We start from the raw sequence: 111554 nt of genomic DNA, 5'->3' as shown, positions 1-111554 counted from the left end.
CGGCAGGCCGGACTCGCGCACCACGCGGACGGCGTCGGCGACGTACTCCCCAACGTCCTCACCGACGCCCAGAGGTGTCACGGAGAAGGCGACGATCATGCCTTCACCACAGCTTCCTGGCGGGCGCGCCCGGCGATCACCGCGTCCTCGGCCTCGCGGCGCAGCCGCCGCTCGGCGTAGAAGCCGCCGCAGGGGATGACGGAGAGGACCAAGTAGAGGACGCCCGTGCCGAAGCTCCACCTGGCGCGGTACCAGGAGAGCACCCAGAAGATCACATACAGGACGAACAGAACGCCGTGGACGGCGCCCATCACGGGGACCGCGTTGAACTCCGTGGTCCGCTTCAGCACCGAGCAGAGGAGCAGGATCAGGAAGGACACGGCCTCCAGGGCCGAGACCAGGCGGAGGCGGTGGAGGGCGGTGGCGGTCTTGAGATCCACGGGTCACCTTCGGTGGGAGTTCGCTGACGAGGCGGGTCGCTGTACGGGACGGGCTTGCGAGAAGGGCTTGTGAGACAGGCTCGCGAAGACGGTCTTGCGAAGACGGTCTTGTGAACAGAAGCACAAGCGCTCCGTCATTGTGGCAAACGGCCGGGCGCGCCAAGGGCCCGGGGTCCGGTCCGGCTCCCCTAGGGGCTCGATCCGGGTTCCTCCCGGGAGACGGACCCTTTTGGTGGAGCCAATCGGCAGATACCTTCACATCCGTGGCGATGTTCCGACTTCAAGGCAGCAAGGTGCTCGCCGTCGACATGACCGGGGACGCCGTGAAGGCGAAGAACGGCTCGATGGTCGCGTACGACGGGCAGATGGCCTTCAAGAAGCTGAGCGGCGGCGGTGAGGGCATACGGGGGATGGTGACCCGGCGCGTCACCGGTGAGCAGATGACCCTGATGGAGGTGAAGGGGCAGGGGACGTGCTGGTTCGCGGACCGGGCCTCGGAGATCAACCTGGTGAGCCTGCGGGGAGACAAGCTGTACGTCGAGTCGAGCAATCTGCTCGCGACCGACGGCGGACTGCGGACCGGCACGTCCTTCACGGGGCTGCGTGGCGCCTCGCAGGGCAACGGCCTGTTCACGACGACCGTCGAGGGGCACGGACAGGCGGCGATCATGTCGGACGGGCCGGCTGTGGTGCTGCGGGTGAGCGGGCAGTACCCGCTGACGGTGGACCCGGGGGCGTATGTGGCGCACCAGGGGAACCTGCGGCAGTCGTTCCAGTCCGGCGTGACCTTCCGCACACTGCTGGGAGAGGGCGGGGGCGAGGCGTTCCAGATGCGGTTCGAGGGGGACGGGCTCGTGTACATCCAGCCCAGTGAGCGGAACACGATCGCGGGGGATGTGTGACATGGGCTTCCGCGAGGTCAATTCGAAGATGGTCGAGGCGACCGTCGTGCCGGGCCGGCGGCTGTTCAGCCAGCGCGGCGCCATGCTCGCCTACAAGGGCGAGGTGTCCTTCACGCCCAACGTCGCCGGCGGGCAGGGCGGGATCATGTCGATGATCGGGCGCCGGGTGGCGAACGAGGACACCCCGCTGATGACCGTGGAGGGCAACGGCACCGTGCTGTTCGGGCACGGCGGGCACCATGTGCAGGTGATCGACCTCACCGGGGAGACGCTGTGCGTCGAGGCGGACCGGCTGCTCGCCTTCGAGGGGAGCCTGCGGCAGGGGACGATGTTCCTGGGCTCCCAGGGCGGGGTCATGGGGATGGTGCGGGGGCAGATCAGCGGGCAGGGGCTGTTCACGACGACGCTCCAGGGGCACGGGTCGCTCGCCGTGATGGCCCACGGCGGTGTCTTCGAGATCCCGATCAGCCCGCAGCGTCCGGTGCATGTCGACCCGCAGGCCTACGTCGCCCACCACGGCGACGTGCGCAACAAGCTCTCGACCGCGCTGGGCTGGCGCGACATGGTGGGGCGCGGCTCCGGCGAGGCGTTCCAGCTGGAGCTGAGCGGCAGCGGCGCGGTGTACGTCCAGGCATCGGAGGAGAAACTGTGACCTACGGAACCCCGGGCGCCGGGCCCGTCGTGCACGACCCGATGACCCTGCCCGCCGACGAGAACGTGAACGCGTACACCTTCTGCGTGGAGTTGAAGGGGACCCGGTGGTTCCTGCAGAAGGGGAAGATGATCGCCTACTACGGCTCGATCGAGTTCAACGGCGTCGGGCACGGGCGGTTGGACCGACTTGTCCGTACGTCGTTCCATTCGCCACTGCACGCCGCCGACTGGGTCGTGGCCGAGGGCTCGGGCAAGATGCTCCTCGCCGACCGGGCCTTCGACGTGAATTCCTACGACCTCGAAGACGGCAACCTGACCATTCGCTCCGGCAACCTGCTCGCTTTTCAGCCAACTCTCGCGCTGAAGCAGTCGATCGTGCCGGGCTTTCTGACCCTCATCGGAACCGGAAAGTTCGTGGCCGCATCTAACGGTCCGGTGGTGTTCATGGAGCCGCCGATCCGGGTGGACCCGCAAGCGCTTGTCGGATGGGCCGACTGCCCCTCGCCGTGCCACCACTACGACCATGGCTACATGACGGGCGTAATGGGCGGTCTACGTGCGATGACGGGCCTCGGCGGGGCCTCCGGGGAGGAGCACCAGTTCGAGTTCGTGGGAGCCGGTACGGTCCTGCTCCAGTCGACCGAGACCCTGATGGCCGAGCAGGCCACGGGGACGGTCCCGCACCAGGCCGGCGTGCCCGGTGCGGGCGGGGTGACCGGGGGGCACGGGGCACAAGCCGGCACACCGCGCCTTCCCGGACAGCTGGGAGACCTCCAGCGTCGCTTCGGGCTGTGAGCGGTAGTCTGCGGAGTGTGACGTCGAACGCGTGCTCGCTGTCACACCACCCTCAGTAGTTCACATTTCAACATCTTAGGTAGACTTCATTTATGGAGACCGAGACGGCCACGACCTGGCTGACCAATGCGGAGCAGTGCGCCTGGCGCACCCACCTGGAGGTCAACAGGTTGTTGACCTACCAGCTCGAAAAGGACCTGCAGCCGTTCGGCCTGACGATGAACGACTACGAGATCCTGGTGAACCTCTCCGAGTCGGACGATTCGCGGATGCGGATGAGCGATCTCGCCTCCGCCACCCTGCAGTCCAAGAGTCGCCTCTCGCACCAGATCACCCGCATGGAGAACGCCGCTCTGGTGCGGCGGGAGAACTGCGAGTCCGACCGACGCGGCCTGTACGCGGTCCTCACCGACCACGGCATGCAGACGATGCAGAAGGTCGCACCCCACCACGTCTCGTCCGTACGGCGGCACTTCATCGACCTGCTGCCCCCTGAATCCCTCACCGAACTCGACAAGGCCCTGAAGCCCATCGCGGACCATCTGCGAGGGCAGCGCGGCCGTCCCTGACCCCAGGACGTCCCAGGCGAGCGGCAGGCGGAGTTCGACCAGGGCTCCGCCCGCCGGCGCGTCATGGACCGTGAGGGTGCCGCCGTGCCGGGCGGCGACGTCGCGGGCGATGGCGAGACCGAGGCCGGCGCCACCCTCGTCCCGGCCGCGGGCGCCGTCCAGCCGGACGAACCGCTCGAAGATCCGCTCCCCGATCCGCCCGGGGTACGCCGTCCCCGTCGCCCGCGACCCGGACGACCGCCCGGTCGCCCTCCCGCCGTACGGCCGCGGTGACCGCCCCGCGCGCGACGACGGGCGGCTGCTCAAGGTCCAGCGGGAGATTGACCGGCGGACCGCCCCGCGCACGTGACGCCGGGCGTTGTCCGGCAGATTGGCCGGCACCCGCCCCGGTCGCCCGCGCGATCCGGCCACTTCGAGCGACTCCACGTCCACTGACACGCCCTCGCGTCCAGCGACACGCCCTCGCGCCCGGCGGTCCGCTCTCGCGCCGGCTCGGCCAGGTCGACCCGCGTGCCGGTCGGCCGCTCCCCCGCGGCCGGCCGGGCGAGCAGCAGCAGACCGGTGGCGAGCCTTTGCAGTCGTACGGTGTCGGAGCGGGGTCCCCTCAGGCGGCAGCCTACGGGGACCCCCGCTCCGGCCCTGAACGGGCCCGTCCTCACGCCCTGTCCGTCACTCCGGCCACCAACTCGTCCGCGGCGCGGTACGGGTCCAGCTCGCCGGCCACTATCCGTTCCGCGAGGGCGCCGAGGCGGCGGTCCCCGTGGAGGTCCGCGATGCGTTCGCGCAGGGCCGTGACCGCGATGGTCTCGACCTCGCGGGAGGCCCGGGACAGCCGGCGCTCCGTCAGGACGCCCCGCTCCTCCATCCAGGCGCGGTGCTTCTCCAGGGCTTCCACGACCTCGTCGACGCCCTCGGCGCGCGCGGCGACCGTCTTGACGATCGGCGGGCGCCAGTCTCCGGGGGCGCGGGACTCCCCGAGGCCGAGCATGTGGTTCAGCTCGCGGGCCGTGGCGTCGGCGCCGTCGCGGTCCGCCTTGTTGACGACGTAGACGTCGCCGATCTCCAGGATTCCGGCCTTGGCCGCCTGGATGCCGTCGCCCATGCCGGGGGCGAGGAGGACGACCGAGGTGTCGGCCTGGGAGGCGATCTCCACCTCGGACTGGCCGACGCCCACCGTCTCGACGAGGACCACGTCGCAGCCCGCCGCGTCCAGCACGCGGATCGCCTGCGGCGCGGCCCAGGCCAGACCGCCGAGGTGGCCGCGGGTGGCCATGGAGCGGATGTAGACGCCGGGGTCGGAGGCGTGGTCGGACATCCGCACCCGGTCACCGAGCAGCGCCCCGCCGGAGAAGGGGGACGACGGGTCGACCGCCAGCACGCCGACCCGCTTGCCCTGCTTGCGGTACGCCGTCACCAGCGCCGAGGTGGTCGTGGACTTCCCCACCCCCGGGGAGCCGGTCAGGCCGACCACGTACGCGCCGCCGGTCAGCGGTGCCAGCGTCGCCATGACCTCCCTGAGCTGCGGGGACGCCCCCTCGACCAGCGAGATCAACCGGGCCACGGCACGTGGCCGGCCCTCCCTCGCCTGGGCCACCAGCGTGGAGACGTCCTGCATCACAGCTCCGTTCAGATCAACGACACGACAGACTGCCGACCGTTCAGTGCTTCGGTACCCGCACGATCAGCGCGTCACCCTGACCGCCGCCGCCGCACAGCGCCGCCGCTCCGACGCCGCCGCCGCGCCGCTTCAGCTCCAGCGCCAGGTGGAGCACGAGACGGGCGCCGGACATCCCGATCGGGTGACCCAGGGCAATCGCGCCACCGTTGACGTTCACCCTTTCGCTGGACACCCCGAGGTCCTTCATCGACTGCACGGCGACGGCGGCGAAAGCCTCGTTGATCTCGATCAGGTCGAGGTCCGAGACCGCCAGGCCCTCCTTCTTCAGGGCGTGCGCGATGGCGTTGGACGGCTGGGACTGGAGGGAGTTGTCGGGGCCCGCGACGTTGCCGTGCGCGCCGATCTCCGCGATCCACTCCAGGCCGAGCTCCTCGGCCTTGGCCTTGCTCATCACGACGACCGCGGCCGCGCCGTCGGAGATCTGCGAGGACGAGCCCGCGGTGATCGTGCCGTCCTTGGCGAACGCCGGGCGCAGCTTGCCCAGCGACTCGGCGGTGGTGTCGCCGCGGATGCCCTCGTCCTTGCTGAAGACGACCGGCTCGCCCTTGCGCTGCGGGATCTCGACCGGGGTGATCTCGGCCTCGAAGACGCCGTTCTTCTGCGCGGCGGCGGCGCGCTGGTGGGACAGGGCGGCGATCTCGTCCTGCTCCGGGCGGGCGATGCCGAGCCGGGTGTTGTGCTTCTCCGTGGACGCGCCCATGGCGATGTTCTCGAAGGAGTCGGTCAGACCGTCGTGGGCCATCGCGTCGAGCATCTCGACCGCGCCGTACTTGAAGCCCTCGCGGGACTTCGGCAGCAGGTGCGGGGCGTTCGTCATGGACTCCTGGCCGCCCGCGACGACCACGTCGAACTCGCCGGCGCGGATCAGCTGGTCGGCCAGGGCGATGGCGTCGAGGCCGGAGAGGCACACCTTGTTGATGGTGAGCGCCGGGACGCTCAGCGGGATGCCGGCCTTGACCGCGGCCTGGCGGGCCGGGATCTGCCCGGCGCCGGCCTGGAGCACCTGCCCCATGATCACGTACTGCACCTGGTCACCGCCGATCCCCGCGCGGTCGAGGGCGGCCTTGATGGCGAAGCCGCCGAGGTCGGCTCCGGAGAAGGACTTCAGTGAACCGAGCAGTCGTCCCATCGGGGTGCGGGCACCCGCGACGATGACGGAGGTAGAGCCGTTCTTTGCGGAAGACATGAGCGGCGATCCCCTTCCGGCCTGCACTGGCCGAGGAGTGAACGAGGGTTTACTTCGAATGTACTGAGCGGTACGACACCGCGTCATCCGGCTGTCGGTGTGATCGCGCGCACGTTGCGTAACCACCTCCGGGGCGCTGCACTGAATCCATGCTGACGCGAATCGACCACATCGGGATCGCCTGTCACGACCTCGACGCGACCGTCGAGTTCTACCGGGCCACGTACGGCTTCGAGGTGTTCCACACCGAGGTCAACGACGAGCAGGGCGTACGCGAGGCCATGCTCAAGATCAACGATACGTCCGACGGCGGTTCCTCGTACCTGCAGCTCCTGGAGCCGACCCGGGAGGACTCCACCGTCGCGAAGTGGCTGGCCAAGAACGGTGAGGGCGTGCATCACATCGCCTTCGGTACGGCGGATGTCGACGGGGACGCGGCCGCGATCAAGGACAAGGGCGTACGCGTTCTGTACGAGGAGCCCCGGCGCGGCTCCATGGGGTCACGGATCACCTTCCTGCACCCCAAGGATTGTCACGGCGTACTGACAGAACTGGTCACTTCGGCGTCTGTTGAGTCACCTGAGCACTGATGCTCGTACATAGGGGCCGGTAGGGTTGGGGAGCGGTCGTCGCTTCCACACGGGCGACCGCATTCCGGGGTCCGGGTTTCGGGGGACGAGCGTCGGGGCAGCTGCCCATGCTCCGTCGTTGATCTGACACCATTCCCCGGGGGCCCCGTTCGGCGGATGGACGGAGCTCGTTTGGAGAGACTTGCGACCAGGGGACGGATGGGACCGCGCAGTGCGGGGCTACGAGAGCCAGGAGCGAGAGCCGGCGGCTGACGTCGACCACCTCACTCGGTTCGAAGCCGAGATGAAACGGCTGAGGACCGAGCGGGAAAAGGCCATCCAGCACGCCGAGGACCTCGGCTACCAGGTCGAGGTGCTGCGCGCCAAGCTGCACGAGGCGCGGCGCACGCTCATGACCCGGCCTGCCTATGACGGCGGCGACCTCGGCTATCAGGCCGAGCAGTTGCTGCGCAATGCCCAGATGCAGGCCGACCAGATCCGGTCGGACGCCGACCGTGAGCTGAGCCAGGCGCGGGCGCAGACCCAGCGCATCCTGCAGGAGCACGCCGAGCAGGCGGCCCGGCTCCAGGCCGAGCTGCACGCGGAGGCCGTGTCCCGCCGGCAGCAGCTGGACCAGGAGCTCGCCGAGCGCCGGCAGACCGTCGAGTCGCACGTCAACGAGAACGTGGCGTGGGCCGAGCAGCTGCGGGCCCGCACCGAGCAGCAGGCCCGCCGCCTCCTGGAGGAGTCGCGCACCGAGGCCGATCAGGCCATGTCGGCGGCGCGGGCGGAGGCCGAGCGGGTCACCGCCGAGGCCCGCCAGCGTCTGCAGAGCGAGGCCGAGGGCTCCCGCGCGGAGGCCGAGCAGTTGCTGCGCCGGGCCCGTACGGACGCCGAGCGGCTGCTGAACGCCGCCTCCACCCAGGCCCAGGAGGCCACCGACCACGCCGAGCAGCTGCGCTCGTCGACCGTCTCGGAGTCCGACGCCGCCCGCCGTCAGGCCGGCGAGCTGAGCCGGGCCGCCGAGCAGCGGATGACGGAGGCCGAGGAGTCGCTGCGCAAGGCGCAGTCCGAGGCGGAGAAGCTGGTCACCGAGGCCAAGGAGGCCGCCGCCAAGTCCCTGGCCGGCGCCGAGTCGGCGAACGAGACCCGCACGCGCACCGCCAAGGAGCAGGTCGCCCGGCTCGTCAGCGAGGCCACGAAGGAGGCGGAGGCCACCAAGGCGGAGGCCGAGCAGGTCGTCGCCGACGCCCGTGCCGAGGCCGAGAGGATCGTCGCGGACGCCGGCGAGAACGCCCGTTCGCTGACCGCCGAGGAGACGGCGAGCCAGCTGGCCAAGGCGGCCAGGACCGCCGAGGACGTGCTCAACAAGGCGTCGGAGGACGCCAAGAGGACCACCAAGGCCGCCACCGAGGAGGCCGAGCGGATCCGTCGTGAGGCGGAGACCGAGGCCGACCGGCTGCGCGCCGAGGCGCACGACATCGCCGAGCAGCTCAAGGGCGCGGCGAAGGACGACACCAAGGAGTACCGCGCCAAGACCGTCGAACTCCAGGAGGAGGCACGGCGGCTGCGCGGCGAGGCCGAGCAGCTGCGCGGCGAGGCGGTCGACGAGGGCGAGAAGATCCGCGCGGAGGCCCGTAAGCAGGCCGTGGCGCAGATCGAGGAGGCGGCCCGGACCGCCGAGGAGCTGCTCGCCAAGGCGAAGGCCGACGCCGACGAGCAGCGGCAGACCGCGACCGCGGACAGCGAGAAGGTCCGCACCGAGGCGATCGAGCGGGCGACCACGTTGCGCCGGCAGGCCGAGGAGACGCTGGAGCGCACCCGCAAGGAGGCCGAGCGGCACCGCGCGGAGGTCCTGGAGCAGTCCGAGGGCATCCGCAACGACGCCGAGCAGGCCGCGCGGGAGCTGCGCGAGGAGACCGAGCGGGCCGTGGAGTCCCGCCACGCGGAGGCCGCCGGGGAGCTGACGCGGCTGCACAACGAGGCGGAGACCCGGCTCACCGCCGCCGAGCAGGCGCTGACCGACGCCCGCGAGGAGGCCGAGCGGATCCGCCGTGAGGCCGCCGAGGAGACCGAGCGGCTGCGCACCGAGGCGGCGGAGCGGCTTCGCACGCTGCGGGCGCAGGCCGAGGCGGAGGCCGAACGGCTGCGCGACGAGGCCGCGTCCGACGCGTCCGCCTCGCGGGCGGAGGGCGAGTCCATCGCCGTCCGCCTGCGGGCGGAGGCGGCGGCGGAGGCCGAGCGGCTGAAGTCGGACGCCCAGGACACGGCCGACCGGGTACGGGCCGAGGCGCAGGCCGCGGCCGAGCGGCTGGCGCAGGAGGCGTCCGAGACGCTGGGCGCCGCGCAGGAGGAGGCCGTCCGGCGCCGCCGCGAGGCCGAGGAACTCCTCGGCGCGGCCCGCCAGGAGGCCGGCCAGGAGCGCGAGCAGGCCCGCGAGCAGAGCGAGGAGCTGCTGGCCTCGGCGCGCAAGCGCGTGGAGGAGGCGCAGGCCGAGGCCGTGCGCCTGGTGGAGGAGGCCGACCGGCGCGCCACCGAGATGGTGTCGGCGGCCGAGCTCCACGCCCAGCAGGTCCGTGACTCGGTCACCGGGCTGCACGAGCAGGCGCAGGACGAGATCTCCGGGCTGCGCCACGCCGCCGAGCACGCGGCGGACCGCACCCGGCGCGAGGCGCAGGAGGAGGCGGACCGGGTCCGCTCCGACGCGTACGCCGAGCGGGAACGGGCCACCGAGGACGCGGGCCGGCTCCGGCGCGAGGCCGGCGAGGAGTCGGAGGCCGCCAAGGCACTGGCCGAGCGCACGATGTCGGAGGCGATCGCCGAGTCCGAGCGGCTGCGTGCCGAGGCGGCCGAGCACGCCCAGCGGGTGCGCACCGAGGCGTCGGAGGCGATCGCCGAGGCCGACCAGGCGGCGGGGCGTACGCGTGCCGACGCCCGCGAGGACGCCAACCGCATCCGCTCGGACGCGGCGACCCAGGCGGACACCCTCATCACCGAGGCGCGCCGCGAGGCGGAGCGGCTCCAGTCGGAGACCGTCACCGAGGCCGAGCGGGTCCGTGCCGAGGCGGTGGCGAAGGCCGAGAGGCTGGTCGGGGACGCGAGCGGCGAGGCGGAGCGGCTGCGTGCCGAGGCCGCGGCGACGGTCGGGTCGGCGCAGCAGCACGCCGAGCGGATCCGCACCGAGGCCCAGCGGGTCAAGGCGGAGGCCGCCCGGGAGGCCGACCGGGTCACCACGGCCGCGCGCGAGGAGGCCGAGCGGACGCTGGACGAGGCCCGCAAGGACGCCAACAAGCGGCGTTCGGAGGCCGCCGAGCAGGTCGACACGCTGATCACGGAGACCGCGTCCGAGGCCGACAAGCTGCTCACCGAGGCGCAGCAGCAGGCGCTGAAGACGACCGCGGACGCCGAGGCGCAGGCCGACACCATGGTGGGCGCGGCCCGCAAGGAGGCCGACCGGCTGGTGTCCGAGGCGACGGTCGAGGGCAACGGACGGGTGGAGAAGGCCCGTACGGACGCGGACGAACTGCTCGTCGGCGCGCGCCGGGACGCGACCGCCATCCGGGAGCGCGCGGAGGGGCTGCGCGCGCGGATCACCTCGGAGATGGAGGAGTTGCACGAGCGGGCCCGCCGGGAGGCCGCGGAGACGATGAAGTCGACCGGCGACCGCTGCGACGCGCTCGTCAAGGCCGCCGAGGAGCAGTTCGCCAAGGCGCAGGCGAAGGCCAAGGAGCTGGTGTCGGAGGCGAACTCCGAGGCAGGCAAGGTGCGCATCGCGGCCGTCAAGAAGGCGGAGGGCCTGCTCAAGGAGGCCGAGCAGAAGAAGGCGGCGCTCGTCAGGGAGGCCGAGGAGCTGAAGGCGGAGGCCGTCCGGGAAGCGCGTCGCACGGTCGAGGAGGGCAAGCGCGAACTGGAGGTCCTGGTGCGCCGGCGCGAGGACATCAACGCCGAGATCTCGCGCGTGCAGGACGTGCTGGAGGCGTTGGAGTCCTTCGAGACCCCGGCGGGCGCCAAGGACGGCTCGGTCAAGGCCGGCGCGACGATCGGTGCCCCCCGATCGGGTGGGAAGTCGTCGGAGAGCTAGCCTCAGGAGTGCGATTCCGGTGCGTTCCGGGTGCTTTGACCGAGTCTTCGACTTGGCTGTTGGCAAGCACTCCTGGGGTTAGCCACTCAAAAGGGGTGTCATTCTCCAGATCAAACACGCATCCGCTCGATGACACACCGCTTCGGCCCCTAGGATTCCACCTATCACCTCACCGGTCTCATTCGACAGGAACCCCATGAGCGACACTTCCCCCTACGGCTTCGAGCTTGTGCGGCGTGGGTACGACCGCGCTCAGGTGGACGAACGCATCTCGAAGCTCGTCTCCGACCGTGACAGCGCTCTGGCCCGCATCACCGCTCTCGAGAAGCGCATCGAGGAGCTCCACCTCGAGACGCAGAACGCCCAGGCTCAGGTCACCGACGCCGAGCCGTCCTACGCCGGTCTCGGCGCACGTGTCGAGAAGATCCTCCGCCTCGCCGAGGAGGAGGCCAAGGACCTGCGCGAGGAGGCCCGGCGCGCGGCCGAGCAGCACCGCGAGCTCGCCGAGTCGGCCGCCCAGCAGGTGCGTAACGACGCCGAGTCGTTCGCGGCCGAGCGCAAGTCCAAGGCCGAGGACGAGGGCGTCCGGATCGTCGAGAAGGCCAAGAGCGACTCTTCCCAGCTGCGCTCCGAGGCGCAGAAGGACGCGCAGTCCAAGCGCGAGGAGGCCGACGCCCTCTTCGAGGAGACCCGCGCCAAGGCCGCGCAGGCCGCCGCCGACTTCGAGACGAACCTCGCCAAGCGCCGCGAGCAGTCCGAGCGCGACCTGGCGTCCCGCCAGGCCAAGGCCGAGAAGCGCCTGGCCGAGATCGAGCACCGTGCCGAGCAGCTGCGGCTGGAGGCCGAGAAGCTGCGTACCGACGCCGAGCGCCGCGCCCGCCAGACGGTGGAGACCGCCCAGCGCCAGGCCGAGGACATCGTGGCCGACGCCAACGCCAAGGCCGACCGCATCCGTTCGGAATCCGAGCGCGAGCTGGCCGCCCTCACCAACCGCCGCGACTCGATCAACGCCCAGCTGACGAACGTGCGCGAGATGCTCGCCACGCTCACCGGCGCCGCGGTGGCCGCGGCCGGTTCGCCGGCCGAGGACGAGCCGATCTCCCGCGGGGTGCCCGCGCAGCAGTCCCGGTAACCCCGGCGTACAGCTGCTGAACACCTGCGAAGCCCTCTGCCACAACGATGGCGGGGGGCTTTGTACCGTTTCGCCCTGCCCTCATGATCGAGCCGGCGGGCCTGACCGAGCGGTACGGCGAGAAGGCGGCGGTGAACCAGGACGCGTCACCGCCCCCGGAAGTTCGCCCCGTTTCCCACCTCCCCTTGGAGGGAACCGTCAGCTCCTCGCTATCCTCCTAACCCTTACGGGGGCGTGTGCCCCGCTGTCCTGAACCATTCGATGGGTGCGGAGCATGATCGAGGCAGACGGCCTGACCAAGCGGTACGGCGACAAGACCGCGGTGTACAATCTCTCCTTCCGCGTGCGGCCGGGGGCCGTCACCGGCTTCCTCGGGCCGAACGGCTCGGGCAAGTCCACGACGATGCGGATGATCCTCGGCCTGGACAACCCGACGGCGGGCCGGGTCACCATCGGCGGCTTCCCCTACCGCAAGCTGCCGAACGCGCCCCGCCAGGTCGGCGCCCTGCTGGACGCCAAGGCGGTGCACGGCGGCCGCTCGGCCCGCAACCACCTGCTGTCCCTGGCCCAGCTGTCCGGCATCCCGGCCCGGCGCGTCGACGAGGTGCTCGGCGTCGTGGGCCTGCAGGACGTGGCCAGGCGGCGCTCCAAGGGCTTCTCCCTCGGCATGGGCCAGCGGCTCGGCATCGCCGCCGCGCTGCTCGGCGACCCGCAGGTGCTGCTCTTCGACGAGCCGGTCAACGGCCTCGACCCCGAGGGCATCCTCTGGGTGCGCAACCTGATGAAGGCGCTCGCGGCGGAGGGCCGCACCGTCTTCGTCTCCTCGCATCTGATGAGCGAGATGGCGCTGACGGCCGACCACCTGATCGTCATCGGGCGCGGCCAGCTGCTCGCCGACATGAGCGTGCGGGACTTCATCGCGGCCAACTCGGCCGGCTTCGCGCGGGTGCGCACACCCGACACCGAGCCGCAGCTGCGCGAGAAGCTGGCCTCGGCGCTGGCCGAGGCGGGCGCCCATGTGCTGCCCGAGCAGGACGGCGCCCTGCGCGTGACGGGGCTGCCGCTGCCGCGCATCAGCGACGTCGCGCACGAGACGGACGTACGGCTGTGGGAGCTGTCGCCGCACCAGGCCTCGCTGGAGGAGGCGTACATGCGGATGACCCAGGCCGTCGTCGACTACCGCTCGACCGTGGACCAGAAGGCGGGTCTGCAGCAGCAGCTGCCGCCGGGCGCGCAGCCGCCGATGCCGATGCCCGTGCCGGGCCAGGGTCAGCCCGGCTGGTACGCCCCGCCGCCGCCCCAGCAGGGCGGGCAGCCGTTCGCGATGCCCCAGGGCCAGCCCGGTGCGGTTCCTCCGGGGCCGTACGGCGCTCCCTCCGGGCCGGGCACGCCGGGGGCGGGCCAGCCGAACCCGTACGCCCAGCAGGCGCCGCAGGCAGCCGCACAGCCGGTCCCGCAGCCGCCCGCCGCCCCGCCCGCGCCGCAGACGCAGCCCCCGGCCGCCCCGCCCGTCGCCCCTGCTCCCGCCGCCTCCCCCGCCGCACCCTCCGCCGAGACCAAGCCCGAGGACGCCCGATGAGCACGCCCCAGCCCCCTCTGCCGCACGCCGCGCCCGGCGCGCCGTACGGCGGTTACACCTCGCCGATCCCCGTGGTGCGCACGCATCTCGGGCACGCGCTCGCCTCGGAGTGGACGAAGATCAAGTCGGTGCGTTCCACGATGTGGACGCTGGGCGTGTTCGTCCTGCTCGTCGTCGGCATCGGGCTGCTCGCCGGGGCACTGGTCGCGGCGAACACCTCCTCGGAGTCGGAGCTCGGCGGCCAGTCCGCGCTCTCCCTCGGCTTCTTCGGGCTGCTGCTCGGCAGCATGTGCGTCATCACGCTGGGCGTGCTGACCACCGCCTCCGAGTACGGCACCGGGATGATCCGGACGACGATGACCGCCTGCCCGCCGCGCGGCCGGGTCCTCACCGCGAAGGCGATCGTGTTCTTCTCGCTCGCGTTCGTGGTCACGCTCGTCACCTCGGGCCTCGTCGCCTTCGTCCAGGTCGGCATGGTGGGCAGCGCCCGGGAGCCCTCGGGTGCGGAGTGGCTGAAGGGGACGGTCGGCGTCTCGCTCTACATCGCGCTGCTCGGCCTGCTCTCGCTCGTCGTCGGCTCGATCGTCCGGCACTCGGCGGGCGCCATCACCATCATGATCGCGGCGGTGCTGGCCCCGCTGGTCGTCGCGATGTTCATGTTCGCGTCCTCGCTGGAGGACGTGCGCGAGGCCCTGTTCGAGTACTCGATCCCGAACCAGCTGAGCATCTTCTACGCCAACTCGCTGTCCGAGTCCGGACCGTCCGGCTGGGACCCGCTGTGGATCATGCTCGGTGTCACGGCCGCCGCGTTCGCCGGCGCCTACGCCCTGCTGGAGAAGCGGGACGTGTAGGGAACCGAGTGCACTAGAACTTCGGCGCGTCACGGGACCGCCGCACCCGCGTGGTGCGGCGGTCCCGCGCGTTCCAGCACGCCTTGTGCCAGTGCCTGCGGTCGTCGACGCCCGCGTGCTCCGGCCAGGCCACCACATGCGGCACGGCGGACGGGATCAACTGGTCGCAGCCCGGGCAGCGGTACGTCTTGCCCTCGGAACTGGCCCCGGCCACATGGCGCACGCTCCAGTCCTCGCCCTGCCAGTCCTGCGAGGTCTGCCAGCCTCCGTAGCGGCTCCGGCCGTCTTCCTCGGGGCCCCCCTCGGACGGGCCGGCGGCCTTGGGGCCGTTGGGGCGGTTGCGACGCGGGGACACGGGACACCTCACGGAGCTCTACAGGAACCGGGCCGTCTCCAGCCTACGCGGCCCGGGGACGGGTACGCGGAAAGTGGCGAACCTGACAAGTCCCCCTCTCCGGCCGATCATTCTGCCGACAATCCGCAAATCTCTTCGCCAGGCCGTGTCCTCGGCACGTGTCCCACGGTTATGCCGAGTGGGGGAGCTCCGTGTCGGAGCCAAGGAAGCAGGAAGAGCAATGCGCGTAGGAACATTCGTGCTGGCGGCCCAGTTCCCGGGCCAGGGCCAGGGGGAGGCGCTGCACCGCGCGGTCCGCACGGCGGAGATCACCGAGGAAGCCGGGCTCGACTCGGTCTGGCTGGCCGAGCACCACTTCGTGCCGTACGGCACCTGCCCGTCGGCGATCACGCTGGCCGCCCTGCTGCTGGGCCGCACCCACCGTATCCGCGTCGGTACGGCGGTCAGTGTGCTGCCCACCACACACCCGGTGGCCCTCGGGGAACAGGCCGCGCTGCTGCACGTGACGAGCGGCGGCCGCCTCACGCTGGGCGTCGGGCGCGGGGGCCCGTGGGTGGACCTGGAGGTCTTCGGCGCCGGGCTGGAGGCGTACGAGAAGGAGTATCCGCAATCACTCGATCTGCTCACGCGCTGGCTGCGCGACCCGGCGGTGGCGGGACCCGGCGGCCGCTTCGCCTTCCGTGAAGTCCCCGTCGTACCCAGGCCGTCGGAGTGCCTGACGGAGACCGGCGGCCCGGAGCTGCTCCTCGCCTGCACCTCCCCGGCGAGCGTGCGGCTGGCCGCCGAGCGCGGGCTGCCGATGCTCCTCGGCATGCACGTCGGCGACGAGGAAAAGGCCGAGATGGTCGCCCTGTGGCGGCAGCACGCGCGTACGGCGGGGCTTCCGGCCGACGAGATCCGAGCCGCCGCCCATGTGTCGGCCGGCGTCTGCCAGATCGCGGACCGGCGTACCGACGCCGCGGAGACGCTGCTGAAGGCGATGCCGGGATGGCTCAAACAGGGTCTCGGCGCCCATGTCACCGTGGACGGCAGGGAGCGCCGGATGCGCGATCCGCTGGCGTACACCGAACTCCTCTGCGGTCTGCACCCGGTGGGCACCCCGCGGCTGTGCGCCGACCGGCTGGCGGCGACCAGCGAGCGCACCGGCGTCTCCCGCTTCGCCCTGCTCGTCGAGGGCTCCGGGGACCTGGCGGCCACCGAGGAGAACGTACGGCGGCTGGGCACCGAGGTGCTGCCCCAGCTGACGTGAACGCGCCCGCGGCGCGGGAGGCTTGCCGCTCCGGTACAGATCGCACCTCCCGCGTACGGAGCGGCAAGCAAGCAGTTCACCGCCTCAGCAGTCCCGCAGCTCCGGGGACTGGTTCAGCAGCTGGCCACGGATCGAGGTGAAGCGGGCCAGCCTCTCGTCCGCCGAGGTGTCCAGCGGGAACACCGCCACCCGGTGGCAGTTCTGGAAGGCCAGCCGCACACCGAAGTGCCGCTGCAGCGCACCGCGGATGGCGTCGCTGGCGAGCGCGCGCAGCAACTGACCGCGGGCCTGCTCGTCCGGCGGCGGCGTCTGGTTGTCGGCGAACTCTCCGCCGTCCACCTTCAGCTGGACCGCCAGGGAGCTGATCATCTCCCATGCGTAGGGCAGGGAGGTCCGGACGCAGTCGACGAATTCAGCTTCGTCGACCTCGCCTCGCTCGGCCTGTTCGAGTAGGGCCGGTGAGACGTCGAGCGACATGGGTTCTCCTCTCGCACCCCCGACCAGCAGGGGTTGCCGGACAGATGAGGGAGCACACGGATGCGGACACGCTGTGTACACATCCCGCGACCTCCCGTTTAATACGGTAGGCAACCGACGGTGACCGCACCAGAAGAATGCACACACAGGCAGATCCCAGTGGGCACACAATCGGCCACTACCGAACAGGGGTCTTCCAGGACAACAAGGGTGGCCCGGAAGGACCTCCTCCGGGTGAGGCGGCGAGCGCGGTGCGAGGTGGGCGAATCGCGTCAGCGGCGGCCCGTCGAGTAGCGTTGCCGACCATGCGTCTCGTCATTGCCCGGTGCTCCGTCGACTACGCGGGTCGGCTCACCGCTCACCTTCCCACCGCCCCCCGTCTGATCCTGGTGAAGGCGGACGGCAGCGTCTCGATCCACGCGGACGACCGGGCGTACAAGCCCCTGAACTGGATGTCGCCGCCCTGCACCCTCAAGGAGGGCACGGGTGACGATGCCGGAGTCTGGACCGTCGTCAACAAGGCGGGCGAGAAGCTGATCATCACGATGGAGGAGGTCCTGCACGACTCCTCGCACGAACTGGGCGTCGACCCCGGCCTGATCAAGGACGGCGTGGAGGCGCACCTCCAGGAACTGCTCGCCGACCGCATCGAGACCCTCGGCGACGGCTACACGCTGATCCGCCGCGAGTACATGACCGCCATCGGCCCGGTCGACATCCTCTGCCGGGACGCCGACGGACAGACCGTCGCGGTGGAGATCAAACGGCGTGGCGAGATCGACGGAGTGGAGCAGCTCACACGCTATCTGGAGCTGCTGAACCGCGATCCCCATCTGGCCCCGGTCCGGGGCGTCTTCGCCGCCCAGGAGATCAAGCCGCAGGCACGCGTCCTGGCGACGGACCGCGGGATCGGCTGCCAGGTGCTGGACTACGACGCCCTGCGCGGCATCGAGGACGACAAGCTGCGGCTGTTCTGAGGGTGTTCGCCACCGGCGAGGGCCGGGTCCGTCGGTCCGGACCCGGCCCCGCTGCGTCCGGACCGCTCAGATCAGCGGTTCCGGGCTGTCGGGCGCGCCATCGGAGCCGGACTCCGTGGCGGTGGCCGAGGCGGAGCCGCTGGCGGTGGTGGAGCCGCTCGGCGACGGGCTGGACGAGTGCGACGGGCTGACGCTCGGCGTGGGCGAGTCGGAGGGCGTGGGATCGCCGCTCGGCGACCCCGAGGGCGTCGGGGTCGGGGACGGCTGCGTCGGCGGCGTCGACGAGGGAGAACCCGGGTCACCGCCCCCGGGGTTGTCCGTACCGCTCGGCTCGTCGGACGGCTCGCCCGCCCCCGGCCTCGTGCCCTGGTCCGGCGGCGTCGGATCGTCCGTGGTGCCGAACGTGCCGTCGGGACCGGGATCCGTGGGCCGGCTGGTCGCCTTCCCGGTCTCGCCCTTGTCGTCCTGGCCCGTGTCGTCCGCGCCCAGACTGTCGTCACCGGGGTTCTGGCTGGCGGACGGGTTGACGCCGACCTGATCGGAGGGGCTCTCGGCGTCGTTGCTGGAGGTGGCGCCGAGCGTCACCACCGTGCCGAGCACCGCCACGAGCAAAGCGCCCGCACCGGTCGCGACGAGGTTGCGCCTGACGAAGCCGGGCAGACCACCGCCCCTGACGCGTCCGGACGCCGCTCCGGGCATGGAGCGGTGGACGACGAGGGCCGAGGTGCTGTCGGGCCTCTGCAGCGGCGGGAACTCCCGCGGGGCCGCCGCGACTCCGCCGTGCGGTGACACCGACTCCTCATGGCGGGCCTCGGGCACCTCCTCCCCGGCGGTGAGGGCGAGCGGCGCCGCGACGGCGGGGCCCGTGCCCGCGCGGTCGCTCACCAGGGCCAGGGCGCGGCGGCCGGCCACGGTACCCCGCTTGTCGGCGAGGGCGCCGCGCAGCCCGATGGACGCCTCCAGCTCGGAGCGGGCCCGGTCGAGCCGTCCCTCGCAGAGCGCGAGGACGCCCAGTTCGTGGTGGAAGTAGGCCTGTTCGGTGACGTCCCCGGCGAGGCGCGCGGCCTCTGCCCCGAAGCGCAGCGCCCGTTCCCAGGCGCTCCAGTGCAGGCCCGCGGCGAAGGCGGGGGCCGCCGTACGGGCCAGCCGCACGGTGGCGCTCTCCTCCTCCTCGGCCACCGGCACGGTGGCCGGGACGAGTGCCGCGAGCGCGGTGAGGAGGGCGTCCGCCTCGGCGCACACCCGCTCCGGGGTGACCGAGGGATGGCCGGCCCACCAGCCGTAGTGCTGGGCGGCGGTACGCGTGGCGCCCTCGGAGTCGTCGGCGTATCCGGCGGCCTCCAGCTGGGTCTGTACTCCGGGGGCGAGCCGGTAGCGGGCGCCGACCGGGGTGACCAGCGCGCAGGCGAGCAACTCGCCCAGCGCGGCGTCCGCGTGGGTGTCGCCGACCAGGGCGGGCAGATGGGCCTGGTGGGGCACCTCGCCGTCGAGGGCCACCGCGAACCGCAGGGCGGCGCGGGCGGAGGCACTGAGCCGGGCGGCGAGCAGCGCGGCGGGCGCGGCGCCCTCGGCGAGCGAGGGCAGCGGGATGTCCTCGCCCACGGGCGGACCGGGGACCGCGTCGAAGGGCTCGTCGAGGGGGATGTCCTGGAAGACGCCGAACTCGTCGAGCGCCTCGGCCCCGGCGCGCAGCCGGTCGCGCTGCCGCAGCAGGGCGCCGGCCTGGACGAACCGCAGCGGCAGGCCCTCGGACTCGAACCAGAGGTCGCCGGCCCAGTTGACCTCGTCCTCGGTGAGCGGCCGGCCGACGGCGTACTCCAGCAGCTCCAGGCCGCCGGCGCGGTCGAGGCCCTCGAGGACGACCTCCTCGACCGCCGCGTCGGCGGACGGCGCGGGCACGTCCGGGGTGGCGGCGATGAGGAAGGCGCACTCCGGGGTGGCGTCCAGCAGCTCGTCGAGCGCGGCGCCGCCGAGTTCGACGTCGTCGAGGACGACGACCGCGCCGATCTCGCCCACACAGGCGAGAAGTTCGTCCTGTTCCGGCCGGTGCAGGGGGGCGCTGTGGACGGCGTAGAAGAGGTCGTGCAGCAGATCGGCCGCGGTGCGGTGGAAGCCGGTGAGGCGGACGACTCCGTCGGGGGCGAGGTCGTCGCAGTCCTCGGCGACGATGTCGAGCAGGGCCGTGCGGCCGGAGCCGCCGGGACCGGTGAGGCGTACGGAGCGGCCGCGGGCGAGCAGCCGTACCAGCTGCTCGCGTTCGTCCTGACGGCCGAGGAGCGGCAGGGTGGGCCGGCTGGGGCCGGGCGGGACCGGAGGGGCCGCGGCGCGGGCCACCTCGGCGCGCTCGGCCGGGGACAGCTTCTCGGGTCTGCCGGGGCGTTCTCCCGCGGACTTTCGGCCTCGCTCGTCCAGGGCGGCGCCGGGCGGGCGGAGTTCTATCTCGCTGCCGTCGACGGGGTTGACGGTGAGCAGGAAGTCGCCGGAGACCAGCCGCACCGTGCGGGCGGGTGCGGGCGTGTGCTGGACGAAGTCGGAGGTGAGGGAGTCCCGGGCCGGGCGCTGGCGCGGCGCGTTGCCGTCACCGTCCTGGCCGTACTCCTCGGGTCCCGGGTTGTTCGGGTCCATAGGTTCAAGCCCCCCAAAAGCATCGGGTGCGTCGAGCCCTCCCGGCCTTGCCGCACACCGCGCTGTCGCTTCTGGTCCGGGCCCGCACGAGGGTGGATCAGAGGCGGGCGACCGAACCCTAAACCTTCGGTCAGTATCTACGACAGGCCGGGGTGCCACCGGGTCCGAGACGTCACAGTCTCGTGAGGATTGGGCGCGTCGGGCGTTTCGCCGTGAGCTGCCCGGTCTCCTCCGGCCCTGGTGACACTCCCGGTCGAGGGGTCACACGCGAGGCAGGGACTCCACCCCGATGCCGCCCTCGATCGCCAGGATCCGGTGCAGCCGGGTGGCCACCAGCAGGCGCTGCATCTGCGGCGGCACGCCGCGCAGCACCAGCCGCCTGCCGCAGCGGCCGGCCCGCCGGTGGGCACCCATGATGACCCCGAGTCCGGTGGCGTCCCACGAGTCCAGTTCGGACAGGTCGAGGACGAGGTCGCCGTCGCCGTCGTCGACGGCCGAGTGCAGGACCGTACGGGCGTCCGCCGCGGTGCGGACGTCGAGGCGGCCCCCGACGACCACCTCGGCGTGGTCGCCCCTGATGTGCATATGCGCTCCCGTGACTGCGGTGACGGACTCCATGACGGTGGCTGTGCAACGTCTGACTGGTTCTGTGGCGGCGTGGTTGCTGCTTGTAAGCGAACCGATACCGAATTCACCCCGAGGTGTGATGTCTCAGAGGTGTGCGCCGTTTCAGTGCTTGTAGAAGCCCTGCCCGCTCTTGCGTCCGATGTCACCGGCGTCAACCATCCGGCGCATCAGCTCCGGCGGGGCGAACTTCTCGTCCTGGCTCTCGGTGTAGATGTTGCTCGTGGCGTGCAGCAGGATGTCGACACCGGTGAGGTCGGCCGTGGCCAGCGGGCCCATGGCGTGCCCGAAGCCCAGCTTGCAGGCGAGGTCGATGTCCTCGGCCGACGCGACGCCCGACTCGTACAGCTTGGCGGCCTCGACGACGAGGGCCGAGATGAGCCGGGTGGTGACGAAGCCGGCGACGTCGCGGTTGACGACGATGCAGGTCTTGCCGACCGACTCGGCGAACTCCCGCGTGGTGGCGAGCGTCTCGTCGCTGGTCTTGTAGCCGCGGACCAGTTCGCACAGCTGCATCATCGGGACCGGCGAGAAGAAGTGCGCGCCGACGACCCGTTCCGGGTGCGCCGTGGCCGCCGCGATCTTGGTGATCGGGATGGCGGAGGTGTTGGAGGCGAGCACGGTGTCGGGGCGCACGATCTTGTCGAGCGCGCGGAAGATCTCGTGCTTGACGTCCAGCTTCTCGAAGACGGCCTCGACGACGATGTCGGCGTCGGCGGCGGCGTCCATGTCGGTGGTCGCGGTGATCCGGGCGAGGGCGGCCTCGGCGGCATCCGCCTCCAGCTTGCCCTTGCTCACGAACTTGTCGTACGAGGCCTTGATGCCGTCGGTGCCACGCTTGAGTGCCTCGTCGGTGACGTCCCGCAGGACGACGTCCCAGCCCGCCTGGGCGGAGACCTGGGCGATGCCGGAACCCATGAGACCGGCGCCGATGACGGCGAGCTTCCGTGCCACTGACGACTCCCCTAGTGATGCTTACCCGCTGTTTACGTTCGACTCTCCGGCGGACCCTAGCGGTCGTGAGGGGCCGTGTGACCGGTAAGTAACGCGCGTCACGTCTCACATGACGGACATCACACCGGCACGGCCCACAGGGCGCCTCGCACGGCGCGATCGACCGCCCGTCGGGCGATGCGGCTCCCACCGTCCGCTGACGATGCCTCAGAGAGGCCACCATGTCTTGGAGTTGGCCGGCGCTCCCGCACACCGCGCCGGAGAGGCGGTCCCGGACGGACCGACGGCCCGGCCGGACCCGACCCGTCGGCCCGGCGCGCGGGAGCGCCGGTGCCGCCGGTGGCGGCCGCGGCGGCGCGGGGTCACGCGGGTGCCGTTCCGCCGACCGGCGGACGGGCACGCGCCGCGCGCATGCACCCGCCGCCCGCGCCGTACGGCGTCCTCGCCGCCGTCGCCCGCGCCGCACCGTCCGTGACGGTGGGCACCCGCGCGCCCCGAACCCGCCGGGACGTAACTACGCTGGCCCCATGGTCAATCTGACGCGCATCTACACCCGTACCGGCGACAAGGGCACCACCGCGCTCGGTGACATGAGCCGGGTCGCCAAGACCGATCTGCGGATCTCGGCCTATGCCGACGCCAACGAGGCCAACGCGGTGATCGGCACGGCGATCGCGCTGGGCGGCCTGGACGCGGAGGTCGTCAAGGTCCTCACCCGCGTCCAGAACGACCTGTTCGACGTGGGCGCCGACCTGTGCACGCCGGTCGTGGAGAACCCCGAGTTCCCGCCCCTGCGGGTCGAGCAGGCGTACGTCGACAAGCTGGAGGCCGACTGCGACCACTTCCTGGAGGGGCTGGAGAAGCTGCGCTCCTTCATCCTGCCGGGCGGCACGCCGGGCGCCGCCCTGCTGCACCAGGCCTGCACCGTCGTACGGCGTGCCGAGCGCTCCACCTGGGCCGCGCTGGAGGTCCACGGCGAGACGATGAACGCCCTCACCGCGACCTACCTCAACCGGCTGTCGGATCTGCTTTTCATCCTCGCCCGGTCGGCCAACAAGGACGTCGGCGACGTGCTGTGGGTCCCGGGCGGGGAGCGCTGACCGTTCCTCGCGGGGCGCCTTCTTCGGCAGGACGGCGTAGGACAGGGCGAACAGGCCGTGGATGCCCGCCGTACGCCAGGCGATGACGGTCCAGTTCTGCAGGGAGCCGGTGCGGTCCGGGTCGTCCTCGTACCACATGGCGGCCAGCAGCACGCTCGCCACCGATGCCGCGACGACCGTGCCGAGCCAGACCCGTCCCTCGTGCCGGGCCCGCGCCATGCGGCGGCGCGGCGGTCGCGCGGGGGGCGGGGCCCCTCCGAAGCGGTGGGCCGCGTGACCGTCGGGCCACTTCACCGTGCGGTGGCCGTGGCCGACGGTGCAGCCGATGCAGAGGGCGGCCGGACCGTGCTTCCAGCTCGGGCCGGCGCGGGCGAGGCCCGCGACGGGGAGGAGGCGGTGGCGCCGGCCCGCGCGCTCCGGCCCGACCTGGTGCTGATGGACCTTCAGATGTCACGTCTGGACGGGGTCTCCGCCACCCGGCGGGTCGTGGCCGAGGGACTGGCCGACGTCCTCGTGCTGACCACCTTCGACCTCGACGAGTATGTGTTCGGCGCGCTGCGCGCCGGTGCCTCCGGCTTCCTGCTCAAGAACACCGACGCGAAGGATCTGCTGGAGGCGGTGCGCACGGTGGCGCGCGGCGAGGGGCTGATCGCCCCGGCGGTCACCCGGCGTCTGATCGCCGAGTTCACCGCGGGGCCGGCGCGGGGGCCGAAAGCCGACCCCTCGGCGCTGGACCGCCTCACCCGCCGCGAACGCGAGGTGCTGTCGTGTCTCGGCGAGGGGATGTCGAACGCCGCCATCGCGGTCCGTCTCGACATGGCGGAGGCGACGGTGAAGACGCACGTGAGCCGGCTCCTGGGGAAGCTGGAGCTGCGGAGCAGGGTCCAAGCTGCCGTGCTGACAAAGGAGTTGGAGATCTAGCACAAGCCAGGGTCAGTGGTCCAGACCTCTTGACCGCTGGTCCAGACCTTTCTATTCTCGCGGGCACTGAGGGCTTGATGGCTCAGTCATGCCCCCGACAACCCCCATAAGGAGGCGCAGCATGCGCTTCAGAGACAGAGCCGTGGCCGGGTTCGCGACCCTGCTGCTCCCGTTCGCCGGCCTGGTCGGCCTCGCCGCCCCCGCCCAGGCGGCCACCGAAGCCACCGCCACCTACGCCAAGACCCAGGACTGGGGCTCCGGCTTCGAGGGCAAGTGGACCGTCAAGAACACCGGTACCACCACCATCAACTCCTGGACCGTGGAGTGGGACTTCCCCTCCGGCACGTCCGTCACCTCCGCGTGGGACGCCGACGTCACGTCCGCCGGCAACCACTGGACCGCCAAGAACAAGTCCTGGAACGGCACCCTCGCACCCGGCGCCTCCGTCTCCTTCGGCTTCAACGGCGCCGGTCCCGGCTCTCCCTCCAACTGTAAGCTCAACGGCGGCAGTTGCAACGGCGGCTCCGTCCCCGGCGACAACCCGCCCTCCGCGCCGGGCACCCCTTCCGCCTCCGACATCACCAACACCTCGGTGAGGCTGTCCTGGAGCGCCGCCACCGACGACAAGGGCATCAAGAACTACGACGTCCTGCGCGGCGGCAGCAGGGTCGCGACCGTCACCGGTACGAGTTACACGGACACCGGGCTGACCGCCGGCACCGACTACTCGTACACCGTCCAGGCCCGTGACACCGCCGACCAGACCGGCCCCGTCTCCGGCGCCCGCGCGGTCCGCACCACCGGCGGCGGCACCGACCCGCAGCCCGGCTCGAAGATCAACCTCGGCTACTTCACCGAGTGGAGCGTCTACGGACGCAACTACCACGTGAAGAACCTGGTGACCTCGGGCTCCGCCTCGAAGATCACCCACATCAACTACGCGTTCGGCAACGTCAGGAACGGTCAGTGCACCGTCGACGACACCTACGCCGCGTACGACAAGGCCTACACCGCCGACCAGTCCGTCAGCGGCGCCGCCGACACCTGGGACCAGCCGCTGCGCGGCAACTTCAACCAGCTGCGCCAGCTGAAGGCCCGGTACCCGCACATCAAGGTGCTGTACTCCTTCGGCGGCTGGACCTACTCCGGCGGCTTCGGCCAGGCGGCCCAGAACGCGGCCGCGTTCGCCAGATCCTGCAAGGCCGTCGTGGAGGACCCGCGCTGGGCCGACGTCTTCGACGGCATCGACATCGACTGGGAGTACCCGAACGCCTGCGGCCTGACCTGCGACACCTCAGGACCTGCGGCGTTCAGGACCCTGATGTCCGCCCTGCGGTCGGAGTTCGGCTCGAACTACCTGGTCACCGCGGCCATCACCGCCGACGGCTCCAACGGCGGCAAGATCGACGCGGCCGACTACGGCGGCGCCGCCCAGTACCTGGACTGGTACAACGTGATGACGTACGACTACTTCGGCGCCTTCGACGGGGACGGCCCGACCGCCCCGCACTCCCCGCTCACCTCGTACCCCGGCATCCCCGCGGCGGGCTTCAACTCCGCCGACGCGATCGCCAAGCTGAAGTCGAAGGGCGTCCCGTCCGCCAAGCTGCTGCTCGGCATCGGCTTCTACGGCCGCGGCTGGACCGGCGTCACCCAGTCCGCCCCCGGCGGCTCGGCGACCGGCGCGGCCCCCGGCACCTACGAGGCGGGCATCGAGGACTACAAGGTCCTCAAGAACACCTGCCCGGCGAACGGCACCATCGCCGGTACGGCCTACGCGCACTGCGGCAGCAACTGGTGGTCCTACGACACTCCCGCCACGATCGCCGGGAAGATGACCTGGGCCAAGAACCAGGGCCTGGGCGGCGCGTTCTCCTGGGAGTTCAGCGGCGACACCAGCAACGGTGAGCTGGTGACCGCCATCAGCAACGGGCTGAGGTAGCCCGAGCCACACGAGTCCTAGGCGACATTGACGCTCCCCCGGACTTCGTCCGGGGGGACCCCCACCCAGCGAGTGAATGTGGCTAAGCCACATTCACTCGCTGACCGGGCGGGGCTGCCTCGAGCCACGCGAGAAACCCGGTCAGCGCGTCTTCGCTCATCGCCAGTTCGAGACGCGTGCCCCGGTGCTCACAGGCGAGGATCACCGCGTCGGAGAGCAAGGCCAGTTCCTCCTCGCCCTCGGGAAGGCGGCGGCCGGCCACCTCGATCGCGGAGCGCTCCAGGACGCGGCGCGGCCGGGGGGCGTAGGAGAAGACGCGGAACCACTCCACGCGGTCGCCGTTGTAGCGGGCCACCCCGTAGGCCCAGCCCTTGCCGCCGGTGTCGGGTTCCTCGGGGACGTCCCAGCGCAGGCTGCAGTCGAAGGTGCCGCCGGAACGCTGGATGAGTCTGCGGCGCAGGCCGAAGACGAACAGCGCCAGCACCACCAGGGCGACAACGATTCCGCACACAGTCAGAGCGAGGACCATCGACACCGACCTCCTCGTCTCCTAGGCAACGGAACGTAAAGCACACCCACATCCACCTCAGCCGCGGTCAGCGCCGGATTGCTCCGGTGCCGACCGCGGCTGAGTGACGTCATCGCACGACGGTCCGGCTCAACGCGCCGCCGTCGCCGTGCGAAGCCGGACGTCCGCGCGGCGCTTGGCCTCGGCGTCGTCCTCGGCCTTCGCACGCTCCAGTTCTTGCTCGACGCGCTTGACGTCGATCTCGTCGGCCAGCTCGGCGACCTCCGCCAGCAGCGACAGCTTGTTGTCCGCGAACGAGACGAAACCGCCGTGCACCGCGGCGACGACCGTTCCACCGTCACTCGTACGGATGGTCACCGGGCCCGACTCCAGCACACCGAGCAGCGGCTGGTGACCGGGCATGACGCCGATGTCGCCGGACGTGGTGCGCGCGACGACCAGGGTGGCCTCGCCGGACCAGACCTGGCGGTCGGCAGCGACCAGCTCGACGTGCAGCTCAGCAGCCAAGAGTGGCTCCTCGGGTCACCACCCGGCGGTTCTGCCGGGTGTTGGTTACAAGTCTAATAGGCGTGGCAGAGGGGGCGGGACGACCCCGCCCCCTCACGACACGAGCACAAGTGCCCGGGTCAGGAGACGCCCAGCTCCTTCGCGTTCTTCTTCAGGTCCTCGATACCACCGCACATGAAGAAGGCCTGCTCGGGGAAGTGGTCGTACTCACCGTCGCAGATCGCGTTGAACGCCGCGATCGACTCCTCCAGCGGCACGTCCGAGCCCTCCACACCGGTGAACTGCTTGGCGACGTGGGTGTTCTGGGACAGGAAGCGCTCCACGCGACGGGCACGGTGGACGACGAGCTTGTCCTCCTCGCCGAGCTCGTCGATACCGAGGATCGCGATGATGTCCTGGAGGTCCTTGTACTTCTGCAGGATGCTCTTGACGCGCATGGCGGCGTCGTAGTGGTCCTGCGCGATGTACCGCGGGTCCAGGATGCGGGACGTGGAGTCCAGCGGGTCCACGGCCGGGTAGATGCCCTTCTCCGAGATCGGACGGGACAGCACCGTCGTCGCGTCGAGGTGGGCGAAGGTGGTGGCCGGGGCCGGGTCGGTCAGGTCGTCCGCGGGGACGTAGATCGCCTGCATCGAGGTGATCGAGTGACCGCGGGTCGAGGTGATGCGCTCCTGGAGGAGACCCATCTCGTCGGCCAGGTTCGGCTGGTAGCCCACCGCGGAGGGCATACGGCCGAGCAGGGTCGAGACCTCGGAACCGGCCTGCGTGAAGCGGAAGATGTTGTCGATGAAGAACAGCACGTCCTGCTTCTGCACATCGCGGAAGTACTCCGCCATGGTCAGACCGGCGAGGGCCACGCGCAGACGGGTGCCCGGGGGCTCGTCCATCTGACCGAAGACCAGCGCGGTCTTGTCGATGACGCCCGACTCCGACATCTCCTCGATCAGGTCGTTGCCCTCACGGGTGCGCTCGCCGACACCGGCGAACACGGAGACACCGTCGTGGTTGTTGGCGACGCGGTAGATCATCTCCTGGATGAGCACCGTCTTGCCGACGCCGGCACCACCGAACAGACCGATCTTTCCACCCTTGACGTACGGGGTGAGAAGGTCGATGACCTTGACGCCGGTCTCGAACATCTCGGTCTTCGACTCGAGCTCGTCGAAGCGCGGGGCCTTGCGGTGGATGGACCAGCGCTCGCCGTCGTAGGTCTCGTCGACGTTCAGCACCTCACCGAGGGTGTTGAACACCTTGCCCTTGGTGAAGTCGCCGACCGGGACGGTGATGCCCGTGCCGGTGTCGGTGACCACGGCCTGGCGGACCAGGCCGTCGGTGGGCTGCATGGAGATGGTGCGGACCAGGCCGTCACCCAGGTGCTGGGCGACCTCCAGGGTCAGCGTCTTCTTCTCGCCGGCGTTGGCCGGGTCGGCCACCTCGACGTGCAGCGCGTTGTAGATCTCCGGCATCGCGCCGACGGGGAACTCCACGTCGACGACCGGGCCGATGACCCGCGCGACGCGGCCCGTCGCCGTGGCCGTCTCAACAGTGGTGGTCATTAGTTGTCACTCCCCGCGGTCGCGTCGGCAAGGGCGCTCGCGCCACCGACGATCTCGCTGATTTCCTGGGTGATTTCGGCCTGGCGGGCCGCGTTGGCAAGACGGGAGAGCGTGTTGATCAGCTCACCCGCGTTGTCGGTGGCCGACTTCATCGCGCGCCGGGTGGCGGCGTGCTTGGAAGCGGCCGACTGGAGCAGCGCGTTGTAGATCCGGCTCTCGACGTACCGCGGAAGGAGGGCGTCCAGGACGTCCTCCGCCGACGGCTCGAAGTCGTACAGCGGGAGGATCTCGCCCTTGGGCTTGGCCTCCGCGGCGACCTCTTCGAGGCTGAGCGGCAGCAACTGCGCGTCCTGCGCGCTCTGCGTCATCATCGAGACGAACTCGGTGAAGACGATGTGGAGTTCGTCCACACCGCCCTGAGCCGTCTCCTTCTCGATGGCCTCGATGAGCGGCGCCGCGACCTTCTTCGCGTCCGCGTACGTGGGCTCGTCGGTGAAGCCGCCCCACGACTCCGCGATCCTGCGCTCACGGAAGTTGTAGTGCGCGACACCGCGCCGGCCGACGATGTACGTGTCGACCTGTTTGCCCTCGCGCTCCAGCCGCTCGGTCAGCTGCTCCGCCGCCTTGATGGCGTTGGAGTTGAACGCACCTGCCAGACCGCGGTCGCTGGTCAGCAGCAGCACCGCGGACCGCGTGACCGTCTCGGCCTGGGTGGTCAGCGGGTGCTTGGTGTTCGACCCGGTGCCGACCGCCGTGACCGCGCGGGTCAGTTCCTGCGCGTACGGCTTGGAGGCCGCCACCTTGCGATGCGCCTTGACGACGCGCGAGGCGGCGATCATCTCCATCGCCTTGGTGATCTTCTTGGTCGCGGTGACGGATCGGATGCGACGCTTGTAGACCCGGAGCTGGGCTCCCATGAGTCAGGTCCCTTCCTTACGTCACTTGGCGACGGACGGAGCGTCCTCGCCGAGCAGATGGCCGTCCGAGATCTCGAACTGCTTCTTGAACTCGGCGATGGCGTCGGCGACGGCCGTGAGGGTGTCGTCCGACATCTTGCCGCCCTCCTTGATGGAGGTCATGAGGCCCTGCTCCTTGCGGTGCAGGTACTCCAGGAGCTCCTTCTCGAAGCGGCGGATGTCGGCGACAGGCACCTCGTCCATCTTGCCGGTGGTGCCGGCCCAGACGGAGACGACCTGGTCCTCGGTGGACATCGGCTGGTACTGAGCCTGCTTGAGCAGCTCGACCATGCGCTGACCACGCTCCAGCTGCGACTTCGACGCGGCGTCCAGGTCGGAACCGAAGGCGGCGAACGCCTCCAGCTCACGGAACTGGGCCAGGTCGACGCGCAGACGGCCGGAGACCTGCTTCATCGCCTTGTGCTGCGCGGAACCACCGACTCGGGAGACGGAGATACCGACGTTCAGCGCGGGGCGCTGACCGGCGTTGAACAGGTCCGACTCCAGGAAGCACTGGCCGTCGGTGATGGAGATGACGTTGGTCGGGATGAACGCCGAGACGTCGTTGGCCTTGGTCTCGACGATCGGCAGACCGGTCATCGAGCCGGCGCCCATCTCGTCGGAGAGCTTGGCGCAGCGCTCCAGCAGGCGGGAGTGCAGGTAGAAGACGTCACCCGGGTAGGCCTCGCGGCCCGGCGGGCGGCGCAGCAGCAGGGAGACGGCACGGTAGGCGTCGGCCTGCTTCGACAGGTCGTCGAAGATGATGAGGACGTGCTTGCCCTCGTACATCCACTGCTGGCCGATGGCCGAACCGGTGTACGGCGCCAGGTACTTGAAGCCGGCCGGGTCGGACGCCGGGGCGGCGACGATGGTCGTGTACTCCAGCGCGCCGTTCTCCTCCAGCGCGCGGCGCACCGACGCGATGGTGGAGCCCTTCTGGCCGATGGCGACGTAGATGCAGCGGACCTGCTTGTTCGGGTCGCCGGTACGCCAGTTGTCACGCTGGTTGATGATCGTGTCGACGGCCAGGGCGGTCTTGCCGGTCTGGCGGTCACCGATGATCAGCTGACGCTGACCACGGCCGATCGGGGTCATCGCGTCGACGGCCTTGTAGCCGGTCTCCATCGGCTCGTGCACCGACTTGCGCTGCATGACCGTGGGGGCCTGCAGCTCAAGGGCGCGACGACCCGAGGTCTCGATCTCGCCGAGGCCGTCGATCGGGGCGCCGAGGGGGTCGACCACGCGGCCGAGGTAGCCCTCGCCGACCGCGACGGAGAGGACCTCACCGGTGCGGGTGACCGGCTGCCCCTCCTCGATACCGCTGAACTCGCCGAGGACGATGGCACCGATCTCGCGCTCCTCGAGGTTGAGGGCGAGGCCGAGGGTGCCGTCCTCGAACTTCAGCAGTTCGTTGGCCATGGCCGAGGGCAGACCCTCGACCTTCGCGATGCCGTCGCCGGCAAGGGTGACCGTACCGACCTCCTCGCGCGAGGCCGCGTCCGGCTTGTACGACTGGACGAAGGTCTCCAGTGCGTCCCGGATCTCCTCCGGCCGGATCGTGAGCTCCGCCATCTGGGTTCCCTGCTCTCCTTGTTGGGCCCGAAGTTTCACTTTGGGGGGGTGGGGACTCCCCCCTAAGAGAGGTGAATCCTCTGCACGGCCCAACCGGGCCGTCAGTACGTCTTGCGTGTTCAGTTGCGGTTAGCTCGCCAGCCGGCGCTCGGCGTCCGCGAGGCGGTCCGCGAGTGAGCCGTTGATGATCTCGTCGCCGACCTGCACCCGGATCCCGCCGAGGACCGCGGGGTCCAGGTCGAGGTTGAGGTGCATCCTGCGGCCGTAGAGCTTGGCGAGCGCGGCGCCGAGGCGCTGCTTCTGCCCGTCGCTCAGCGGCACGGCCGAGGTGACGACCGCCACCATCCGGTCCCGACGATCGGCGGCGAGCTTGGACAGGGACTCGAGTCCCGCTTCCAGGCTACGTCCCCGAGGTGCGGTCACCAGACGCGTCACCAGACGCTCGGTGGCCGGGGCCGCCCGCCCGCCGAGCAGGCTGCGCAGCAGCTCGCTCTTCGCGGCGAGGGTGGCCTTGGGGTCGGTCAGCGCGGCGCGCAGTTCGGTGCTGGAGGCGACGATCCGGCCGAACCGGAACAGTTCGTCCTCGACGCTGTCGAGCGTGCCGCCCCGCTGCGCGGCGGTGAGGTCGGCGGTGTTCGCCAGCTCCTCCAGCGCGTCCACCAGGTCGCGGGACTGCGACCAGCGGGAGCGCACCATGCCGGACACCAGGTCCGCGGTCTCGCCGCCGACCTGGGCGCCGAGCAGACGCTGGACCAGCTCCGCCTTGCGCTCACCCGCCTGCGCCGGGTCGGTGAGGACCCGGCGCAAGCCGACCTCGCGGTGAAGCAGCGCGGTCACCGCGGCCAGCTCTTCGGCGAGCCGCGCCGCGTCCACGGACGTGGCGTCCGTCAGCGCGTCCAGACGCTCACGGGCGGCTGCCAGGGCCTCGCGGCTCGCTCCGTTCATCGCGACGCCTCGGCCTTCTCCTCGAGCTCGTCGAGGAAGCGGTCGATCACGCGGCTCTGGCGGGCGTGGTCCTCGAGGGACTCACCGACCAGCTTGCCGGCCAGGTCGGTGGCCAGCTTGCCGACGTCCTGCCGGAGCGCCGACGAGGCTGCCTTGCGGTCGGCCTCGATCTGGGAGTGACCGGCGGCGACGATCTCCTCGCGCTGCCGCTGGCCTTCCGCGCGCATCTCGGCGATGAGCGTGGCACCCTGCTCCTGAGCCTCCTGGCGCAGCCGCGCGGCCTCGTGACGGGCCTCGGCGAGCTGGGCCTTGTACTGCTCAAGGACGCTCTGGGCCTCGACCTTCATGGTCTCGGCCTCTTCAATACCGCCTTCGATCGCCGTGCGGCGCTCCTCCAGAACCTTGTTGATGTTCGGAAGCAGCTTCTTCCAGAAGAAGAAGAAGACGATGGCGAAGGCGATGGTGCCGACGAGCAGCTCGGGGCCGGGCGGAATGAGCGGGCTCTGCTCCTCCTCGGCCGCCAGCTGCACCAGGTTGGCGATCACATCAGTGCCTTTCGTCGAATCGTGTCGGGTAAGCGGTGGTTACTTACACACCGAACACGAACGGCATAACGATGCCGATCAGGGCGAGCGCCTCACAGAAGGCGAAACCCAGGATCTGGTTGGCACGGATCAGGCCGGCGGCCTCGGGCTGGCGGGCCAGGGCCTGGGTGCCGTTACCGAAGATGATGCCGACGCCGATGCCGGGGCCGATGGCGGCGAGGCCGTAGCCGATGGAGCCGAGCGAACCGGAGACAGCGGCGAGGGTCTCAGTGGCAGCCATGCTGAATCTTCCTTCTCTTTCATGGACCGGCGGGGGTTGGCCACCGGACGTTCTGGGGGCTTGCGGGCGGTGGGGGCTCAGTGGTGCTTGGCCAGAGCGCCCTGGATGTAGGTGCAGGCCAGCAGTACGAAGACGTACGCCTGGACCATCTGCACGAAAAGCTCGAAGAGGATCATGGCCATCGTCATCACGAACGAGACGCCGGCCGCCGGGATCATCCAGCTGTTCAGCAGGTACCAGGAGGCGACGGTGAACATGACCAGCATCAGGTGGCCGGCGAACATGTTGGCGAACAGTCGCACCGCGTGCGTGAACGGGCGGACCAGCAGGTTCGAGAAGAACTCGATGATCATGACGAGCGGCAGGACCGGACCGAGCGACTTGTCGTAGCCGGTCACGTTCTTGAAGAAGCCGACGAATCCGTGCCGCTTGAAGGTCAGTCCGACCCAGGTGAAGTAGACGATCGCGGCAAGCACGATCGGGTACGCGATGATCGACGACACCGGGAACTGGGCCAGCGGGATCACGGACCAGATGTTCATGATCCAGATGAAGAAGAAGAGGGAGACCATGAGCGGCACCCACTTCTCGCCCTCGCGCTTGCCGAGGGTCTCGTAGACGATGCCGCGGCGCACGAAGTCGTAGCCGGCCTCGCCGATCATCTGGAGCTTGCCCGGCACCACCTTCGCCTTGCCGAAGGCCGCCCAGAAGAAGCCGACCACGATCAGGGTGGTGATGAGCGCGAGCAGCATCACCTTGTTGAACTCGAACCCTCCCACCGTGGCGATCGGCTGGAAGAGGAACGAGTGCAGGCCCGGAGCCGGAAAGCCACACCCGCTGTCGGACATGATCCGACAACTCCAGTCAAAGGCGAGCTGGGTCTGGTCAGCACTCACCACGGGCTCCTTCGGCGTGACGCATGGGTACGGCAACCTCGTTGTGTCGGCACGGCACAGGGCCGCGGGTCGGCACCGGACAGGTGTTACGGATGTGGGGGCGGCTGGGGGACATCAAGCCTCGCGATCGAGCAGGCGTCAGCTCGGATGCCCGCGCCCTCGATGCCGCAGTTGGCACCGGACGATAGCAGGAGTTCTCACTGGCCCTTATCCCGCCCCTACCCCTCACGACGGCGGCCCTGTCTTCTCGGGCTTCTCGCTCTTCTCGGCATCCGGATCGACGTAGAAGATCTTGGCCTTCATATGCGCGCGGGCCTGCGCGGCCATCCACACCACGGTGGCGATGACCAGGCCGATCGCGAACGTCTTCGGGTTGAAGAGGGAGGTGTCCTTGAAGAGGGCGACGAAGATCAGGAGCAGCAGGAGCTGAGCGACGTAGAGCATCATCCCCATGGCCTGGAAGAGCTGGGGGAGCGATTTCGCCGTCCATTGCAGAACATACAGACCGATCCCCATGAAGAGGATGGCGAGCAGGGTGCCGACGCCGGCGCCGAGCGCTCCCTTGCCACCGGCGACCACACCGCTGACCGCGACCGTGACCACACCGACAGCGGCCGTGGGCACGGCTGTCTGCAGAAGGTTCCGGGCGTCATTGGACGGCATGGCGGCAACTCCGCTTTCGCAGGGGGGCAGGGTGTCGTCATGGACGAGCGTAGTCCCGGACTGAGAGAGAGCCTCATGCCGGTGGACCGTCGCACTGCGGTCCGTCGGCTCTGTCCGGGGGTTCTCGTGAACCGTATCACAAACTATTTGATGAGGTCTTTACCTGAGGGTGTGCGCGCCGTCACACATGAGAGTGAAGGTGCGCGTCTGTGCGGAATCCCAGCCGACTTGTCTGGTATTGGGGTGTTCGTTCCCCCACGGCATGGCAATGCCTTAGTCAGATTCTTACCTTGGAAGGCGCGCGCGAGGGCCGACGGCGGTCGCTCCGTTGGCACCGGAGACCCCGACGGCGACCGGTGTGCGCTCCTCCTCGACGGGCACCTCGGCAGGGAATTCCGAGGCGGGCGGCACCTCGACCGGGCGTCGGCGGTAGCGCGGCGGCACGAAGTTCTCGGCCCACCGGGGGGCACGCGGGGTGAACCGCGGCAGCAGCAGGAGGACCAGGCCGATGCCGCTGAGCAGCACCACGCCCAGCACGATCCACATGGACGCCGAGTTCACGGAGTAGCCGAGGGCGCCGAAGGCGATCAGCGCCGACCAGAAGTACATGATCAGGACGGCCCGGCTGTGGGAGTGGCCGATCTCCAGCAGCCGGTGGTGCAGATGACCTCGGTCCGCGGCGAACGGCGACTGGCCCCGCCAGGTGCGGCGCACGATCGCGAGGATCAGGTCCGCGGCCGGGATCGCGATGATCGTCAGCGGCAGCAGCAGCGGGATGTAGACCGGGACCGTCTGGTGGACCGTGTTGCGCTCCGAGCCGGAGAACAGGTTCATCACGTCCGGGTCCACCTGCCCGGTCACCGAGATCGCGCCGGCCGCCAGCACCAGGCCGATCAGCATCGAGCCCGAGTCGCCCATGAAAATGCGGGCCGGGTGCATGTTGTGCGGCAGGAAGCCCAGGCACATACCCATCAGCACCGCGGCGAAGAGGGTGGCCGGGGCGGCGGCCTCGATGCCGTACGAGTACCAGATCCGGTAGGTGTACATGAAGAACGCGCAGGCCGCGATGCACACCATGCCCGCCGCCAGACCGTCGAGACCGTCGACGAAGTTGACCGCGTTGATGGTGATGACGACCAGCGCCACGGTCAGCAGCGTGCCCTGCCACTGGGTCAGCGCGACCGTGCCGACGCCCGGCACCGGCAGCCACAGGATCGTCAGGCCCTGCACCACCATCACACCGGCGGCGATCATCTGGCCGCCCAGCTTGATCAGGGCGTCGATCTCGAACTTGTCGTCCAACACACCGATGAGCCAGATCAGCGCCGCCCCGGAGAGCAGGGCGCGCGGCTCGTTGGACTCGGCGAAGACCTCGCTGAGGTTGCTCAGATGACTGGCGACCAGCAGGCCGGCGCACAGGCCGAAGAACATCGCGATCCCGCCGAGCCGCGGAGTGGGCTCCCGGTGCACGTCACGTGCCCGGATCTCCGGCATCGCTCCGGCCAGGATCGCGAACTTCCGCACCGGCCCTGTCAGCAGGTACGTCACCGCGGCCGTGATGCAGAGCGTCAGCAGGTATTCACGCACGGGCTTCCCCACAGGTCTCGCTGGCCATCTCAGCCCCACACCCTAGCGAGGGACGCATATGGTTGGGGACTTCCGGGTAGCGAAGATGGTTGCACGTGTGGCTGTGTACGGAGTGCCCGCTCCCCAGACTCGGCGTCCCCGCCGCCCCGAATCGGCGTCCCCGCCGGCCCGGCTCAGCGTCCCCGCCGCCCCGTCTCAGACCGGATACGGCGGAAATCCGCGGGCGAGATCCCGCACTTCCTCACGTACCGTCCTGCTGTCGGCCCGGTCCCGCAGCACCTCCGCGAGCAGCTTGGCGATGCGAGCCATCTCACCCTCGGTCATCCCCTGGGTGGTGACCGCGGCGGTGCCCAGGCGCAGCCCGCGGGCGTCGTGCGGCAGCGCGCAGTAGTCGACGATCATCCCGGCGGCCGCCAGCCGGCCGCGGGCGGCACGGCCGTCGACGCCGAGCGGGGCCGGGTCCGCGGTGATGAGGTGGGTGTCCGTGCCTCCGGTGGTGACCGCGAGCCCCTCGGCGGCGAGGGCGGCCGCCAGATACCGGGCGTTGGCGACGACCTGGTGGGCGTACGCCTGGAAGGCCGGTGTCGCCGCCTCGCCGAAGGCGACGGCCTTCGCGGCGATGCTGTGCATCTGGGCGCCGCCCTGGGTGAACGGGAAGACGGCCCGGTCGATACGTCCGGCGAGGTCACCGCCGCACAGGATCATGCCGCCGCGCGGTCCGCGCAGCACCTTGTGCGTGGTGGCGCACACCACGTCGGCGTACGGCACCGGGCTCGGCGCCGCTCCCCCGGCGACCAGCCCGATGGGGTGCGCGGCGTCCGCGACGAGGTAGGCGCCCACCTCGTCGGCGACCTCGCGGAAGTAGGCGTAGTCGATGTGGCGCGGGTAGGCGATCGAGCCGCACACGATCGCCTTCGGGCGATGGGCGCGGGCCAGGGTGCGCACCTGGTCGTAGGCGATCAGGCCGGTCTCCGCGTCGAGGCCGTAGCCGACGAAGTCGAACCAGTTGCCGGAGAAGTTGAGCGGCGAACCGTGGGTGAGATGGCCGCCGTACCGCAGGCCGAGGGCGAGGACCGTGTCACCGGGGCGCAGCAGGGCGGCGTACGCGGCCAGGACGGCCGAACTGCCCGAGTGGCACTGGACGTTGGCGTGCTCGGCCCCGAACAGCGCCTGGGCCCGCCGGACGGCGAGCCCCTCGGCGACGTCGACGATCTCGCAGCCGCCGTGGTGGCGCGACCCCGGATAGCCCTCCGCGTACTTGTTGGCGAGCGGCGAGCCGAGGGCGGCGAGCACGGCCCGCGAGGTGAAGTTCTCGGCGGCGTTCAGCTGGAGCGTGGTCGACTGCCGGTCCAGCTCCCCGAGCAGGATCTCGGCGAGCGCGGGATCCTGCCGGCGCAGGAGATCGGCCTCTGGGGCACGGGTGACCGACATGGTGGACTCCGGGCGTCGACGATGACGTAGGTCCAATGTAGGCCGGGGCGGTCGTCGGCGCCCGCTGTCGCACGGCGGCGGGGCGCCCGGCACTCAGGTCCGGGCCGCCACCCCCGTCAGCGCCGTGACCACGGGGTCCAGCGCCTGGTGTATCTCATCGCCCACCGACCGGAAGAAGGGCAGCGGCGCCCCGTACGGGTCGTACACCTCGTCCGCCTCGACGGTGGGTGCCAGCAGCCAGCCGCGCAGCGCGGCGCCGGCCCGCACCAGGGCGCGGGCCCGGGTCACGACCCCGTCCTCCAGCGGCGGCAGGGTCGCCGGGTCGATGGCCTTCACCAGCCGGGTGAACTCCTTCAGCGTGAAGGTGCGCAGCCCCGCCGAGTGCCCCATCGAGATCACCTGGGCACGGTGGTCACGGGTGGCGGTGAGCACCAGGTCGGCGCGGATCACATGCTCGTCCAGCAGCTCCCGGCCCACGAAGCCGGAGGCGTCCGCGCCGAAGTCGGCCAGCACCGTCTCGGCGTTGGCCTCCATGGACGCGCCCTCGTGGCCCCAGGTCCCGGCGCTCTCCACGATCAGTCCGCCGCCGAGGACCCCGAGCCGCTCCGACACGAAATGCCGGGTCAGCCGCTCGGTGATGGGCGAGCGGCACACGTTTCCGGTGCTGACGTGGAGGATGCGGAAACTGTCACGCGGAAGCCCCACGAACGTGGTCGTGATCTCCGCCGCACTCTCCCGGTTGCCTATGCCACGCCCCGCATCAGGGGCTGTCAATTGGCCACCTCGAGGTCGGGTACGACCTTGCGCAGCTCCTCCGGCGAGAGGGCGCCCTCACGCAGCAGGACGGGCACCGCGCCGGTGACGTCGACGATGGAGGACGGCACGTTGCCGGGGGTCGGCCCGCCGTCGAGGTAGACGGAGACGGAGTCGCCGAGCATCTGCTGGGCGGCGTCGCAGTCCTCCGGCGCCGGGTGCCCGGTGAGGTTCGCGGACGACACGGCCATGGGGCCGACCTCGGTGAGCAGCTCGATGGCGACCGGGTGCAGCGGCATACGCACGGCCACCGTGCCCCGGGTGTCGCCCAGGTCCCACTGGAGCGACGGCTGGTGGCGGGCGACCAGGGTCAGCGCGCCCGGCCAGAACGCGTCGACCAGCTCCCAGGCCAGCTCGGAGAAGTCGGTGACCAGGCCGTGCAGGGTGTTCGGGGAACCGATGAGCACGGGCGTGGGCATGTTGCGGCCACGGCCCTTGGCCTCCAGCAGATCGGCGACGGCCTCGGAGGAGAACGCGTCGGCACCGATGCCGTACACGGTGTCGGTGGGGAGGACCACCAGCTCGCCACGGCGGACGGCGGACGCGGCCTCACGCAGACCGGTCACACGGTCGGTGGTGTCGTTGGTGTCGTATCGCCGTGCCATCTCAGCGTTCCTCCTCGTACCCGTACTGCGGGGGTGAAGTCCGGTCGGTGCTCACGGCAGCGCCTTACGGGCGGTGGCGAAGCGCGGGCGGTTGTTGAGGTCGGGGTGGTCGGCCGCGTCGGCCCAGCCCCGCTCCTCGGTGAAGATCCACGGCACCTGGCCGCCCTGGGTGTCGGCGTGCTCGATGACGACGACGCCGCCGGGCCGCAGCAACCGGTGCGCGGTGCGTTCCAGGCCCCGGATGAGGTCGAGGCCGTCCTCGCCGGAGAAGAGCGCCAGCTCGGGGTCGTAGTCCCGGGCCTCGGGAGCGACGTACTCCCATTCGGTGAGCGGGATGTACGGCGGGTTGGAGATGACCAGGTCGACCTGCCCGTCGAGGTCGGGGAAGGCGGTCAGGGCGTTCCCCTGCCGTAGATCGACCCGCGACCCCTCGACGTTCTTACGGGTCCAGCGCAGCGCGTCCTCGGACAGCTCCACGGCGTGCACCCGGGAGCGCGGCACCTCCTGGGCGAGCGCGAGCGCGATGGCGCCGGAGCCGGTGCACAGGTCGACGATCAGCGGCTCGACCACGTCCATGGCGCGCACGGCGTCTATGGCCCAGCCGACCACGGACTCCGTCTCCGGGCGCGGCACGAACACGCCCGGCCCGACCTGGAGTTCCAGGTACCGGAAGAAGGCCCGCCCGGTGATGTGCTGGAGCGGCTCGCGCTGCTCACGGCGGGCGATGACCTCCCAGTAGCGGGCGTCGAAGTCGGAGTCCTTCACGGAGTGCAACTCGCCCCGCTTCACGCCGTGCACGAACGCGGCGAGCTCCTCCGCGTCCGTGCGCGGCGAGGGCACGCCGGCGTCGGCCAGTCGCTGGGTGGCCTGGGCCACCTCCGCGAGCAGCAGGCTGCGGGGGCCTGCGGGGCGCCCCCCGAAAGATGGCTGCACGCTCGTCCTCCGTCGTACTCGTGAGTGCCTTACGCGGCTGCGAGCTTGGCGGCCGAGTCCGCGTCGACACAGGCCTGGATCACCGCGTCGAGCTCGCCGTCAAGGACCTGGTCCAGGTTGTACGCCTTGAAGCCGACGCGGTGGTCCGAGATGCGGTTCTCCGGGTAGTTGTACGTCCGGATCTTCTCGGAGCGGTCGACGGTGCGGACCTGGCTGCGGCGGGCGTCGGCGGCCTCCCTCTCCGCCTCCTCCTGCGCCGCCGCGAGCAGCCTGGAGCGCAGGATACGCAGTGCCTGCTCCTTGTTCTGCAGCTGGCTCTTCTCGTTCTGGCAGGAGGCGACGACTCCGGTCGGAAGGTGCGTGATGCGCACGGCGGAGTCGGTGGTGTTCACGGACTGCCCGCCCGGGCCGGAGGACCGGTAGACGTCGATGCGGAGGTCGTTCGCGTTGATCTCGACGTCGACCTCCTCGGCCTCGGGCGTCACGAGCACGCCGGCGGCGGAGGTGTGGATACGCCCCTGGGACTCGGTGGCGGGCACCCGCTGCACGCGGTGCACACCGCCCTCGTACTTCAGCCGCGCCCACACGCCCTGCCCGGGCTCGGTGGCCCCCTGGCCGCCCTTGGTCTTCACCGCGACCTGGACGTCCTTGTAGCCGCCCAGCTCGGACTCGGTGGCGTCGATGATCTCGGTCTTCCAGCCGACGCGCTCGGCGTAGCGCAGATACATGCGCAGCAGGTCACCGGCGAACAGCGCGGACTCGTCACCGCCGGCGCCCGCCTTGATCTCCAGGATGACGTCCTTGTCGTCGCTGGGGTCGCGCGGGACCAGCAGCAGGCGGAGCTTCTCGGTGAGCTCCTCGCGCTGCCGCTCCAGCTCCTTGACCTCGGCGGCGAACTCCGGGTCGTCGGCGCCCAGTTCGCGGGCCGTCTCGATGTCGTCGCCCGACTGCTTCCAGGAGCGGTACGTGGCGACGATCGGGGTGAGTTCGGCGTAGCGCTTGTTCAGCTTGCGCGCGTTGGCCTGATCGGCGTGGACCGACGGATCGGCGAGCTGCTTCTCCAGGTCGGCGTGCTCGACGACGAGTTCCTCGACGGCCTCGAACATCTCTGGCTCCTGATGGGGGCATCCCCTGCTCGGACGTGGGTGAGAGCGTGGGGAAGGGTACGGGGTGAAGTGGGCGGGCGACCAAAAACGCCGGTCCCGGCGCGCCCGGGAGGGGCGCGGCCGTGGACCGGCGAAATGGGGCTCGCTACTTCTTGGAGCCGGCGGCCTTGCCGAAGCGGGCCTCGAAGCGGGCCACACGGCCACCGGTGTCGAGGATCTTCTGCTTGCCCGTGTAGAACGGGTGGCACTCGGAGCAGACCTCGGCCCGGACGGTGCCGGACTGGATGGTGCTACGGGTGGTGAACGACGCGCCACAGGTGCAGCTGACCTGCGTCTCGACGTACTCGGGGTGGATGTCGCGCTTCAAGGTGTCTCCTATGGTTCGGGAGGGCGCCGGGTCGCCGCCGCGGGATGCGGGAGCGTGAACCGGGGCCGACGTACCAGTCTGCCAGGACTGGAGCCATCCACCCAAACCGGGGGTTGCCCCGGTCTATTCCGTGCGGGCGGGCCCGCGCCCCCTCACGACGTGATCACGCCCTTGGCCTGGCCTGTCGCCGATCCCTCCGTGGCCGACCTCGGGATGGGCCTGTCGTTCCTCAGGGCGTCCCACACCCGCTGGGCCCTCGTCTCGTCGAGCAGGACGCGGTCGGGGTCGGCGGGGTCGTACCGCACCGGCATCGTCACCATGTCCGTCTTGGCGGCGCTGATGCCCTTGAAGCCGCTCACGAAGGACGCCAGGGCGTCGACCGAGCCGAGGGAGGAGTCGGTCGTGACCGCGCCGGTCGCGGTGTCGGCGAGGTCGTACAGCTTCTTGGGGTCGGTGAACAGGCCGATCTCCTCGACCTGCTCGACCAGCGCCTTGACGAACGCCTGCTGGAGCTGGATGCGGCCGAGGTCGGAGCCGTCGCCCACGCCGTGCCGGGTGCGCACCAGACCGAGGGCCTGCTCGCCGGTGAGCCGGTGCGTGCCGGCGCGGAGGTCGAGATGGCTGTCGGGGTCGTCGATGTCCTGCGTCGTGGTCACCTCGACGCCGCCGAGCTCGTCGACGAGCTTCTGGAAGCCGGTGAAGTCGACCTCCAGGTAGTGGTCCATGCGCAGACCTGTGAGGGACTCGACGGTCTTCACGGCGCAGGCGGCGCCGCCTGTGCTGTACGCGGAGTTGAACATCACGCCGGAGGCCGCCTCGTGCGTGGCGCCGCCGGCGTCCGTGCACGAGGGGCGGTCGACCAGGGTGTCGCGCGGGACGGAGACGACGTCGGCCTCCTTCCGGCCCTCGCGGACGTGCACGATCATCGCCGTGTCCGAGCGGGCGCCGCCGGCGTCCGTGCCGCCGCCCGGCCTCTCGTCGCCGTCGGCGCGGGCGTCAGAGCCCAGGACCAGGATGTTCTGCGAGCCGTTGCCGGCCTTGCCGGGCCGGTCGGCGCCGAGGGCCTGGTCGATGTCGACGCTCCTGAGATTGCCGTTGAGCTCGAAGTACACGTAACCGACGCCGGTGCCGCCGAGGACGACGACGCCCGCGGCGGTCCAGGCCGCGATCAGCAGCCCTCCGCGCGCCCGGGACCGTGGCCCTCGGCGTCGTCCCCTGGCCCGTCGGCTCGGGCCGCGTGTGCCGGACCCGCCGGGCTCCGGCGTGCTGTCGTCAGGCATGTGCACCTCGGCTCTCGTCGGATGCCGGGTACCCCCTACGGCCAGGAATGCGATCAGAAGTGGGGGCGCACCTGACCGTCGTCGCCCTGTCGGGTCGGACGGGGACACTCGGGGCACCGTCGCGCGGAAAGCCGTGAAGGGCCGCATCCGTCATCGATGTGACGGATGCGGCCCTTCAGCGGGACGATCTCAGCAGGCCGATCTCAGCAGGCCGATCTCAGCGGGCCGCCGTCAGCGGGCCCGTCCGGCGTCTTCGGCGTCTCAGTCGCCGTTGCCGGGGGTCGGCGTCGTCTTCTGGATCTGCATCAGGAACTCGCCGTTCGACTTCGTCTGCTTCATCTTGTCGAGGAGTAGTTCGATCGCCTGCTGCTGGTCGAGCGCGTGCAGCACCCGGCGCAGCTTCCAGGTGACGGCCAGTTCCTCGTTGCCGAGCAGGATCTCTTCCTTACGGGTGCCGGACGCGTCGACGTCCACCGCGGGGAAGATGCGCTTGTCGGCGAGCTTGCGGTCGAGCTTGAGCTCCATGTTGCCGGTGCCCTTGAACTCCTCGAAGATCACCTCGTCCATGCGGGACCCGGTGTCCACCAGGGCGGTGGCGAGGATGGTCAGCGAGCCGCCGTCCTCGATGTTGCGGGCCGCACCGAAGAAGCGCTTCGGCGGGTACAGGGCGGTCGAGTCGACACCACCGGAGAGGATGCGGCCGGAGGCCGGGGCGGCGAGGTTGTACGCACGGCCCAGACGCGTGATCGAGTCGAGCAGCACGACGACGTCGTGACCCAGCTCCACCAGCCGCTTGGCGCGCTCGATGGCGAGCTCGGCGACCGTGGTGTGGTCCTCGGCCGGGCGGTCGAAGGTCGAGGAGATGACCTCTCCCTTGACCGACCGCTGCATGTCGGTGACCTCTTCCGGACGCTCGTCGACGAGGACGACCATCAGATGGCACTCGGGGTTGTTGTGCGTGATCGCGTTGGCGATCGCCTGCATGATCATGGTCTTGCCGGTCTTCGGCGGGGCCACGATCAGACCGCGCTGGCCCTTACCGATCGGCGACACGAGGTCGATGATGCGGGTGGTCAGCACGCCCGGGTCCGTCTCCAGACGGAGGCGGTCCTGCGGGTAGAGCGGCGTCAGCTTGTTGAACTCCGGGCGGCCACGGCCGTGTTCGGGCGCCATGCCGTTGACGGAGTCGAGGCGGACGAGCGCGTTGAACTTCTCGCGCCGCTCGCCTTCCTTGGGCTGACGGACCGCGCCGGTGATGTGGTCGCCCTTGCGCAGGCCGTTCTTGCGGACCTGGGCGAGGGAGACGTACACGTCGTTCGGACCGGGCAGGTAGCCGGAGGTCCGGATGAAGGCGTAGTTGTCGAGGATGTCGAGGATGCCCGCGACCGGGATCAGGACGTCGTCGTCGGCGATCTGCGGCTCGCTGCTGCTGGCGCCGCCCATCTCGTCACGGCCGCGACGGCCACGACGGTCGCGGTAGCGGCCGCGACGGCCACGGCGGCCGGCGTCGAAGTCGTCGTCGTTCTGGCCCTGTCCGCCGCCCTGCTGCTGACGCTGCTGGCCCTGACCCTGGCCCTGGCCCTGGCCCTGCTGCTGGTCGTCGCCCTTGCCGCGGCGGTCGCGGTCCCGGTTGTCGCGGTCCCGGTTGTCACGGTTGTCACGGTCCCGGTTGTCACGGCCGCGCTCGCGGCGGTCGCGGCGGCGGCCCTCGCCGTCACCGGCGTCGCCCTGCGGCTGCTGCGCGGACGACTCGGCCTTCGCCTCGGCCGTCACGGTCTCGGGACTGCCCGCCTCGGCGGTGGCCCGGCGGCGGCGGCGCTCGGGAGCGTCCTCTCCCCCGCGCTCGGCCTCGCTCGCGCGGGAGGCACCCCCCGCCGGCTGGCCCGGAATCTCGATCTGCTGCTGGGCCACGGCCTTTTCGGCCGCGGTGTCGGCCGACGCGGCGGCCTTCTCGGCAGGGGCGTCGTCGCCGTTGCGCGCCTTGGACGCGGCACGGCGCTTCGGCTTGGTCTCGGCGGCCTCGGCGGACTTCGCCGGGGCTCCCCCTCCCGCCTGCGCCTCCTTGATGACCTCGATCAGCTGGCTCTTGCGCATGCGCGCCGTGCCCCTGATGCCGAGGCCGGATGCGACCTGCTGCAGCTCGGCCAGCACCATGCCCTCGAGGCCGGTACCGCGGCGCCGCCGCGAGCCGGCACCGCCGGCAGGCGCGGAGGCGTCCGTGGCGGGCGCGGCAGCGGTCTCCTCGACACGTGCGCCCATCAGATCGGTGGTGTCGCTCACGAAGGGTCCTTCCCTGGAGCGGACGTCGGCCTGTCTGGCTCGGCGACCGGTTGTGCTGTCCGGCTTCGGTTCTTGCTGACCGAACCGTGCCGGGGCGGTGGTCCGCCAAAGCGGCGGAGGAAATAGCTGGTGATGGCGCTTCCTGGAGCCGTGACACCCAGTGTCATGTGGCGTGGTCGCACCGGTTCCGGAGCGTGCCCGTCGGACCGCTCAGTGTCGACGTACGACGTACTGCCCACGTACGAGGTACGAGACACGGTGCGGCTTGGGGAGCTCCCGGAAGAATGTCTGTCCCGAACTGGGACACGAGGCACCTCGCCATGGTGGGGTCGGGTGCAGACTTGAGGTTAACACTACCGGATCCAACAAACATTCCCCCTCTCGAAATCCGGCAATCGCGTGCTTTTACTCGACGCTCGCCACGTCGGCGCCACTGGTCGCGAGCGGCAACACGCTCGCACCTGACACGTCCAGGGCCAGCCGGTTCGCCGCCCAGCCCGGGCCCGCCAGTTGTTCCACCTTGTCGGCCGTGCCCTCGTCGGCGAGCGCCAGCACGGTGGGTCCCGCGCCGGAGATGACCGCGGGGACGCCGTCCCCGCGCAGCCGCTCCACCAGCGCCGCGCTCTCGGGCATGGCGGGCGCGCGGTACTCCTGGTGCAGCCGGTCCTCGGTGGCGGGCAGCAGCAGCTCGGGGCGCCTCGTCAGGGCCTCGACGAGCAGCGCGGCACGGCCCGCGTTGGCGGCGGCGTCGACGTGCGGCACGGTGCGCGGGAGCAGACCGCGCGCGGTCTCCGTCAGAACCGGCTTCCCGGGCACGAAAACCACCGGAACGATGGAATCGGCGGGGTCCATCCTGATCGCCCGCGCGGCGCCGGCCTCCATCCAGGAGAGCGTGAACCCCCCGAGCAGACAGGCCGCCACGTTGTCCGGATGGCCCTCGATCTCGGTGGCCAGCTCCAACAGGGCCCGGTCGTCGAGCCGGGACTCGCCGCCTATCGTCACGGCGCGGGCGGCGACGATCCCGGCGCAGATCGCGGCCGAGGAGGAACCCAGGCCACGACCGTGCGGAATGCGGTTCGCGCAGACGATCTCCAGGCCTCGGGGTTGCCCGCCCAGGGAATCGAAGGCGGCGCGGAGAGCGCGGACGAGCAGGTGGCGTTCGTCGCGTGGCAGCGACCCGCTGCCCTCCCCCGCGATGTCGATGTGCAGCCCGGAGTCTGCCACGCGGACGACGACGTCGTCGTAGAGCCCCAGCCCGAGCCCGAAGGCGTCGAAGCCCGGGCCGAGGTTGGCGCTGGTGGCGGGGACGCGCACCCGTACGGCGGCGGCGCGGAACGCTGGACCGGCCATCGCTCGATGACTCTCCTTGAGCTGCGTGATTGCCGAAGACATGCGAAGACGTACGACGGACCCTTCGGGCCGTTGCCGGGCCCTCCGGTCATCCGGGGATCACGACGACGGCGCGGCGCCCTGCCTATGCGAGGCATATGCGGGGGGCGGGTTCGGTACAGCCTATCGAAGGAAGGTTCTGCGGCGACATAGGGCGCACAGGAGGCGCACGATGCGTGTCGTAAGCCCCCTGTGCACCCCTGTCAGGGGATGCCCCGGGTCAAGCGGTACGTCAGACCAGTCCGAGGCGCTCGGCGGCGGTCGCCGCGTCCACCGGCACGGTGACCGGCTGCGGTGCGCCGGCGACGGCCCAGTCGGGGTCCTTGAGACCGTTGCCGGTGACCGTGCACACGATGCGCTGGCCCGGGTCGACCATGCCGAGCTCGGCGGCCTTCAGCAGACCGGCCACCGAGGCGGCCGACGCGGGCTCGACGAAGACGCCCTCCTGCGCGGCCAACAGACGGTAGGCGCGCAGGATTTCACGGTCCGTCACCTCGTCGATCAGACCGCCGGAAGCGTCCCGCGCGTCGAGCGCGTACTGCCACGAGGCGGGGTTGCCGATCCGGATCGCAGTGGCGATGGTCGACGGGTCCTTGACCACCTCGCCGCGCACGATCGGCGCCGAGCCGGAGGCCTGGAAGCCCCACATCCGGGGCGTCCTGGCGGCGACGCCGTCGGCGGCGTACTCCGTGTACCCCTTCCAGTACGCCGTGATGTTGCCCGCGTTGCCCACCGGCAGGACGTGGATGTCGGGGGCGTCGCCGAGCATGTCGACGATCTCGAAGGCCGCCGTCTTCTGGCCCTCGATGCGTACCGGGTTGACCGAATTGACGAGCGCCACGGGGTAGTTGTCGCTGAGCGCGCGGGCGAGCGTGAGGCAGTCGTCGAAGTTGCCGTCGACCTGGAGGATCTTCGCGCCGTGCACCAGGGCCTGGCCCATCTTGCCGAGCGCGATCTTGCCCTGCGGTACGAGGACCGCGGAGACCATCCCGGCGCGCACGCCGTACGCCGCGGCGGAGGCGGAGGTGTTGCCCGTGGAGGCGCAGATGACCGCCTTCGCGCCCTCCTCCTTGGCCTTGGAGATGGCCATGGTCATCCCGCGGTCCTTGAAGGACCCGGTCGGGTTCGCGCCCTCCACCTTCAGGTGGACCTCGCAGCCCGTGCGCTCGGAGAGCACCTGCGCGGGCACGAGGGGCGTACCGCCCTCGCGGAGCGTCACGACAGGCGTGGTGTCGGAGACGGGCAGCCGGTCCCGGTACTCCTCGATGATTCCGCGCCACTGGTGGGTCATTGCTGGTTACTCTCCTTCAACCCGCATGATGCTGGCGACACCCCGCACGGTGTCGAGCTTGCGCAGCGCCTCGACCGTCCCGGTGAGGGAGGCGTCAAGGGCGCGGTGCGTGACGACGACGAGGGAGGCCTCGCCGTCCTTCCCCTGCTGGCGAACCGTATCGATGGACACCCCGTGTTCCGCGAACACCGTGGCCACCTGGGCGAGGACACCAGGTTTGTCGGCCACGTCGAGGCTGATGTGGTAGCGCGTGACGACCTCGCCCATGGACGAGACGGGCAGCGCGGCGTAGGCGGACTCGCCGGGGCCGGTCGCGTCGCTCAGCCGGTTGCGGCAGACGGCGACCAGGTCACCGAGGACGGCGGAGGCGGTCGGGGCACCACCCGCGCCGGGGCCGTAGAACATCAGCTGTCCGGCCGCGTCGGACTCCACGAACACCGCGTTGTACGCGCCGCGCACCGAGGCCAGCGGGTGGGTCAGCGGGATCATCGCCGGGTGCACGCGCGCGGTGACGGAACCGCCGTCCGCGGCCCGCTCGCAGATGGCGAGCAGCTTGATGGTGCAGCCCATCTCCTTGGCGGAGGCGAAGTCGGACGCCGTCACCTCGGTCATGCCCTCGCGGTAGACGTCGTCCAGGCGCACCCGCGTGTGGAAGGCGATGCCGGCGAGGATCGCGGCTTTGGCGGCGGCGTCGAAGCCCTCCACGTCCGCGGTGGGGTCGGCCTCGGCGTACCCCAGGGCGGTGGCCTCGTCGAGGGCCTCCTGGTAGCCGGCGCCGGTCGAGTCCATGGCGTCGAGGATGAAGTTGGTCGTGCCGTTGACGATCCCGAGCACGCGGTTGACCTTGTCACCGGCGAGGGACTCGCGCAGCGGGCGAATCAGCGGGATGGCACCGGCGACGGCGGCCTCGTAGTAGAGGTCCTTGCCGTGCTCCTCGGCGACGGCGTGCAGGGCGGCGCCGTCCTGGGCGAGGAGGGCCTTGTTCGCGGAGACGACGGAGGCGCCGTGCGCGAAGGCCGTGGTGATGAGGGTGCGGGCGGGCTCGATACCGCCGATGACCTCGACGACGACGTCGAGGTCGCCGCGTTTGACGAGGGCGGTGGCGTCGGTGGTGACGAGGGCCGGGTCGATGCCCTCGCGCACCTTGTCCGGCCGTCGGACCGCGACGCCCGCGAGTTCCACCGGGGCGCCGATGCGGGCGGCGAGGTCGTCGGCGTGCGTCGTCATGATGCGCGCCACCTCGGAGCCGACCACTCCACAGCCCAGCAGCGCCACCTTCAGCGGACGCGTACGCATCATCCGACCTCGCTTCCTCTTACCGTCGACGGTGGGACCAGTCTCACTCACCGGACGGGAGTTTCCGGCCCATTGTCCGGATCGTGAGACGTTTATTTCATTTTTTTGGGGGCGGAAGAAGAAGATCTTCCGCTTGGCCGCGCGGGTCGCCGGCCGGGCCCGGGAAGCCCGGCCCTCGATGTCACCCGACGTCGAGACGCAGGAGGTCCTCCTCCGTCTCACGGCGGACGATGACACGCGCCTCGCCGTCGCGCACGGCGACGACCGGAGGACGGGTCACATGGTTGTAGTTGCTGGCCATGGACCGGCAGTAGGCGCCCGTGGCCGGTACGGCGATCAGGTCGCCCGGGGCCAGGTCGGCCGGCAGGAAGGCGTCCTTCACCACGATGTCCCCGCTCTCGCAGTGCTTGCCGACGACGCGGGACGGCATCGGCGCCGCGTCGGAGGAACGGGAGACCAGCGCGACGCTGTACTCCGCGTCGTACAGCGCGGTACGGATGTTGTCCGACATCCCCCCGTCCACCGAGACATACGTACGCAATCCCTCAAGGGGCTTGATCGTGCCGACCTCGTAGAGCGTGAAGGCCGTGGGCCCCACGATGGCGCGCCCCGGCTCGACGGAGATACGCGGCGTCCGCAGCTTCGCGGACTCGCACTCACGGGTCACGATCTCGGTGAGCGCCTTGGCGATCTCGTGCGGCTCACGCGGGTCGTCGTCGCTGGTGTAGGCGATGCCGAGGCCACCGCCGAGATCGATCTCGGGCAGCTCGACGCCGTGCTCGTCCCGGACGTCCTTGAGCAGCCCGACGACGCGATGCGCGGCGACCTCGAACCCGGACATGTCGAAGATCTGCGACCCGATGTGGCTGTGAATGCCGATCAGCTCCAGCGCGTCGAGCTGCAGCGCACGGCGCACGGCCTCGGCGGCCTGCCCCCCGGCGAGCGGGATGCCGAACTTCTGGTCCTCGTGCGCGGTGGCGATGAACTCGTGCGTGTGAGCCTCGACCCCGACGGTGACACGGATCTGCACCCGCTGGCGGATGCCCAGCTCCTCGGCGATGTGGGCGACGCGGACGATCTCCTGGAACGAGTCGAGCACGATCCGCCCGACGCCCGCCTCGACGGCCCGGCGGATCTCGTCCTCGGACTTGTTGTTGCCGTGGAAGGCGATGCGGTCGGCGGGCATCCCGGCGGACAGCGCGGTGGCGAGCTCACCCCCGGAACAGACGTCCAGATTCAGCCCCTCCTCGTGCAGCCACCGCACGACGGCACGCGAGAGGAACGCCTTCCCCGCGTAGAAGACGTCGGCGTCATGCCCGAACGCGGTGCGCCAGGCGCGGGCGCGGGCCCGGAAGTCGGTCTCGTCGAGGAAGTAGGCGGGGGTGCCGAACTCCTCGGCGAGCCGCGTCACCGGGACACCGCCGACACTGACGACACCGTCGGTGTCACGGCTGACCGTCTGCGACCAGACCTTGCCGTCGAGGACGTTGAGATCGGCGGGCGGCGCGCTGTAGTGGCCCTCGGTGAAGACGTCGGCGTGCCGGGGTCCGGCGGGGTGTGCGGAACGGCTCATTGCTCTTTCGGCTCTCTCAGAGATGTTCGGGTGCGTCGATGCCGAGCAGGGACAGGCCACCGGCCAGCACCGTCCCGGCGGCTTCGGCGAGCGCGAGCCGGGACCGGTGGGCGGCCGAGGGTTTCTCCGCACCACGCGGCAGCACCGTGGGCAGCAGGGGCAGAACGGCATCGGCGACGTCGACGAGGTGCCGGGCGAGTCGGTCGGGGGCGTGCTGCGTCGCGGCGGCGCCAAGGACCCGGGGGTGGTCGGCGAGCGACGTGAGCACGGCGTCGTGCGGTACGTCGACACTGCCGGGTTCGGCGGCGAAGCCCAGGTCGGCGGCGTTGCGGACGAGGGCACGGGTGCGGGCGTGGGCGTAACGGACCCGGAAGAGGGGGTTGCTCTCGCGCTGCACCAGATGGTCGGCGGTGATACGCGGACGATCGTGCGGTGCGGGGTGAAGGAGTGCCCAGCGGCCGGCGTCGCGGGAGAGGGGGGCGGGGTCGGCCGGGGAGGGGGTGGGGCGGATGAGGACGGCGTCGCCGGTGCCTGTGCCGGCGCCATGGGTGGGGGGTGTGTCGCCGCGCTGGGGAGCGGGGGCATGAAGGGGGCCGGGGGCATCGACGTGAACGCCGAGTACGGCCTCCCACTCGGGTTCGGGACGGGCATCGCAGCTGGTGCGGACGACGGCACCCTGGGAGCGCAGGATGCGGGCGGAGGCGTCGAGCACGACGAGGGCACGCGCCTCGTGGGGGGCGTGCAGATGCGGGACCTGTTCGGCGAGGGTTTCGCTGTGCCCGTACCGGAGCCCGTCCCGCAGCACCCGACGGACGATGTCGACGGAGGCGTCCACGTCGAGGGCGATGTTCAGAAACCCGGGTCCGGTGACCTCGACGCCCCGGACACCCTCCGCTCCCGCCAGATAGGGCCGCAACACCTCGGCGACCCGCAGCGCGGGCTGCCCGGCCGGCCGGGCGAGCTGGAGGGCGATGCCGGTGGCGTAGTCGCCCCATCCCCCCGGCCCGGGAGACTTCACGACGGCCCGATCAGGCACGACCACACTCAGCCGACCCTCGTCGACGGCACGACGCACGGCGTGCAGCACGGTGCGGGAGAGCTCGACGGGGGTCACGGGACCAGCGTATGGGAGGAGGGGGGTGGGTATGCGAGCCGGTTTGGGCTCTGTTCCGGGATGTGGGACGGGGTCGGACGGACGTCAGACCGGCATCGGGTGAACGTCAGGCCGGCATCGGACGAACGTCAGGCCGGAGATGTCGGACGCGCGTCAGAGCGGCGAGGTGGGCCGAGGTACGGCGAGGTGGGCGAGGTACGGCGAGGCAGGCGAGGTAAAAGGAATGTCAGGCCGGCAAGTGCCGCCCCGCCCTCTCACTCTCCTCCTCACCCCCACCCGTCACTCCCTCAGCCCCTCCACTCCCGCTTCAACCACCCGCACGCCCGGCGCGCTCCGCCTCGGCGGCCCCGAGCCACTCGTCGAACCCGACGGCGGCGTCTCCGGACGTCCGCTCCGCCGCCCGCTCGACCAACTCCCGCACGAGTCGCACCAGTTCCGCCGGCTCGAACGGCTTGGCGAGGAAGGCGTCCACGCCGAGATCGAGTCCGCTCTCGACCTCGTACTGCGTACAGGCGCTGACGATGGCGATGGGCACGTGCCGGGTAAGAGGGTCCGACCGGAGCCCGGCAGCGGTCCGCAGCCCGTCGAGCCGCGGCATGACGACGTCGAGCGTGACGACATCGGGCCGCACCTGATGGACGACATCCAGACACTCGGCACCATCGGCCGCGGTCACGACCTCGAAGCCCTCCAGCTCGAGGTTGACCCTGATCAACTGCCGGATGACCTTGTTGTCGTCCACGACAAGCACCCGGCCAGACGCGCCTGGCACAACTTCGAGAGTAGGTCGGCACCGGCCACCGCGTCCGGCTTTTCCCCACTTCCACCCACGCGGGCGACTGACACCGCCCTGACCCCGGCACGACCACGGGAAACCCGTTCATGAACACCCCGAGGGAGCTGGTAGTGTTCTACCCGTCGCCGCGAGGAACCACCACCCCGCAAGACACGCCCCCGTAGCTCAGGGGATAGAGCAACGGCCTCCGGAGCCGTGTGCGCAGGTTCGAATCCTGCCGGGGGCACTTCGCAGGAAGTGCCCAAAGACCCCGCCATCAGCGAGAACGCTGAGAACGGGGTCTTCGCGTATGTGCAGCCGTATGCCGCTCGGAGCGGGCGTATGTCGGGGTCTGTGGACTATTCGTGGACAGGATCTTGGACTGTCTCCCCTGGTCAGCCCCGGAGTTTCCGGAACGTCCATCAGCCGGCGTCCGGCCACTCCTCAGGTGGTGGAGCCTGCTCCGGACCGTTCTGTCGCTCCACTTGCCGCGCGTTCTCCCCTCGTAGGGACGTCAACCACGGCCATAGATCCGGCCGAGGTTGTGCGGGGCAGGCGAGGCGGTGCTCGACGCGGCACCGCTGGAACTGATCCGGCGGACACACCCCGTAGACCGTCACCCGCCCATCGGACAGTTCGATCCACCGATGCTCCGCCGGCACCGTATGAGCCAGGGGATGCATGTCCGGCTCCAGCAGCACCCATTCCTGCTCAAGCGTCGGCACCCGGTCCTGCAATAGCCCACAGTCAGGGCAACGGGACTGCCCACCAATCAGCCGCCGCGGTTCCTTCTCCAAGAGCCCCATACCGCGAGGGTCGCCAGTCCAGCAGCCCAGGCGTAGAGCGCGAACCGGACGGAACCCCAGGGGCGGCAGTTCGCCAGCGATGCAAAACGCGACGCGGCAGGTGCAACCGACAACTAACGACAGACGACACGCGGCCGAAATACGGCAAAGCCCCCAGTCCATGCGGGCTGGGGGCTGACGACTCACGTACGTGTCACTCGTACTCGCGCAGCAATTCTTCGATCTTGCGATTGACGACCTCTTGCCGCCCGTCGATGCATTTCGCGTACCGGCTCAGCAAGACCTCCACGCTATTGCCCGCGCGTTCGGCGACCTCCGTCGGGTCGACACCGGCGTTGAGCCACGTGGACAACGCAGAGTGCCGCAAGTCGTACGGACGGGCAACGAGTGGTGAGGCCACCGCGGCCGGCGGAAGAGCGAGCGCACGAGCCTCCTGCCAGACGCGGTAGTACGTCGAGGAGCCGACCACTCCCCCACGCTCATTGGTGAAGAGCCGCCCGTCCTCGGCCGTAGCGAAGGTATCGAGGTGCTGCTTAAGGACGGCAACGAGCTGGGGCGGGATCGGCACGAGCCGCACCTCCTCGGCAGGCCGATTCTTCAGGCCCCGGTCGTCGTGAGTCTCCCCGGAGTCCGTCCACTGCTTGCCGGCACTGGGGCGCGTCCGGTGCAGCAACGCGGTGCCCCAGCCCGTCCCCGGCAGCTTCAGGTCTGCCGCGGTGAGGCCCACAGCCTCAGCGGGACGAAAGGCCCCGTAGTACATGCAGGCGAACAGGCCGACGAGTCGACGGCCGCGAGCACGACCGAATCCGCCGACGTACGAAACAGCGGTCAACAAGGAACGCGCCTGCTCTGGATTGGCCACCACCCGAGGATCGACTTCCCCAGCGACCTTGGGCTTCTTCCAGCGAATGCCAGTGATGGGGTTCTCTTTGAACTCGCCGAGATCCACCGCATAGTGCAGAGCGTTGACGAGCGTACGGCGCTTGCGCCGAACCGTCTCCGCAGCTGCCGCCGTGCCGTCCAGTTTCAGCTTCAACGCGTCCAGCACGGCCCTGGCGACCGCTGCGTCGCCGAGATCTGCGAGAGGCCGCGAAGCCTTCGACACCCATTGCAACGCGTGCGCGACCTCATCCGGCAGTTCGCAGTCATCCGGACCGGGAATGACGAAAGCCCAGTTCCGAAGCGCCCTCCTGATCAGGTCCTCTGGCGGCCGGCCCGGTCGATCGTCAAGCAGGCTCATGGTCACTGCGGTCAGCGACTCGTTGATGCCATTCCGCGTGTTGGGAGCGGCATGCGGCCACTTTATGGCGAGGTACCTCAGAGCGAAGGCGTACCAGCTCATAGAGGCCGCCTTTTCGACCATCGAGTCAGGCAGCCCCGTGACCGTGTCGAACTCCTCGCCTCCATGAGCGGCACGGAGGAGCTTGGAACGATAGTGATCCGCCAGCCCCTTGGTGCGGAACTGGTCGGAAAATACATTCCCGGCCACGATCCATCGGACGTCGTAGGACGACTTCTTCGTGTTCCTCTTTCGAACCCCCCAGACCTTCACGTCGAGAGACTTCACGCGGCAGCCTCCAACTTCCGCAACCAGGTCCGGAAGTCGCTCCGCCAAACGCGCAGTTCCCCGTTGGGAAGCTTGAAGGCAGCCGGCCCCTGCCCCAGCTCGCGCCAGCGGTAGAACGTCCGCCGCGACACTCCGCCGAGCTCACCAAGGATCTGCGGGACGGTCATCAGCTCGTCTTTCACGTCAGAATCCTTCAAGGGCTGCGAGTTCTTCACGGGCGGTTTGGCGGTTGAGTTGGAGGTCGCGGGCGATGGTGGCGGCAAGGGCGGATTCGCCGGGGCTGTGGCCGTGTCCGGCGTACTGCCAGTCGGCGAGGACCAGGACGGTGTCCGGCTCCTGGTCGTCGAGGCCGAGGGCGGCGGCTTCTTGGGCGGCGCGGTAGTCGGCGCGGGCCTGGCGGAGGCTGCCTAGGGTGGTGGAGTAGCGGCGGGATTTGGTGGAGAAGTGGCCGCGGAAGCCGAGCATGTGCGCCCAGGCCCACAGCCGCCGGTCCGGATAGAGCGGGTCGAGGGTCTTGCACGCCTCGATGAGCCGGCGGGCGTGGTCGGGGACGCCGTGCCGGTCGAGTTCGGACAGCTCCCCGATCCGGCGATCAAGCGTGCCGGTGTTCTCGGCCGCCTTGGTGGCGTACTTGGCGACGTAGGAGGCAACGGCCTGTTCGGTGATGTCGGAGCCGTCCCCGAAAACCTTGACCGGGCGCACGTCGAGCTGCGTGCCCCACCGGAAGGTGCGGGCCGGCTGATCGGCGGCGGCCGGGGAAGTTATCGCGGTATAGGCGTGGGCGGCGGCGGCCCGGATCGCGTCGGCGAGAAGATCCACGCTCGCCCAGGACGGCGGCGGGGTGGCCGGCCCGTGGGGTCCGTCGACGCGGATCACGGCATGGAAGTGCACGGCCCCGCGCCGTTGGAACTCGGCGACCTTGCCGTAGGAGATGCGGGCGGACTCGGTGAGTTCGCGTTGGGTGAGGCCGGCGCGGGCGGCGATCTCGCGGCGGAGCCGGTTGGTGAAGCGCTGCCAGAGCTGCCCGGCGTGGTTGTTGAACAGCACGGCGCCCGCGTAGTCGTAGGTGGACGGGTCGAGGGCGGTGCCCAGCTCGACGGCGTCCGCCGTGTGGTGGGTGCCGCAGCGGCAGGTGCCGCGGTCGGGCCGGTTGTGGACCGGGCCGAAGGAGGGGGCGGTGAGGGTGGCGAAGACCCGCGGGTGATCCCGCACGGTGGCGGGGATGTCGCGGCGGTTGTCGCCAGCGAGGCCCACGCGGATCAGGTGGTAAGTGTCCCCGGAGTAGATCCAGGCGCAGGAGGGGCATCGGGAGGCCCGCCGGTTGCCGCACGCCACCCGCAGCCGGCCGCCGGGCTCATTCGCGGTGGTGTAGTGGTGGAGGGTGGCGCCGGTGGTCTTGTCCTTGTGGGTGACCCAGCCGGCGAGGTGGATGGGGTCGGCGCAGCCGCCGGTGCGGCGGATCTGCTCGTGCCAGCGCTCGAAGTCGGGGGCGGCGGCTACTCGCAGGAGGTCGCCGAGGGTGAGCGGGTCCAAGCCCGCCGGAGTGGCGGTGTCGCTCATGCGAAGACCTCCTGCCGCGCGGTAAGGAAGGCGTGTCCGATCCATTGCGTGTAGGCGGGGGGAATGGCTTCGGTGAGTTCTTCGCGGACGCTGGTCCAGGTGATGCCCATGGCGGCCTGCATCTCAGGGACAGTCGCCTTGCCGCCGCCGTTGCCGTAAGCGGCGACGTAGGGGCCGTCGCGGTGGACGCCGTGGCGGTGGCCGCGGACGTAGCCGCGGTGGCGGGGGTGTGCCGGCCGGGCGGTGGCCCAGCGGCCGAGTTCGAAATTGCGGTGGCGCAGTACGCCGAGCCCGAACATTTCCCCGCACAGGGACAAGTCCTTGCGGATTGCCGCACGGCCGTTGGGCTGTTCGATCACGTAGGGCAGGCCCGCGGTGTCGAGAAGGCGACGGGTGGCGGCGACGAGGTCGACGTGCGCGCCGCCCCAGCCCTGGGAAGCGTTGGTGCCGACGGTGAGGGCGCAGCCGGCCTGGCAGGGCGGGGAGGCGTGGACGAGGGCGTAGCGCTCGATGGCGCCCGTGGCGATGAGGTGGTCGAGGGCGTCGCCGCGGTGGTGGACGAAGGGGTAGCGGGGGCGGTCAGCGATGTCGCAGCCGTCCACCTCGAAGCCGGCGCGGTGGTAGCCCATGGCGGCGCCACCGGCGCAGCAGAAGAGGTCGAGGACGCGCGCCTGCACCGCGGTCACCTCCCGGTCCGGGCGAGGCCAGCGGTGGGGGCGGTGGTGTGGCCGGTGCCGTGGCAGGTGGGGCAGGTGATCAGGAGGGTGGTGCGGGTGCCGTCGGGGTGGCGGGTGCCGGTGGTGATGGCGACGGCGGGGAAGCCGTCACAGTTGCAGCACAGGCGTGCGGTGGGGGTGTGCTGGGGCATCATGGACGTGCCTTTCAGGTCCGTTGGATCGGGAAGGTGGGAAGGCGCCCGGAGCGGCGGAAGTTTGGCGACCGAGGCCGCTCCGGGGGTCGATCAGTTGTGGACGTTGCGCCTGCCGTGTCCCTTGGCCGCGTACATGCCTGCGTCGGCGGCGGACAGTGCGTCAGTGAGGACCGGGACCGGGAGGTCGTGGCGGTGGCAGGCCCCGACCGAGGCCGAGACCGGCAGCAGTTCGCCGTCGTGGGGCACGGGCCGGGCGAGGGTGCTGCGCAGGGCGTCGAGGCCGGCCGTGTGGTGGGGGTCGGTGACGATGGCGGCGAACTCGTCTCCGCCGAGGCGGGCGGCGATGCCGTGGCGTCCGCACCAGGCGTGGAGCCGGCGGGCGGTCGCGGTGAGGACGGCGTCACCGGCGGCATGACCGTGGGTGTCGTTGATGTTCTTGAAGTCGTCCAGGTCGATCAGGAGGACCAGCGCGGACGGGTGGCGGCCCAGCAGGTGTTCGGCGCGGGTGGTCCATCCGGCGCGGGTGTGCAGGCCGGTCAACGGGTCGCGGCGGGCGGTGGCCAGGCGGCGGACCAGGAAAGCGCCGTGAAAGGCCCAGCCGAGCGCCGGTAATGCGGCAGCGATCACGGTGTCGACCACGGGGATCACCGGCCCTTGCGCAGGTCGGCAACGAGGAGGCGCAGGACGACCGCGACCACGGCGACCGAGACGCCGGTGACGGCGACCGCGAGCAGCATGGAGACCAGGACGGCGCCGACGACCAGGACGACGGCGGTGCCGCCAGCGACGAGGGCGAGCGCGGTACCGGGCGTGAGCTGCACCGTCGGCCGGGCCGAGGTCGGGGCCGGGGCGATGGGGGCCTGCTGCGGGAGCGGGGTACCGGGGGTGACGGTGGTCGGGTGGATCACGGCGGGCGGGGTGACCAGGCCGGTCGGTTGGGGCATGGTGGGGAGCTTGGGCCGGAGCATGAACGGTTCTCCTTCGCAGGTCACTTGACGGCGGTGGCGATGACGGGGGCGAACAGGCTGTCGGCGAGGAGGTAGCCGCCGAGGAGAAGGACGGCGACGAGCCACCAGGGCGGGCGGACGAGCTTGACGCCGAGGACTCCGACGCACAGCAGGGCGAACCAGAGCGGGACATCCATGGCCGTGATCTCCGATCAGTTGACGCTGCAGCGGTGGGTGCGGGCGGCGAGCTGGGCGGCGGACCGGCTGGTGTAGCTGGCGGACCAGCCGCAGCCGTCGGAGCTGCACACGGCCGCGTGCTTGGCCTGGCCGGTTCGGTTGTCGCGGTGGGTGCCGATCTGCACGGGGCCGATGCGCATCACGGAGTGGAAGAAGTCGCGGGCGGGCATGTCAGTCGGTCTCCGTTCGGGTCGCGTTCGGGTCGGGGAAGGAGGCGCGGATGCCGGCGGCGGTGGCCGGGGCGGTGGTGCGCTGGGCGGCTTCCTCGGCGAGCAGGTGGGCGAGGTAGGGCCGGTCGGCGGCGGTCATCTCGCGGGCGGCGTCGAGGTAGTCGGCGGCGGTCAGGTCGGCGGGGTCGCGGGTCATCGGGGGCCTCCCTTTCCGAGTCAGGTGAGTTGGGCGGCGATGATGTCGGCCATGTGCGGCGGGACGCCGAGGCGGGCGCGCAGGGTGTCGACGTCGATCCGGGAACCCGTGCGTGCGCGATGGTCGTCGGCGACCTTGCGGGCGTGATCGACCAGCGCTGCCGGCACCGACACAGCCAGCGGTACGGGGGCCGGGTCAGCGGCGGGCAGGGCCGGGGCGGACTCCGCAGCGTCGACAGCGACCGGGTCCGGGTCCGGCGCAGCGACCGGAGCTGACTCGGGTTCCGTGGGGGCCGGGTCCGCAGCCGCGGGAGCCGGGGCGGTAGCGGAGGTGGGTGAGTGGGCAAGAAGGGTGCCGCCGAGGAAGGCGAGGGCGGGCCATCCGGCGACGCCCAAGCGGAGCAGGGCCGGCGGGTGGTCGAGGTCGAGGAACCCGGCGGTGGCGACGTTGGCGCCGAGGGAGGCGAACAGGGCGATCACGAACCAGCACCAGGCCAGCCGGGACGGCCCGTCCGTACGCAGCCGACGCCAGGCGGCGACCAGCAGCAGATCTACGGACACCGGGTAGGCCCAGGCTTTCCAGCCGGTCTGCCCGGCAGCGGCGGCGAGGTCGTGCAGGTGCGCGAACGACAGGGCGCCAGCGATGACGGCTTGCACCAGGACGGCATCCACGCGGAGGGCTGAGCGGGTCATGACGGTGGTCTCCCTTCCTGGTCAGTCGGTGGCCTGGCCGGTGCCCCAGCAGGTGAGGCAGAGCGCGGCTTGCCGGTTCTCGGTGGCGCGGCCCTTGCGGGTGCCGACCCGGACGGTTTCGGCGATCTCGCCGGTGCCGTCGCAGTCCGAGCACTTCACCGGCTCGGGCGCGGGCGGCGGAGTGGTCTTGCGGCGGGTGGCGGGCTTCTTCGCGGCAGGCATGACGACCTCCAGCTCAGGCGGCGGCCGGCGCCGACTCGACTACCGGGGCGGTGACCGGGGCGAGGGAGGCGAGGGCGGGCCGGAACGCGGCGAGGGCAGGCACGTCGGGGGTGAGGTCGGCGTGCCGGTTGCAGATGTTCACGGCCTGGCGCAGCGAGGTGTGCGGGGCACGGATGCGCGCCCATCCGCCCGAGGAGTCGCCGGTGACGGCGATGCCGGGGGTGTCGGTGGGGATCTGGATCGCGGCCAGCACGGCATCCGGCGCGATGTCACCGAAGGCCATGTTCGCGGACGATTCGTCGTTCACGCGGTGCGCGGTCCGGCCGGTGAGCTGGGCACGCAGCATGGTTATGCCCTTGCCGAGTTCGGAGCCGAAGCGCTGCCCGCAGATCTCCAGATAGATCCCGGCCGCACGGCCGAGCTGAGCCAGTCGAGCAAGGGCGGTGATGATCCGGTCCCGCCGCTTCTCCTCCTCGCGGGTGGCGAAGAGGGCAAGTTCGGCGACTTCATCGACCATGACCACGATGGGCACCGGCCGCAGGTCCTCGCGCAGGTCCCAGATGTCGGCCGCTATCTCCGCATCCGGTACGTCAGCGGTGATCCGCTGCTCGGCCCGGATGAGCTGATAGACGTCCTGCATGTGCGCCACGAGGGCGTCGAGGAGTTCGGCGGCGGCGTCGGGGTTGTCGGCCAGCGCGGAGAACCGGCGGGCCAGCGGGAACAGCTCCACCCCCTGCTTGCAGTCGATCCCCACCAGGGCGACGCGCTGCGGGGCGAGGGAGGCGACGAGGTTGCGCTGGTAGACCGACTTGCCGGACTCGGTGGCGCCGAGGGTGAGCCCGTGCGGCACGGCGCGGTAGTCGCGGTAGTGCACGGCCCCGTCCTCGCGCAGGGCGACCGGGACCCGCATCGGGCGGGTGTCGACGCGGGCCGGCATCTGCACCCGCTTGAGGACGTCGTAGCCGGTCATCCGCAGCTCAACCACCCCCGAGCGCAGCTCACGGGAGGTCACGCCATACAGGGCGAAGGAGTGCCGCAGCCGGTCGCAGGACGCGGCCACGTCGAAGGCGTCCTGACCGGGGCGTAGCTTCAGGCGCAGGACCAGGCCGGTGCGGGTGGCCCGCAGGCGCAGGATGCGAGGGGCACGCGGTCCGGGGACGGGCCAGCCGGTCATGCGGGCCATGGCCAGACGCCACCGCGGGGGCGGGACTGTCAGCCCGCAGGCATCCATGACCGTCCCGTACCGGATGAGGACCCGCAGCGCGGCGAGGATGACCCCGAAGGTCAGCCAGTACCAGGCCGGGCGCCGCCACCGCAGGAGACCCGCAGCAGCGACGACCAGCACCACAGCGACGAGGACCGATGTCACGGCTCAGGCCGCCTTCGCGGTCGAGGCGCCGGCAGCGAGGGAGGTGACGGCGACCGCGCGGAAGGCGATGCCATGCCGCTTCTGCCCGTTGAAGTCGTTCTCCCACGGCCGGGCGATCAGGCCCGTCAGCGCGACCGGGGTACCCATGGCCAGCTCGCCGGAAATGCCGGTCTCCGGCACGGTGACGTTGAGGATCTCCACCTCACCGGGCACGGCGAACATCACGCTCACCGTCATCAGCTTCGCGCCGGTCTCGGCGTCCATCGCGATCTCACCGGTACGGCGGTCCTTGACCTTCGGCTCCGGGCTCTGCGCGACCATCACGGTCGCCGCGGAGGTGTCGACGGGGATCTGACGCATCGTCTGTTCTCCTGATCTAGCGGGAGTTGAGCCGCCATCCGGCGGTGAGATCAGGAGACCGCGAGAGTGTGTGGACGCATCACGGCCCGTATGGACGTTTGGGGACGTCTGAGCTATCGTCAAAACGTCCCTACGGCGTCCCAGGGGAGGGCCGGCTCATGGCGAACGAGCGTCTGCGCGCGGCGATTTCAGCGAAGGGCGAGACGATCCAGTCCGTTGCCGATTACGTCGGCGTGGACCCCAAGAGCGTGGAACGGTGGATCACTACCGACCGCACGCCGCACCGCGGGCACCGCTGGAAGGCCGCGAGTTTCCTCGGCGTCGACGAGGTCTACGTCTGGCCGGCCGTGGCGAAGCAGGCCGAATCCGCGAGCACTTCTGAGCTGATCACGTACTACCCCCACCGCGGAGCAGTGCCGGCGACGCTGTGGTCATCGCTGATCGAGAAGGCGAAGGACCACGTGGACATCCTCGTCTACGCGGGCTTGTTCCTGTTCGACGGCCACCCCGACCTCCCGTACCAGTTGGCGGACAAGGCCAAGGCCGGCGGACAGGTTCGTATCCTGGTCGGCGATCCGGACTCCGAGATGATCCGTCAGCGCGGCGACGAGGAGGGCATCGGCGACGACTTGGCCGCGCGAGCACGGATCACCCGGCGCTACCTCGAACCCGCGCTGACCACCCCCGGTGTCGAGGTCCGGCTACACGACACAATCCTCTACAACTCGATTTACCGCTTCGACGACGACGTGTTGGTGAACCCGCACGTGCTCGGAGCGCCCGCCGGACAGAACCCCGTGCTGCACTTCCGGTACATCCCCGGAGCCCGCACCTTCCGGCACTACATGCGCAGCTTCGACTACGCATGGGAGCGCGGGCAGTCGAAGTAGACCGGCCGGCGCCGACGTCACCGGCGACGGGGCATGCAAGGCTTGGAGGCATGGCCCGAGTCGACTACTTCAACGATCCGAAAGCCCCGGAGGCGAACAGCATCGTTCCGTCTGTCACCGCGGTGACGCGCAACGAGGCCGGGGAAGTTCTCCTGATCCACAAGACCGACAACGACCTGTGGGCACTGCCCGGCGGCGGGGTCGACGTCGGCGAGTCCGCACCCCATGCCGCCGTGCGGGAGACGAAGGAGGAGACGGGTTTCGACGTCGAGGTGACGGGGTTGGTCGGCATCTACACCAACCCTGCCCACGTCATGGCGTACGACGACGGCGAGGTCCGGCAACAGTTCTCGATCTGCTTCCGGGCGCGCATCGTCGGCGGCGAAGCGCGCACGAGCAGTGAAAGCAAGGAAGTGGCGTTCGTCCATCCCGACCGTCTGGACAGCCTGAACATCCACCCGTCGATGCGGATGCGGATCGATCACGGACTGACCGAGCGGCCGACTCCCTACCTCGGCTGATCGCTCAAGCGGGAGAGCGTCCGCTCGACAGCGGCCCCGAGGTACGGACGTGCCTTGCTGATCGCGTTGTGTACCTCACTGCCCGGCTGGTACCGGTCCAGGATCTCGTCAATGCGGTGATCGAAGTCGAAGGACTGGCCAGCCGGCCCGGTCGTCATGTCCGCGTAGATCAACGCGTCCAGGACCGGCGAGTCCTCGCGCTCGTAGACGTCCAGCTCGGCAGTCAGCCCGCGCTGCTCCGCTTCGTACACGGCTCCGGAGTGGTGCGCGACGAGGCGCACGAGCCGGGAAGGAGCCCCCAGAGTCTCCAGATGCCGAGCGCCATCGAGCGGGTGGAACCCGGTGTCCCGGAGCTCCGGGGCGTACCCGATGTCGTGCAGCCAGGCAGCGGCGACGACTAGATCGCGGTCCTCTTCGGGCACGGCCGCGGACGCTTCGCCGGCGCGAGCAGCCACCGCCTGAGTGTGCAGCCAGCGATTCCCGAGCGGAGGCAAGAGCGACTCTGCCAGTGCGGCAGCGCCTTGAGGCGTGTCCAGTCCAGAGGGCATAGATCGCACGGTAGCCGAGGTGGAGGCACGGCCGACAGCCCGACGTCATCGGACTCGGCACTCCCCCAGTTGCTGGCGCGGTAAGAGTTTCTCTACTTCATCAAGCCGGCTGCGCTCCGCTTCGCCGGGCGCGCTCCCGGCTCCGCTGCGCGCTGCGCTCCTGCCTTCGGCCCGCTCCGCGCACGCTGCGCCGACGCGCGCCCACGTGGCGAGAGCCAGCTCACGAGTTGATCACCTTAGAGAGCGCCCACGCTCAGGACCAGCCTCCGGCGGGGGCGCTCAGGCTCCGAGATGGCGGGGGCCCCGTTCGCGAGTGCCGGCCGTGTAGTGGCGTGCGCGGGGTGCTCCCATCCCGTCTGCCGTCGACCCAGGCAGAGCCGAGCAGACGCGGCCCCTGGCGTCCAGGTCGTTCGTACAGTGGCGCGCTCCACCTGGACGCCAGGAACCACGCCCGCTCCACGGTGTGTGGGCCGACGGCAGACGGGATGGGAGCTGAGGGAGGTGGTGGGTTGATGAAGAACGGGAGCTGAGGGGGCTGGACTGCGGAGAACACAGCCCACCCAGCACGAATCAGTGAAAGTGATTCCACCAGTAGAGCGCGAGCACGCCAAAACTCGCTGGTCAGGGGGCCAATTCTCGCTCGGGTGACGGTGCCAGGATTCGAACCTGGGAAGGCTGAGTTGGCAAGATTTGGCACCTCCGAGGCGTACTCGACGGGTTCGCAGGGTAGTGTTGTTTTACGCCGCGAGAGCGGCACGGAGCCCTCTGGTGGGCTGCCGGGACAAGGTCGGAACCAGGCAACTGGATCCTCCACCCAAGCGGTGGCAGTGGCCCCCGGAGCCCTCCAGAGGGCTTCGGCGCGTCAGGCGATGATCCATTTCGAGTACCAGCAGCGGTTCACGAGGAACACATACGATCCCCAGACCTTGACGCCGTAGCCCATGAGGGAACCGCCAGCCGAGCGGTACAACTGGTGCTTGCACAGCAGCAGGTTCTGCGCGCAGTCCTCGTCCTTATCGTCGCCCGAGAGGGCGACGTTGAGGATGCCTGCGTGAATGTCGGCAAGCTGAATGCCGTCGCGGTCGGTGCCGGTCCACTTGGGCGGCCACTTGATGTACTGCCAGGGGACGCCCCAGGTCTCTCCGCCGAGGCCGTTACGGACCCGGGTGAGGTAGCCAGCCGTGTCCGTATGATCGACGCCTTTGACCGTACCGAAGTAGGGGAGAGCGAGGCGAGGACCTCCCTCCCACGTTGCAGCACAGTACGCGACACGCTCCAGGAGGAGGCGGGTCGTGTAGTTGTAGAAGCGAGTGCCATCGGCCATGCCACCGGTCGGTATGACGTTCCGCTTGGGCACGATGACATGGATGACCTTGACGGAAGGCATCAGGGACAGGGTCCGCGCCGCCCGTTCCCGACGCTCCGGGTGCTTGCGTTTGAAGTGGTCAACCCAGTGAAGCGGAGTCGTCGTCTCCGGGCGGCTGGCGTGGACCATGGCACGCAGGCCGGCGGCGACGACGCGCACGTTCCAGTCCTCCTCGTCGGGGACCACGAGCGCAGTCATGGCGAAGAAGGGCGACCCGAGCGCGCCGCGGTCGCCGGTTTCGTCGACGTAGACGCGCAGCTTGGGGAGGGCGCCGAGCGCGGCGAGCGTGAGCGGGGCGCTCATCGGCGCCGCGCCCAGGTGAGCGCGCTACGGTGGGTCCACACCATGAGGCCAATTCCCCTCTGGTCTTGCGCCACTGGCGAAATCCCTTCCACCGGGGGCGCGTTGCCTGCGCTACATGCGGCTCGCGCCCAAGGACGCACGTCAGCATGGCTTCAGCGGCTATGCCGATGATGCTGCATCAAGACTATGTGATACGGGAGGGGTTAGAGACCCGGAAACCACTACTTGTGGGGTCAGAATCCGATCCAGCCACTACATGTAGTGGTCTAAGCGCTTGCCGCACCGACGGGTTGTCCACACCGCGAGCGTCGGGCGAGTGAGTCTCTGGGGACGATCGTACCGCTTTCGACCATGTTGCTCGCCCGAAACAATGGCGCCGAGGACGAGGCCGGCGAGCCCGCGGCGCTGCCACGGATCCTGCGCAGAGCTCAGGGGATGTCCGGTCCCGTGCCGCTGGATGACGCCTGGTGCGCGATCGAACAGCGAGCGGCGGGCAGTAACGGGGAACAGCGGCGAGCCGCCCGAGATCTCACAGGTCATCGACTCGCTGGCTCAGCCCGGATCCGCATACGCGATCTTCCAAACTGATGCTCTGTGCCGGACGGGGCAGTCCTGGCCAAGACCGCGGGCGGCGGATGACGGAACCCAAGGCTTGCAGGCGAACATGGCAGCGAGGCACACGACACGGTACTCGGCTTCAATCCTGCTGCTGCTGAACGTGCTACGCATGACGCATGGCCGTACCACACATTGACGTTACAGACTCACAGCAACGGTTGTTGGCCGAGCTGATGCTCGACCCTCTCCCCTTGTCCGCTGATGAAGACGCCGTCGCCCGTGGACTCTCCCTCGATCAGTTGCAGGCCGATACGTCGGCTTTGCAGTGGATGGGGTTGATCAACGAATCCGACCGATTGATTTCAGTGACCGTCCTGGGTGCCGCGGTCTTCCATCGCGCTGAGCAGGAGAAGGCCGAGGATCGGCTAACTGAGGTGGTGGCGTTCGCCGACGCTTTAGAGGCGGCATCCAAGGCCAACATCGACCAATGCCGGGTTCCAGCCGCCCTGCGTCGACTAGCGCAGGGCGGCTGCTCGCTCAGGGAGGCAATCGGCTACCTCTACACCACCCGTTAATACACTCCTCGCATCAGACTTCGCTGCCCTCCGCTGGGAAAAGTCCCTCTGTAGTCTCGCGCCGCGCCTTACGGCCGGCTTCCTTCACTGGAAGCACTGCTGCGCCCCTGAGATCCTGCTCTGTTATGACTGGACCCGCCAGAATTTCGGTCAGCAGGTCTCGCTGGGCGGGTATCAGGTCGACTAGGCGGCGTAGGACGGACAGCAGCTCGACGAGCTCGGTCGTCCACTCGCTTGGCCAGCTGTCAACATGGATGTCGTCGAGTGGGCTAGATTTCTTACTGTTTGGCGAGGCCTTGCGGTAGCCAAACCATTTCCGCACCACTGGCATGCCACCGACATCGAAGTTCCATACGTCCTCAGGAACGGGCGCAAAGGCGCCGTCGCCGACGTACAAGGTCTGCGTCTCGGAGTCGTACCGAAGGTTACTCGGGACCGAAGTGCCAACGTGAGTGAGATAGCGAATCTGACGCGAGTCACCCGGCCCAAATGTGACAGCGCCCGCAGGGCGAGCCGTTTCCGGATCCACGTAACACTCACCGAAGGTGGAAGCCCACATCGCCGCGGCGCCAATTTCGAGGGCCTTCTGCCAGATATCTCGGTCCCGGGTAAGTGGGAGACGCACACCCGGGGTGAGTAGCTCCTCTGTGAACTGCTCCGTGAAAACGACGTGTCCCGCCACGGCGATCGTATAGGCTGCCAGGTCCTGTGCCGTAACGCGCTCTATCCCCAGTTCGCCGGCGAGATACGCCAGGAGACCAGCAGGGACATTCGCAGAGCCATCGGGATGCAAAAGAGGCATGCTCCGACCACCGCGCCCGTTGAAGTGGTCAGTGTCGGGGATCAGGGTGGTCGCTACGACTGCGGGACCAGACTCAATCACGTGCGTGGACTGTTGATTGAGAAAGACTTGGCCAGTCCGAAGCGCCTCCCAAAGTTCAGGACGCGGACGGTCTATAACGCGATTATCGGCAACCAGCCATTGGCGATCGAAACTGCGGAGGGCAATACGAATCAACCGGGGAACAGTAGACCGCTCCTCCTCCACGCTGAGTTTATGATCTGGCCACCCGTAAAGCGGAGCCACCTTGCGTTCAAGTGAGCGCGTATCAGTCTCTTTGAACAGTTTGGCCTTTTCCGCGGAATCGTTCTCACGGATTAGTCGCGCCCAACGGCGCCGCAGCGTATCCACGGAAGGAGAAGTCACCCAGGAGCGGTTTGCTTTTACTCCTGGACTACCCCAAGGAAACAGGTCATCCAGTGCAGGGAAGTCCTCCCAGCCGGACTGTGTGGCAGGTGTAAAAGGCCGCACCTTCTCCGAATGAGTCTCGCGCCATTGATCGTCGTCCAGCCGGATTTCCTGAAGCTGGTGGAATTTTTCCGTACGCTTGCCCGAGACAGATCGATAGTGGATACGAGCTGGACTCGTGGAGTCCCCGTCGGCCCGCCGCACGAATATACAGATAGCTAGGGGCTGGGCGACTTTCGGAAATACCCGCGTACTTACGTCTGCACGCTGACCTTCAGGTGAGAGATTGATGATCCAGCCCTCATCGCACGTGCGTCGCAGGTAGTCGCGCATGCCCCGACCACCAGGACCTGTAGCGAAGCCGGACGGTGTAATGAAGCAGATAACTCCATGCTGGTCGTCTTCGTGTGCGTCAAAGACCTTCCACGTAGCCCAACGCCAGAAGTACACGTACATATTCTTAAGAATGTGCTCATACCGACCGTTGCCAGGGAGTCGGAAGCTATCAAGCAGAGGAGGTTTCTGCCCTTTAGGGCGCTTCTCGACCCACCCGCCGCGGTTCTCCGCCTTGTCATCATATGGCGGATTTCCGAGCACGACAGTGACAGGGACTTTTCCTTTGACTTCGTTTGCGCGCCTTCGCGAGGCGGATAGAACGCCGTAAGTAGAGGCCAGTTCCTGCTCCTCCACAAAGGGGTTGTCTAGCGTGTCAGTGACGAAGAGGTTGAGGCCACCCTTTGGCATCGGCGCCTGATGGCGCTTCAAAAGGTCTGAGGCGCGCATTTCGGCAACAGCGAAGGGGCCCATTTGCAGCTCGAAACCATAGAGGCGCTTTGCGAGCCGCCCGATGGCATCCTGTGCCATCGCTGGTCCACTACTTTCAGACGCATGCGAAGCGACGCTCTCGATGATTGTGTGAAGGAAGGTTCCGGTCCCCATGGCAGGATCGACGATACGCACATCATTCTCGGCGAAGCCCTGCTTTTTACCGAGTCGGGTACGCAACACATCTTCGGTGAGGCGGACCATTTCTTCTACCACTTCGCGCGGCGTGTAGTACGAGCCGCTCTTTTGTCGCAACCTCGAGTCGTAGACAGTAAGGAAGTTCTCGTACAAGTGCAAATATGCATCCCGGTTGCCCCGCCGGATGCTGGGCCAGTCAACGCTACCAACGGTGCGCAGCAATAGATTCAGAGTGACCTCGAAGCGTTCGTTAACATTGTCCGTGAGCAACTGGAGGGCCTTACCCATGAGAGCGTGATCGGCATCAAGCTTACGGCCGATCTCGTGAAGATTGCCCTCAGTGAGTGGGATGTTCTCAGTCTGAGCCAACAGAAGGGCAAAGGTAACGGCCTGTGCGTAACCGTCGGCGAAAGTGGCGTCATCCGCAGAGGGAAACAGCAACTTGCGCCAGTCGCTCTTGAGCCCCGAGAAAGGTCGAGCGTTTACGCTTTCCTCTTCCTCCGGAGACTTAGCTTCCGCTGCCAACTGTTCGAGTACAGCGCCACGTAGTAGACGGCACAGCGGGGCAATATGCTGTACGAGACGAGATACCTGGCGTATAGGGGGCGGTGCCCAGAGAAGGAACGTCTTTAGTAGGGCGTCCAGCGCCGCCGGCTCTGCGGGAGTAACCTTCTCTCCCGCACCCTTCAAAGTGCCAATGAACGTAACAGTTTCGCCGAGCTGCACTCCATTACGGAAGAGGCGCCATTCCGTGCCGTTGGTGTAGAGCAGGTTAGGCAAGTCTCGGAGTCGCTCCCACTGTACTTTGTTGCGTCCAGTGAAGGATTCCGGGTCGACACTTAGGCCGGGCTTTTTGAGCTCAATATAGCCAGCCACGAGGCCGTTCACATGGAACGCGTAATCCGGGCGCACACCCAGTTCCGGAATCGAGACCTCGTCGTGCCACGTGAGCTCATGCAGTGAGTGATGACTGCCCACGGCTGCAAGGAGCACCTCGAGCGGGCCGCGTATCGCCGCTTCCGGGCTCCCCCCGCCAGCGAGCTTCGCCTTGCATGACTTGCCAAAGGTTGACACAGCATCAGATAGCCAACCGTGAATGGTGTCAGACACGTTCCCCCCCAGGAGTGCCTTGAGTGTTGATCTTACCTTCGTTGTACCAGCCACCCTGACGGTTCGTCACCCCCTGTGGAGCCATGGATGCACAAGGAACGTGCACGATGGCCAGGCCACCCTCTCTGTGTGCTTCCCGTCAGCCGATCGTCCGCTATCGATTCAGCGACCCACCACGACCGCTATGGACTCGTGTGGACCATTTGTGGACTGAACTCTTCCCTTCGTCCCCGTGCGCGGCCCCTGACCAGCGGATCCGTGCGAGGCTCACGTGGCCTCCGGAGCCGTGTGCGCAGGTTCGAATCCTGCCGGGGGCACAGAAGCCGGACCAGCACAATCAATTCGCTGACCTGTGAAAGTGCCAGAGTTCAAGAGCCGGACCCAGTCTCACTGGGTCCGGCTCTTTGTCGTTCCCACGCACGGATCCCGAGTGAGTGGGGAGTGAGAAATCATGGGCCGCCTCCCGCGACCTTGGCCTGTGGGCGGGAACGGACGTCGTATGTCCAGATCAGCGTGGGTGTGGCCTCCTGGTCACCGTTGCTCGGCAACGCTGATCCCGGGCGCCAGGACGCAAGGCGTCGGGTCCGCCGTGGTCGCGGCGGAGCCGACGCCTTGACCGTCGCGACGGTTACCGCCGGCTCGGACCCATCAGACCGCCGGCACCGCCGACGTCACTTCACCACGACGTTGTCCCCGGACGACGTCGACTGCCCGGTGGTGCTGTTGCCGTAGTACGCCCAGCGCCACGTACCCGTCTTGGAGGCCTTCACGGTCGTCTTGAGACCACCGGAGCTGTTCGCGTACACCTTCTTCACCGTGGTGTAGGAGGCGGTGCCGGCAGGCTTGAACTGCAGGCTCACCAGGCGGCCTCCGTAGGAGGCGTAGTTCCTGGTCTCCCAGTTGGCCCGGGTGACCTTTCCGGTCACGGTGATGGTCCTGCCCTTGGACACCGGTTCGGGCGAGGCGTTGACGGTCAGGCGGGAGTTGCGCTTGACCTGGACCGTCAGACCCTTGTCGTCGACGTCACCACCGCCACCCTCGAAGTGCACCTCGGCCCCGACCTTCCACGCCCCGGCCTCGCTGTTACGCATGTCCCACACGCTCGGGTCGAAGTACATCGTCTCGTTGAAGTCGCAGACGCCCGAGCTCACCTTGATGCAGTCGCTCGTCTCGATGGCGTGCCACAGCCGTTCACCCGCACCACTGCGGTACAGGAACACTGCCGGCCACTTCCACTTGCGAGTGGTCGCCATCCGGAAGGAGGCGGGCACCGCGACCTCGTTCCACACCCCGATCACGATCGGCTTGCCGTCGTTCACCTGGACACGGGAGAACGAGGCACCACCCTCGGCCGCCCCGGCCGGCGCCGCGGCCACGGCCGTGAACAGCGCCGCCGCACCACCGGCCACGACGACTCTCCAGACCTGCTTCCCCACCTGATCCCCCATCTCCTCAAGGAATGGAACCGAAGGTTCATCCCTCCAGCGCCTTTCAGACAGTCGACATCCGCGCGGGGTTGTACACCCGCGAATTGCAGGGTGAGGTCCGTGACTGTTCGGGGACTGGTCGTGGGTGACGGACGCGCAGGGCGGCGGGCGTTTCTCACGTCGTGGTCCGGGCTTCCACGAGCGACCGCTGCACCTTGACCACCAGGTCACGGAGACGCCCCGGATGGACGCCCTCACGTTCCATCCACTCGTCCAAGCGGGGGCGCAGGTATCGCGTCATATGCAACCCGTGACGGCGGAGCACCGAGCGGCTGATCGAGATCTCCTCCTGCACTTCCCTTCGGAGGTCGTCGGTCCAGCCCTGCGCCCGGTCGTCGTCCTCCAGCGGGGCCTTGAGAGTGGCCACCGCTTCATCGAGGACGACAAGCAAGCCCATGACATCTCCCTGAGATCACAGGGCGCGGTCTCCGGGATGACCACGGGAACCAGACCCCCTGCCCCTGCCAGCCCTTCAACGGCTGTAGCCCCTGGACGAGTTCAGGGGCTTGAAGCCTAGCGCCGCGCGGTGTCACTGGTGAGGACGGGAGGCTGTCCTGACGGATTCGTCATCGTCCGGGGGCTCAGCCGGACGGGTACCGCGGCCTACCTGTCCTCGAAGACGAGGAGGGGCTTGGCGTCGCGTGCCGGGGCCTCTGCGAGTGCGAGGGCCTCGGTGAAGTGTTCCAGGGGGAACGCGCGGCCCTCGGGGATGGTCAGGATTCTGTCGGTGACCAGGGTGCGCACCTCGGACAGGGCGTCCAGCGCGTCCGTGGGTGAGGCGGTGCCGAACCAGCGGTTCAGCCAGAAGCCGCGGACCGTCTTGGTCTCGTAGATCACCGAGCGGGCCGGCAGCGGGATCGTCAGCGCCGCCGGGTCCGTCTGCCGGTGCGTCGAGAGCGCGCCGTAGACGACGAGCTCTCCTCCCGGTGCCAGCGCCTGGGACACCTGGGCACCCACAGGGCCCGCGACACAGTCGATGGCCTTGTGCACGCCGGCCGGTCCCGCGATCTCGGCCACCCGCCGCACCAGGTCCTCGTCCTCCGTGCAGATGACCTCGTCGCCGCCGAGCGACTTGATCTCCTCGACGGCATCGCGCCGGCGCACGACATTGATCGTCGGAATGTTCAGATGCCGGGCCAGCTGGAGGACGAGGCGGCCGACGGTGGAGCCCGCGGCCGTCTGCAGGAGCCATTCCCCTGTCCGGACGTCGAGTTCGCGTGTCACCAGGAGCAGCGCGGTCAACGGGTTGACCGCGAGTTGGCAGGCGTCGGAGTCGCTCAGCCGGTCGGGGACCGGCAGGAGCCTTCGTGCGTCGGCCACCAGGTACTCCTGCCAGGTGCCGGCGACGGGCGGCCCGGGTACCGCCGGGATCGCGACGTTCACCACCCGCTCGCCGATCCTGAAGCCCTTGGTGTCGGGACCCAGCGCCTCGATGCGGCCCACGCATTCCATGTGCCCCCCGACCGTGGGGAATTCGGGGGAGAAGCCGTAGCGGCCACGCAGTACGTGCAGATCGCTGGCGTGAACCGGAGTGGCTTTCACTCGGATGAGTGCCTGGCCGGATCCGGGCGTGGGAATCGGACGGGTCTCCATCCGTAGGACGTCGCTCGGCTCGCCGATCTGCTGGGCGACGAGCGCGTTCATGGAATGGGGCGTGGGCATGCTGTTTCTCCTTCAGCCGCGCTCGGTATCGGTGGAGGGGGCGGCGAAGTACGACGCGAAACGAGTCCCGGCGAAGTGCTCGCCCATGAGTCGGGAGAAGAGGAGGACCGACGGCAGTGGACGGTGGTTCACCACGAGGTGTTGCGTCTGCCCCCGCGGGTTCCTGTAGACGACGGCGATGTTCGCGATCGGCTCACCGCGCACCTTCGACGCGTAGTCCTCGACGAAGCCGTTCTCTCCGTACTCGCCGAGGTAGATGAAGTCCTGGTACTCGTACAGGGTGCGCGCGTGGCCCAGTACCGTGCGGACGTCCTCGGCCCCGCGCACGATCCCGTTCAGGACCGAGCCCTCCATCGTCACGTCGTCGGCGAGGTTGTCCAGCCACAGGGGGTAGTAGTCCGTGCGCTGTCGCGCCGGGTCACCGCTGCCCAGATATGTCGGCTTTGTCTTTTCTGTCATTTTTCCGCCGTTTCCGTAGGCGGCCAGGGACGGGGAGCCGTCGCGAAGGCCCCGGACCGGTCGCGGTCCGGGGCCTTCGCACCCACTTCGAGATGAAACGCAAGCAGCCACTGACGGACGGGCGCCGGGTCAAGGGTCAGGAAGCCGGGCGCCGGAGTCCATGCGGTGAGCTATGTGACGCGACTAGTAGCCGAAGCCACACTCGGAACCGATGTCAGTGAACTGCGCACCTGGGCTGCCCTCACCGTTGATGAGGTTGGAGCCGAGGCCGTTGAGAATGCCGACCTGACCCAGGATGTCGATGTTCAGATCATGGGATCTGCATCCGCCACCGTGCGGGCCTTGCGCGGCCGCGGCAGTGGCGGTGCCGACACCCAGGAAACCCAGACTACTTATGATGACCGTCGCGACAGCGGCCTTGTGAAACCTGCGCATATCTCCTCCTTGGGCCGGATAGAGCGCACTACAGAAAGATCCACTAAGCGCTCACTTCGGAGGCTAGATCGACTTCGGCCGCGGCGCTCTTCGAGGAGGCCAATCAGGGGTCCGACGGGGTTCGGCCGGAGTCCGGTGGGGTCCGATGGGGTTCGGCGGGGTCCCGTCCCGTGCGGTTCCGAGGGGCCGTCAGCCGGAAGCGGCCGCGGTAGGCGGCGGGGCGTGGTGGGCGGCGGGCCGCGGCCGTGCAGCTTGGCCCCCGCGCGGCCCGCCGTCCGGAACTGGCGGGCCCGCACCTCGAAAGGTGCCGCGCGGGGTAAACGGAACCTACGCCTCCGGTGGCCGAAACGGAAGACCCTGTCCCAGGGCACCGCCCGCGCCGCCCGCGCCGGTCGTCGTTCAGCGGTGGGTCAGCGACCTGAACGCGTCGCGCACATCGGAGCGCGAGTCCGTGACGTACCGGTCCGTCGGCGGGTTGTCGTCGTCGCCGTAGGTGAAGTACGAGAGGACCGCGGGGCAGCTCGATCCGCTGATCTGGACGGTGCGCCGGGTGGCGAGCTTTCCGGTGCGCACCTCGTAGACCCGCACCGGGATCGCGATCTTGTGGAAGGTCACGTAGGTGACGGCACCGGATGTGCGGCCCACGTACGGGCACGTCTGGACGGAGGTCCCGAACTCCGGCTCTCCCACGCAGACGACCGCCACCGCGCGAGCGGCGTCGGTGGCCTTCCAGCCGGCGGGGAGCTGGTCGGTGTACTCGGTGTTGCCGAAGTACAGCGCGCGGTTGGTGCCCTTGCCCATGGGCTCGGCCGCGCTGTACTTGGCCGGCCGGGAGCAGTACTCGGGCTGCTCGTCCGCCGTGCCGGACAGCAGGGAGCGGACGTTGTCCAGCTCGATGGCCTGCGTGGCCTCGGTGACGCCGGTGCGGGCCCGGCTCCCGAGGCTGTCGTCGGGGTACTCGTCGAGGAGTTGGCGGTAGTGCGCCTGGGCGGCCTGCCAGTCCCTGCTCCGCATGAGGGTGTCGCCGCAGGCGAGGAGCGCGGCGGGTGCGACGCGGTTCGCGGTGTCCGCGGAACGGTCGAGCTGGTCGCGGGTCGCCTCGCGCTCGCGGAGCCAGTCGGTGACGCCGACGGTGCCGCAGGGGTCGTCCGTGGGCAGACCGTCGAGGAAGCCGTCCAGGACCGTGCGGACGGTGCGCTCGTTGCCGGGTTCGCCGAGCACCGAGGTGAGGATGCCGAAGCCCTGTTCCAGTGCGTCGGTGTCGTCGTCCAGGCCGTCGGCCAGCAGCGTCCCGGCCGTATCGAGGTCGCGGCAGTCCTCGGCCACCCGGTCGCCCCTGGCGCTGACCGGGGCGCCGGCCACGCGATGCCCGGCCCACACCTCGTCCTGGGCGCGGAACACCCCGGCGCAGTCGCCCTTGTCCCGGGCCTCGGTGACGTCCTGCCCGATGCGCAGGGCGTCGTGGCGCAGCAGCCCCACCGCCAGCAGCACCGGCACGGTGACGCAGAGCGCGATCAGGCGCTGCCGGCGGGAGGCGACGCGCGGGATGCCGCGGCTCGCCAGGAACCAGCCGTGGGCGACGACCGCGACCCACCAGGCCACCGCGGCGGCCTCGTACCCCCACGCGGCGGTCGAGGCGAGCAGGGAGCCGAGGACGACCGTGCCCAGGAGCGCGAGTACGGCGAGCCCGCGCCGTCCGAGGAGCCAGTAGCCGACGCCGAGCAGGGAGGCGTTGCCGAGGGCCGCGGCCAGCGGGTCGTGCTCCCGGGTGCGCGGCGGCCGGGGCGGCTCGGGCGGCGGGGCGAAGGGCATGGTGTAGGTCGGTTCGTCCATGGTGCTCTCCCCCTGGCGTGAACGGTCCTCGACACGGCCGTCGGTGCAGCGGGCAGCGCGCCCTCTGACCGGCGTGCGCCCCCTGTTGCCGTACGGTCTCTCTCAACTCACTTATGTGGCTTTGTCGTTGCTGTCCAGCGGTCCGGCACACCGTTGTATACGGGGCACTGTCGGGGAGGGGTCCCGGACGCGCCGCCGGCCAGGGGCGACGGCGGGCACGGCGCCCCGTCGCGCCGCGTGACCAGCGTCTTCGCGCCCCCCACGACACGCTTGTCACCACCCCTGGGGGCGCACTACTGTCACCACGCCTTGGTGAACGGGAAATCCGGTGCGAAACCGGTGCGGCCCTCGCCACTGTGATCGGGAAGTCCGGCTCCGGCCCTCAGGGGCAGCCACTGGGTCCTCGTGACCCGGGAAGGCGGAGCACGGGCGGTGTCACCCGTCAGCCAGGAGACCGGCCGAGGCAGTTCGAACACCATCCACGAGGTGCTGGAGAGGGTCTGCTGAAGCCATGCACATAGCCGAGGGTTTTCTTCCTCCGGCGCACGCGATCGCCTGGGGTGCCGCGTCCGCGCCGTTCGTCGTCCACGGAGTCCGCTCCCTCACCCGTGAGGTCAGGGAACATCCCGAGAGCACGCTGCTCCTCGGCGCCTCGGGCGCCTTCACCTTCGTCCTGTCGGCGCTGAAACTGCCGTCCGTGACCGGAAGTTGCTCACATCCCACCGGTACCGGACTGGGGGCCATCCTGTTCCGGCCGCCGGTCATGGCGGTGCTGGGCACCATCACCCTGCTGTTCCAGGCGCTGCTGCTCGCGCACGGCGGGCTGACCACGCTGGGCGCCAACGTCTTCTCGATGGCGATCGTCGGACCCTGGGCCGGCTACGGCGTCTACCGGCTGCTGCGGCGGTACGACGTGCCGCTGATGGTCGCCGTGTTCTTCGGGGCGTTCGTCGCCGACCTGTCCACGTACTGCGTCACCAGCGTCCAGCTGGCGCTCGCCTTCCCCGACCCGGGCAGCGGAATCCTGGGCGCGCTCGGCAAGTTCGGCTCCATCTTCGCGGTCACGCAGATCCCCCTCGCGGTGAGCGAGGGACTGCTCACGGTGCTGGTGATGCGGCTGCTCGTGCAGTCCAGCAAGGGTGAACTGACCCGGCTGGGCGTGCTGCTCACCAAGAAGGCGGGCAGCGAGAGGAACGACAGCGAGGCGGTGGCCCGATGAAACGCAACACGAGGATCAACCTCCTGCTGGTGCTCGCCGTCGCCGCGCTCGCGGTACTGCCGTTGCTGTTCGGGCTCGGGGACCACAAGGAGGAGCCGTTCACCGGCGCCGACGCCGAGGCGGAGACGGCGATCACCGAGCTGGCCCCGGACTACGAGCCCTGGTTCTCGCCGCTGTACGAGCCGCCGTCCGGTGAGATCGAGTCGGGGCTGTTCGCCCTCCAGGCCGCGGTCGGCGCGGGCGTGCTCGCGTACTACTTCGGGGTGCGCCGCGGCCGTCGTCAGGGTGAGGCCCGGACCATGGAGCAGCGGGGCGGCGGGCCCGGCCGGGCCGAGGAGCGGCGGGGCGGGGGGCTGGTGCCAGGACCCGGCGGAGCCGAAGGGGCCTGAGCCTCGTGCTGCCGATCGACGCGGCGGCGCACAGCAGTCGCTGGCGCCGCCGCCACCCCGTGGACAAGGCCGTGCTCGGGCTGGGACTCACCGTGCTGGCGATCTCGTTGCCGCCGTGGCCGGGGGCCGCGCTGGTGCTGGTGACGGCGCTGGCCGTGCTGCTCGGGCCGGCGGGCGTGCCGCCGCGGCGGCTGTGGCTCGCGTACCGCGTGCCGCTGGGCTTCTGTGTCACCGGCGCGCTGCCGCTGCTGGTGCGGGTCGGCGGCCCGGACGGGTTCGTCGGTCTCGCGGACGGTGGCGCGGTGCGTGCCGGGGAACTGCTGCTGCGGACCTCGGCGGCCTCCCTCGGGGTGCTGCTGTTCGCGTTCACCACACCGATGTCCGACCTGCTGCCGCGGCTGGTCCGGGCCGGTGTCCCCGCGCCCGTCGTCGACGTGGCCCTCGTGACGTACCGGATGAGCTTCCTGCTCCTCGACTCCGTACGCCGCGTCCACGACGCGCAGGCGGCCCGGCTCGGGCACACCACGCACGCCGCGCGGTGGCGGTCGCTGGGCGGGCTGGGCGCCACCGCCTTCGTACGCGCTTTCGACCGGGCGACGCGCCTCCAGGCCGGCCTCGCCGGGCGCGGCTACGACGGCACCCTGCGCGTCCTGGTGCCCGAGGCCCGCGTCTCCGTGCCGTTCACGGCCGTGAGTCTCGCGCTGCTCGCGGCTCTGGCCGCCCTCACCTTCGTACTCGAAAGGCCGCTTTCATGAGCGAGGCCGCCCCCCTGGTCGCCCTGCGGGGCGCGTCGTTCGCCTACGAGGACGGCCCGGCGGTGCTGACCGGTCTCGACTTCGAGGTGCGTGAGGGGCGCGCGCTGGCCCTGCTCGGCCGCAACGGCAGCGGCAAGACCACGCTGATGCGGCTGCTCAGCGGTGGACTCCGGCCGCGTGCCGGGGAGTTGGTGGTGGACGGCGCCACGGTGTCGTACGACCGGAAGGGGCTGACCCGGTTGCGGACCACCGTGCAACTGGTGGTGCAGGACCCGGACGACCAGCTGTTCGCCGCGTCGGTGGCGCAGGACGTGTCCTTCGGGCCGCTCAACCTGGGGCTGCCGGACTCCGAGGTGCGGGGGCGGGTGGCTCAGGCACTGACGGCGCTGGACATCTCCGCGCTGGCGGACCGGCCCACGCATCTGCTCTCGTACGGGCAGCGCAAGCGGACCGCGATCGCCGGTGCCGTCGCCATGCGCCCGCGGGTGCTGATCCTCGACGAGCCGACGGCCGGGCTCGATCCCGACGGTCAGGAGAGGCTGCTCGCCACGCTCGACGGGCTGCGCGCGAGCGGTACGACGGTTGTGATGGCCACCCATGACGTCGACCTCGCGCTGCGCTGGGCCGACGACGCGGCCCTGCTCACCCCGTCCGGGGTCCGCACCGGCCCCGCGCCCGAGAACCTGGCGCGGACGCAGCTCCTGCGGGAGGCGGGCCTGCGCCTGCCGTGGGGCGTCGCGGCGGCGGAACTGCTGCGCGGCCAGGGCCTGCTGGACGGCACGGCGACCGGTCCCCGCACGGCGGAGGAACTGGCGGCGCTGGCAACGCCGGCGGCGGGGCAGGCGGGGCCGCACAGCTGAACACCGCCGACCAGGCAGGGCGGGGCGGCACGGCTGATGGCCACTGCCAGGAAGGGCGGGGCGTTCGGCTGAGCACCGGCACCTCGGCAGATGCCCCGCGGGGCTGGGCACTTGCGCTGAGGGAGGCGGGCCGCGCGGCTGAAGGTCCGCCCTGAGGCCGGCGGCGCCGCGCGACTGAGCACCCGCGGGGAGCAGACGGCGCCGCACGGCCGGGCACTTGCGGTGACGCAAGCAGCGCCGCACAGCTGAACGCCCGCCACGAGGCCGGCGGCAACACGCGGCTGAGCACATGTGCCCGCGGCGCACAGCGCATGCGGCATGGCGGAACCGAACGCCCGCACCCACGCGGCGCAAGCGGAGTCGCGGAGCTGCTGAGCGCCGCCGCGCGCCGTCCCGGCGCCCCTCAGTTCTCCGGAGCGTCCCCGCTCTTCCTGCGCCGTGCGAGCAGCGTCGTGCCCGCGACCACCGCTCCGATCGCCCCGACCTTGTTCTGTGACACGGCTGTCGACTTCGGCGCGTCCCTCGTCACGCCGAGCGCTTGCGGGCCGTGGTCTTCTTCGCCGTCGCCTTCTTGGCGGTGCTCTTCGCCGTGCTCTTCGACGCCGCCGTCTTCTTCGTCGCCCGGGCCGACGTCGACGCGGTCTTCTTCGCGGCCGCCTTCTTCGCCGTGGACTTCTTGCCGGCCGGCTCCTTGGGCGCGGTACGGCCGGCCCTGCGCTGCGGGAGCGCGTGGACGTCGGCCTCCTCCGCAGGCGCCTCGCCGCGGGACTCCCGGGCCGCGCGGACGCTGCTCTCCAGGGCCGCCATCAGGTCGAGCACCTTGCCGCCGGCCGCGGGCTCCGGCGCCTCGGGGGGCGCCTCGCCGGCCGCCTTCGCGGCGATGACCTCCTCGACGGCCTCGCGGTACTCGTCGTGCAGATCCTCCAGGTCGACCTCGCCGAGCGTGTCCATCAGGGCGTCCGCCAGATCGAGCTCCTTGTCACGGACGGTGACGCCGGCATCGGGGGCGACTCCCTCCGGCGCGCGCACCTCGTCCGGCCACAGCAGCCCGTGCATCGCGATGGCGTCGCCGACCACCCGCAGCATCCCGAGCCGCTCCCGGCCGCGCAGCGCGAACTTGGCGATGGCGACCTTGTTGCTGCGTTTGAGTGCCTCGCGCAGCAGCGTGTAGGGCTTGGCGGCGGGGGCGCCGCTCGCCGCGAGGTAGTACGCCGCGTCCATCTGGAGCGGGTCGATCCGGTCGGCCGGCACGAAAGCCACGATCTCGATCGTCCTGGCGGTCGGCAGGGGCAGATGGGCCAGGTCCTCGTCGGTGATCGGGATGACCGAGCCGTCCGCGTCCTCGTACCCCTTGCCGATCTCGGCGCCGCTGACCTCGCGGTCCTCCAGCTCGCAGAACTTGCGGTAGCGGATCCTGCCGCCGTCCTCGGTGTGGATCTGGCGGAAGGAGATCGTGTGGCTCTCGGTGGCGTTCACCAGCTTGATCGGGATGCTGACCAGGCCGAACGAGATGGCGCCGTTCCATATGGATCGCACATTCAGCACCTTTCCTGGCTTCCATCGCCTTCATGGCTGAATCAGCTAGGTTCGTATGATTCTCATGTTTTTCGTGTGATTCTCATCGTATGACGCCGATCACTGAGGTGGAGGGGCGACGGGTCGCGCTCAGCAATCTGGAGAAGGTGCTGCACCCGGCGACCGGCTTCACCAAGGGCGAGTTGCTGCACTACTACGCGATCACCGCCGACGCGCTCCTGCCCCATCTGCGGGATCGGCCGGTGTCCTTCCTGCGCTATCCGGACGGACCCGACGGCCAGCTGTTCTTCACCAAGAACGTGCCGCCGGGCACCCCCGACTGGGTCACCACCGCCGAGGTGCCGCGGTCCGAGGGGCCGGCCCGGACGGTGCTGGTGCAGGACCTCCCGAGCCTGATGTGGGCGGCGAACCTGGTGGCCGAGTTCCACACCCACCAATGGGTGATCTCCGCGCCGGACGTCGCCGACCGGATCGTCTTCGACCTCGACCCGGGGCCGCCGGCGACGGTCGTGCAGACCTGCGAGGTCGCCCTGTGGCTGCGGGAGCGGCTGGCGGCGGACGGGATCGAGGCGTACCCGAAGACGTCCGGCTCCAAGGGGCTGCACCTGCTGGCCGCGGTCCTGCCCACCCCCTCCGACCGGGTGACGGAGTACGCCAAGGGGCTCGCGGTCGAGGCGGAACGGGCGATGGCCCGACTGGTCGTACACCGGATGACGCGGAGTCTGCGGCCCGGAAAGGTTCTCGTCGACTGGAGTCAGAACGCCGCGCGCAAGACCACGGCGGCTCCTTACACCCTGCGGGCACGGGCGACACCGACCGTTTCGGCACCGGTGACCTGGGAGGAGGTCGAGGCGTGCCGAGACGTCGGCCAACTCACCTTCCTGGCCACCGACATCGCCCCGCGCCTGCAGGACTACGGCGATGTGCTGGCCCCGCTCCTCGACGCGGGGCGGGCCAGTCCACTGCCGTGAGCCACAGCGCCCCTCGACGGGCACCTCACAGCAAGGGACCAGCATGGAAACGACCCGCCCCCGTACCCTCCGCCGCCGCACGCTCGTCGTCGGCCTGACCGCGCTCGCCCTGGGCGCCACGACGGCCTCCACGGTCGCCGCCACGGACCGTGCCCCGGCCGCCTCCGAGGCCCAGGTGCTCCTCGACTGGAACGCGGTCGCGGTCGCCACCGTCAACGGCGACGCCAAGCGGTACGCGCCCGAGCAGAACGTCTGGCTCGGATTCGTCTCGGCCGCCGTCTACAACGCGGTGGTGGGAGTCGAGGGCCGGTACGCGCCGTACCGGTGGGACGGACGCGCCCAGGCCGGCGCCTCCGCCGAGGCGGCCGCGGCCGCCGCCGCGCACCGGGTGCTGCTGACCTACTTCCCGAAGTCCAAGGCCAGGCTGGACGCCGCCTACACCAAGTCGCTGAAGGCGGTCCCCGACGGGCAGGCCGAGGACCGGGGCGTCGCGTTCGGGAGGCGGGCCGCCGACCGTCTGGTCCAGCTGCGGGTGGAGGACGGACGCGGGGCGACGGTGGCCTTCACCAAGTCGCCCGCGCCCGGCGTGTGGCGGCCCACCGCGCCGGACAACACGCCCTTCCGCGTGCCGTGGCTGGCGAAGGTGAAGCCGATGGTCCTGGACTCCGCCGAACGGTTCCAGCCGGGCGCGCCGCCCTCGACGGACACCCGGCGCTACGCCCGCGAAGTGGCGGAGGTGCGGGTGCTGGGCGCGAAGAACAGCACGGTGCGCTCGCCGCGCCAGACGGAGACCGCGAAGTTCTTCAGCGACGTGCTGCCGGTGCAGCTCCAGGCCGGCTACCGCGACCACGTCTCGCGGCACGGGCTGGACCTGGTGGACGCGGCCCGGCTGTTCGCGGCGGCCAACACGGCGGCCGCCGACGCGACGATCGCCGCCTGGAACGCGAAGTACACGCACGCCCAGTGGCGGCCGGTCACGGCGATCCGGCAGGCGGGCACGGACGGCAACCTGGCCACGGCGGCCGACCCGGCGTGGGAGCCGCTGCTGCGCACGCCCGCCCACCCGGACCACATCAGCGGCCACACCGCCGCCGACGGCGCCGCGATGGCCGTCCTGCACCGGCTGACCGGCGGGAACATCGACTTCCGTATCTCCTCCGCGGTGACGGGCACGACCCGCACGTACACGAAGGCGGCCGACTTCGACCGGGACGTGACGGGCGCCGGCATGTGGGGCGGCATCCAGTTCCGGACCAGCGGCGAGGCGGGCACCCGGGTGGGCCGGGCGATCGGGAACTACGCGCTGGACCACGACTTCCGTCCGGTGGGCTGACCGGGCTCACACCCTCGCCCAGGTGTTCCGGTCCCTGGCCATCGCGTGCAGGGCCTCCACGTCGGCCGGCTTGAGCGCGCCGCCCAGACGGGTGAGGCCGTCGAGGTCCGTGTCCGTCAGGACGCGGACCTCGCGGACCGGACCGGGGATCGAGACACGGGAGGGGCCGACCAGGGCCAGGACGGGTCTGACCTCCGCGGTCAGTGCGTACGAGGCGCGGTCGGCCTCCGCGCGGACCCGTCGCAGCAGCGGCCGCCCCTCCCGCCGGCCCAGCGCGACCATCGGATCGCCTATCACGACGCGCTGCCTGCGGGCGTGGAGGGAGTGCACGGTGAAGAGGCCACCCGGGCCGATCACCAGGTGGTGGACCCGGTCACCGCCGGGCAGCGGCACGGAGTGCAGGGCGTGCCAGCCCGCGCCCTCCATCCGGTCGAGCGTCTCCCCCACCGTCTGCTCGGCCTCCAGCGCCCGGCGCCGGGGGTCGGCGCGCAGCCGGGCCCCCGGCACGTCGGGATCGCGGTCCAGGGCGACCAGGAGCGCCTCGCCGGGCCGGTTGGGGGCGAGGTCGTCGTCGGGGTGCAGGCTCAGCAGGGCCAGCTCCGCGGGGGTGGGCACGGGTGGCGGGCCGACCGTGACGGAGCCGGTGAGGAAGGGGCCGAGGGCCTTCAGGACGTCGTCCCCGCGGGCCTCGTCCAACAGGCTGACCCGGGCCGCCTCACGGTCGTACCAGGCGATGTTCCTGCCGTCCGCGAGGCGGACGTACAGCCGTTCCCGACCGTGTCGCCAGGTCGGTACGACGCGCGGTCCGCTCATGCACATCACCCCACGTCCATGGGAACAGGCGGGGTGCTCCAGGGGCAAGAACCCGGCTACCTTTGACAGCAGTTGGCACCGGCCCGCCCGTGTGACGGCTGGGGAGGCACGTTGCGTACCCGCGAGAAGCACCCTGACGTACCGGCTCCGGACCTGCCGTGGAACGAGATCGTGCCCGGTCTGTGGATGGGTGGGCACGAGTTCACGGGCGGTTCGGGGCGGCTGGAGTCCGCCGTCGTCCGCAACGAGTTCGATCTCGTCCAGACCCTGCTGCGGCTGCCCGGACACGGCCCCGACACGGACGTCCACCACCAGATCTGGCCGATCCCGGACGGTCCGCTCGACGGCACCCAGCTGGCCGGGGTGATCCGGCTGGCCGAGGCGGCCTGTGACGCGCTGGACCGGGGCCGCCGGGTCCTGGTCCGCTGCTACCACGGCTACAACCGCTCGGGCCTGGTCGTCGCGCACGCCCTGATGCGCCGGGGCCGCTCCGCCGAATCGGCGATCCGCCTGATCCGCGCCCGCCGCTCCCCGTGGGCACTGCACAACGAGCTGTTCGTGGAGTACCTGCGCACGGGGCTGCCGACGGCGCGGTTCCTGGAGGAGTTCGCGGAGTAGCCCGGGACGGCCACAGAGGTGGAGACACGCGAGGGCCGCGGGCACCGAGGCACGCGAGGGCCAAGAATGCCGGGATACGCGAAGGCCCCGGACACCGAAGTGCACAAAAAGGACTTCCCTGTGAATAAGGCGTACGCATGAATAATCTGTGCGCACGCATAAGGTGTACGGGCCGAACGCCCCGCACCCCGGACGACAGGAGCCCCGTGCCCCGCCGCCCCACCCCGCTCGCCGCCCCCGCCCGGGTCCGCGCCGTCACCGCGCTCGCGCTGCTGGCGGCCACCGCGACGGCCTGCGGTGACACGGGCGAACTGCGCGGCGCGGGGCCGGCGGCGACCGCGGCCGGCCCCGCCCGGCTGTGGCCGGATCTGCCCCCGGCGTCCAGTCCGGCCTTCGACATCGGCGAGGTGGACATCCGGACCGTGAAGGGCGTCGCGGTGCCCGGCGGCGACATCCGCGCGGTGGACCCGGTGGCGGTGGTACGGGCGGAGATCGCCCGCGCGGCCGACGACTACGAGGGCTCCAGGGCGCCGTACCGGGAGACGAACAGCCGGATGGAGCGGTGCGGCGGGCCGGACGACGGCAGCGGCACCGGATGCCCCGTCCTGAAGCCGTACTTCCGGGACCTGACCGGCGACGGCCGGCCCGAGATGACCCTGGGTTTCCGGCTGCTGCCCGGCGAGATGACCGCCGTCCGCGTGTACACCGTCGAGAAGGACCGCCTGGTGCAGGTCATGGCCTACGACGACGCCCTGACCGGGATCGAGATCGCCGAGCAGTCGGTGATCCTGCGGGCGCCGTCCGAGGTGCCGGGGTACGAGTACCGGCTGCAGTGGAGCTGGGACACCGAGCAGGGGGCGATGCTCCTCACCCACGACGAGATGCTGCGCACCGGCGCGCGCCCGCCCCGACATCACCCCTCCGCCACGACCACCGCCACGCTCCCCGGCACGCCCACCGCCAAGCCCACCGCCACGCTCTCCGGCACGCCCACCGCCAAGCCCACCGCCACGCTCTCCGCGGCACCCACGAGCACGCCCCCCGCGAGCCCTCGATGAGGCTCGCGCTGCCGCGCTGGGCCGGGACCCTCGCGGTGAAGGCCGCCGTCTTCATCACCGTGATGTGCTGTGCCCTGGCCGCGCTGCTGGGCGTCCTGGTCCATGTCTCGGTGACCAACCAGACCGTCGGCCAGGCCCGCGCCCTCGCGCTGGCCCGGCTCGGGGAGGCGACGGAGACCTACGCGGCCGGGGATCCGCTGCCGCCGGGCGCGGCAGTCGATCCGACGGACCTGCCCGCGCGGCTGCGCTCGCTCGCCGCAGCCGGGGAGCGCGGCACGATGGTCGCCGCCGACGACGGCCGGCCCACGATGTGGGCGGCGGGCCCCGTCGACGGCGGCCGGGCCATCGCGGTGGCCGTCGACTACTCCCAGCAGGCCCGCACCATCGAGGGGCTGGACCGGGCGATCGGCTGGTCGTCGGCGCTGGCGATCGGGGCGACGGCGCTGGTGGGCGCCTTCGCGGTGTCCCGGGTGACACGGCGGCTGCACGCCACGGCCCGGGTCGCCCGGCGGATCAGCGCGGGCGACCTGGACGCGCGCGTGCACGACCCGCGCACCCGGGACCGGACGCGCCCGCAGGACGAGGTGGCCTCGGTCGCCGCCGCGCTGGACTCCATGGCCGCCTCGCTCCAGGGCAAGCTGCTCGCCGAGCAGCGGTTCACGGCGGACGTGGCACACGAGCTGCGCACCCCGCTGACCGGCCTGCACGCGGCGGCCGAGCTGCTTCCGCCGGGACGCCCCACGGAGCTGGTCCGCGACCGGGTGGCCGCGCTGCGCACGCTCACCGAGGACCTGCTGGAGATCTCCCGGCTGGACACCGGGCGCGAGCGGCTGGACCTGGACACCGAGGAGCTGGGCGCGCTGGCGGAGCGGGTGGTCCGGGCGTCCGGCACGGACACGGCGGTGCGGGTCGTCCGGGACACGCGGGTGGAGACCGACCGCCGACGGCTGGAACGGGTGCTGGGCAACCTCGTCGCCAACGCGCACAAGCACGGGCGGCCACCCGTCGTGGTGACGGTGGACGGGCCGGTGGTGACGGTGCGGGACCATGGTGCGGGCTATCCGGAGTACCTGGTGGCGCACGGCCCGCAGCGGTTTCGCACCGAGGGCGGGGCGAAGGGCCACGGCCTCGGCCTGACCATCGCACTGGGCCAGGCGGAGGTGCTGGGAGCCCGTCTGGAGTTCGGCACCGCGCCGGGCGGCGGGGCGGTGGCGCGGCTGACACTGCCTCAGGCTCCGCCACTCGGAAGGAGCGCGGACGGAGGGTACCCCCTCCCCGATGGCGCACTGTGACAGGCGCGACGCGAAGCGCGCTCCTAATGTGGCGATTAGTCAGCTTCGCCCCGCCCTGTCACGGGAGGTTCTCCCCATGTCCCTGCGCTCTTCCCGCACCCGTCTCGCCATGACGGCAGCCGGAGGCGCCCTGGCCACCACGCTGGCGGTCTCGGCGGTCTCGCCGGCCGTCGCCGGTGGCATCTGGGGCGACGACTCCGGCCCCGGCAGAGGGAGCGGCTCCGTTCCGGCTCCCGCCCCCGGCGGCGAGTCGGGTGCCGTCCCCGCCCCTGGCGGCGAGGCCGGCACCGGCGCCATCGCCCCCGCCCCCGTACCGGCCCCCGTGCCCCTGCCCGTCCCCGGCGTCGGCGGTTTCGGTCCCGGCTTCGGTCCGGGCTTCGGACCAGGCTTCGGACCAGGCTTCGGACCAGGCTTCGGTCCGGGGTTCGGTCCGGGGTTCGGTCCGGGCTTCGGCTACTTCGGGCCCGGCTTCGGCTATGGCTACGGCGGCAACGGTCGCGTCAACGTCTTCACCGGCAACGGCGGCGTCGACGTCTTCGCCGGCAACCACGGCGGTTACAACGGCAACGGATTCAACGGCAACGGGGTCGGTGGCTTCAACGGCAACGGCAACGGCAACGGCAACGGCGGGTTCAACGACAACGACTGGTTCCGCAACGGCGGCAACGGCGGCGTCGACGTCTACGCGGGCAACGGCAGCGTGGACGTGTTCGCCGGCGGCCGGGGCGGCAACGGCCGGGACGGCTTCGGAGGAAACGGCTTCGGAGGGAACGGCAACGGAGGGAACGGCAACGGAGGGAACGGCAACGGGCACTCCGGCGGAGACGGCGACTTCGACGACGACTTCGATGACGACTTCGACGGCGACTTCGACGGCGGGGACGACTGGGACCTCGGTGACGACGACGACTTCGACGACGGCGACCTCGACGACGGGATCGGCGGCGACGACGGCATCGGCGGCGACACCGGCGACAACAAGGCCCTCTACCGGGGTGTGGTCACCGCCGACAACCTGGCGGTGCGCTCCCGCCCCACCGTGGGCAGCCGGGTCATCGGCCGGGTCGACCGGGGCGACGTCGTGCGCATCTTCTGCAAGGCGGCGGGCGACCGGGTGGGGAGCAACCCCCTCTGGTACCTCCTCAAGGGCCGCACATGGGCCTGGGGACCGGCCCGCTACATCAACAACCAAGGGCCCGCGCCACGCTGGTGCTGACTCCGACGGTAGGCAAGCCACGCCATTTGGGTAGGTTCCGGACATGATGAAGGCCGGAACCGGAACCGCCGTGGCAGCGGACGCGCCCGCCCCCGAGGTCCGTCTCCCCCGGCGCCGCGGCATCGAACTCACCCTCATCGTCGTGGCCGTCCTCCTCTCGGTGTACGGCTACTGCGTCACCGGCCTCGCCAGGACCGGCGCCGTCCCGCCCGGCGCCGCGGGCTACGGCGCGGGCCTCGGCGTCCTCGCGCTGCTCGCGCATCTCGCGGTCCGGCTGCGCGCCCCCTACGCCGATCCGCTGCTGCTGCCCATCGGCGTGCTGCTGAACGGCCTGGGCCTGGTGCTGATCCACCGGCTGGACCTGGAGACGCCGGGCGACCGCGCGGCTCCCGCCCAGCTGGTCTGGTCGGCGCTGGGCGTCACCCTGTTCGCGTACATCGTCGCGGCCCTGCGCGATCACCGGGTGCTGCAGCGCTACGCGTACGTCTGCGTCGCCGCGGCGCTGGTCCTGCTCACCCTGCCCATCTTCTTCCCGGCCGTGAACGGCGCCCGCATCTGGATCCGGATCGCCGGGTTCTCCATCCAGCCCGGCGAGTTCGCGAAGGTGCTGCTGGCGGTGTTCTTCGCCGCGTACCTGGCCGCCAACCGCAACGCGCTCGCCTACTCCGGCCGGCGGGTCTGGCGGCTGCAGATCCCCACCGGCCGCGTCCTCGGCCCGATCGTCGCCATCTGGCTGGTCAGCGTCGGTGTGCTGATCCTGGAACGCGACCTCGGCACCTCGCTGCTGTTCTTCGGCCTGTTCGTCGTCATGCTGTACGTCGCCACCGGCCGCACCGGCTGGATCGCGGTCGGCCTGCTGCTGGCGACGCTCGGCGCGGTCGCCGTCGGCCACACGGAACCGCACGTGGCCGCCCGGATCCAGGACTGGCTGCACCCCTTCGCCTCCATCGAGGCGGGCCAGGGCCCCAATCAGCTCGCCCAGTCGCTGTTCGCGTTCGCGGCCGGCGGTGTCCTCGGCACCGGTCTGGGCCTCGGGCACTCCGTCCTGATCGGCTTCGCCACCAAGTCCGACTTCATCCTGGCGACCGCGGGCGAGGAACTGGGCCTGGCCGGCCTCTCCGCGATCTTCCTGCTCTACGGCCTCCTCGTCGAGCGCGGCTACCGGGCCGGCCTCGCCCAGCGCGACCCGTTCGGCCGGCTGCTGGCGGTGGGGCTCGCCTCGATCGTGGCGCTCCAGGTGTTCGTCATCGCGGGCGGGGTGACCGGCCTGATCCCGCTGACCGGCATGGCGATGCCGTTCCTCGCGCAGGGCGGCTCCTCGGTCGTCACCAACTGGGCGATCGTGGCCCTGCTGATCCGGGTGAGCCACTCGGCCCGCCGACAGCACGACGGGCAGGTCGCCCCATGACCCGGCACATCCGCCTCGCCGCCGCGTTCTGCGCCCTGCTGCTGGTCGCCCTCCTGGTCAACGCGGCCCGCATCCAGGTCTTCCAGGCCGGCCAGTACGACGCCAACACGGCGAACCGCCGTCATGAGATCAGCCGTTACGGCCAGCCGCGCGGCGACATCCTGGTGGGCGGCCGCCCGGTCACCGGCTCCGAGGACACCGGAGAGCCGCTGCGCTACGAACGCAGCTACCGGCAGGGCCCGTTGTACGCCCCCGTCACCGGCTTCGCCTCGCAGGTCTACGGCACCACGTTCCTGGAGCACGCGGAGGACGGCACCCTCTCCGGCAGCGACCCGGTGCTCTCGCCGTTCCCCCTGTGGAACGACTTCACCCGCGCGCGGGGCGTCGGCGGCGACGTCGTCACCACCCTCGACGCGGCGGCGCAGCGGGCGGCGTTCGACGGGCTGGCCGGCCGCAAGGGCGCGGTCGCGGCGATCGAGCCGGCCACGGGCCGGATCCTGGCGCTGGTGTCGACCCCGTCGTACGACCCGGCGAAGCTGTCCGGGAACGGCCCGGCGGTCACCCGGTCCTGGCTGGCGCTGAACGAGGACCCGGACAAGCCGATGCTGAACCGCGCGGTACGGCAGACCTATCCGCCGGGTTCGACGTTCAAGGTGGTCACCGCGGCGGCGGCGCTGGACGCCGGGGTCGTCGATGATCTCGACGCGCGGACCGTCTCGCCCGACCCGTACCGGCTGCCCGGCACCACGACGTCCCTGCGCAACGAGGGCCGCCGCTGCGGCAACGCCTCGCTGCGCACGGCCTTCGAGCGGTCGTGCAACACGGTCTTCGCCAAGCTGGGCGTGGACGTCGGGGTGACGCGGATGGCGGCGACGGCCCACGCGTTCGGCTTCAACGACACCGAGCTGCGCATCCCGTACGCTGCGGCGCCGAGCACCTTCGACACCGAGGTGGACAAGGCCCAGCTGGCCCTGTCGTCGATCGGGCAGTACAACACGCGGGCCACCCCGTTGCAGATGGCCATGGTCGCGGCGGCGGTCGCCAACGGCGGCCAGCTGCGGGAGCCGTACCTGGTGGAGCGGACCACCACCGGCCGGGGCGCCACGCTCTCCACCGCCGGCACCCGCCCGCCGCGCCAGGCCATGTACCCCTCGACCGCGGCCCGGCTGCGCAAGCTGATGCGCGGCGTGGTGGAGCACGGCACCGGCACCAACGCCGCGATCCGGGGCGCGACGGTCGGCGGCAAGACCGGCACCGCCCAGCACGGCGTCGACAACTCCGGTACGCCGTACGCCTGGTTCGTCTCCTGGGCGCAGGGCGAGAAGGACGTGGAGCCGAAGGTCGCCGTCGCGGTGGTGGTGGAGGACGCCGCCGCGCACCGCCGTGACATCACCGGGGCCGGCATGGCGGCCCCGATCGCGCGGGCGGTGATGCAGGCGGTGCTCAAGTCGTCCCCGGACCCCCTGGGTTAGGGCCCGCTGTCGCCGCCCGCCTCGATGGCGTCCGTCACCTCCGCGACGCGCTCGTGCTCCTCGGCCGCGAAGCGTTCCGCGTCGAGCTTCTCGGCGATCTCCTCGTCCTGCGCCATCAGCAGATCGAGGTTGGAGTCACCCATGTCGAAGACGCCCATGTCGACGTACGCCCGCTGAAGGCGCTCGCCCCACAGGCCGATGTCCTTCACGCACGGCACGATGCGGCTGAACAGCAGTTTGCGGAACAGGGCGAGGAACTCGGAGCGTTCGCTGTACTCCTCCGCCTCGGCGCGCGGGATGCCGAAGTTCTCCAGCACCTCCACGCCCCGCAGCCGGTCCCGCATCAGATAACAGCCCTCGATCACGAACTCCTCGCGCTCGCGCAGTTCGGCGTCGCTCAGCTGTCGGTAGTAGTCGCGCAGGGCCATCCGCCCGAAGGCCACGTGCCGGGCCTCGTCCTGCATGACGTAGGCGAGGATCTGCTTCGGCAGCGGTTTGTCGGTGGTGTCGCGGATCATGCCGAAGGCGGCGAGGGCGAGGCCCTCGATGAGCACCTGCATCCCCAGGTAGGGCATGTCCCAGCGGCTGTCACGCAGGGTGTCGCCGAGCAGCGACTGGAGGTTGTCGTTGATCGGGTAGAGCATCCCGATCTTCTCCTGGAGGAAGCGCGCGTAGATCTCCGCGTGCCGGGCCTCGTCCATGGTCTGGGTCGCCGAGTAGAACTTGGCGTCCAGGTCGGGGACGGACTCGACGATGCGGGCGGCGCAGATCATCGCGCCCTGCTCGCCGTGCAGGAACTGGCTGAACTGCCAGGAGGAGTAGTGGCGTCGCAGCTCGCCCTTGTCCCGCTCGGAGAGCTTCGCCCAGTGTCTGGTGCCGTGGAGGGAGAGCGCCTCGTCGGGCGTGCCGAGGGGGTCGTACGGATCGACCTCCAGTTCCCAGTCGATCCGTCTCTGCCCGTCCCACTGCTTGTCCTTGCCCTTCTGGTACAGGGCCAGCAGGCGGTCGCGTCCGTCGTCGTACTCCCAGTTGAACCGGGCCTGGCCGGCCTGAGGGACCGGCCAGAGGGGCTCGCCGGGGTCCATGGCGTACAGGTCGAAGGTCGACATGCTGGCAGGCTCACACGTGGTAGACGCGGGGTCAACAAGTGGCGCGCGAGGGATTGACGGGCTTGCTGACGGGCAGTCTCATAATGGCATGACGACCCTCACCGATGCCGAAGCACTGGAAGGGCTGCGCGACGCGCTGGGCCTGCTCAAGGATCGCGAGCAGGTGGCCGAGCGGCTGCTCGACTCTTCCGCCAAGCACTCCTTCGACCCGGACAAGGAACTGGACTGGGACGCGCCCTTCGAGGAGGGCAAGTGGTTCTGGCCGCCGGAGCTGGTGTCGCTGTACGGCACGCCGATGTGGCGGCGGATGGGCGAGGAGCAGCGGATCCTGCTCTCCCAGCACGAGGCGGCGGCACTGGCGTCGCTGGGCATCTGGTTCGAGATCATCCTGATGCAGCTGCTGGTCCGGCACATCTACGACAAGGCGGCGACGAGCGCGCATGTGCGCTACGCGCTGACCGAGATCGAGGACGAGTGCCGGCACTCGAAGATGTTCGCCCGGCTGATCGCACGCGGCGAGACGCCCTGGTACCCCGTGAGCCGCGCCCACCAGCACCTCGGACGCCTGTTCAAGACCGTCTCGACGACGCCCGGCTCCTTCACCGCGACCCTGCTCGGCGAGGAGGTCCTGGACTGGATGCAGCGGCTGACCTTCCCCGACGAGCGCGTCCAGACGCTGGTCCGCGGGGTCACCCGCATCCACGTCGTGGAGGAGGCCCGGCACGTCCGGTACGCCCGTGAGGAACTACGGCGCCAGATGGTCACGGCACCGAAGTGGTCCCAGGAGTTCACGCGGATCACCTCGGGCGAGTTCGCCCGGGTCTTCTCGGTCGCCTTCGTCAATCCCGAGGTCTACACCAATGTGGGCCTGGACCGGCGGGAGGCGCTCGCCCAGGTGAAGGCGAGCGGCCACCGCCGGGAGGTCATGCAGACCGGCGCGAAGCGCCTGACGGACTTCCTGGACGACATCGGCGTACTGCGGGGCGTGGGGCGGCGACTGTGGCGGTCGTCGGGCCTGCTGGCGTAGGGGGCTCGTGGCAGGCGGGCACGGGTGGTACGAGGCGCACGGGTGGTACGAGGCGCGGGTGATACAAGGCGGGCGCGTGCCGCACGAACACGCGCCGCACGAGACTCACGCCACGAACACGCGCCGCACGAACGCCGGTCGTACACGGCTCGTCGCGATCCCGCCGCATCCTCCGGCCCTGGCGCATTCGCCCCGCGGTGCCCCGGCACCCGGCCGACTACCCTGCCCGGTATGACCCCCGCCGCGCCCACCCCCGCCTATCGCCGCCTCAGCGTCGAGGAACGCCGCAGCCAGCTGCTGGACGCCGCACTCAGCCTCTTCGCCCACCGCGCCCCGGAGGACGTCTCCCTGGACGACGTGGCGGAGGCGGCCGGGGTCTCCCGCCCCCTGGTGTACCGGTACTTCCCCGGCGGCAAGCAGCAGCTGTACGAGGCCGCCCTGCGCTCCGCCGCCGAGGAGCTGCGGCTCTGCTTCGACGAGCCGCGCGAGGGCCCCCCGCTGCCCCGGCTGTCCCGCGCCCTCGACCGCTACCTCGCCTTCGTCGACCAGCACGACGCCGGTTTCAGCGCCCTGCTCCAGGGCGGCAGCGTCGTCGAGACCTCCCGGACCACCGCCATCGTGGACGGCGTGCGGCGGGCCGCGGCCGTGCACATCCTGAGCCACCTGGGCGTCACGGACCCGGGGCCCCGCCTGCGGATGACGGTCCGGATGTGGATCACCGCGGTCGAGGCGGCCTCCCTGATCTGGCTCGACGAGGGCAAACGGCCGCCCCTGGACGAGCTGCGGGACTGGCTGGTCGACCAGTTCGTCGCCGTCCTGTCCGTCACCGCCGTCCGCGATCCGCAGACCGCGTCGGTCGTGGCCGCCCTGGCCTCGGCGGATGGCTGAGACTGGTGCCGTGAAGAGCGAAGAGACCCCCTTCGAGGGCGGGCCCATGGACGGCCGGGTGCTGCCCGTGCTGCTCGGGATCACCGGGCACCCGCCGAAGACGTACCGCATCCCGGTCCCGGACCCGCACGGCGGTCCGGCCACCGTTCTCGTGTACCGGCGCGAGCCCCGCGGCCAGGGGCGGCTCACGCACCGGTGGAAGTACGTCCACGACCCCTCCGAGGACCAGGGCGGGAGCCGGCTCAGGTGGCCGTGGCGCAAGCCAGACGCCACGCCGAAGCGCAAGCCGGACGACGCGAACGGGTGACCTGATTACGCCGTCCCGCGGAGCCTCGGCGCGCGGGCCGCGCGCGCACGTCACATGCTCACGGAGCGGAGCGGACCCGCCGCCCCGCGACCGGAGGTGATGACGTGTCAGGAAGGCTACTGCGCTTGGTGTGTACGGCGACCGTGGCGGCCCACGCCGTTCTCGCAGCCGTGCCGGCGGCGGCCGCGCCCGGACCGGGCGACCCCGAAGGGCGCTCGGTCTCCTCGCTGCTGACGGATCTTCAGCGGCTGTACCGCGAGGCCGAGAAGGCCACGGAGACCTACAACGCGACCGAGGAGCGGCTGACGCGGCAGCGCGCCGCGGCACGGCGCCTCGACGGCGAACTGGCCCGCGCCCGTCTCGCCCTGCACTCCAGCCGCGGCGCCGCGGGCCGGCTGGCCCGCCAGCAGTACCAGGGCCGCAGCGACATCTCGCCCTACGTCCGTCTGCTGCTCGCCCGCGATCCGCAGCACGCGCTCGAACAGGGTCATGTGATCGGGCAGCTGGCGCGGAAGCGAGCCAGGACGGTGGAGGAGCTGGCCGCGGGCGAGCAGCGGGCCGACGGTCTGGCCCGCAGGGCGCGCGCCGCGCTGGACCGGCAACTCGTCCTGACCGAACGCCGCAAGAAGGAACGCGACGAGGTGCGCGCACGGCTCGGCGAGGTGGAGAGTCTGCTCGCCTCGCTCACCGTCGAGCAGCTGACCGCGGTGGCGAAGCTGGAGAAGGACGGGATCGCCGAGGCGCAGCGGAAGTTCATGGCCGCCGAGGCCCCCAGCGGGGGGCAGACACCGACCCGGGAGGGCGACCGGGCGGTGCGCTACGCGGTGCGGCAGCTCGGCAAGCCGTACGCATGGGGCGCGGAGGGCCCCCGGACGTACGACTGCTCGGGGCTGACCTCGCGGGCCTGGGCGGACGCCGGGACACCGATCCCGCGCACCAGCCAGGAGCAGTGGGCGCGGCTGAACCGCGTCCCGCTCAAGGAGCTGCGCCCCGGCGACCTGGTCGTGTACTTCCCCGAGGCCACGCATGTGGCGATGTACCTGGGCGACGGCATGGTCGTCCAGGCACCGCGCCCCGGCGCCAAGGTCAAGGTCTCCCCGGTCGCGGCCAACCCGGTCCTGGGCGCCGTACGCCCCGACCCGCGGGGAAGGCCCCTGCGGCACTACACACCGCCGAGGCTCCCCGCGGGGGCGCGGGACGGCAGCGACGACGGCTACGCGTCGGCGACGCCGCCCCCGGCGCGGACCACGCCCGTCCCGGCTACGCCTGCGCGCCGGAGCCGGTGACCTCGGCCAGGTACGCCGCCGTCCTCTCCGGCTCGTAGAAGAAGTCCTCGAAGTCCGCCGGGTCGTTGAAGCCGTTGGCGAAGCGGTCGGCGACCGGCTGGAGCTGGCCGCCGGCGCCGATCAGGTTCAGGATGTGCTCCGGCGGCGGGGCCAGCATGGCGTTGGTCCACTTGGTGACGTGCTGGGCGGTGTTCCAGTAGCGGTCGAACGTCTGCTGCATCCACTCCTCGTCGAACGGCTTGTCGCCGTGCTCCACGATGGCGGCGAGGTACGCGGCGGCGCACTTCGACGCCGAGTTGGAGCCCTGGCCGGTGAGCGGGTCGTTGGCGACCACGACGTCGGCGACGCCGAGCACCAGCCCGCCGCCGGGCAGCCGGCCGACGGGGTTGCGCACGGTCGGGGCGTACCGGCCGGCGAGCGTGCCGTTCGCGTCGGTCAGTTCGACCTTGGTGGCCCGGGCGTACTCCCAGGGGACGAACTTCTCCATGAGTTCCAGGGTCAGGGAGAGGTGCTCCGCGGGGTCCTTGACGCCGGCGAAGGCGTCGAGCGGGCCGCCGGGTATGCCCTCCCAGAACAGGATGTCGGCACGGCCGGACGTGGTGAACGTCGGCATCACGAACAGCTCGCCGGCGCCGGGCACCAGGTTGCAGCGGACCGCGTCCATGTCCGGGTGCTCCGGGCGCGGGGCGAGGCCGTGCACATAGGCGACGGCGAGGGCTCGCTGCGGCTCGGCGTACGGGGAGCGCTCGGGGTCGCGGGCGAACATCTGCACCAGCTCGCCCTTGCCGGCCGAGACCAGCACGAGGTCGTACGCACGGGAGAAGTAGTCGAGGTCCCCGACCGCCGCGCCGTGGATGACCAGCTGGCCGCCGCGCTGCGCGAACGTCTCCATCCAGCCGGCCATCTTCACCCGCTGGTCCACCGACTGGGCGTAGCCGTCCAGCTTGCCCACCCAGTCGATCGCCCGCTGCGAGGGGCCGGGGTCGAACGAGCCGGGGGCCGCCACCGAGACGCCGAGCCCTTCGATCTTCGGGGCCTGGGACTCCCAGAAGTTCAGCTTCAGGTCGCGCTCGTGCTGGAGGGCGGTGTCGAACATGCACTGCGTCGACATGACCCGGCCGGAGCGGATCTCGTCCGCCGTCCGGTTCGACATCAGGGTGACCTCGTACCCGTTCGACTGGAGTCCGAGGGCGAGCTGGAGTCCGGACTGACCGGCTCCGACGACGAGTATCTTCCGCATGCGGGTGGTGACTCCTAGGTCGGTCTACTCAGGTGTTTCGTCGAGCGCGTGGCCGACGAGAGCCAGGAGGGTCTCGATCGCGGAGATCCGGCGGCGCGCATCCATGATCATTACAGGTATGTGCGCCGGGATCGTCAGCGCCTCCCGCACGTCGTCCGCCTCGAACTGGTCGCTGCCGTCGAAGTGGTTGACCGCCACGACGTAGGGCAGTTGGCAGCTCTCGAAGTAGTCGAGGGCCGGGAAGCAGTCCTTGAGCCTGCGGGTGTCGGCCAGCACGACCGCGCCGATCGCACCGCGCACCAGGTCGTCCCACATGAACCAGAACCGCTGCTGGCCCGGCGTGCCGAACAGGTAGAGCACCAGGTCGTCGTCGAGCGTGAGGCGGCCGAAGTCCATGGCCACCGTGGTGGTCAGCTTGCCGGGCGTCGCGGTGAGGTCGTCGGTCTCCTCGCTCGCCTCGGTCATCAGCGCCTCGGTCTGCAGCGGCGCGATCTCCGAGACGGAGGTGACCAGCGTGGTCTTGCCGACGCCGAAGCCGCCCGCCACCACGATCTTGGTGGCGATGGGGGCTCGGGTACGGTCCGTCTGCCACGACTTGAGATCCTCGTCGGGCTCGACGAGCGGGGAGACGCCCGGGGCGGCGTCAGAGACGACGGAGTCCACTCAGCACCCTTTCCAGCAGAACGCGGTCCGGACGGCCCGTGCCGTGACCGGTTCCCGTTCCGTACACACGGATCTTTCCCTGGTCCGCGAGATCGCTGAGGAGCACGCGGACCACGCCGAGCGGCATCTTCAGCAGCGCGGCGATCTCGGCCACCGTACGCATCCGGCGGCAGAGTTCGACGATGGCCCGCAGTTCCGGCATGACCGTGGACCGCAGGGAACCGTTCGTCAGTTCCTTGCGCTCCTCGGCTGCCTCGATCGCGGCTGTGCTCGTCACGAAGGTCTCGACCAGCAGCACGTGCCCGAAGCGGGTGCGGCCGCCGGTGAGGGAGTAGGGGCGGACGCGGGCGGGCTTGCGGTCGCCTCCGCGTACCGGGAGCTTCCTCGGCGTGGCGGGTGTACTGCTCATCGGGCACTCCCCGTCGGTTCGGACTCCAGGGATTTGCGCAGTTCGCTGCGGAGTTCGGGCGTCAGGACATGGCCGGCGCGGCCCACGAACAGTGCCATGTGGTACGCCACCACACTCATGTCGCATTCCGCGGAGCCGTGCACGCCGAGCAGCGAGCCGTCGCTGATCGACATCACGAACACGCTGCCCTCCTCCATCGCGATCATGGTGTGCTTCACCGAGCCGAACTCCAGCACCTTGGCCGCGCCGATGGTGAGGCTGCCGATGCCGGAGACGACGGTGGCCAGGTCGGCGGCGGAGCCGCGCGGGCCGGTCGGCCGCGTCTCGCGCGTCTCTCGCGCGGCCGCGTTCCTCCCGTCGTCGGAGGAGAGCAGCAGCAGCCCGTCCGAGGAGACGACCGCGACGGACTGGATGCCGGGCACCTCCTCGACCAGGTTCGTCAGCAGCCAGTGCAGATTGCGGGCCTCACTGCTCAGTCCGAACGTACTGGTCGCGGTCAACTGCTTGCCTCCTCGACGGTGCCCCCCGTGGATTCTTCGGCATGTGCGTGTGCTGGGGCGGACTCCGCCGCGTAGCGGGTCGCGGTCCCGTGCGCGGCCTCCGGGGCCGGACCGGACGCCGGCTCCGTCCCGCGGGCCCGCTCGGCGAGCTCGGCCTCGACGTCGCGCAGGCCGGCCGCGGCGCCCTGGCGGAAGCCGCCCAGCCGGCGGCGCAGGGCGTCGGCGTCGACGGAGCCGCTGCGCGGACGGGGCGCGGACACGGGCGCGTTGATCTTCGGCGTGCGCTTGGGCAGGCCCTTGTCGGTGACGCGCTCGGGCTCGGCCCCCTCGTCGGGGGTGCGCTCGTGGGCGTCGGGCCCTATGGCGTAGGGGTCGTGGGCCGCCCCGGCTGCGTCCCGCTCCGGGGACGGCTCGTACGGCCGGACCTCGTCGGCACGCGGCGCGGCGTCCGGGTGCGGGCCCGCCGGCAGATCGCGGTCCTTGTCCGTATCCCGTACCGGCATGTCCGCGACACCCGTGCCCGGCTCGGCGCCCGGGCCGGGCACGGTCCGCGCACCCGCCGCGGCCCGCGTCCCGCGGTCCTGGCCGGCGTGGTTGTCGTCCGTGGGCCGGGCCTCGTCGGGTCCGGCCGGCTGCTCGGGGAGCAGGAGCTCCATCGTGGTCTCGGCCGGGGACTCGGGAATCTCCCGGTCGGCGGCCCGTACCGCGCGCTCGGCCAGCGCCACCAGCGGGTCGCCGCTCCCCGAGCGGCCGGGCAGGACGTTGGAGTTGGCCTCGGCGTCGGCGCCGGGCAGGGAGACGCCCTGCGCGCCCTCGGCGAGGGACGCGGGCGTGGACGACGGCACGGCGGCGGCCGGGGCCTCGGCGAACAGCGACTGGGGCAGCCCCACGACGGCGGCGACACCGCCCTGCTTCTGCTCGCGCAGCGAGACGCGCACCCCGTGCCGGTGGGCGAGCCGGGCGACGACGTAGAGGCCGAGCCCGAGACCGTCATCGCCCTCCTGGTCGTAGGGGGAGGCGGGGTCGAAGTCGGCGAGCCGGGCGTTGAGCCGGGTCATCCGCTCCTCGGTCATGCCGATGCCCTCGTCCTGGACGGAGAGCATCACCTCACCGTTCTCCAGCAGCCAGCCGGAGACCTCGACGGGCACGTCGGGCGGGGAGAACGAGGTGGCGTTCTCCATGAGTTCGGCCAGCAGGTGGGACAGGTCGTCCGCGGCGAACCCGGCGATGTGCGCGTGCGGCGGAAGCGCGGTGATCCGGACCCGCTCGTAGCGCTCGATCTCGCTGACCGCGGCCCGTACGACGTCGACCATCGGGACCGGGCCCGCGTGCTGCTGGACGTGCTCGGTGCCGGCCAGCACGAGGAGGTTCTCGCTGTGCCGGCGCATGACGGTGGCGAAGTGGTCGAGCTTGAAGAGGGTGGCGAGCCGCTCGGGGTCCTGCTCGCGCTCCTCCAAGCCCTCGATGACGCCGAGCTGGCGCTCGACGAGCCCGAGGGTGCGCAGCGCGAGGTTGACGAAGGTGCCGCCGATGCTGTCGCGCAGCCGGTCCAGCTGGGCGGCGGCGTCGGCCAGTTCGGTGCGCAGCCCCTCGCGGGCGTCGGCCATCTTCTGCCGCTGGCCGACGAGGTGCTTGCGGTCGGACTCCAGGGTGTTGATCCGCGTGTGCAGGGCGGCGGCGTGCTCGTGCAGGGCGTTGACGGAGCGGATGACCTCGGCGAACTCGTCGTTGCGCCCGGTGAACCTGACCGGTTCCTCGGCGGCCGGGTTCTCGGCGGCGGCCAGCCGGGCGGAGCCGAGGCGCAGCACGGCGAGCGGGCGGGTCAGGCCGCGGGCCATGCCGGTGGCGACACCGACGGCGAGCAGCATCAGCGCGCCGAGGATCGCGACACGGATCTCCAGCGCGGTGACGTCGTCGTCGCGCAGTTGCTCGAGACCGGTGGTGCGGCGCTCGTAGAGCGATGCCTCGACGCCGCGCATCAGGTCGATGCGCGCGGTGAGGGCGGCGTTCAGTTTGTCGGCGCCGATGCCGAGGTCCTCGTCGGAGAACGCGGGCTGGTCCGTGAGGTCGGCGAGGTACTTGTCGGCCGTGTTGACCTCGGGTCCCGTGACCGTGGAGTCGTAGGTGCCGCGGGCCGCCTTGGTGGCGGTGTCCCGGAAGTCGGCGAGCGCGGCGTCGGAGCGCACCCGGGCCTGCTGGGCGGCGGCCGTGAGGGCGGCTCGCCGCTTGCCGTCGGCCTCGGAGGAGACCCTGGTCTCGGTGGTGAGGCCGGTGACGGGGTCGTAGACCGACTCGGTGCTGGTGGGCACGCTGAGCGCGGCGAGCAGCAGGCCCCGGGCGGCGGCGGCCTGCTGGACGGCGGTGTCGAGTTCGGCGAGGGCGTAGGCCCCGGAGCCCGCGCGGGGCGGAAGCTGTTCGGCCAGGTCCCCGGCGAGCCGGTGGAGTTCGGCTATGGCCCCGGAGTAGGCGTCGTGCGCTTCGAGAGCGCCGCTCTGTCCGGTGAGCGCCGCCCTCCGTACGCTCGCGATGCCGTCCAGGTCCGAGCGGAGTCCGGCCGGGGTGTCGGTGTTGGCGCGCAACTCCTCGACCTGCCGGTCCACCCGGGCGCTGCGCTCTTCCGAGGGCGCCTTGTCCTTGGGCCGGCCGGCCGCGATGTAGGAGGTGACGTCGTCCCGCTCGTCCGCGAGGGAGTGGGCGAGCGTGAGCGCGTCCTGCGTCCGCCCGCCCAGTGTCACCAGGTCCTGGCTGTCGCTCAGCTGCCCGGAGGCGGCGATCACCGAAGGGGTGCCCGCGCCGGCGATGGCGGCGGCCACGACCGCCACGGCCACGATGAGCCGGTTGCGCACATGGGTCCGGCGGCCCCTGCCGACCGAGGTGCGCTGCGCGCCCCCCTCGGAGGCCGTCTGCTTGCCTGTGCGCCGAGGCCGCGTCTTCTGCACCGGTGCTCGCATTCCTGACTCGTGTACCCATGGGTTCGGGTGACGCCCCGTCAACTGGTGTGCACACCACCCGGTACGTACGGTCCCCGACCCTCCCAGTGCCGGTGGCAGGTCATCTCACATCACCCGACCGGCCACCCGAAGGAGTGAACCTCGGAGGGGAGTTGGCGGGCAAGTTCCTCCGGTGCCCGCGGCGGCGCCCGACGGCGGGCCGGTTGGACGTCGACGGCGGGCTTTGGCAGTATTCGCCGCCACGTGTTCCCGGACTCCGCCATTCCAACCCAAATCCGGCGCCTGACCTGCGGCAGTGCGGTGTTTCGACGATCGGCGCCCCCTTCGCGGGACCCTGTGAAGGGCTCGTGCAGACTGGCCCGATGCGCACGGAACTTCTCTCCCTGCCGGGTGACCCGGCCCGCCCCAACGAGGACTTCGCCGGTGTCGGACTACCCGCCTGCGGACAGGGCGGTTCCCTCGTGGTGCTGGACGGAGTGACCCCGCCGAGGGGCGGCACAGGCTGTCTGCATTCCGTTCACTGGTACACGTCCCGGCTGGGCGGGGCCCTGACCGAACTGACCGTTTCGCTCACGGATGTTCCGCTCTCCGACGCCCTGGCCCGCGCCATCACCCGCACCGCCGAGGCACACCGGGACACCTGTGACCTTTCTCACCCGCGCACACCGCAGGCAACCGTGGTCCTCGCCCGCTGGTCAGGGGAGAGCGTCGAGTACCTGGTCCTGTCCGACTCGGCCCTCCTGGTGGAGTCCCCCGACGGACTGGTCACGCCGTACCTCGACGACCGCCTGGCCAGGCTCCCCCGGGCGACCCTGGCCACCGACGCCCTGGTCGACGCGACGGTCCGCAACAAGGAGGGCGGCTTCTTCACGGCGGCCGCGGATCCGTCGGTGGCCGCGCGGGCGGTGACCGGGGTGCTGCCGCGCGACCGGGTGCGGGCGCTGGCCGCGCTGACGGACGGCGCGACCCGGTGGACGGAGACCTTCCGGGAGGGGGACTGGGCGGACCTGTTCGCCTTCGTCCGCAAGCAGGGCGCCGAGGCCCTCGTCGAGCGGGTACGGGCGCTGGAGGCCGCCGACCGCGAGGAGCGGAGGTATCTGGGCCGCGGCAAGACCCACGACGACGCGACGGTCGTCCACGTGGAGCTGTGAGAGCCCCTCCTACTTCTCCATCCCGGAGTTCATCCGGTGCAGCAGACGCGCCAGCTCCGCCACCTCGCGGCGGTCCCAGTGGTCGAGCTTGCTGACGTAACGGGCGCGGCGGGCCTCACGGACCCGCTGCACCCGGGAGCGCCCCTCCACGGTGAGGTGCACCAGCCAGGCGCGGCCGTCGGCCGGATCGGGCTCGCGGGCCACCAGGCCCAGGTCCTCCAGGGCGTGCAGCTGACGCGACATGGTGGCCTTGCCGACCCCGATGTAGGAGGCGAGGTCGGTGGCCCGCTGCCGGCCGCACTCGTCGAGGCGCACGAGCAGTCCGTACGCCGCCGACTCCAGGTCGGGGTGGACCTCGCGGGCCATCTCGCCCTGACTGGCGCGGGCCCGCCGCAGGAACACCGTCAGTTCGCGCTCCAGCTCCAGGAACTCCGGCTCCACATCGCTGCGCGACCCGTCCGCCTCGGCGTGGCGTCCGCCGCCGTTTCCACCCTCGTGCACGTCAGCACCCTGATCCGTTTGCCTGGTAGTGAAACCTGCCGCCGACGGCGGTCGTCACCGCAGCGCCGTCAGTATTTCGCAGGCCCGGTCCGACGGCAGCCTCCGGGGCCCCCGAAGATCACCCGGAGTACACCTGGACGCGGTCCGGCGGTCGGGATCCGGGCAGCCGCACGGCGAAGGCCCGGGCCTCCCTGACGGGACCCGGGCCTCGCCTCTCCGGTCGCGCCCGTCACACCGCGACCGGAACCTCCGGCACCGCTCCGTTCGTCGCCGGCGACAGCGCCAGTTCCAGGACCTGGCGGACATCCGTGACGGCGTGCACGTCGAGCGTGTCCAGCACCTCCGCCGGGACGTCGTCCAGGTCGGGCTCGTTGCGCTTGGGGATGATCACGGTGGTGACCCCGGCCCGGTGCGCGGCGAGCAGCTTCTGCTTCACGCCGCCGATGGGCAGCACCCGGCCGGTCAGCGAGACCTCGCCGGTCATCGCCACGTCCGTGCGGACCGGGCGGCCGGAGAGCAGCGAGGCCAGCGCGGTCGTCATGGTGATGCCCGCGCTCGGACCGTCCTTCGGCACCGCGCCCGCCGGGAAGTGGATGTGCACGCCCCGGTCCTTGAGGTCGGCGACCGGCAGCTCCAGCTCGGCTCCCCGGCTGCGCAGGAAGGACAGGGCGATCTGCGCGCTCTCCTTCATCACGTCACCCAGCTGTCCGGTCAGCGTCAGACCCGCCGCGCCCGTCTCGGGGTCGGCCAGCGACGCCTCGACGAACAGCACGTCACCACCGGCGCCCGTGACCGCGAGGCCGGTCGCGACACCCGGCACCGCCGTGCGCCGCTCCGCGGGGTCCTGGGCGGACTCGGGGACGTGGTGCGGCCTGCCGATCAGGTCGCGCAGGTGCTCGTCCGTGACGGTGAACGGCAGCTTGCGCTCACCCAGTTCGTGCCGGGCCGCCACCTTGCGCAGCAGCCTCGCGACGGACCGCTCCAGGTTGCGCACGCCCGCCTCACGGGTGTACTCGCCGGCGAGCTTGCGCAGCGCGCTCTCGTCGAGGGTCACCTCGTCCTTCTCCAGCCCGGCGCGCTCCAGCTGCCGCGGCACCAGGTGGTCGCGGGCGATGACGACCTTCTCGTCCTCGGTGTACCCGTCGAGACGGACCAGTTCCATACGGTCCAGCAGGGCCTCGGGGATGGCCTCCAGCACGTTCGCGGTGGCCAGGAAGACGACGTCGGAGAGGTCGAGCTCGACTTCGAGGTAGTGGTCGCGGAAGGTGTGGTTCTGCGCGGGGTCGAGGACCTCCAGCAGGGCCGCGGCCGGGTCGCCGCGGAAGTCGGACCCCACCTTGTCGATCTCGTCGAGCAGCACGACCGGGTTCATCGACCCGGCCTCCTTGATCGCTCGGACGATCCGGCCGGGCAGCGCGCCCACGTAGGTGCGCCGGTGGCCGCGGATCTCCGCCTCGTCGCGCACGCCGCCGAGGGCGACCCGGACGAACTTGCGCCCCATGGCGTGGGCCACGGACTCGCCGAGGCTCGTCTTGCCGACGCCGGGCGGGCCGACCAGGGCCAGCACGGCACCGCCGCGCCGCCCGCCGACCACCCCGAGCCCGCGCTCGGAGCGCCGCTTGCGCACCGCCAGGTACTCGGTGATCCGCTCCTTCACGTCCTCCAGACCCGCGTGCTCGGCGTCCAGCACTGCCTGGGCGCCCTGGATGTCGTACGCGTCCTCGGTGCGCTCGTTCCACGGGAGTTCGAGCACGGTGTCGAGCCAGGTGCGGATCCAGGAGCCCTCGGGCGACTGGTCGGAGGACCGCTCCAGCTTGTCGACCTCCTTGAGCGCGGCCTCACGGACCTTCTCGGGCAGGTCGGCGGTCTCGACACGGGCCCGGTAGTCGTCGGACTCCTCGCCCTCCTGCTCGCCGTTCAGCTCGCGCAGCTCCTTGCGGACGGCCTCCAGCTGACGCCGCAGCAGGAACTCCCGCTGCTGCTTGTCGACGCCCTCCTGGACGTCCTTGGCGATCGTCTCGGCGACGTCCTGCTCAGCGATGTGGTCGCGCAACTGCTGGGTGGCGAGCTTGAGACGGGCCACCGGGTCGGGGGTCTCCAGCAGCCGGATCTTCTGGTCGAGGGTCAGGAAGGGCGAGTAGCCCGAGTTGTCGGCCAGGGCGGACACGTCGTCGATGGCCTGCACCCGGTCGACGACCTGCCAGGCACCCCGCTTCTTCAGCCATGCCGAGGCCAGTGCCTTGTACTCCTTGACCAGTTCCGTCACGTGCCCGGGCAGCGGGTCCGGCACGTTCTCGTCGAGGCCGGTCCCCTCGACCCAGAGGGCCGCGCCCGGCCCGGTGGTCCCGGCGCCGATCCGCACCCGGCTGCGGCCCCTGATCAGGGCGCCCGGGTCACCGTCGGCGAGCCGGCCGACCTGCTCGACCGTGCCGAGCACACCCGTGCTCGCGTAGCTGCCGTCGTTGCGCGGCACCAGCAGGACCTGCGGCTTTCCGGGCGTGTCACGGGCAGCCGCCTGCGCGGCCTCCACCGCCGCCCGGACATCTGCGTCACTCAGGTCCAGCGGGACCACCATGCCGGGCAGGACGACCTCGCCGTCGAGCGGCAGCACGGGCAGAGTGAGCGGTGTGGACGTCGAAGCCATGATCTCCCCTTCGGCAGTCAAGTTGAGCTATGCCGACTCAATGCCTGGCCGCGGCGCGTTGTTCCCCCGGGAGCGTTCGCTGTGAGCGATCACCGCGAGGGCCTCCCGCGCCGATCGAACCGAAGGGCCCGAAGGACCCGAACCGTTCATGGGGCATACGGAATTCCGTCAACGTGCCGTCACGGAAGTGCCAGGATGGGCCGATGCCCACGAGCCACGACATCCCCCAAGTCCTGGACCGTCGCGAGGGCCCGCACGGCGAGGTCGTGCTGCGGCGGCACGGCGCGCTGCTGCAGATCATCGCCAACGGCTGCTTCCTGATGGACACGTCCGACGGACGGTCGGAACGGCGCCTGGTCGACGCGGCGCTCGACGCCCTCGACGGCCGCCCCGACCCGCTGGTGCTGATCGGCGGACTCGGTGTCGGATTCTCGCTCGCACATGCCGCGGGCAACCCGCGCTGGGGCGGGATCACGGTGATCGAGAGGGAACGCGCGGTCATCGACTGGCATCGCGCGGGGCCTCTTTCGGCGGTTTCGCGCAATGCGCTGGCCGATCCACGCACGCGCATCGTCGAAGCGGATCTGATCGCCTACGTCAATGAGACTTCCGACACGTTCGACGCGCTGTGTCTCGACATCGACAACGGCCCCGACTGGACGGTCACGGAGGCCAACTCGGGGCTCTACTCGAAGGCCGGACTCGCATGCTGCGCAAGGACGTTGAGGCCCGGTGGGGTACTCGCCGTATGGTCGGCGAAACCCTCCCCGGAATTTGAAGGAACCTTGTGGAATGCCGGTTTCCGGCATGTGCGTACCGAAGAGATCCCGGTTGCCCGGGGCGTTCCCGACGTCGTGCACCTCGGCGTCCGACCGGAATAGCCGAGCCACGGTGACTCCCCGTACGCTGCTTGCCTGACGCCGATCATTCAAGCGTCAATCGCAGTCATGGGATCACCCCACGGATTCCGGAAAGCACACTTCAGGGGCGGGCGATGGAGCAGACACACACCTCCCAGAACGGCACGGCGGCGGCCACCCAGGGCGCTCAGCGCCGGGTACTGGTGGTCGAGGACGACGCGACGATCGTCGACGCCATCGCGGCCCGTCTGCGCGCCGAGGGATTCCTCGTGCAGACCGCCGGCGACGGTCCGGCCGCCGTCGACACGGCCGAGGCATGGCAGCCCGATCTGCTGATCCTCGACATCATGCTGCCGGGCTTCGACGGCCTGGAGGTCTGCCGCCGCGTGCAGGCCCAGCGGCCGGTGCCGGTACTGATGCTCACCGCGCGCGACGACGAGACCGACATGCTGGTCGGCCTCGGCGTCGGCGCCGACGACTACATGACCAAGCCCTTCTCCATGCGAGAGCTGGCCGCGCGCGTGCATGTGCTGCTGCGCCGGGTGGAGCGGGCCGCGGTCGCGGCCGCCACGCCGCGCAGCGGCATCCTGCGCCTGGGCGAGCTGGAGATCGACCACGCGCAGCGCCGGGTACGGGTGCGCAGCGAGGACGTGCACCTCACCCCCACCGAGTTCGACCTGCTGGTCTGCCTGGCGAACACGCCGCGCGCGGTGCTCTCGCGTGAGCAGCTGCTGGCCGAGGTGTGGGACTGGGCGGACGCCTCCGGGACCCGGACCGTCGACAGCCACATCAAGGCGCTGCGCCGGAAGATCGGCGCCGAGCGGATCCGCACGGTGCACGGCGTGGGCTACGCGCTGGAGACGCCGACGCCATGAGCGACGGGCGGCCGGCCGCACGGAGGAGCCCCGGGGAACCCTGGGGCGGCGTACGCCCGTTCTCGATCAAGACGAAGCTGGGCGCGCTGGTCGTCATCTCGGTGCTGATCACCACCGGTCTGATGATGATCGCGCTGCGCACCGAGACGGAGCTGCGCTTCATCACGGTGTTCTCGATGATCGCCACGCTGCTGATAACGCAGTTCGTGGCGCATTCGCTCACCTCGCCCCTGGACGAGATGAACGCGGTGGCCCGCTCCATCTCGCACGGCGACTACACCCGCCGGGTGCGGGAGAACCGCTGGGACGAGCTGGGCGACCTGGCCGTCACCATCAACCGCATGGCCGACGACCTGGAGGCCGAGGACCGCCAGCGCAAGGAGCTGGTGGCCAATGTCTCCCACGAGCTGCGGACCCCGATCGCGGGGCTGCGCGCCGTGCTGGAGAACATCGTGGACGGCGTCACCCGGGCCGACCCCGAGACCATGCGCACGGCCCTGAAGCAGACCGAGCGGCTCGGGCGCCTGGTCGAGACGCTGCTCGACCTGTCCCGCCTGGACAACGGCGTCGTCCCGCTCAAGCAGCGGCGCTTCGAGGTGTGGCCGTATCTGTCCGGGGTGCTGAAGGAGGCCAACATGGTCGCCTCCGCGCGCGCCGCCATGGCCTCGGGCTCCGGCAGCCACACGCGCACGGACGTCCATCTGCACCTCGACGTGTCCCCGCCCGAGCTGACCGCGCACGCCGACCCGGAGCGGATCCACCAGGTCGTGGTCAATCTGATCGACAACGCGGTCAAGCACAGCCCGCCGCACGGCCGTGTGACCGTGAAGGCCCGGCGCGGGTCGCGGCCGGAGTCGCTGGAGCTGGAGGTCCTGGACGAAGGTCCGGGCATCCCGCGCTCGGAGTGGCACCGGGTCTTCGAGCGATTCAACCGGGGAGCGGTCAGCCGGCCGCACGGCCCCGGCAGCGACGGCGGCACCGGCCTCGGCCTGGCGATCGCCCGCTGGGCGGTGGATCTGCACGGCGGCAGGATCGGAGTGGCTGAATCCGAGCGGGGTTGCCGGATTCTTATCACTCTTCCGGGACTGCCTTCTGTGCCAAGTTGACGTAAAGTTCGAAGCGGAGCCACAAGATCCACGGGCGTCCGCGCTGTCGGACACGTGTGATCAGGCAGAGGCCCGCGTCGCGCACGCGCCGGGTCTGCGTCGCCGTACCCCTTTCGCAGCGGAACCACGCTTGTTTCCCGCCATTCCAGCCCCCGAAACACGCCCTTCGATGTGACTTGCGCGACGTTGAACGGACCCGACCTGACCTTCCCGGTCATGGAGGCGTAGCGTTGATTCCCGCTGTCCATCACCTTGTGAAGCGGAAGAGGGCGGTTGCCGCCGTGTCGCCACAGTCCCCCAGTAACACATCGAGCTCGCCCAGCCTCCGGCCGGGCGTTACCCCGACGACCGACGCGGGCGCCGCGGGCAAGAATCCCGCTGCCGCGTTCGGTCCGAACGAGTGGCTCGTCGACGAGATCTATCAGCAGTACCTCCAGGACCCGAATTCGGTAGACCGCGCCTGGTGGGACTTCTTCGCCGACTACAAGCCGGGGGCAGCTGCCACCCCGGCGCCGGCGGCCCCCGCGGCCCCCCCGGCTCAGGCACCCGCGCAGACCGCTCCCCCGGCCCCGGCCGCGCCCGCGGCCCCGAAGCCCGCCGCGGCTCCCGCGCCGGCTCCGGCCCCCGCGCCGCCGAAGGCCGCTGCTCCCGCGCCGGCCGCCGCCAAGCCGCAGCAGCCGGCGGCCAAGGCCGCCGCGCCGGCCGCCGGCGCCCCTGAGGGCCCCGAGCTGGTCACGCTGCGCGGCCCGGCCGCCGCGGTCGTGAAGAACATGAACGCCTCGCTGGAGCTGCCGACGGCCACCTCGGTCCGCGCGGTCCCGGTGAAGCTGCTGTTCGACAACCGCATCGTCATCAACAACCACCTGAAGCGCGCCCGGGGCGGGAAGATCTCCTTCACGCACCTGATCGGCTACGCGATGGTGCAGGCCATCAAGGCCATGCCGGCGATGAACTGGTCGTTCGGCGAGAAGGACGGCAAGCCGACCCTGGTCAAGCCGCCGCACATCAACCTCGGTCTCGCCATCGACCTGGTCAAGCCGAACGGCGACCGCCAGCTGGTCGTCGCGGCGATCAAGAAGGCCGAGACGCTGAACTTCTTCGAGTTCTGGCAGGCCTACGAGGACATCGTCCGTCGCGCCCGCGACAACAAGCTGACGATGGACGACTTCACCGGTGTCACGGTCTCCCTGACCAACCCCGGTGGCCTCGGCACCGTCCACTCGGTCCCGCGCCTGATGCCCGGCCAGTCGGTGATCATGGGCGTCGGCGCCATGGACTACCCGGCGGAGTTCCAGGGCACGTCCCAGGACACCCTGAACAAGCTCGGCATCTCGAAGGTCATGACGCTCACGTCGACCTACGACCACCGGGTGATCCAGGGCGCCGCCTCCGGCGAGTTCCTCCGCCAGGTCGCGAACCTGCTGCTCGGCGAGAGCGGCTTCTACGACGGCATCTTCGAGGCGCTGCGCATCCCCTACGAGCCGGTCCGCTGGCTCAAGGACATCGACGCCAGCCACGACGACGACGTCACCAAGGCCGCCCGCGTCTTCGAGCTGATCCACTCCTACCGGGTCCGGGGCCACGTCATGGCCGACACCGACCCGCTGGAGTACCGCCAGCGCAAGCACCCCGACCTGGACGTCACCGAGCACGGCCTGACCCTGTGGGACCTGGAGCGCGAGTTCGCCGTCGGCGGGTTCGCCGGCAAGTCCCTGATGAAGCTGCGCGACATCCTGGGCGTGCTGCGCGACTCGTACTGCCGCACCACCGGTATCGAGTTCATGCACATCCAGGACCCCAAGCAGCGCAAGTGGATCCAGGACCGCATCGAGCGCCCGCACACCAAGCCGGAGCGCGAGGAGCAGCTGCGCATCCTGCGCCGGCTGAACGCGGCCGAGGCGTTCGAGACCTTCCTGCAGACGAAGTACGTCGGCCAGAAGCGCTTCTCCCTCGAGGGCGGCGAGTCGGTCATCCCGCTGCTGGACGCGGTCATCGACAGCGCGGCCGAGTCCCGCCTGGACGAGGTCGTCATCGGCATGGCCCACCGCGGCCGGCTGAACGTCCTCGCGAACATCGTCGGCAAGTCGTACGCGCAGATCTTCCGCGAGTTCGAGGGCAACCTCGACCCGAAGTCGATGCACGGCTCCGGCGACGTCAAGTACCACCTGGGCGCCCAGGGCACCTTCACGGGCCTGGACGGCGAGCAGATCACGGTCTCGCTGGCCGCGAACCCCTCGCACCTGGAGGCGGTCGACCCGGTCCTCGAGGGCATCGCCCGCGCCAAGCAGGACATCGTCAACAAGGGCGGCACGGACTTCACGGTCCTGCCGGTCGCGATCCACGGCGACGCGGCCTTCGCGGGCCAGGGCGTGGTGGCCGAGACCCTGAACATGTCGCAGCTGCGGGGCTACCGCACCGGCGGCACGGTCCACGTGGTCATCAACAACCAGGTGGGCTTCACCGCGGCGCCCGAGTCCTCGCGCTCCTCGATGTACGCCACCGACGTGGCCCGCATGATCGAGGCCCCGATCTTCCACGTGAACGGCGACGACCCGGAGGCCGTGGTCCGCGTCGCGCGGCTGGCCTTCGAGTTCCGCCAGGCGTTCAACAAGGACGTGGTGATCGACCTCATCTGCTACCGCCGCCGCGGTCACAACGAGTCGGACAACCCGGCCTTCACCCAGCCGCTGATGTACGACCTGATCGACAAGAAGCGCTCGGTGCGCAAGCTCTACACCGAGTCCCTCATCGGTCGCGGCGACATCACCCTGGAAGAGGCCGAGCAGGCGCTCCAGGACTACCAGGGCCAGCTGGAGAAGGTCTTCACCGAGGTCCGTGAGGCCACCTCGCAGCCGGCGTCGGTGGAGACCCCGGACACGCGGGCCGAGTTCCCGGTCGCCGTGAACACGGCCGTCTCCGCGGAGATCGTCAAGCGGATCGCCGAGTCCCAGGTCAACATCCCCGACCACATCACCGTCCACCCGCGTCTGCTGCCGCAGATGCAGCGCCGGGCGACGATGGTCGAGGACGGCACGATCGACTGGGGCATGGGCGAGACCCTCGCCTTCGGCTCGCTGCTCCTGGAGGGCGTCCCGGTCCGGCTCGCGGGCCAGGACTCCCAGCGCGGCACCTTCGGCCAGCGGCACGCGGTCATCATCGACCGCAGCACCGGCGAGGAGTACACGCCGCTGCAGTACCTGTCGGAGGACCAGGCACGCCTGAACGTCTACAACTCCCTGCTGTCCGAGTACGCGGCGATGGGCTTCGAGTACGGCTACTCGCTCGCCCGCCCCGACGCACTCGTGCTGTGGGAGGCTCAGTTCGGTGACTTCGTCAACGGTGCGCAGACGGTCGTGGACGAGTTCATCTCGTCGGCCGAGCAGAAGTGGGGCCAGACGAGCGGTGTGACGCTGCTCCTCCCCCACGGCTACGAGGGCCAGGGCCCGGACCACTCGTCCGCGCGCCCGGAGCGGTTCCTCCAGATCTGCGCCCAGAACAACATGACGGTCGCGATGCCGACGTCCCCGTCGAACTACTTCCACCTCCTGCGGTGGCAGGTGCACAACCCGCACCACAAGCCGCTGGTCGTCTTCACGCCGAAGTCGATGCTGCGCCTGAAGGCCGCCGCGTCGAAGGCGGAGGAGTTCACCACGGGCGGCTTCCGTCCGGTCATCGGCGACGCGTCGGTGGACCCGGCCGCGGTGAAGAAGGTCGTCTTCTGCGCGGGCAAGGTCTACTACGACCTGGAGGCCGAGCGGGTCAAGCGCGGCGTCACGGACACGGCGATCATCCGCATCGAGCGGCTGTACCCGCTGCCGGGCGCCGAGCTCCAGGCGGAGATCAAGAAGTACCCGAACGCCGAGAAATACCTGTGGGCCCAGGAGGAGCCGGCGAACCAGGGTGCCTGGCCGTTCATCGCGCTCAACCTGATCGACCACCTGGACCTGGCGGTCGGCGCGGACGTCCCGCACGGCGAGCGCCTGCGCCGCATCTCGCGGCCGCACGGCTCGTCGCCCGCGGTGGGTTCCGCGAAGCGGCACCAGGCGGAGCAGGAGCAGCTGGTGCGTGAGGTGTTCGAGGCGTGAGCCTCTGAACGCCGAGTGACGAGAAGGGTCCGGCCCCGAGTTCCCAGAACTCGGGGCCGGCCCCGTTTAGTGACAACGGGACCCCCGCGGGGGCCCCCCGGGGAGGG

At 70.5% G+C, this 111554-nt stretch carries 105 protein-coding genes, 2 tRNA genes, 2 pseudogenes and 1 riboswitch (1 of these 110 running past the window's edge); of the genes and pseudogenes, 40 read left to right on the top strand and 69 right to left on the bottom strand.

Annotated elements, in window-relative coordinates:
• Both ACWCPM_RS19255 and ACWCPM_RS19250 read right to left on the bottom strand, forming a co-directional pair.
• Nucleotides 1-99, bottom strand: the 5' portion of a protein-coding gene (locus tag ACWCPM_RS19255; protein ID WP_450977391.1) for an MTH1187 family thiamine-binding protein. 195 nt of this gene lie to the left of the window's left edge; 99 of the gene's 294 nt are visible here — the first part of the coding sequence; it begins with the start codon at nt 97-99; its stop codon lies beyond the left edge, outside the window.
• A complete protein-coding gene (locus ACWCPM_RS19250) occupies nt 96-440 on the bottom strand; it encodes a DUF3817 domain-containing protein (RefSeq protein ID WP_450977390.1) in 345 nt (114 codons plus the stop codon). Before ACWCPM_RS19250 ends, ACWCPM_RS19255 begins: the two co-directional genes overlap by 4 nt.
• Nucleotides 441-709: 269 nt before the next feature.
• Here ACWCPM_RS19250 and ACWCPM_RS19245 point away from each other — a divergent pair, with 269 nt between their 5' ends.
• From ACWCPM_RS19245 to ACWCPM_RS19230, 4 genes are all read left to right on the top strand, one after another.
• Nucleotides 710-1342, top strand: a complete 633-nt coding sequence (locus tag ACWCPM_RS19245) for an AIM24 family protein (RefSeq protein WP_450977422.1) — start codon at nt 710-712, stop codon at nt 1340-1342.
• 1 nt (nt 1343) lies between these two features.
• A complete protein-coding gene (locus ACWCPM_RS19240; RefSeq protein WP_450977389.1) occupies nt 1344-1994 on the top strand; it encodes an AIM24 family protein in 651 nt (216 codons plus the stop codon).
• Between the two features lie 41 nt (nt 1995-2035).
• Nucleotides 2036-2791, top strand: a complete 756-nt coding sequence (locus ACWCPM_RS19235) for an AIM24 family protein (RefSeq protein WP_450977421.1) — start codon at nt 2036-2038, stop codon at nt 2789-2791.
• Nucleotides 2792-2883: 92 nt separating this feature from the next.
• Complete coding sequence (locus tag ACWCPM_RS19230) at nt 2884-3360, top strand: MarR family winged helix-turn-helix transcriptional regulator (RefSeq protein ID WP_450977388.1); 477 nt, start codon at nt 2884-2886, stop codon at nt 3358-3360.
• Between the two features lie 72 nt (nt 3361-3432).
• On the opposite strand, the pseudogene ACWCPM_RS19225 reads toward ACWCPM_RS19230, so the two are convergent.
• The 3 genes and pseudogenes from ACWCPM_RS19225 to ACWCPM_RS19215 form a co-directional block, all read right to left on the bottom strand.
• Nucleotides 3433-3543, bottom strand: a pseudogene (locus ACWCPM_RS19225) (ATP-binding protein); the annotation flags it as partial.
• 472 nt (nt 3544-4015) lie between these two features.
• Nucleotides 4016-4975: a methylmalonyl Co-A mutase-associated GTPase MeaB gene (gene meaB, locus ACWCPM_RS19220; protein ID WP_450977387.1), complete on the bottom strand. Its 960-nt coding sequence runs from the start codon at nt 4973-4975 to the stop codon at nt 4016-4018.
• 43 nt (nt 4976-5018) lie between these two features.
• A complete protein-coding gene (locus tag ACWCPM_RS19215) occupies nt 5019-6224 on the bottom strand; it encodes an acetyl-CoA C-acetyltransferase (protein WP_450977386.1) in 1206 nt (401 codons plus the stop codon).
• A 149-nt stretch (nt 6225-6373) separates the two neighbouring features.
• Between ACWCPM_RS19215 and mce the strand changes: the two genes are divergently transcribed.
• The 5 genes from mce (at nt 6374) to ACWCPM_RS19190 (ending at nt 14436) form a co-directional block, all read left to right on the top strand.
• On the top strand, nt 6374-6814 hold the full coding sequence (gene mce / locus ACWCPM_RS19210; protein WP_450977385.1) for a methylmalonyl-CoA epimerase: 441 nt from the start codon (nt 6374-6376) through the stop codon (nt 6812-6814).
• 211 nt (nt 6815-7025) lie between these two features.
• Nucleotides 7026-10874: a polarized growth protein Scy gene (scy, locus tag ACWCPM_RS19205; protein WP_450977384.1), complete on the top strand. Its 3849-nt coding sequence runs from the start codon at nt 7026-7028 to the stop codon at nt 10872-10874.
• A 196-nt stretch (nt 10875-11070) separates the two neighbouring features.
• Nucleotides 11071-12006 (top strand): cellulose-binding protein, encoded by a 936-nt coding sequence (locus ACWCPM_RS19200; protein ID WP_450977383.1) that lies wholly within the window; start codon nt 11071-11073, stop codon nt 12004-12006.
• A gap of 274 nt (nt 12007-12280) precedes the next feature.
• Nucleotides 12281-13585 (top strand): ATP-binding cassette domain-containing protein, encoded by a 1305-nt coding sequence (locus tag ACWCPM_RS19195; RefSeq protein ID WP_450977382.1) that lies wholly within the window; start codon nt 12281-12283, stop codon nt 13583-13585.
• A complete protein-coding gene (locus tag ACWCPM_RS19190) occupies nt 13582-14436 on the top strand; it encodes an ABC transporter permease (RefSeq protein WP_450977381.1) in 855 nt (284 codons plus the stop codon). Before ACWCPM_RS19195 ends, ACWCPM_RS19190 begins: the two co-directional genes overlap by 4 nt.
• A gap of 13 nt (nt 14437-14449) precedes the next feature.
• Here the strand turns inward: ACWCPM_RS19190 and ACWCPM_RS19185 are convergent, their stop codons facing one another.
• Nucleotides 14450-14791: an ATP/GTP-binding protein gene (locus tag ACWCPM_RS19185; protein ID WP_450977380.1), complete on the bottom strand. Its 342-nt coding sequence runs from the start codon at nt 14789-14791 to the stop codon at nt 14450-14452.
• Between the two features lie 220 nt (nt 14792-15011).
• On the opposite strand from ACWCPM_RS19185, the gene ACWCPM_RS19180 reads away from it, so the two are divergent.
• Nucleotides 15012-16040 carry an LLM class flavin-dependent oxidoreductase gene (locus ACWCPM_RS19180; protein WP_450977379.1) on the top strand — a complete coding sequence of 343 codons (1029 nt, stop codon included), beginning with the start codon at nt 15012-15014 and terminating at the stop codon, nt 16038-16040.
• A gap of 84 nt (nt 16041-16124) precedes the next feature.
• Here ACWCPM_RS19180 and ACWCPM_RS19175 read toward each other — a convergent pair whose 3' ends face one another.
• The gene (locus ACWCPM_RS19175) at nt 16125-16517 is read right to left on the bottom strand and encodes an SCO5389 family protein (protein ID WP_450977378.1); all 393 of its coding nucleotides are present in this window, start codon (nt 16515-16517) and stop codon (nt 16125-16127) included.
• A 305-nt stretch (nt 16518-16822) separates the two neighbouring features.
• Between ACWCPM_RS19175 and nucS the strand changes: the two genes are divergently transcribed.
• Nucleotides 16823-17494 (top strand): endonuclease NucS, encoded by a 672-nt coding sequence (gene nucS, locus ACWCPM_RS19170; RefSeq protein ID WP_450977377.1) that lies wholly within the window; start codon nt 16823-16825, stop codon nt 17492-17494.
• Between the two features lie 66 nt (nt 17495-17560).
• On the opposite strand, the gene ACWCPM_RS19165 is transcribed toward nucS, so the two are convergent.
• The 3 genes from ACWCPM_RS19165 to ACWCPM_RS19155 form a co-directional block, all read right to left on the bottom strand.
• Nucleotides 17561-20119, bottom strand: coding sequence for an ATP-binding protein (locus ACWCPM_RS19165; protein WP_450977376.1), 2559 nt, complete (start codon nt 20117-20119; stop codon nt 17561-17563).
• 261 nt (nt 20120-20380) lie between these two features.
• Complete coding sequence (locus ACWCPM_RS19160; protein ID WP_365452203.1) at nt 20381-20704, bottom strand: STAS domain-containing protein; 324 nt, start codon at nt 20702-20704, stop codon at nt 20381-20383.
• A gap of 144 nt (nt 20705-20848) precedes the next feature.
• Nucleotides 20849-21697, bottom strand: a complete 849-nt coding sequence (locus tag ACWCPM_RS19155) for a 3-hydroxyacyl-CoA dehydrogenase family protein (RefSeq protein WP_450977375.1) — start codon at nt 21695-21697, stop codon at nt 20849-20851.
• A 527-nt stretch (nt 21698-22224) separates the two neighbouring features.
• Here ACWCPM_RS19155 and ACWCPM_RS19150 point away from each other — a divergent pair.
• The 3 genes from ACWCPM_RS19150 to ACWCPM_RS19140 all read left to right on the top strand — a co-directional run bounded on the left by ACWCPM_RS19150 (nt 22225) and on the right by ACWCPM_RS19140 (nt 25660).
• Nucleotides 22225-22797: a cob(I)yrinic acid a,c-diamide adenosyltransferase gene (locus tag ACWCPM_RS19150; protein ID WP_450977374.1), complete on the top strand. Its 573-nt coding sequence runs from the start codon at nt 22225-22227 to the stop codon at nt 22795-22797.
• A 345-nt stretch (nt 22798-23142) separates the two neighbouring features.
• Nucleotides 23143-23718 (top strand): LuxR C-terminal-related transcriptional regulator, encoded by a 576-nt coding sequence (locus tag ACWCPM_RS19145; RefSeq protein ID WP_450977420.1) that lies wholly within the window; start codon nt 23143-23145, stop codon nt 23716-23718.
• A gap of 121 nt (nt 23719-23839) precedes the next feature.
• Nucleotides 23840-25660 (top strand): glycosyl hydrolase family 18 protein, encoded by a 1821-nt coding sequence (locus ACWCPM_RS19140; protein ID WP_450977373.1) that lies wholly within the window; start codon nt 23840-23842, stop codon nt 25658-25660.
• A gap of 82 nt (nt 25661-25742) precedes the next feature.
• Here the strand turns inward: ACWCPM_RS19140 and ACWCPM_RS19135 are convergent, their stop codons facing one another.
• The 25 genes and pseudogenes from ACWCPM_RS19135 to ACWCPM_RS19015 form a co-directional block, all read right to left on the bottom strand.
• A complete protein-coding gene (locus ACWCPM_RS19135) occupies nt 25743-26189 on the bottom strand; it encodes a DUF2550 domain-containing protein (protein ID WP_450977372.1) in 447 nt (148 codons plus the stop codon).
• Nucleotides 26190-26318: 129 nt separating this feature from the next.
• The gene (locus ACWCPM_RS19130) at nt 26319-26696 is read right to left on the bottom strand and encodes a F0F1 ATP synthase subunit epsilon (RefSeq protein ID WP_450977371.1); all 378 of its coding nucleotides are present in this window, start codon (nt 26694-26696) and stop codon (nt 26319-26321) included.
• Nucleotides 26697-26815: 119 nt separating this feature from the next.
• A complete protein-coding gene (atpD, locus tag ACWCPM_RS19125) occupies nt 26816-28252 on the bottom strand; it encodes a F0F1 ATP synthase subunit beta (protein WP_450977370.1) in 1437 nt (478 codons plus the stop codon).
• Complete coding sequence (locus ACWCPM_RS19120) at nt 28252-29169, bottom strand: F0F1 ATP synthase subunit gamma (RefSeq protein ID WP_450977369.1); 918 nt, start codon at nt 29167-29169, stop codon at nt 28252-28254. Before ACWCPM_RS19120 ends, atpD begins: the two co-directional genes overlap by 1 nt.
• A 21-nt stretch (nt 29170-29190) precedes the next feature.
• Nucleotides 29191-30780 carry a F0F1 ATP synthase subunit alpha gene (gene atpA, locus ACWCPM_RS19115; RefSeq protein ID WP_450977368.1) on the bottom strand — a complete coding sequence of 530 codons (1590 nt, stop codon included), beginning with the start codon at nt 30778-30780 and terminating at the stop codon, nt 29191-29193.
• Nucleotides 30781-30909: 129 nt separating this feature from the next.
• On the bottom strand, nt 30910-31725 hold the full coding sequence (locus ACWCPM_RS19110; protein ID WP_450977367.1) for a F0F1 ATP synthase subunit delta: 816 nt from the start codon (nt 31723-31725) through the stop codon (nt 30910-30912).
• Entirely contained in the window at nt 31722-32270 is a 549-nt protein-coding gene (locus ACWCPM_RS19105) for a F0F1 ATP synthase subunit B (RefSeq protein WP_450977366.1), read from the bottom strand. Before ACWCPM_RS19105 ends, ACWCPM_RS19110 begins: the two co-directional genes overlap by 4 nt.
• Nucleotides 32271-32313: 43 nt before the next feature.
• Nucleotides 32314-32550 carry an ATP synthase F0 subunit C gene (gene atpE, locus ACWCPM_RS19100; protein ID WP_189701479.1) on the bottom strand — a complete coding sequence of 79 codons (237 nt, stop codon included), beginning with the start codon at nt 32548-32550 and terminating at the stop codon, nt 32314-32316.
• 77 nt (nt 32551-32627) lie between these two features.
• Complete coding sequence (gene atpB, locus ACWCPM_RS19095; RefSeq protein ID WP_450977419.1) at nt 32628-33398, bottom strand: F0F1 ATP synthase subunit A; 771 nt, start codon at nt 33396-33398, stop codon at nt 32628-32630.
• Nucleotides 33399-33671: 273 nt separating this feature from the next.
• Complete coding sequence (locus tag ACWCPM_RS19090) at nt 33672-34109, bottom strand: hypothetical protein (protein WP_450977365.1); 438 nt, start codon at nt 34107-34109, stop codon at nt 33672-33674.
• A gap of 285 nt (nt 34110-34394) precedes the next feature.
• A complete protein-coding gene (locus ACWCPM_RS19085) occupies nt 34395-35696 on the bottom strand; it encodes an MraY family glycosyltransferase (protein WP_450977364.1) in 1302 nt (433 codons plus the stop codon).
• A 195-nt stretch (nt 35697-35891) separates the two neighbouring features.
• The gene (locus ACWCPM_RS19080; RefSeq protein WP_450977363.1) at nt 35892-37127 is read right to left on the bottom strand and encodes a serine hydroxymethyltransferase; all 1236 of its coding nucleotides are present in this window, start codon (nt 37125-37127) and stop codon (nt 35892-35894) included.
• Between the two features lie 93 nt (nt 37128-37220).
• Nucleotides 37221-37901, bottom strand: coding sequence for an arsenate reductase/protein-tyrosine-phosphatase family protein (locus tag ACWCPM_RS19075; RefSeq protein ID WP_450977362.1), 681 nt, complete (start codon nt 37899-37901; stop codon nt 37221-37223).
• Nucleotides 37898-38545 carry an L-threonylcarbamoyladenylate synthase gene (locus ACWCPM_RS19070; RefSeq protein WP_450977361.1) on the bottom strand — a complete coding sequence of 216 codons (648 nt, stop codon included), beginning with the start codon at nt 38543-38545 and terminating at the stop codon, nt 37898-37900. The genes ACWCPM_RS19075 and ACWCPM_RS19070 overlap by 4 nt, the downstream gene beginning before the upstream one ends.
• Nucleotides 38546-38596: 51 nt before the next feature.
• A complete protein-coding gene (gene prmC, locus ACWCPM_RS19065) occupies nt 38597-39436 on the bottom strand; it encodes a peptide chain release factor N(5)-glutamine methyltransferase (RefSeq protein ID WP_385376874.1) in 840 nt (279 codons plus the stop codon).
• Nucleotides 39437-39507: 71 nt separating this feature from the next.
• On the bottom strand, nt 39508-40584 hold the full coding sequence (gene prfA / locus ACWCPM_RS19060) for a peptide chain release factor 1 (protein WP_450977360.1): 1077 nt from the start codon (nt 40582-40584) through the stop codon (nt 39508-39510).
• Nucleotides 40585-40729: 145 nt separating this feature from the next.
• Nucleotides 40730-40951: a 50S ribosomal protein L31 gene (rpmE, locus tag ACWCPM_RS19055; protein WP_053761958.1), complete on the bottom strand. Its 222-nt coding sequence runs from the start codon at nt 40949-40951 to the stop codon at nt 40730-40732.
• 152 nt (nt 40952-41103) lie between these two features.
• On the bottom strand, nt 41104-42231 hold the full coding sequence (locus tag ACWCPM_RS19050; RefSeq protein ID WP_450977359.1) for an LCP family protein: 1128 nt from the start codon (nt 42229-42231) through the stop codon (nt 41104-41106).
• A 261-nt stretch (nt 42232-42492) separates the two neighbouring features.
• Complete coding sequence (gene rho, locus ACWCPM_RS19045) at nt 42493-44511, bottom strand: transcription termination factor Rho (protein ID WP_450977358.1); 2019 nt, start codon at nt 44509-44511, stop codon at nt 42493-42495.
• Nucleotides 44512-44916: 405 nt separating this feature from the next.
• A complete protein-coding gene (thrB, locus tag ACWCPM_RS19040) occupies nt 44917-45861 on the bottom strand; it encodes a homoserine kinase (protein ID WP_450977357.1) in 945 nt (314 codons plus the stop codon).
• Nucleotides 45862-46132: 271 nt separating this feature from the next.
• Complete coding sequence (thrC, locus tag ACWCPM_RS19035; RefSeq protein WP_450977356.1) at nt 46133-47191, bottom strand: threonine synthase; 1059 nt, start codon at nt 47189-47191, stop codon at nt 46133-46135.
• A 6-nt stretch (nt 47192-47197) separates the two neighbouring features.
• Nucleotides 47198-48490 carry a homoserine dehydrogenase gene (locus ACWCPM_RS19030; protein WP_450977355.1) on the bottom strand — a complete coding sequence of 431 codons (1293 nt, stop codon included), beginning with the start codon at nt 48488-48490 and terminating at the stop codon, nt 47198-47200.
• 178 nt (nt 48491-48668) lie between these two features.
• Nucleotides 48669-50060, bottom strand: coding sequence for a diaminopimelate decarboxylase (gene lysA, locus ACWCPM_RS19025; protein ID WP_450977354.1), 1392 nt, complete (start codon nt 50058-50060; stop codon nt 48669-48671).
• Between the two features lie 16 nt (nt 50061-50076).
• Nucleotides 50077-51174 (bottom strand): ArgS-related anticodon-binding protein NrtL, encoded by a 1098-nt coding sequence (nrtL, locus tag ACWCPM_RS19020; protein WP_450977353.1) that lies wholly within the window; start codon nt 51172-51174, stop codon nt 50077-50079.
• 307 nt (nt 51175-51481) lie between these two features.
• A pseudogene (locus tag ACWCPM_RS19015) lies at nt 51482-52001 on the bottom strand (response regulator).
• A 123-nt stretch (nt 52002-52124) separates the two neighbouring features.
• Between ACWCPM_RS19015 and ACWCPM_RS19010 the strand changes: the two are divergent.
• Nucleotides 52125-52196: transfer RNA gene (locus ACWCPM_RS19010), tRNA-Arg, on the top strand.
• Between the two features lie 175 nt (nt 52197-52371).
• On the opposite strand, the gene ACWCPM_RS19005 is transcribed toward ACWCPM_RS19010, so the two are convergent.
• From ACWCPM_RS19005 to ACWCPM_RS18935, 15 genes are all read right to left on the bottom strand, one after another.
• Nucleotides 52372-52755 carry a DUF6083 domain-containing protein gene (locus ACWCPM_RS19005; protein WP_450977352.1) on the bottom strand — a complete coding sequence of 128 codons (384 nt, stop codon included), beginning with the start codon at nt 52753-52755 and terminating at the stop codon, nt 52372-52374.
• A gap of 193 nt (nt 52756-52948) precedes the next feature.
• Nucleotides 52949-54322, bottom strand: a complete 1374-nt coding sequence (locus tag ACWCPM_RS19000) for a tyrosine-type recombinase/integrase (RefSeq protein ID WP_450977351.1) — start codon at nt 54320-54322, stop codon at nt 52949-52951.
• Nucleotides 54319-54489, bottom strand: a complete 171-nt coding sequence (locus ACWCPM_RS18995) for a helix-turn-helix transcriptional regulator (RefSeq protein WP_450977418.1) — start codon at nt 54487-54489, stop codon at nt 54319-54321. The genes ACWCPM_RS19000 and ACWCPM_RS18995 overlap by 4 nt, the downstream gene beginning before the upstream one ends.
• 16 nt (nt 54490-54505) lie before the next feature.
• A complete protein-coding gene (gene repSA, locus ACWCPM_RS18990) occupies nt 54506-55882 on the bottom strand; it encodes a replication initiator protein RepSA (RefSeq protein ID WP_450977350.1) in 1377 nt (458 codons plus the stop codon).
• Nucleotides 55879-56511, bottom strand: coding sequence for a DNA methylase (locus ACWCPM_RS18985; protein WP_450977417.1), 633 nt, complete (start codon nt 56509-56511; stop codon nt 55879-55881). The genes repSA and ACWCPM_RS18985 overlap by 4 nt, the downstream gene beginning before the upstream one ends.
• A gap of 53 nt (nt 56512-56564) precedes the next feature.
• Nucleotides 56565-56753: a hypothetical protein gene (locus ACWCPM_RS18980; RefSeq protein ID WP_450977349.1), complete on the bottom strand. Its 189-nt coding sequence runs from the start codon at nt 56751-56753 to the stop codon at nt 56565-56567.
• 90 nt (nt 56754-56843) lie between these two features.
• Nucleotides 56844-57392, bottom strand: a complete 549-nt coding sequence (locus ACWCPM_RS18975; protein ID WP_450977348.1) for a GGDEF domain-containing protein — start codon at nt 57390-57392, stop codon at nt 56844-56846.
• Nucleotides 57393-57397: 5 nt separating this feature from the next.
• Nucleotides 57398-57721, bottom strand: coding sequence for a SpdD-like protein (locus tag ACWCPM_RS18970; RefSeq protein WP_450977347.1), 324 nt, complete (start codon nt 57719-57721; stop codon nt 57398-57400).
• 20 nt (nt 57722-57741) lie between these two features.
• Nucleotides 57742-57897 (bottom strand): hypothetical protein, encoded by a 156-nt coding sequence (locus ACWCPM_RS18965; RefSeq protein WP_450977346.1) that lies wholly within the window; start codon nt 57895-57897, stop codon nt 57742-57744.
• Between the two features lie 15 nt (nt 57898-57912).
• Nucleotides 57913-58107: a mobile element transfer protein gene (locus tag ACWCPM_RS18960; RefSeq protein ID WP_450977345.1), complete on the bottom strand. Its 195-nt coding sequence runs from the start codon at nt 58105-58107 to the stop codon at nt 57913-57915.
• 1 nt (nt 58108) lies between these two features.
• Entirely contained in the window at nt 58109-58303 is a 195-nt protein-coding gene (locus ACWCPM_RS18955; protein ID WP_450977344.1) for a hypothetical protein, read from the bottom strand.
• Nucleotides 58304-58323: 20 nt separating this feature from the next.
• Complete coding sequence (locus ACWCPM_RS18950) at nt 58324-58995, bottom strand: DUF2637 domain-containing protein (RefSeq protein WP_450977343.1); 672 nt, start codon at nt 58993-58995, stop codon at nt 58324-58326.
• Nucleotides 58996-59016: 21 nt separating this feature from the next.
• Nucleotides 59017-59217 (bottom strand): hypothetical protein, encoded by a 201-nt coding sequence (locus tag ACWCPM_RS18945; RefSeq protein ID WP_450977342.1) that lies wholly within the window; start codon nt 59215-59217, stop codon nt 59017-59019.
• 13 nt (nt 59218-59230) lie between these two features.
• Nucleotides 59231-60586, bottom strand: a complete 1356-nt coding sequence (locus ACWCPM_RS18940) for an FtsK/SpoIIIE domain-containing protein (protein WP_450977341.1) — start codon at nt 60584-60586, stop codon at nt 59231-59233.
• A gap of 3 nt (nt 60587-60589) precedes the next feature.
• Nucleotides 60590-60946: an SCO3933 family regulatory protein gene (locus ACWCPM_RS18935; RefSeq protein ID WP_450977340.1), complete on the bottom strand. Its 357-nt coding sequence runs from the start codon at nt 60944-60946 to the stop codon at nt 60590-60592.
• Nucleotides 60947-61104: 158 nt separating this feature from the next.
• On the opposite strand from ACWCPM_RS18935, the gene ACWCPM_RS18930 reads away from it, so the two are divergent.
• Nucleotides 61105-61836 carry an XRE family transcriptional regulator gene (locus ACWCPM_RS18930; RefSeq protein ID WP_450977339.1) on the top strand — a complete coding sequence of 244 codons (732 nt, stop codon included), beginning with the start codon at nt 61105-61107 and terminating at the stop codon, nt 61834-61836.
• Between the two features lie 50 nt (nt 61837-61886).
• The gene (locus tag ACWCPM_RS18925; protein ID WP_450977338.1) at nt 61887-62357 is read left to right on the top strand and encodes an NUDIX hydrolase; all 471 of its coding nucleotides are present in this window, start codon (nt 61887-61889) and stop codon (nt 62355-62357) included.
• Here ACWCPM_RS18925 and ACWCPM_RS18920 read toward each other — a convergent pair.
• Nucleotides 62345-62905, bottom strand: a complete 561-nt coding sequence (locus tag ACWCPM_RS18920; RefSeq protein ID WP_450977337.1) for an HD domain-containing protein — start codon at nt 62903-62905, stop codon at nt 62345-62347. The genes ACWCPM_RS18925 and ACWCPM_RS18920 overlap by 13 nt on opposite strands.
• Before the next feature lie 862 nt (nt 62906-63767).
• On the bottom strand, nt 63768-64574 hold the full coding sequence (locus ACWCPM_RS18915) for a DUF3800 domain-containing protein (RefSeq protein WP_450977336.1): 807 nt from the start codon (nt 64572-64574) through the stop codon (nt 63768-63770).
• A 734-nt stretch (nt 64575-65308) separates the two neighbouring features.
• On the opposite strand from ACWCPM_RS18915, the gene ACWCPM_RS18910 reads away from it, so the two are divergent.
• Nucleotides 65309-65707 (top strand): hypothetical protein, encoded by a 399-nt coding sequence (locus tag ACWCPM_RS18910; protein WP_450977335.1) that lies wholly within the window; start codon nt 65309-65311, stop codon nt 65705-65707.
• 13 nt (nt 65708-65720) lie between these two features.
• Here ACWCPM_RS18910 and ACWCPM_RS18905 read toward each other — a convergent pair whose 3' ends face one another.
• On the bottom strand, nt 65721-69029 hold the full coding sequence (locus ACWCPM_RS18905) for a type ISP restriction/modification enzyme (RefSeq protein ID WP_450977334.1): 3309 nt from the start codon (nt 69027-69029) through the stop codon (nt 65721-65723).
• 239 nt (nt 69030-69268) lie between these two features.
• Between ACWCPM_RS18905 and ACWCPM_RS18900 the strand changes: the two genes are divergently transcribed.
• A tRNA-Arg gene (locus ACWCPM_RS18900) sits at nt 69269-69346 on the top strand.
• Between the two features lie 354 nt (nt 69347-69700).
• On the opposite strand, the gene ACWCPM_RS18895 is transcribed toward ACWCPM_RS18900, so the two are convergent.
• From ACWCPM_RS18895 to ACWCPM_RS18870, 6 genes are all read right to left on the bottom strand, one after another.
• Nucleotides 69701-70465 carry a hypothetical protein gene (locus ACWCPM_RS18895; protein ID WP_450977333.1) on the bottom strand — a complete coding sequence of 255 codons (765 nt, stop codon included), beginning with the start codon at nt 70463-70465 and terminating at the stop codon, nt 69701-69703.
• Nucleotides 70466-70631: 166 nt separating this feature from the next.
• Nucleotides 70632-70913 (bottom strand): hypothetical protein, encoded by a 282-nt coding sequence (locus tag ACWCPM_RS18890; RefSeq protein ID WP_450977332.1) that lies wholly within the window; start codon nt 70911-70913, stop codon nt 70632-70634.
• A 206-nt stretch (nt 70914-71119) separates the two neighbouring features.
• A complete protein-coding gene (locus tag ACWCPM_RS18885) occupies nt 71120-72178 on the bottom strand; it encodes a zinc-dependent alcohol dehydrogenase family protein (protein WP_450977331.1) in 1059 nt (352 codons plus the stop codon).
• Between the two features lie 12 nt (nt 72179-72190).
• The gene (locus tag ACWCPM_RS18880) at nt 72191-72637 is read right to left on the bottom strand and encodes a hypothetical protein (protein WP_450977330.1); all 447 of its coding nucleotides are present in this window, start codon (nt 72635-72637) and stop codon (nt 72191-72193) included.
• A 183-nt stretch (nt 72638-72820) separates the two neighbouring features.
• Nucleotides 72821-73072, bottom strand: a complete 252-nt coding sequence (locus ACWCPM_RS18875) for a hypothetical protein (RefSeq protein ID WP_450977329.1) — start codon at nt 73070-73072, stop codon at nt 72821-72823.
• A gap of 399 nt (nt 73073-73471) precedes the next feature.
• Complete coding sequence (locus ACWCPM_RS18870; RefSeq protein WP_450977328.1) at nt 73472-74905, bottom strand: tetratricopeptide repeat protein; 1434 nt, start codon at nt 74903-74905, stop codon at nt 73472-73474.
• A gap of 293 nt (nt 74906-75198) precedes the next feature.
• A riboswitch (cobalamin riboswitch) is annotated at nt 75199-75382 on the top strand.
• 34 nt (nt 75383-75416) lie between these two features.
• Here ACWCPM_RS18870 and ACWCPM_RS18865 point away from each other — a divergent pair.
• The 4 genes from ACWCPM_RS18865 to ACWCPM_RS18850 are packed head-to-tail and all read left to right on the top strand — an operon-like array spanning nt 75417 to nt 78128.
• A complete protein-coding gene (locus tag ACWCPM_RS18865) occupies nt 75417-76124 on the top strand; it encodes an energy-coupling factor ABC transporter permease (protein ID WP_450977327.1) in 708 nt (235 codons plus the stop codon).
• The gene (locus ACWCPM_RS18860) at nt 76121-76513 is read left to right on the top strand and encodes an energy-coupling factor ABC transporter substrate-binding protein (protein WP_450977326.1); all 393 of its coding nucleotides are present in this window, start codon (nt 76121-76123) and stop codon (nt 76511-76513) included. The genes ACWCPM_RS18865 and ACWCPM_RS18860 overlap by 4 nt, the downstream gene beginning before the upstream one ends.
• A gap of 5 nt (nt 76514-76518) precedes the next feature.
• Nucleotides 76519-77268, top strand: coding sequence for a cobalt ECF transporter T component CbiQ (cbiQ, locus tag ACWCPM_RS18855; RefSeq protein WP_450977325.1), 750 nt, complete (start codon nt 76519-76521; stop codon nt 77266-77268).
• Nucleotides 77265-78128 carry an energy-coupling factor ABC transporter ATP-binding protein gene (locus ACWCPM_RS18850; RefSeq protein ID WP_450977324.1) on the top strand — a complete coding sequence of 288 codons (864 nt, stop codon included), beginning with the start codon at nt 77265-77267 and terminating at the stop codon, nt 78126-78128. The genes cbiQ and ACWCPM_RS18850 overlap by 4 nt, the downstream gene beginning before the upstream one ends.
• A 525-nt stretch (nt 78129-78653) precedes the next feature.
• Here the strand turns inward: ACWCPM_RS18850 and ku are convergent.
• Nucleotides 78654-79664, bottom strand: a complete 1011-nt coding sequence (ku, locus tag ACWCPM_RS18845; protein ID WP_450977323.1) for a non-homologous end joining protein Ku — start codon at nt 79662-79664, stop codon at nt 78654-78656.
• Between the two features lie 89 nt (nt 79665-79753).
• On the opposite strand from ku, the gene ligD reads away from it, so the two are divergent.
• Together ligD and ACWCPM_RS18835 are read left to right on the top strand one after the other, a co-directional pair.
• A complete protein-coding gene (ligD, locus tag ACWCPM_RS18840; protein WP_450977322.1) occupies nt 79754-80635 on the top strand; it encodes a non-homologous end-joining DNA ligase in 882 nt (293 codons plus the stop codon).
• 43 nt (nt 80636-80678) lie between these two features.
• The gene (locus tag ACWCPM_RS18835) at nt 80679-81968 is read left to right on the top strand and encodes a vanadium-dependent haloperoxidase (RefSeq protein WP_450977321.1); all 1290 of its coding nucleotides are present in this window, start codon (nt 80679-80681) and stop codon (nt 81966-81968) included.
• A gap of 6 nt (nt 81969-81974) precedes the next feature.
• Here the strand turns inward: ACWCPM_RS18835 and ACWCPM_RS18830 are convergent, their stop codons facing one another.
• The gene (locus ACWCPM_RS18830; RefSeq protein WP_450977320.1) at nt 81975-82781 is read right to left on the bottom strand and encodes a nuclease-related domain-containing protein; all 807 of its coding nucleotides are present in this window, start codon (nt 82779-82781) and stop codon (nt 81975-81977) included.
• Nucleotides 82782-82892: 111 nt separating this feature from the next.
• Between ACWCPM_RS18830 and ACWCPM_RS18825 the strand changes: the two genes are divergently transcribed.
• The 6 genes from ACWCPM_RS18825 to ACWCPM_RS18800 all read left to right on the top strand — a co-directional run bounded on the left by ACWCPM_RS18825 (nt 82893) and on the right by ACWCPM_RS18800 (nt 89845).
• The gene (locus tag ACWCPM_RS18825) at nt 82893-83399 is read left to right on the top strand and encodes a protein-tyrosine phosphatase family protein (protein ID WP_450977319.1); all 507 of its coding nucleotides are present in this window, start codon (nt 82893-82895) and stop codon (nt 83397-83399) included.
• A 206-nt stretch (nt 83400-83605) separates the two neighbouring features.
• Nucleotides 83606-84457: a hypothetical protein gene (locus ACWCPM_RS18820; protein WP_450977318.1), complete on the top strand. Its 852-nt coding sequence runs from the start codon at nt 83606-83608 to the stop codon at nt 84455-84457.
• The gene (locus tag ACWCPM_RS18815) at nt 84454-85749 is read left to right on the top strand and encodes an ATP-binding protein (RefSeq protein WP_450977317.1); all 1296 of its coding nucleotides are present in this window, start codon (nt 84454-84456) and stop codon (nt 85747-85749) included. Before ACWCPM_RS18820 ends, ACWCPM_RS18815 begins: the two co-directional genes overlap by 4 nt.
• 76 nt (nt 85750-85825) lie before the next feature.
• Nucleotides 85826-86965 carry an SH3 domain-containing protein gene (locus ACWCPM_RS18810; protein ID WP_450977316.1) on the top strand — a complete coding sequence of 380 codons (1140 nt, stop codon included), beginning with the start codon at nt 85826-85828 and terminating at the stop codon, nt 86963-86965.
• 43 nt (nt 86966-87008) lie between these two features.
• Entirely contained in the window at nt 87009-88373 is a 1365-nt protein-coding gene (locus ACWCPM_RS18805) for an FtsW/RodA/SpoVE family cell cycle protein (RefSeq protein WP_450977315.1), read from the top strand.
• Entirely contained in the window at nt 88370-89845 is a 1476-nt protein-coding gene (locus ACWCPM_RS18800; protein ID WP_450977314.1) for a penicillin-binding transpeptidase domain-containing protein, read from the top strand. The genes ACWCPM_RS18805 and ACWCPM_RS18800 overlap by 4 nt, the downstream gene beginning before the upstream one ends.
• Here ACWCPM_RS18800 and ACWCPM_RS18795 read toward each other — a convergent pair.
• The gene (locus ACWCPM_RS18795) at nt 89842-90954 is read right to left on the bottom strand and encodes a ferritin-like domain-containing protein (protein WP_450977313.1); all 1113 of its coding nucleotides are present in this window, start codon (nt 90952-90954) and stop codon (nt 89842-89844) included. The two genes, ACWCPM_RS18800 and ACWCPM_RS18795, sit on opposite strands and share 4 nt — an antisense overlap.
• Before the next feature lie 88 nt (nt 90955-91042).
• Between ACWCPM_RS18795 and ACWCPM_RS18790 the strand changes: the two genes are divergently transcribed.
• From ACWCPM_RS18790 to ACWCPM_RS18775, 4 genes are all read left to right on the top strand, one after another.
• Nucleotides 91043-91981 (top strand): AurF N-oxygenase family protein, encoded by a 939-nt coding sequence (locus tag ACWCPM_RS18790; protein ID WP_450977312.1) that lies wholly within the window; start codon nt 91043-91045, stop codon nt 91979-91981.
• A 231-nt stretch (nt 91982-92212) separates the two neighbouring features.
• Nucleotides 92213-92869 carry a TetR/AcrR family transcriptional regulator gene (locus tag ACWCPM_RS18785; RefSeq protein ID WP_450977311.1) on the top strand — a complete coding sequence of 219 codons (657 nt, stop codon included), beginning with the start codon at nt 92213-92215 and terminating at the stop codon, nt 92867-92869.
• Nucleotides 92870-92879: 10 nt separating this feature from the next.
• Entirely contained in the window at nt 92880-93176 is a 297-nt protein-coding gene (locus ACWCPM_RS18780; RefSeq protein ID WP_450977310.1) for a hypothetical protein, read from the top strand.
• Between the two features lie 104 nt (nt 93177-93280).
• Nucleotides 93281-94462, top strand: coding sequence for an NlpC/P60 family protein (locus ACWCPM_RS18775; protein ID WP_450977309.1), 1182 nt, complete (start codon nt 93281-93283; stop codon nt 94460-94462).
• Here the strand turns inward: ACWCPM_RS18775 and ACWCPM_RS18770 are convergent.
• From ACWCPM_RS18770 to ACWCPM_RS18750, 5 genes are read right to left on the bottom strand one after another with little or no spacing between them, the layout of a single operon-like run.
• Entirely contained in the window at nt 94437-95702 is a 1266-nt protein-coding gene (locus ACWCPM_RS18770) for a styrene monooxygenase/indole monooxygenase family protein (RefSeq protein WP_450977308.1), read from the bottom strand. The genes ACWCPM_RS18775 and ACWCPM_RS18770 overlap by 26 nt on opposite strands.
• Nucleotides 95703-95726: 24 nt before the next feature.
• Nucleotides 95727-96365 (bottom strand): GTP-binding protein, encoded by a 639-nt coding sequence (locus ACWCPM_RS18765; RefSeq protein WP_450977307.1) that lies wholly within the window; start codon nt 96363-96365, stop codon nt 95727-95729.
• The gene (locus ACWCPM_RS18760; RefSeq protein WP_450977306.1) at nt 96346-96774 is read right to left on the bottom strand and encodes a DUF742 domain-containing protein; all 429 of its coding nucleotides are present in this window, start codon (nt 96772-96774) and stop codon (nt 96346-96348) included. Before ACWCPM_RS18760 ends, ACWCPM_RS18765 begins: the two co-directional genes overlap by 20 nt.
• Entirely contained in the window at nt 96771-97274 is a 504-nt protein-coding gene (locus tag ACWCPM_RS18755; protein WP_450977305.1) for a roadblock/LC7 domain-containing protein, read from the bottom strand. Before ACWCPM_RS18755 ends, ACWCPM_RS18760 begins: the two co-directional genes overlap by 4 nt.
• Entirely contained in the window at nt 97271-100213 is a 2943-nt protein-coding gene (locus ACWCPM_RS18750) for a nitrate- and nitrite sensing domain-containing protein (RefSeq protein WP_450977304.1), read from the bottom strand. Before ACWCPM_RS18750 ends, ACWCPM_RS18755 begins: the two co-directional genes overlap by 4 nt.
• Before the next feature lie 374 nt (nt 100214-100587).
• On the opposite strand from ACWCPM_RS18750, the gene ACWCPM_RS18745 reads away from it, so the two are divergent.
• Nucleotides 100588-101376, top strand: a complete 789-nt coding sequence (locus ACWCPM_RS18745; protein WP_450977303.1) for a protein phosphatase 2C domain-containing protein — start codon at nt 100588-100590, stop codon at nt 101374-101376.
• 9 nt (nt 101377-101385) lie between these two features.
• Here the strand turns inward: ACWCPM_RS18745 and ACWCPM_RS18740 are convergent, their stop codons facing one another.
• Both ACWCPM_RS18740 and lon read right to left on the bottom strand, forming a co-directional pair.
• Nucleotides 101386-101877 (bottom strand): MarR family winged helix-turn-helix transcriptional regulator, encoded by a 492-nt coding sequence (locus tag ACWCPM_RS18740; protein ID WP_450977302.1) that lies wholly within the window; start codon nt 101875-101877, stop codon nt 101386-101388.
• A 229-nt stretch (nt 101878-102106) separates the two neighbouring features.
• Nucleotides 102107-104521 (bottom strand): endopeptidase La, encoded by a 2415-nt coding sequence (lon, locus tag ACWCPM_RS18735; RefSeq protein WP_450977301.1) that lies wholly within the window; start codon nt 104519-104521, stop codon nt 102107-102109.
• 203 nt (nt 104522-104724) lie between these two features.
• On the opposite strand from lon, the gene ACWCPM_RS18730 reads away from it, so the two are divergent.
• The 4 genes from ACWCPM_RS18730 to ACWCPM_RS18715 all read left to right on the top strand — a co-directional run bounded on the left by ACWCPM_RS18730 (nt 104725) and on the right by ACWCPM_RS18715 (nt 111447).
• Nucleotides 104725-105402 carry a spermine/spermidine synthase domain-containing protein gene (locus tag ACWCPM_RS18730; RefSeq protein WP_450977300.1) on the top strand — a complete coding sequence of 226 codons (678 nt, stop codon included), beginning with the start codon at nt 104725-104727 and terminating at the stop codon, nt 105400-105402.
• A 113-nt stretch (nt 105403-105515) separates the two neighbouring features.
• Entirely contained in the window at nt 105516-106256 is a 741-nt protein-coding gene (locus ACWCPM_RS18725) for a response regulator transcription factor (protein ID WP_450977299.1), read from the top strand.
• Nucleotides 106253-107362 carry a sensor histidine kinase gene (locus ACWCPM_RS18720; protein ID WP_450977298.1) on the top strand — a complete coding sequence of 370 codons (1110 nt, stop codon included), beginning with the start codon at nt 106253-106255 and terminating at the stop codon, nt 107360-107362. Before ACWCPM_RS18725 ends, ACWCPM_RS18720 begins: the two co-directional genes overlap by 4 nt.
• Nucleotides 107363-107643: 281 nt before the next feature.
• Nucleotides 107644-111447, top strand: coding sequence for a multifunctional oxoglutarate decarboxylase/oxoglutarate dehydrogenase thiamine pyrophosphate-binding subunit/dihydrolipoyllysine-residue succinyltransferase subunit (locus tag ACWCPM_RS18715; protein ID WP_450977297.1), 3804 nt, complete (start codon nt 107644-107646; stop codon nt 111445-111447).
• Nucleotides 111448-111554: the final 107 nt, after the last annotated feature.

It is taken from the genome of Streptomyces sp. NPDC002309 (assembly GCF_053593375.1).
The sequence above is the reverse complement of the archived record's forward strand: the minus strand, read 5'-3'. Positions and strand labels throughout refer to the sequence as shown.

Bases quoted from the DNA above. Each gene is read 5' to 3' on its own strand.
- ACWCPM_RS19245 (WP_450977422.1), top strand. From the start codon at position 710: ATGTTCCGACTTCAAGGCAGCAAGGTGCTCGCCGTCGACATGACCGGG.
- ACWCPM_RS19240 (WP_450977389.1), top strand. From the start codon at position 1,344: ATGGGCTTCCGCGAGGTCAATTCGAAGATGGTCGAGGCGACCGTCGTG.
- ACWCPM_RS19235 (WP_450977421.1), top strand. From the start codon at position 2,036: ATGACCCTGCCCGCCGACGAGAACGTGAACGCGTACACCTTCTGCGTG.
- ACWCPM_RS19230 (WP_450977388.1), top strand. From the start codon at position 2,884: ATGGAGACCGAGACGGCCACGACCTGGCTGACCAATGCGGAGCAGTGC.
- meaB (WP_450977387.1), bottom strand. From the start codon at position 4,975: ATGCAGGACGTCTCCACGCTGGTGGCCCAGGCGAGGGAGGGCCGGCCA.
- ACWCPM_RS19215 (WP_450977386.1), bottom strand. From the start codon at position 6,224: ATGTCTTCCGCAAAGAACGGCTCTACCTCCGTCATCGTCGCGGGTGCC.
- mce (WP_450977385.1), top strand. From the start codon at position 6,374: ATGCTGACGCGAATCGACCACATCGGGATCGCCTGTCACGACCTCGAC.
- ACWCPM_RS19200 (WP_450977383.1), top strand. From the start codon at position 11,071: ATGAGCGACACTTCCCCCTACGGCTTCGAGCTTGTGCGGCGTGGGTAC.
- ACWCPM_RS19195 (WP_450977382.1), top strand. From the start codon at position 12,281: ATGATCGAGGCAGACGGCCTGACCAAGCGGTACGGCGACAAGACCGCG.
- ACWCPM_RS19190 (WP_450977381.1), top strand. From the start codon at position 13,582: ATGAGCACGCCCCAGCCCCCTCTGCCGCACGCCGCGCCCGGCGCGCCG.
- ACWCPM_RS19180 (WP_450977379.1), top strand. From the start codon at position 15,012: ATGCGCGTAGGAACATTCGTGCTGGCGGCCCAGTTCCCGGGCCAGGGC.
- ACWCPM_RS19175 (WP_450977378.1), bottom strand. From the start codon at position 16,517: ATGTCGCTCGACGTCTCACCGGCCCTACTCGAACAGGCCGAGCGAGGC.
- nucS (WP_450977377.1), top strand. From the start codon at position 16,823: ATGCGTCTCGTCATTGCCCGGTGCTCCGTCGACTACGCGGGTCGGCTC.
- ACWCPM_RS19165 (WP_450977376.1), bottom strand. From the start codon at position 20,119: ATGGACCCGAACAACCCGGGACCCGAGGAGTACGGCCAGGACGGTGAC.
- ACWCPM_RS19160 (WP_365452203.1), bottom strand. From the start codon at position 20,704: ATGCACATCAGGGGCGACCACGCCGAGGTGGTCGTCGGGGGCCGCCTC.
- ACWCPM_RS19150 (WP_450977374.1), top strand. From the start codon at position 22,225: ATGGTCAATCTGACGCGCATCTACACCCGTACCGGCGACAAGGGCACC.
- ACWCPM_RS19140 (WP_450977373.1), top strand. From the start codon at position 23,840: ATGCGCTTCAGAGACAGAGCCGTGGCCGGGTTCGCGACCCTGCTGCTC.
- ACWCPM_RS19135 (WP_450977372.1), bottom strand. From the start codon at position 26,189: ATGGTCCTCGCTCTGACTGTGTGCGGAATCGTTGTCGCCCTGGTGGTG.
- atpD (WP_450977370.1), bottom strand. From the start codon at position 28,252: ATGACCACCACTGTTGAGACGGCCACGGCGACGGGCCGCGTCGCGCGG.
- ACWCPM_RS19120 (WP_450977369.1), bottom strand. From the start codon at position 29,169: ATGGGAGCCCAGCTCCGGGTCTACAAGCGTCGCATCCGATCCGTCACC.
- atpA (WP_450977368.1), bottom strand. From the start codon at position 30,780: ATGGCGGAGCTCACGATCCGGCCGGAGGAGATCCGGGACGCACTGGAG.
- ACWCPM_RS19110 (WP_450977367.1), bottom strand. From the start codon at position 31,725: ATGAACGGAGCGAGCCGCGAGGCCCTGGCAGCCGCCCGTGAGCGTCTG.
- atpE (WP_189701479.1), bottom strand. From the start codon at position 32,550: ATGGCTGCCACTGAGACCCTCGCCGCTGTCTCCGGTTCGCTCGGCTCC.
- atpB (WP_450977419.1), bottom strand. From the start codon at position 33,398: ATGTCCGACAGCGGGTGTGGCTTTCCGGCTCCGGGCCTGCACTCGTTC.
- ACWCPM_RS19090 (WP_450977365.1), bottom strand. From the start codon at position 34,109: ATGCCGTCCAATGACGCCCGGAACCTTCTGCAGACAGCCGTGCCCACG.
- ACWCPM_RS19080 (WP_450977363.1), bottom strand. From the start codon at position 37,127: ATGTCGGTCACCCGTGCCCCAGAGGCCGATCTCCTGCGCCGGCAGGAT.
- ACWCPM_RS19070 (WP_450977361.1), bottom strand. From the start codon at position 38,545: ATGGCACGGCGATACGACACCAACGACACCACCGACCGTGTGACCGGT.
- prfA (WP_450977360.1), bottom strand. From the start codon at position 40,584: ATGTTCGAGGCCGTCGAGGAACTCGTCGTCGAGCACGCCGACCTGGAG.
- ACWCPM_RS19050 (WP_450977359.1), bottom strand. From the start codon at position 42,231: ATGCCTGACGACAGCACGCCGGAGCCCGGCGGGTCCGGCACACGCGGC.
- thrB (WP_450977357.1), bottom strand. From the start codon at position 45,861: ATGGCCGGTCCAGCGTTCCGCGCCGCCGCCGTACGGGTGCGCGTCCCC.
- thrC (WP_450977356.1), bottom strand. From the start codon at position 47,191: ATGACCCACCAGTGGCGCGGAATCATCGAGGAGTACCGGGACCGGCTG.
- ACWCPM_RS19030 (WP_450977355.1), bottom strand. From the start codon at position 48,490: ATGATGCGTACGCGTCCGCTGAAGGTGGCGCTGCTGGGCTGTGGAGTG.
- lysA (WP_450977354.1), bottom strand. From the start codon at position 50,060: ATGAGCCGTTCCGCACACCCCGCCGGACCCCGGCACGCCGACGTCTTC.
- ACWCPM_RS19005 (WP_450977352.1), bottom strand. From the start codon at position 52,755: ATGGGGCTCTTGGAGAAGGAACCGCGGCGGCTGATTGGTGGGCAGTCC.
- ACWCPM_RS18995 (WP_450977418.1), bottom strand. From the start codon at position 54,489: ATGACCGTCCCGCAGATCCTTGGTGAGCTCGGCGGAGTGTCGCGGCGG.
- repSA (WP_450977350.1), bottom strand. From the start codon at position 55,882: ATGAGCGACACCGCCACTCCGGCGGGCTTGGACCCGCTCACCCTCGGC.
- ACWCPM_RS18985 (WP_450977417.1), bottom strand. From the start codon at position 56,511: ATGGGCTACCACCGCGCCGGCTTCGAGGTGGACGGCTGCGACATCGCT.
- ACWCPM_RS18980 (WP_450977349.1), bottom strand. From the start codon at position 56,753: ATGATGCCCCAGCACACCCCCACCGCACGCCTGTGCTGCAACTGTGAC.
- ACWCPM_RS18970 (WP_450977347.1), bottom strand. From the start codon at position 57,721: ATGCTCCGGCCCAAGCTCCCCACCATGCCCCAACCGACCGGCCTGGTC.
- ACWCPM_RS18965 (WP_450977346.1), bottom strand. From the start codon at position 57,897: ATGGATGTCCCGCTCTGGTTCGCCCTGCTGTGCGTCGGAGTCCTCGGC.
- ACWCPM_RS18960 (WP_450977345.1), bottom strand. From the start codon at position 58,107: ATGCCCGCCCGCGACTTCTTCCACTCCGTGATGCGCATCGGCCCCGTG.
- ACWCPM_RS18955 (WP_450977344.1), bottom strand. From the start codon at position 58,303: ATGACCCGCGACCCCGCCGACCTGACCGCCGCCGACTACCTCGACGCC.
- ACWCPM_RS18950 (WP_450977343.1), bottom strand. From the start codon at position 58,995: ATGACCCGCTCAGCCCTCCGCGTGGATGCCGTCCTGGTGCAAGCCGTC.
- ACWCPM_RS18945 (WP_450977342.1), bottom strand. From the start codon at position 59,217: ATGCCTGCCGCGAAGAAGCCCGCCACCCGCCGCAAGACCACTCCGCCG.
- ACWCPM_RS18935 (WP_450977340.1), bottom strand. From the start codon at position 60,946: ATGCGTCAGATCCCCGTCGACACCTCCGCGGCGACCGTGATGGTCGCG.
- ACWCPM_RS18930 (WP_450977339.1), top strand. From the start codon at position 61,105: ATGGCGAACGAGCGTCTGCGCGCGGCGATTTCAGCGAAGGGCGAGACG.
- ACWCPM_RS18925 (WP_450977338.1), top strand. From the start codon at position 61,887: ATGGCCCGAGTCGACTACTTCAACGATCCGAAAGCCCCGGAGGCGAAC.
- ACWCPM_RS18920 (WP_450977337.1), bottom strand. From the start codon at position 62,905: ATGCCCTCTGGACTGGACACGCCTCAAGGCGCTGCCGCACTGGCAGAG.
- ACWCPM_RS18915 (WP_450977336.1), bottom strand. From the start codon at position 64,574: ATGAGCGCCCCGCTCACGCTCGCCGCGCTCGGCGCCCTCCCCAAGCTG.
- ACWCPM_RS18910 (WP_450977335.1), top strand. From the start codon at position 65,309: ATGGCCGTACCACACATTGACGTTACAGACTCACAGCAACGGTTGTTG.
- ACWCPM_RS18890 (WP_450977332.1), bottom strand. From the start codon at position 70,913: ATGGGCTTGCTTGTCGTCCTCGATGAAGCGGTGGCCACTCTCAAGGCC.
- ACWCPM_RS18885 (WP_450977331.1), bottom strand. From the start codon at position 72,178: ATGCCCACGCCCCATTCCATGAACGCGCTCGTCGCCCAGCAGATCGGC.
- ACWCPM_RS18880 (WP_450977330.1), bottom strand. From the start codon at position 72,637: ATGACAGAAAAGACAAAGCCGACATATCTGGGCAGCGGTGACCCGGCG.
- ACWCPM_RS18875 (WP_450977329.1), bottom strand. From the start codon at position 73,072: ATGCGCAGGTTTCACAAGGCCGCTGTCGCGACGGTCATCATAAGTAGT.
- ACWCPM_RS18870 (WP_450977328.1), bottom strand. From the start codon at position 74,905: ATGGACGAACCGACCTACACCATGCCCTTCGCCCCGCCGCCCGAGCCG.
- ACWCPM_RS18865 (WP_450977327.1), top strand. From the start codon at position 75,417: ATGCACATAGCCGAGGGTTTTCTTCCTCCGGCGCACGCGATCGCCTGG.
- ACWCPM_RS18860 (WP_450977326.1), top strand. From the start codon at position 76,121: ATGAAACGCAACACGAGGATCAACCTCCTGCTGGTGCTCGCCGTCGCC.
- ACWCPM_RS18850 (WP_450977324.1), top strand. From the start codon at position 77,265: ATGAGCGAGGCCGCCCCCCTGGTCGCCCTGCGGGGCGCGTCGTTCGCC.
- ligD (WP_450977322.1), top strand. From the start codon at position 79,754: ATGACGCCGATCACTGAGGTGGAGGGGCGACGGGTCGCGCTCAGCAAT.
- ACWCPM_RS18835 (WP_450977321.1), top strand. From the start codon at position 80,679: ATGGAAACGACCCGCCCCCGTACCCTCCGCCGCCGCACGCTCGTCGTC.
- ACWCPM_RS18830 (WP_450977320.1), bottom strand. From the start codon at position 82,781: ATGAGCGGACCGCGCGTCGTACCGACCTGGCGACACGGTCGGGAACGG.
- ACWCPM_RS18815 (WP_450977317.1), top strand. From the start codon at position 84,454: ATGAGGCTCGCGCTGCCGCGCTGGGCCGGGACCCTCGCGGTGAAGGCC.
- ACWCPM_RS18810 (WP_450977316.1), top strand. From the start codon at position 85,826: ATGTCCCTGCGCTCTTCCCGCACCCGTCTCGCCATGACGGCAGCCGGA.
- ACWCPM_RS18805 (WP_450977315.1), top strand. From the start codon at position 87,009: ATGATGAAGGCCGGAACCGGAACCGCCGTGGCAGCGGACGCGCCCGCC.
- ACWCPM_RS18800 (WP_450977314.1), top strand. From the start codon at position 88,370: ATGACCCGGCACATCCGCCTCGCCGCCGCGTTCTGCGCCCTGCTGCTG.
- ACWCPM_RS18795 (WP_450977313.1), bottom strand. From the start codon at position 90,954: ATGTCGACCTTCGACCTGTACGCCATGGACCCCGGCGAGCCCCTCTGG.
- ACWCPM_RS18790 (WP_450977312.1), top strand. From the start codon at position 91,043: ATGACGACCCTCACCGATGCCGAAGCACTGGAAGGGCTGCGCGACGCG.
- ACWCPM_RS18785 (WP_450977311.1), top strand. From the start codon at position 92,213: ATGACCCCCGCCGCGCCCACCCCCGCCTATCGCCGCCTCAGCGTCGAG.
- ACWCPM_RS18770 (WP_450977308.1), bottom strand. From the start codon at position 95,702: ATGCGGAAGATACTCGTCGTCGGAGCCGGTCAGTCCGGACTCCAGCTC.
- ACWCPM_RS18760 (WP_450977306.1), bottom strand. From the start codon at position 96,774: ATGAGCAGTACACCCGCCACGCCGAGGAAGCTCCCGGTACGCGGAGGC.
- ACWCPM_RS18745 (WP_450977303.1), top strand. From the start codon at position 100,588: ATGCGCACGGAACTTCTCTCCCTGCCGGGTGACCCGGCCCGCCCCAAC.
- lon (WP_450977301.1), bottom strand. From the start codon at position 104,521: ATGGCTTCGACGTCCACACCGCTCACTCTGCCCGTGCTGCCGCTCGAC.
- ACWCPM_RS18730 (WP_450977300.1), top strand. From the start codon at position 104,725: ATGCCCACGAGCCACGACATCCCCCAAGTCCTGGACCGTCGCGAGGGC.
- ACWCPM_RS18725 (WP_450977299.1), top strand. From the start codon at position 105,516: ATGGAGCAGACACACACCTCCCAGAACGGCACGGCGGCGGCCACCCAG.
- ACWCPM_RS18720 (WP_450977298.1), top strand. From the start codon at position 106,253: ATGAGCGACGGGCGGCCGGCCGCACGGAGGAGCCCCGGGGAACCCTGG.